Source organism: Actinoplanes couchii, assembly GCF_016862075.1.
Classification (GTDB): domain Bacteria; phylum Actinomycetota; class Actinomycetes; order Mycobacteriales; family Micromonosporaceae; genus Actinoplanes; species Actinoplanes couchii.
On the sequence record NZ_BOMG01000064.1, the window covers coordinates 1 to 115,343 of the forward strand.

The 115,343-nt window shown below is 73.5% G+C and carries 40 protein-coding genes and 1 pseudogene (2 of these 41 only partly in view); 20 read left to right on the forward strand and 21 right to left on the reverse strand.

Going from position 1 to position 115,343, the window contains the following annotated elements; translation table 11 throughout:
* The 5 genes and pseudogenes from Aco03nite_RS26090 to Aco03nite_RS26110 all read right to left on the reverse strand — a co-directional run.
* Positions 1 to 5,628 (reverse strand): type I polyketide synthase (locus Aco03nite_RS26090; protein ID WP_203798808.1); only part of this gene is annotated, 5,628 nt, incomplete at its 3' end.
* A 47-nt stretch (positions 5,629 to 5,675) separates the two neighbouring features.
* Entirely contained in the window at positions 5,676 to 20,621 is a 14,946-nt protein-coding gene (locus Aco03nite_RS26095; RefSeq protein WP_203798811.1) for a type I polyketide synthase, read from the reverse strand.
* Positions 20,622 to 20,734: 113 nt separating this feature from the next.
* Positions 20,735 to 27,022, reverse strand: a pseudogene (locus Aco03nite_RS26100) (type I polyketide synthase); the annotation flags it as partial.
* A gap of 47 nt (positions 27,023 to 27,069) precedes the next feature.
* A complete protein-coding gene (locus Aco03nite_RS26105) occupies positions 27,070 to 47,292 on the reverse strand; it encodes a type I polyketide synthase (protein ID WP_203798814.1) in 20,223 nt (6,740 codons plus the stop codon).
* Positions 47,289 to 74,234, reverse strand: coding sequence for a type I polyketide synthase (locus Aco03nite_RS26110; protein ID WP_203798818.1), 26,946 nt, complete (start codon positions 74,232 to 74,234; stop codon positions 47,289 to 47,291). The genes Aco03nite_RS26105 and Aco03nite_RS26110 overlap by 4 nt, the downstream gene beginning before the upstream one ends.
* A gap of 95 nt (positions 74,235 to 74,329) precedes the next feature.
* On the opposite strand from Aco03nite_RS26110, the gene Aco03nite_RS26115 reads away from it, so the two are divergent.
* Positions 74,330 to 74,620 (forward strand): chorismate mutase family protein, encoded by a 291-nt coding sequence (locus tag Aco03nite_RS26115; protein WP_203798819.1) that lies wholly within the window; start codon positions 74,330 to 74,332, stop codon positions 74,618 to 74,620.
* A gap of 71 nt (positions 74,621 to 74,691) precedes the next feature.
* Here the strand turns inward: Aco03nite_RS26115 and Aco03nite_RS26120 are convergent, their stop codons facing one another.
* Together Aco03nite_RS26120 and Aco03nite_RS26125 are read right to left on the reverse strand one after the other, a co-directional pair.
* The gene (locus Aco03nite_RS26120; RefSeq protein WP_203798820.1) at positions 74,692 to 75,720 is read right to left on the reverse strand and encodes a GDP-mannose 4,6-dehydratase; all 1,029 of its coding nucleotides are present in this window, start codon (positions 75,718 to 75,720) and stop codon (positions 74,692 to 74,694) included.
* Between the two features lie 87 nt (positions 75,721 to 75,807).
* The gene (locus Aco03nite_RS26125) at positions 75,808 to 76,479 is read right to left on the reverse strand and encodes a helix-turn-helix transcriptional regulator (RefSeq protein ID WP_239145435.1); all 672 of its coding nucleotides are present in this window, start codon (positions 76,477 to 76,479) and stop codon (positions 75,808 to 75,810) included.
* Positions 76,480 to 77,388: 909 nt separating this feature from the next.
* On the opposite strand from Aco03nite_RS26125, the gene Aco03nite_RS26130 reads away from it, so the two are divergent.
* From Aco03nite_RS26130 to Aco03nite_RS26140, 3 genes are read left to right on the forward strand one after another with little or no spacing between them, the layout of a single operon-like run.
* Positions 77,389 to 78,138 (forward strand): aminotransferase class IV, encoded by a 750-nt coding sequence (locus Aco03nite_RS26130; RefSeq protein WP_203798822.1) that lies wholly within the window; start codon positions 77,389 to 77,391, stop codon positions 78,136 to 78,138.
* Complete coding sequence (locus tag Aco03nite_RS26135; protein ID WP_203798824.1) at positions 78,138 to 78,983, forward strand: metallophosphoesterase family protein; 846 nt, start codon at positions 78,138 to 78,140, stop codon at positions 78,981 to 78,983. The genes Aco03nite_RS26130 and Aco03nite_RS26135 overlap by 1 nt, the downstream gene beginning before the upstream one ends.
* Positions 78,980 to 79,615: a 4'-phosphopantetheinyl transferase family protein gene (locus Aco03nite_RS26140; protein WP_203798826.1), complete on the forward strand. Its 636-nt coding sequence runs from the start codon at positions 78,980 to 78,982 to the stop codon at positions 79,613 to 79,615. Before Aco03nite_RS26135 ends, Aco03nite_RS26140 begins: the two co-directional genes overlap by 4 nt.
* Positions 79,616 to 79,654: 39 nt before the next feature.
* On the opposite strand, the gene Aco03nite_RS26145 is transcribed toward Aco03nite_RS26140, so the two are convergent.
* The 7 genes from Aco03nite_RS26145 to Aco03nite_RS26170 form a co-directional block, all read right to left on the reverse strand.
* Positions 79,655 to 79,990: a hypothetical protein gene (locus tag Aco03nite_RS26145; RefSeq protein WP_203798828.1), complete on the reverse strand. Its 336-nt coding sequence runs from the start codon at positions 79,988 to 79,990 to the stop codon at positions 79,655 to 79,657.
* Between the two features lie 8 nt (positions 79,991 to 79,998).
* The gene (locus Aco03nite_RS26150; protein ID WP_239145436.1) at positions 79,999 to 81,018 is read right to left on the reverse strand and encodes a WXG100 family type VII secretion target; all 1,020 of its coding nucleotides are present in this window, start codon (positions 81,016 to 81,018) and stop codon (positions 79,999 to 80,001) included.
* A complete protein-coding gene (locus Aco03nite_RS53150) occupies positions 81,018 to 81,230 on the reverse strand; it encodes a hypothetical protein (protein WP_239145437.1) in 213 nt (70 codons plus the stop codon). Before Aco03nite_RS53150 ends, Aco03nite_RS26150 begins: the two co-directional genes overlap by 1 nt.
* Entirely contained in the window at positions 81,227 to 81,553 is a 327-nt protein-coding gene (locus tag Aco03nite_RS26155) for a type VII secretion target (RefSeq protein WP_203798830.1), read from the reverse strand. Before Aco03nite_RS26155 ends, Aco03nite_RS53150 begins: the two co-directional genes overlap by 4 nt.
* The gene (locus tag Aco03nite_RS26160) at positions 81,550 to 81,933 is read right to left on the reverse strand and encodes a YbaB/EbfC family nucleoid-associated protein (protein WP_203798832.1); all 384 of its coding nucleotides are present in this window, start codon (positions 81,931 to 81,933) and stop codon (positions 81,550 to 81,552) included. Before Aco03nite_RS26160 ends, Aco03nite_RS26155 begins: the two co-directional genes overlap by 4 nt.
* A 190-nt stretch (positions 81,934 to 82,123) precedes the next feature.
* Positions 82,124 to 84,094 (reverse strand): ABC transporter ATP-binding protein, encoded by a 1,971-nt coding sequence (locus Aco03nite_RS26165; RefSeq protein ID WP_203798834.1) that lies wholly within the window; start codon positions 84,092 to 84,094, stop codon positions 82,124 to 82,126.
* Positions 84,091 to 85,827, reverse strand: a complete 1,737-nt coding sequence (locus tag Aco03nite_RS26170; protein ID WP_203798836.1) for an ABC transporter ATP-binding protein — start codon at positions 85,825 to 85,827, stop codon at positions 84,091 to 84,093. The genes Aco03nite_RS26165 and Aco03nite_RS26170 overlap by 4 nt, the downstream gene beginning before the upstream one ends.
* A gap of 124 nt (positions 85,828 to 85,951) precedes the next feature.
* On the opposite strand from Aco03nite_RS26170, the gene Aco03nite_RS26175 reads away from it, so the two are divergent.
* Positions 85,952 to 86,644, forward strand: a complete 693-nt coding sequence (locus Aco03nite_RS26175) for an endonuclease/exonuclease/phosphatase family protein (protein ID WP_203798838.1) — start codon at positions 85,952 to 85,954, stop codon at positions 86,642 to 86,644.
* A gap of 2 nt (positions 86,645 to 86,646) precedes the next feature.
* Here the strand turns inward: Aco03nite_RS26175 and Aco03nite_RS26180 are convergent, their stop codons facing one another.
* Positions 86,647 to 88,341 carry a helix-turn-helix transcriptional regulator gene (locus tag Aco03nite_RS26180; protein ID WP_239145438.1) on the reverse strand — a complete coding sequence of 565 codons (1,695 nt, stop codon included), beginning with the start codon at positions 88,339 to 88,341 and terminating at the stop codon, positions 86,647 to 86,649.
* A 389-nt stretch (positions 88,342 to 88,730) separates the two neighbouring features.
* Between Aco03nite_RS26180 and Aco03nite_RS26185 the strand changes: the two genes are divergently transcribed.
* From Aco03nite_RS26185 to Aco03nite_RS26215, 7 genes are all read left to right on the forward strand, one after another.
* Entirely contained in the window at positions 88,731 to 90,116 is a 1,386-nt protein-coding gene (locus Aco03nite_RS26185; protein WP_239145439.1) for a glycosyltransferase, read from the forward strand.
* A complete protein-coding gene (locus tag Aco03nite_RS26190; RefSeq protein WP_203798842.1) occupies positions 90,113 to 91,174 on the forward strand; it encodes a DegT/DnrJ/EryC1/StrS family aminotransferase in 1,062 nt (353 codons plus the stop codon). The genes Aco03nite_RS26185 and Aco03nite_RS26190 overlap by 4 nt, the downstream gene beginning before the upstream one ends.
* Positions 91,171 to 92,352, forward strand: a complete 1,182-nt coding sequence (locus Aco03nite_RS26195) for a cytochrome P450 (RefSeq protein ID WP_203798844.1) — start codon at positions 91,171 to 91,173, stop codon at positions 92,350 to 92,352. Before Aco03nite_RS26190 ends, Aco03nite_RS26195 begins: the two co-directional genes overlap by 4 nt.
* A gap of 13 nt (positions 92,353 to 92,365) precedes the next feature.
* Positions 92,366 to 92,572, forward strand: coding sequence for a ferredoxin (locus tag Aco03nite_RS26200; RefSeq protein WP_203798846.1), 207 nt, complete (start codon positions 92,366 to 92,368; stop codon positions 92,570 to 92,572).
* A gap of 62 nt (positions 92,573 to 92,634) precedes the next feature.
* On the forward strand, positions 92,635 to 93,408 hold the full coding sequence (locus tag Aco03nite_RS26205; protein WP_203798849.1) for a thioesterase II family protein: 774 nt from the start codon (positions 92,635 to 92,637) through the stop codon (positions 93,406 to 93,408).
* A 35-nt stretch (positions 93,409 to 93,443) separates the two neighbouring features.
* The gene (gene pabB / locus Aco03nite_RS26210) at positions 93,444 to 95,525 is read left to right on the forward strand and encodes an aminodeoxychorismate synthase component I (RefSeq protein WP_203798851.1); all 2,082 of its coding nucleotides are present in this window, start codon (positions 93,444 to 93,446) and stop codon (positions 95,523 to 95,525) included.
* A gap of 18 nt (positions 95,526 to 95,543) precedes the next feature.
* On the forward strand, positions 95,544 to 100,358 hold the full coding sequence (locus Aco03nite_RS26215; protein ID WP_203798853.1) for a type I polyketide synthase: 4,815 nt from the start codon (positions 95,544 to 95,546) through the stop codon (positions 100,356 to 100,358).
* 77 nt (positions 100,359 to 100,435) lie between these two features.
* On the opposite strand, the gene Aco03nite_RS26220 is transcribed toward Aco03nite_RS26215, so the two are convergent.
* Both Aco03nite_RS26220 and Aco03nite_RS26225 read right to left on the reverse strand, forming a co-directional pair.
* Positions 100,436 to 101,059, reverse strand: coding sequence for a helix-turn-helix transcriptional regulator (locus Aco03nite_RS26220; protein WP_203798855.1), 624 nt, complete (start codon positions 101,057 to 101,059; stop codon positions 100,436 to 100,438).
* A gap of 89 nt (positions 101,060 to 101,148) precedes the next feature.
* On the reverse strand, positions 101,149 to 101,511 hold the full coding sequence (locus Aco03nite_RS26225) for a hypothetical protein (protein WP_203798857.1): 363 nt from the start codon (positions 101,509 to 101,511) through the stop codon (positions 101,149 to 101,151).
* Positions 101,512 to 101,747: 236 nt separating this feature from the next.
* Here Aco03nite_RS26225 and Aco03nite_RS26230 point away from each other — a divergent pair, with 236 nt between their 5' ends.
* Together Aco03nite_RS26230 and Aco03nite_RS26235 are read left to right on the forward strand one after the other, a co-directional pair.
* Positions 101,748 to 103,847: an ATP-binding protein gene (locus Aco03nite_RS26230; protein ID WP_203798860.1), complete on the forward strand. Its 2,100-nt coding sequence runs from the start codon at positions 101,748 to 101,750 to the stop codon at positions 103,845 to 103,847.
* Positions 103,844 to 106,975, forward strand: coding sequence for an ATP-binding protein (locus Aco03nite_RS26235; RefSeq protein ID WP_203798870.1), 3,132 nt, complete (start codon positions 103,844 to 103,846; stop codon positions 106,973 to 106,975). Before Aco03nite_RS26230 ends, Aco03nite_RS26235 begins: the two co-directional genes overlap by 4 nt.
* A 7-nt stretch (positions 106,976 to 106,982) precedes the next feature.
* Here the strand turns inward: Aco03nite_RS26235 and Aco03nite_RS26240 are convergent, their stop codons facing one another.
* Together Aco03nite_RS26240 and Aco03nite_RS26245 are read right to left on the reverse strand one after the other, a co-directional pair.
* On the reverse strand, positions 106,983 to 108,563 hold the full coding sequence (locus tag Aco03nite_RS26240; protein ID WP_203798872.1) for a protein kinase domain-containing protein: 1,581 nt from the start codon (positions 108,561 to 108,563) through the stop codon (positions 106,983 to 106,985).
* Between the two features lie 102 nt (positions 108,564 to 108,665).
* Positions 108,666 to 109,829, reverse strand: coding sequence for an ROK family transcriptional regulator (locus Aco03nite_RS26245; protein WP_203798875.1), 1,164 nt, complete (start codon positions 109,827 to 109,829; stop codon positions 108,666 to 108,668).
* Positions 109,830 to 109,907: 78 nt separating this feature from the next.
* On the opposite strand from Aco03nite_RS26245, the gene Aco03nite_RS26250 reads away from it, so the two are divergent.
* Entirely contained in the window at positions 109,908 to 110,735 is an 828-nt protein-coding gene (locus tag Aco03nite_RS26250; RefSeq protein ID WP_203798877.1) for a LacI family DNA-binding transcriptional regulator, read from the forward strand.
* A 196-nt stretch (positions 110,736 to 110,931) separates the two neighbouring features.
* Entirely contained in the window at positions 110,932 to 111,924 is a 993-nt protein-coding gene (locus Aco03nite_RS26255; RefSeq protein ID WP_203798880.1) for a glycosyl hydrolase, read from the forward strand.
* Positions 111,925 to 111,933: 9 nt separating this feature from the next.
* On the opposite strand, the gene Aco03nite_RS26260 is transcribed toward Aco03nite_RS26255, so the two are convergent.
* The gene (locus Aco03nite_RS26260; protein WP_239145457.1) at positions 111,934 to 112,731 is read right to left on the reverse strand and encodes a tetratricopeptide repeat protein; all 798 of its coding nucleotides are present in this window, start codon (positions 112,729 to 112,731) and stop codon (positions 111,934 to 111,936) included.
* A gap of 85 nt (positions 112,732 to 112,816) precedes the next feature.
* Between Aco03nite_RS26260 and Aco03nite_RS26265 the strand changes: the two genes are divergently transcribed.
* The 4 genes from Aco03nite_RS26265 to Aco03nite_RS26280 all read left to right on the forward strand — a co-directional run.
* Entirely contained in the window at positions 112,817 to 113,416 is a 600-nt protein-coding gene (locus tag Aco03nite_RS26265) for an aminoglycoside phosphotransferase family protein (RefSeq protein ID WP_203798884.1), read from the forward strand.
* 95 nt (positions 113,417 to 113,511) lie between these two features.
* Positions 113,512 to 113,964: a nuclear transport factor 2 family protein gene (locus tag Aco03nite_RS26270; protein ID WP_203798886.1), complete on the forward strand. Its 453-nt coding sequence runs from the start codon at positions 113,512 to 113,514 to the stop codon at positions 113,962 to 113,964.
* A gap of 63 nt (positions 113,965 to 114,027) precedes the next feature.
* Positions 114,028 to 114,582 carry a TetR/AcrR family transcriptional regulator gene (locus Aco03nite_RS26275; protein WP_203798888.1) on the forward strand — a complete coding sequence of 185 codons (555 nt, stop codon included), beginning with the start codon at positions 114,028 to 114,030 and terminating at the stop codon, positions 114,580 to 114,582.
* 97 nt (positions 114,583 to 114,679) lie between these two features.
* Positions 114,680 to 115,343, forward strand: the 5' portion of a protein-coding gene (locus tag Aco03nite_RS26280) for a M15 family metallopeptidase (RefSeq protein ID WP_203798890.1). 2 nt of this gene lie beyond the right edge of the window; only the first 664 of its 666 coding nucleotides appear in the window; its start codon is at positions 114,680 to 114,682; the stop codon is cut by the window's right edge — 1 of its three bases falls inside, at position 115,343.
* A protein-coding gene (locus Aco03nite_RS26285; protein ID WP_203798892.1) for a glycoside hydrolase family 2 protein crosses the window boundary here: on the reverse strand, positions 115,321 to 115,343 show its 3' portion. It continues 2,353 nt past the right edge of the window; 23 of the gene's 2,376 nt are visible here — the last part of the coding sequence; the start codon falls outside the window, past its right edge — the gene reads right to left on this strand; its stop codon occupies positions 115,321 to 115,323. The genes Aco03nite_RS26280 and Aco03nite_RS26285 overlap by 25 nt on opposite strands.

Sequence of the window (115,343 nt, forward strand, 5' to 3'; positions counted from 1 at the left end):
TTCCAGAACCAGGATGCCGACACCCTCGGCCCAGCCCACACCGTCGGCGGCGTCGGCGAACGGCTTGCACCGGCCGTCGGCGGAGAGGCCGCCCTGGCGGGAGAACTCGATGAACGTGTTGGGCGTGGACATCACCGTGACACCACCGGCCAGGGCCAGATCGCACTCCCCGGACCGCAGCGCCTGCGCCCCGAGGTGCAGCGCCACCAGAGACGACGAGCAGGCGGTGTCGACGGTGACTGCCGGGCCCTCGAAACCGAAGGTGTAGGACACCCGGCCGGAGGCGATGCTGGCCGCGCTGCCGTTGCCGCGGAAGCCCTCGAAGGACTCCTCGGTGAGCAGGTTGCCGTAGTCGGTGTACATGACACCGGCGAACACACCGGTGCGGCTGCCGCGCAGCGACACCGGGTCGATGCCGGTGCGTTCCACGGCCTCCCAGGTGGTCTCCAGCAGCAGGCGCTGCTGCGCGTCGGTGGCGAGGGCCTCGCGCGGGCTCATCCCGAAGAACTCCGGGTCGAACAGGGCCGCCTCGTGCAGGAAACCACCGTGCCTGGTGTACGAGGTGCCGGGCACCGTGCGGTCGGTGCTGTGCAGCCGGTCCAGGTCCCAGCCACGATCGGTGGGGAAGTCGCCGACCGCGTCCACCCCGTCCCGGACCAGATCCCACAGGCCCTCGGGCGAGGTGATCCCGCCCGGGAAGCGGCAGGCCATGCCGACGATGACGATCGGGTCGTCGGAGACCGGCGCCAGGACGGCGGGTTCGGGGATCGTGGTGTCGGCCGGCACGCCGAGCAGCTCGTCGCGCAGGTGCTGGGCGAGGGCGGCGACCGACGGGTAGTCGAAGACGACGGTGGCGGACAGCCGCAGGCCGGTGACGGTGCCGAGACGGTTGCGCAGCTCGACGGCGGTGAGCGAGTCGAAACCGAGGTCGGAGAAGGCGCGCTGCGGGTCGACGGTGGTCGCGGCGGCGTGCCCGAGAACGGCTGCCACCTCGGCCCGGACGGTCTCCACCAGGTCACCGAGGCGGGCGGCGGGGGCGGCCACCGGTGCGGCGGCGGCCCGGCGGCGCCGGGGGCGGACCAGGTCGTGCAGGATCGACGGGACGTCACCGGAGTTGCGGACGGCGGCCAGGTCGATACGGACCGGGGCGACGACCGGGCGGCCGGCGGCGAGGGCGGTGTCGAACAGGGCGAGGCCCTCGGCGGTGGTCAGCTCGGGCAGGCCGTTGCGGGCGATCCGGGCCACGTCCACGTCGGCGAGGGTGCCGATCATGCCGGTGTCGCGGGCCCACGGGCCCCAGGCGAGCGAGGTGCCGGGCAGGCCCAGGTCGCGGCGGTGCTCGGCGAGGGCGTCCAGGAAGGTGTTGCCGGCCGCGTAGTTGCCCTGGCCGGGGCCGCCGAAAAGGCCGGACACCGAGGAGAACAGCACGAACGCGTCGAGGTCACGGCCCTCGGTGGCGCGGTGCAGGTTCCACGCGGCGTCCACCTTCGGCCGCAGCACACCGGACAGCCGCTCCGAGGTCAGCGAACCGATCACCCCGTCGTCCAGGACACCGGCGGAGTGCACGACCGCGCGCAGCTCGGGCAGGCTCGCGATCAGCGCCTCAACGGCGGCCGTGTCGGTCATGTCGCAGGCCACCGCCCGGCCGGGCAGTTCGTCCGCGCCCGGGGTGGCCGGGCCACGGCGGCTGACCAGCACCAGGTCGGTGACGCCCTGGGCGGCCAGGTGCCGGGCGATCGCCGCGCCGAGACCGCTGGTGCCGCCGGTGATCAGGACGGTGCCGCGCCACACCGGCGGCTCCTGGGTGACCGCGTCGACCCGGGCCAGGCGCGGGGCGTGCAGCCGGCCGTCGCGGACGGCGACCTCCGGCTCGTCGCAGGCCAGGGCCTCCGGGGTGGGCTCGCCCTCGATCAGGGTGATCCGGCCGGGGTTCTCCGACTGGGCGCTGCGCACCAGGCCGCGGACGGCGGCCGAGGCCAGATCGCCGGGACGGGTGACGACGGCCAGGCGACGGTCGCCGGCGAGGCGGTTCTGCAGCAGGTCCAGCGCCCAGGCGGTGGCGGCGTGGACCGAGGCGATCACGTCGTCACCGGTGGCCGGAACGTGCTCCACGTCGACGTCGGTGACGACGGCGGTGGGAGTGATCGGGGTCCAGCGGGGCTCGTACAGGTCGTCGGCGGCCACCGGAGCGGCGGCGGCGCGGCGCAGGGTCAGTGAGCCGACCGTGGCGATCGGGGCGCCGGCCGGGTCGGCGACCGCGACACGGACACTGTCGTCGCCGGTCCGGGCCACGTGCACCCGGACCGTCGAGGCGCCGGTGGCGTGCAGGGTGACGTCCTGCCAGGCGAACGGGACGACACCGCGGTCCAGGCCGTTGAACGCGGAGACGTGCAGGCAGGCGTCGAGCAGTGCGGGGTGCAGGCCGTACCCGTCGGCTTTCGCGCCGTCCGGGAGGGCCACCTCGGCGTAGACGTCGTCGCCGTGCTGCCAGGCCGCGCGCAGCCCCTGGAAGGTGGGGCCGTAGGCGAAGCCGCCGTCGGCCATCCGCTCGTACAGGCCGTCCAGCGTGACCGGTTCGGCGTCCTCCGGCGGCCAGACCGCGGGGAAGCCGGCCGGGGTGTCCGCGCCGGGTGTGACAAAACCGGTGGCGTGCTGGGACCAGCTGCCGCCGCCGTCCGGGCGGGACCGGACGGTGACCGGGCGGCGGCCGGTGCCGTCGGCGGGACCGACCCGGACCTGGAGCTGCCGTCCGCCGTGGGCGGGCAGTTCCAGCGGCGCGGCCAGCATCAGCTCGTCGATGCGCTCGCAGCCGGCCTCCTCGCCGGCCCGCAGGACGAGTTCGACGAAGGCGGTGCCCGGCAGCAGGACCGTGCCGAGGATGGTGTGGTCGGCGAGCCACGGCTGGGATCGTGTGGACAGCCGGCCGGTGAGCAGGGTGTCCCCGCCGTCGAGGTCGACCCGGGCGCCGAGCAGCGGGTGCCCGGCGATCTCCAGGCCGGCCGCGCCGACGTCGGCGGTCGTCGCGGTGGGGGTGGGCCAGTAGCGTTCGTGCTGGAAGGCGTAGGTGGGCAGGTCCACCGCACGTCCGCCGGGGAACGGCCACACGACGCTCGCGCCCTCGGCGAACAGCGTGCCGACGGCGGCCAGGAAGGTGGTCTCCTCGTCGCGTTCGCGGCGCATGGTGGGCACCCCGCCGGCCATCGGGGACAGCACGGCGTCCGGGCCGACCTCGATGAACCGGGCGGCGTTCGCGGCGGTGACGCTGTCGGCGAACCGGACGGTCTCCCGCACGTGCCGCACCCAGTACTCCGGGTCGGCGAACAGTGCCGTCTCCACCTTGCCGGTGACGCCGGAGACCAGCGGCAGTGTGGGCTGGTGGAAGGTGAGCCCCTGCACCACGGCACGGAAGTCGTCGAGCATCGGGTCCATCAGGACCGAGTGGAAGGCGTGGCTGACGTTGAGACGCTTGGTGCGCTCGAAACGGCTCGCGACCTCTTCCAGAGCGGAAGCGGAGCCGGAGATCACCACGGCGTCCGGGCCGTTCACCGCTGCGATGTCGACACCCTCGGGGATGTCCTGCTCACCGGCCTGGACGGCGATCATCGCCCCGCCCGGGGGCAGCGCCTGCATCAGGCGGCCACGGGCCGAGATCAGTGTGCAGGCGTCGGTCAGCGACAGCACGCCGGCGATGTGCGCGGCCGCGATCTCACCGACCGAATGACCCAGGAGCACATCCGGCCGTACGCCGAACGACTCCAGCAGGCGGTAGAGGGCGACCTCGACGGCGAAGATGGCCGGCTGGGCGTTTCCGGTCTCGTCCAGCGCGTCCGTGTCGATGTCCAGGTGCGCGGTCACCTCGTCGTGGGCCGCCCGGTAGACCGGATACCGCGCGTACAGCTCCCGGCCCATGCCGAGGCGCTGTGAGCCCTGCCCGGTGAACATGGCCGCGGTACGGCCGGGCCGGACCGTGCCGGTGACCACCGCGGCGGACGGCTCCCCCGCCGCCAGCGCCCGCAGCGCGGTGACCGCGTCGTCGCGGTCGGCGGCCAGGACCACGGCGCGCTCGCTGAACAGGGTGCGGGTGTCCAGCAGCGACCGGGCCACGTCGACCGGGCGCGGGGCCGTGGCCGCCACGTGACCGGCCAGCTCGGCGGCCTGATCGCGCAGCCCGGCCCCGGTGCGGGCGGACAGCACCCACGGCAGCACACCCGCGGGCTCCGCACCGGGCTCGGGGGTCTCGTTGGTGGCGCTCTCCAGGATCACGTGCGCGTTGGTGCCGGAGATACCGAAAGCGGACACCCCGGCCCGGCGCGGCCGCTGCTCCGACACCGGCCAGCCGGTGCGCTCGGTGAGCAGCGACACCGCGCCGGCGGTCCAGTCCACCTCGGAGGTGGCCTGGTCGGCGTGCAGGGTCTGCGGCAGCACCCCGTGGCGCATCGCCATGACCATCTTGATGATGCCCGCGACACCGGCGGCGGCCTGCGGGTGGCCGATGTTCGACTTGATGCCACCCAGGCGCAGCGGCTGGTCCGCGGGGCGGGCCGCGCCGTACGTGGCGAGCAGCGCCTGCGCCTCGATCGGGTCGCCGAGGCGGGTGCCGGTGCCGTGCGCCTCGACCACGTCCACATCGGCCGGGGACAGTCGCGCGCTGGCCAGGGCGGCCCGGATCACCCGCTGCTGGGCGGGGCCGTTCGGGGCGGTCAGGCCGGACGAGGCGCCGTCGGAGTTGATCGCGGTGCCGCGGACCACGGCGAGGACCTCGTGGCCCAGGCGGCGGGCATCGGCGAGCTTCTCGACGAGCAGGACACCGACACCCTCGGCCCAGCCGGTGCCGTCCGCGCCCTCGGCGAACGGCTTGCACCGGCCGTCCGGGGACAGGCCGCGCTGGCGGGAGAACTCGACGTACAGGTCGGTGGTGGGCATGACCGCGACCCCACCGGTCAGGGCCATCGTGCACTCGCCGGACCGCAGCGCGTTGACCGCCATGTGCAGGGCGACCAGCGACGAGGAGCAGGCGGTGTCGACGGTGACGGCCGGGCCCTCCAGGCCCAGGGTGTAGGCGATCCGGCCGGACAGCACGCTGACCGCGCCACCGGTGAGCAGGTGCCCGCCGGCTTCCTCGACCTGCCGGGCCAGCTCGCCGTAGTGGGTGTCGGTGCCGCCGACGAACACGCCGGTCTTGCTGCCGCGCAGCGCGGACGGGTCGATCCGGGCCCGCTCGACGGCCTCCCACGCGGATTCCAGGAGCAGGCGCTGTTGCGGGTCCATCGCCAGGGCCTCGCGGGGCGAGATGCCGAACAGGTCGGCGTCGAAGTCGCCGGCCCCGTCCAGGAAACCGCCGCGCTTGACGTAGCTCTTGCCGGGCTTGCCCGGCTCCGGGTCGTACAGGTTCTCGACGTCCCAGCCGCGGTCGTCCGGCAGTTCGCCGATCGCGTCGACCCCGTCGAAGACGAGTTGCCACAGCTGCTCGGGGGTACGCACGCCGCCGGGGAACCGGCAGGCCATGCCGACGATGGCGATCGGCTCGGCGTCCCGGGCCTCCGCGGCCTCCAGCCGCTGCTTGGTGCGCCGCAGGTCGGCGGTCACCAGCTTGAGATAGTCGCGGAGCTTGTCCTCGGAGCTGGACATGTCAGGGAACCTTTCGTTGAGCTGTTCGGTCGCGGCGCGGGGGTGGACTACGCGCGGCCGAGTTCCCGGTCGATGAGGTCGAACATCTCGTCGTCGGAGGAGAGGTCCAGGTCGTTGTCGTCGGCGTCCGCCGTCAGGTCGTCGTCCAGCCGGTGCTGCAGGGCGCGCAGCCGGGCGACGAGCAGGGCGCGGTCGGCCGGGTCCAGGTCGGCCGCGCCGACCGCGGACTCCAGCCCGGCCAGCTCGGTGAAGACCGGTGTGCCGGCGGTGTCGCCGGGCCGCAGCTCGGAGCGCAGTCGCCGGGCCAGGCCGAGGGGTGTCGGGTAGTCGAAGATGAGGGTGGTCGGCAGCCGCAGACCGGTCTCGGTGTTGAGCCGGTTGCGCAGCTCCACCGCGGTCACCGAGGACATGCCGAGGTCGAGGAAGCCACGTTCGGCTTCGACCTCGTCCGCGGAGGCGTGCCCGAGGACGGTGGCGACGTGCCCGGCGACCAGCCGGAGCAGGGTCTTCTCCTGCTCGGCCGGGCTGAGCGGGGCGAGCCGGCCGGCGAGGCTCTCCTCGTTCCCGGTCCCGGCGGTCGCGGCGGCGGTCCGGCGGGTGGCCCGCACCAGCCGGCTGAACAGTGGCGTCGACTCGGCGGTGGGCCGCAGCAGCACCGGCACCAGCAGGGCCTCGCCGGAGGCGACGGCGGCGTCCAGCATGGCCAGGCCGGTGCCGGTCGGGATCGGCAGCAGCCCGGCCCGGGTCATCCGGGACACGTCGGCGGCGTCCAGGTCACCGGTCAGGCCGCTGCGCTGCTCCCAGAAGCCCCAGGCCAGCGAGGTGCCGGGCAGTCCGGCGGCGCGCCGTCGTTCGGCCAGGTCGTCCAGGACGGCGTTGGCCGCGGCGTAGTTGGCCTGGGCCAGGCCACCGGCGACCCCGGCGAACGAGGAGAACAGCACGAACTGCTGCAGGTAGCGGTCCCGGGTCAGGTCGTCCAGGTGGATCGCCGCGTCCGCCTTGGGGCGCAGCACCGCGTCCAGGCGGTCCGGGGTGAGCGACTCGATCAGGCCGTCGTCGAGCACCCCGGCGGCGTGCACGACACCGGTCAGGTCGGGGATGCCGGCCAGCACCGCGGCGAGGCTGTCGCGGTCGGCGACGTCGCAGGTCACCATGCTCACCTCGGCGCCCAGGGCGGTGAGCCGGTCGCGCAGGGCCGCCGCTCCGGGCGCGGCCGGGCCGCGCCGTCCGAGCAGGACCAGCCGGGGCACCCGGTGGGTGCCGGCCAGGTGCTCGGCGACGAGCGCGCCGAGGCCGCCGGTGCCGCCGGTGATGAGCACCGTGCCGGTGCCCCACCGGACGTCGGCGGCCGGTGCGGGCGCGCGGTCCAGGCGGGGCACCGTCGCCCGGCCGGACCGGATCCGGATCTGTGGCTCGTCCGACGCGGTGGCGGCGGCGATCCGCTCGTCGCCGGGGACGGCGTCCAGGAGCTGGAACCGGCCCGGGTGCTCGGACTGCGCGGACCGGACCAGGCCGTGCACGCCCGGGTCGGTGGAGACCAGGACGAGCTTGCCGTCGCGGTCGGCGGCCAGCCATTCCTGGATCTCCGCCAGAGCGGTGTGCACGTCGGCGACCGCCCGGACGGTGCCGTCCGGTGCGCCGTCGAGGGTGATCGGCTCCCACTCCACGTGGTAGAGCGGCGCGCTGCCGCCCGCGGCGAGCACGACCTGGTCGGCCGGGGTAAGGGTGACGGCGTCGGCGGTGACCACCGGTGATCCGGCCGCGTCCAGCGCGACCATTGCCACCTCGTCACCGTCGCCGGTGGTGTGCACGGTCAGTTCGGTGGCCCCGGTGGCGTGCACGGTGACCCCGCGCCAGCCGGTCGGCAGGCCCCGATCGGCGAACGCGGCGGCCAGCAGGTCCGGGTGCAGCCGGAAGCCGGACGCGTCGTCGACCCGGACCCGGATCCCCTCCCCCTGCGCGGGCCGCGCGGTGGTGGCGGTGGCGGTGAGACGGCCGGTGGCGTGCCGGGTCCACGGCTCGGACGCGTCGCGGCGGGCGTGCACGGTGAGGTCACCGTCGCCGGTGACGATCACCTGTACGTCCCGGTCGCCGTCCAGGACCAGCGGGGTGACCTCGTCGAGGGTGCCGACGACGGGCAGGCCCGCCTCGTCGCCGGCCCTCGTCGCCCAATCCAGCAGGGCGCTGCCGGGCACGACCACCCGGTCGCCGAGGCGGTGCGCGTCCAGCCAGGGCTGGGTGCCGACACCGATCCGGCCGGTCAGCACGGTTCCGGCGTCACCGGCCAGGTGCACGACGGTGTCCAGGCCGGACGGGTCGCGGCGGGCGCCGGGCTCCAGCCAGTAGCGGTCGCGCTGGAAGGCGTACACCGGCAGCGGGACGATCCGGCCGGGCAGCGCCCAGTCCACGGCGACCCCGCGGACGTGCGCCTCGGCCAGGGAGGTCAGCAGCCGGGCCGGGGTGCCGTCGCCGCGGCGCAGCGAGCCGATCACCACCGCGTCGGCGCCGGCAGCGGCAGCGGTGTCCTCGATGCTGCCGCCGAGCACCGGGTGCGGGCTGCACTCGACGAACACGTCGTAGCCCTGGCCGAGCAGGGCGGTCAGCGACTCCTCCAGGCGTACGGTGCGGCGCAGGTTCTGGTACCAGTACTCGCCGTCCAGTTCGGTGGTGTCCGCCCAGTCCGCGGTGACGGTGGACAGGAACGGGACGTCGGCGGTCCGGGGGGTCAGGCCGTCGAGCCGGTCCAGCAGCAGGTCGTGGATGGTCTCCACGTGGGCGGAGTGCGACGCGTAGTCGACCGGGATCCGCTTGGCGCGCAGGCCGTCGGCGACACACTTGCCGACCAGCTCGTCCAGATCCTCGGGGTCACCGGCGACCACGACCGTGCCGGGACCGTTGATCGCGGCGATCGAGACGCCGTCGTAACCGGCCAGGCGGGCCTGGACGTCGGCGTGCGGCGCGGCGATCGAGGCCATCCCGCCGAGCCCGGACAGCGAGCCGGCGATGGCCTGGCTGCGCAGCGCCACCACCTTGGCGCCGTCGGCGAGCGACAGCGCGCCGGCGACCACGACCGCGGCGATCTCGCCCTGGGAGTGGCCGAGCACGGCCGCCGGGCGGACCCCGCGGGCCTGCCACACCGCGGCGAGCGAGACCATCACCGCCCAGAGGGCGGGCTGCACCACGTCGACGCGGTCCAGCAGGTCCGGGTCGGCGAGCGCCTCGGTGAGCGACCAGTCGGTGTACGGGGCCAGCGCGTCGGCGCACTCGGCCAGGCGGGCCGCGAAGACCGGGTCGCCGAGCAGGTCCCGGCCCATGCCGGCCCACTGGGCGCCCTGGCCGGGGAAGACGAACACCACCCGGCGGTCCCGGCCGGCGGCGGAGCCGGTCACGACGCGCGGGTCGGGGGTACCGGTGAGGTAGGCCCGCAGTGCTGCGGCCGGGTCGTCGCCGACCGCCACCAGGCGCTTCTCGTGCAGGGACCGGGTCTCGGTCAGGGAGCGGGCGATGTCCGCCGGGTCACCCGTCACGCCGAGCAGGGCTTCGGCCTGGCCGCGCAGGGCCTTCTCGGAACGGGCCGACAGCACCCACGGCACCGGGCCGTCGTGCGGTGCGGGCTCCTCGATCGACGCGGCGGGAGCGGGGGCCTCCTCCAGGATGACGTGCGCGTTGGTGCCGGAGACACCGAACGAGGAGACACCGGCCCGGCGGGTCCGCTCCCCCGCCGGCCACGCGACCGGCTCGCCGAGCAGGTTGATCGTGTCGGTCCACTCCACGTGCGGGGTGGGCGCGTCCAGGTGCAGGGTGCGCGGCAGGCTGCCGTGGCGCAGCGCGAGCACCATCTTCATGATGCCGGTGACACCGGCGGCGGCCTGGGTGTGGCCGATGTTCGACTTCACCGAGCCCAGGTGCAGCGGCTGCCCGGCGGCCCGGTCCCGGCCGTACGTGGCGATCAGGGCCTGTGCCTCGATCGGGTCGCCGAGACGGGTGCCGGTGCCGTGCGCCTCGACCGCGTCCACGTCGGAGGTGGACAGGCCGGCCGACGCCAGGGCGGCCATGATGACCCGCTGCTGGGAGGGCCCGTTGGGGGCGCTCAGGCCGTTGGACGCGCCGTCCTGGTTGACCGCGGAACCGCGTACGACAGCAAGGATCTGATGGCCGTTGGCCTGGGCGTCGGAGAGCCGCTCGACCAGCAGCAGCCCGGCGCCCTCGGAGAACCCGGCGCCGTCGGCCGAGGCGGCGAACGCCTTGCTGCGGCCGTCCATCGCCAGGCCACGCTGACGGGCGAAGTCGACGATGATCCGCGGTGAGGTCATCACCGTGACACCACCGGTCAGGGCCATCTCGCACTCACCGGCACGCAGCGCGTTGACCGCCATGTGCAGGGCGACCAGCGACGAGGAGCAGGCGGTGTCGACGGTGACCGCGGGGCCTTCGAGGCCAAACGTGTACGCCACCCGGCCGGAGACCACGCTCAGCGCGTTGCCGTTGTTGATGTACGGGGCGAGTTCCGCCGGCACGTCGGTGACCCGGGACAGGTAGTCGCTGGAGGAGACCCCGGCGAACACGCCGACCTGCCGTCCCCGCACCGACCGGGGATCGATGCCGCCGCGCTCGAACAGCTCCCACGCGGTCTCCAGCAGGATCCGCTGCTGCGGGTCCATGGCCAGGGCCTCCCGCGGCGAGATGCCGAAGAAACCGGCGTCGAAACCGGCGACCGCGTCCAGGAAACCGCCCTCGCGGGTCCGGGACGAGCCGGGGCTGTCCGGGACGTCGTCGTACAGGCCGTCCAGATCCCAGCCGCGGTCGGCCGGGAACGCGGCGACACCGTCGCGGCCGCTGTCCAGCATGGCCCAGAGGTCCTCGGGGGAACGGACCCCGCCGGGCAGCCGGCAGGCCATCGCGACGATGGCGATCGGCTCGTCCGCTCCGGCGGCGACGGGCGCGGGGGCGGCGGTGACGGTCGCGGAGTCGCCGGTCAGCTCGGCGAGCAGGTGGGCGGTCAGGGCATCCGGGCTGGGGTGGTCGAAGACCAGGGTGGCCGGCAGCTTCAGCCCGGTCGCGGTGGACAGCCGGTTGCGCAGCTCCACCGCGGTCAGCGAGTCGAAGCCGAGATCCCGGAACGCCTGACCGGAGTCGACGGCGGTGCCCGGCGCGTGGCCGAGCACGGCTGCCGCGTACGAGGCGACCAGGTCCAGCAGGGTCCGGCGCTGGTCGGCGGCGGGCAGCCCGGCGAGGCGCTGCCGCAGGTCGCCGCTGCCGCCGGTGGAGGCGGCCCGGCGCCGGGTGCCGGCACCGGCCAGACCGCGCAGGATCGGCGGCAACTCGGTGCGGGGGCGGTGGCGCAGCCCGGCCAGGTCGAGGCGGACCGGGACGAGCTGGGCCCGGCGGGCGGTCAGGGCGGCGTCGAACAGGGCGAGGCCGTCCTCGGTGGACATCGGCAGGCCGCCCTGCCGGGACCTGGCCTGCCCGGTGTCGCCGAGGTGCCGGGTCATGTCGCTGGCCTGCGCCCACAGACCCCAGGCCAGCGAGGTGCCGGGCAGGCCGGCGGTGCGGCGGCGCTGGGCCAGCCCGTCCAGGAACGCGTTGGCGGCGGCGTAGTTGCCCTGGCCCGGTGAGCCGAACACACCGGCCGCGGACGAGAAGAACACCATCTCGGCGAGGTCGTGGCCGCGGGTCAGTTCGTCCAGGTGCCGGGCCGCGCCGGCCTTCGGGAGCATGACGGCGTGCAGCCGCTGCGGGGTCAGCGAGTCCACGGTGCCGTCGTCGAGGATTCCGGCGGCGTGCACCACGGCGGTGAGCGGGTGCTCCGGGTCGACCCGGGCGAGCAGGGCGGCCACGTCGTCGCGGACCGCCACGTCGGCGGCGGCCACGGTGACCCGGGCGCCCGCCGCGGTCAGCTCGGCGGCCAGCTCCCGGGCGCCGGGGGTGTCCGGGCCGCGGCGGCCGGCCAGCAGCAGGTGCCGGACGCCGTGCCGGGCCACCAGGTGCCGGGCCAGCAGGCCACCGAGTTCGCCGGTGCCGCCGGTGATCAGGACAGTGCCGTCCGGGTTCCAGGCGCGCGGGACGGTGAGCACCACCTTGCCGGTGTGCCGGGCCTGGGACATGTGCCGGAACGCCTCCGGGGCGTGCTGGATGTCCCAGGCGGTGATCGGCAGGTGCCGCAGCACACCGGCCTCGAAGAGGGCGACCAGCTCGGTGAGCATCTGGCCGATCCGCTCCGGCCCGGCCTCGGCCAGGTCGAACGCGCGGTAGCCGATGTCCCGTCCGGTGCCGGCCGTCGCGGCGTCACGGATGTCGGTCTTGCCCATCTCGATGAACCGGCCGCCGTCGCCCAGCAGGCGCAGCGACGCGTCCACGAAGTCGCCGACGAGGGAGTTCAGCACCACGTCGACGCCGCCGGCGAAGGCCTGCTCGAAGTCCAGGGTGCGGGAGTCGGCCAGGTGATCCTCGGCGAAACCGTCGGCGCGCAGCAGGTACTGCTTGCCGAGGCTCGCGGTGCCGTACACGTCGGCGCCGAGGTGCCGGGCGACCTGGGTGGCCGCCATGCCGACGCCGCCGGTGGCCGCGTGGATCAGGATCTTCTCGCCGGCCCGCAGCCCGGCCAGGTCGTTGAGGGCGTAGAAGGCGGTCAGGAACACCACCGGGACGGCGGACGCCTCGGCGAACGTCCACGACACCGGGAAGGTGGACAGCACCCGGTGGTCGGCGACCGCGTGGGTGCCGAAACCGCCGGTGATCATGCCCATCACCCGGTCGCCGGGAGCGAGGGTGGTGACGTCCGGGGCGACCTCGACGACCACGCCGGCCGCCTCGGAGCCGAGGAACGGGGCGTCACCCGGGTACATGCCCAGGACGTTGAGGACGTCGCGGAAGTTCAGGCCGGCCGCGCGGACGGCGATCCGGACCTGGCCCGGCGCCAGCGGCTCCCCCGCGTCGGGGACCGGCACGATCGCCAGGTTGTCGACGGTGCCCCGGACCGGGATGTCCAGGCGCCAGGGCTGGGCCGGGTCGTCGACGGTCAGGCCCGCGGCGGCACGTTCCAGGCGAGGGATGAAACCTTCACCGCGGCGTACGACGAACTGGGGCTCCCCGGTCGCGACCAGGCGCGGCAGCACCTCCGCCGAGGCCGGGGAACCGTCCAGGTCGGCCAGGGTGATGCGGTCCGGATTCTCCGACTGGGCCGAGCGGACCAGGCCCCAGACGGCGGCGGCGTCCACGTCGGTGACGGTGTCGCCGGCCGCGTTCTCGGTCACCACGACCAGGTGGTCGTGACCGGCCCGCAGATGTTCCAGGACACCCGCCGGGTCGGCGGCGTGCACCACTGTGAAGCCGGTCGCGGGCTGGTCGGCGGGCGTGACCGGGATCCAGCCGAGCCGGTAGAGCGAGTCGGCGCGGCGCGGCGCCGGTACGGCGGCCGGGCGGACGGTGAGGGCTTCGACGGTGGCGACCGGCTGGCCCGCGCCGTCGGCCATGATCACCGTGATGGTGTCCGGGCCGGTGCCGGTGATCCGCACCCGCAGGGCGGTGGCGCCGGTGGCGTGCAGCGACACCCCGGTCCAGGAGAACGGCATGCCGGCGCCACCGTCGGTGGACAGCGGGCCCAGCGTGGCCGGGTGCAGCGCGGCGTCCAGCAGCGCCGGGTGCAGGCCGAAGACACCGGAGTCGGTGTCCGGCAGCACCACGTCGGCGAGGATGTCCGCGCCCTGGCGCCAGGCGGCCCGCACTCCGCGGAACGCCGGACCGTAGCCGTACCCGGCCTCGGCGAGCCCGTCGTAGAACGCGCCGACGTCGAGGGCCTCGGCGCCGGCCGGCGGCCAGGCCCCGGTGTCGGCGGCCGGAATGTCGGCGGTCGCGGAGAGGCTGCCGGAGGCGTGCAGGGTCCATTCGCCGCCGGTACGCCCGTGCAGGGTGACCGGGCGGGAACCGGTCTCGTCCGGGGCGTCCACGGCGATCTGGATCCGCACGTCGCCGCGCTCCGGGACGAGCACCGGCGCGTGCAGGGTGAGTTCGTCGACCCGGCCGCAGCCGACCTCGTCGCCGACCCGGATGACCGCCTCGACCAGCGCCGCGCCGGGCACCAGCACGACACCGCCGAGGGCGTGGTCGGCCAGCCACGGGTGGGTGCGCAGCGACCAGGTCGCGGTGACCACCAGGCCGTCGCCGCCGGCCAGGTGCACGGCCGGGCCGAGCATCGCGTGGTCCAGTCCGTCCGGCCCGGCCGCCTCGGTGGCCCGCGGCCAGAACCGCTGGTGGGCGAACGGGTAGGTGGGCAGCGCGACGGGCGCCGCACCGGGGAACAGCGTGCCGGCGTCGACCGGGACGCCGTGGCCGCGGGCCTCGGCGAGCGCGGTCAGGAAACGGGCCGGGCTGCCCTCGCCGCGGCGCAGGGTGCCGAGCGCGGACGCGGTGACCCCGCTGTCCTCGATGGTCTCCCGCAGTCCAGGAGTGACCACCGGGTGGGCGCTGATCTCCAGGAAGACGCGGTGGCCGTCGGTGAGCAGGGCGCGGGTGGTCCGCTCGAACTCGACGGTCTGCCGCAGGTTGCGGTACCAGTAGTCCGCGGTCAGCCCGGCGGTGTCGATCTCTTCTCCGGTGACGGTGGACCAGAACGGGACGTCGCCGGTCCGCGGCGTGATCGGGGCGAGCACGTCGAGCAGCTCCGCCTCGATCGCCTCCACGTGCGCGGAGTGCGAGGCGTAGTCCACGTCGACCCGCTTGGCCCGGACACCGTCGGTGGTGCAGGCGGCGACCAGCTCGTCCAGCGCGACCGGATCACCGGCGACCACAGCGGAGTACGGGCCGTTGACCGTCGCGACCGACAGCAGCTCACCCCAGGCGGCGATCCGCTCGCGGACCTCGGCGACCGGGCTGCCGATCGAGGCCATGCCGCCCCGGCCGGCCAGCGCGGTGATCGCCCGGCTGCGCAACGCGACCACCCGGGCGCCGTCCTCGAGGGACAGCCCACCGGCGACCACGGCCGCGGCGATCTCACCCTGGGAGTGGCCGACCACGGCGGCCGGCTCCACCCCGTGGGCCCGCCACAGCTCGGCCAGCGACACCATCATCGCCCAGAGCGCGGGCTGGACCACGTCGACCCGGTCCAGGTCACCGGCGCGGAGCACGTCGATCAGGTCCCAGTCGGTGTACGGGCGCAACGCCTCGGCGCAGGCACGCAGCCGGGCCGCGAAGACCGGCGACCCGTCGAGCAGGCCGAGCGCCATCTCCGGCCACTGCGAGCCCTGTCCGGGGAAGACGAAGACCGGCTTCTCCTGGCCCCGGGCGACGGTCGTGCCGGACAGCGTGTCCAGCGCGGCGATCAACTCGTCGCGGCCGCCGGCCACCACGGCACCGCGGTGCGGCAGCGCCGCCCGGGTGGCGAGCAGCGAGTACGCCACGTCGCGCGGGTCGGCGTCGGTGTCCCGCAGGTGCGCGGCGAGTGCACGGGCCTGCGCGCGGACCCCGTCGGCGCTGCGCGCGGACAGCATCAGCGGCACCGGGCCGTCCTCGGCCGGGCCGGCCGGGACCACAGTCGGCGGGGCCTCCTCGATGATCACGTGCGCGTTGGTGCCGGAGATGCCGAACGACGAGACACCGGCCCGGCGGGTCCGCTCCCCGGCCGGCCACGGGGTGTGCTCGGCGAGCAGGGCGACCGCGCCGTCGCTCCAGTCCACGTGCGAGGTCGGCGCGTCCAGGTGCAGGGTGCGCGGCAGGCTGCCGTGGCGCAGCGCGAGCACCATCTTCATGATCCCGGCGACGCCGGCGGCGGCCTGGGTGTGGCCGATGTTCGACTTCACCGCGCCCAGGTGCAGCGGGGCGGTGCGGTTCCGGCCGTACGCGGCGATCAGCGCCTGCGCCTCGATCGGGTCGCCGAGACGGGTGCCGGTGCCGTGCGCCTCGACCGCGTCCACGTCACCCGGTTCCAGGCCGGCGTTGGCCAGGGCCTGCCTGATGACGCGCTGCTGGGCGGGGCCGTTCGGGGCACTCAGGCCGTTGGAGGCGCCGTCCTGGTTGACCGCGGTCCCGCGTACCACCGCAAGGATCTCGTGGCCCTTTGCTTTCGCGTCGGAGAGACGCTCGACCAGGACGAGACCGACGCCCTCGGCCCACCCGGTGCCGTCCGCGCCCTCGGCGAACGGCTTGCAGCGGCCGTCCGGGGCCAGGCCGCGCTGGCGGGAGAACTCGACGAACGAGTACGGCGTGGACATCACCGTGACACCGCCGGCCAGCGCCAGGTCGCATTCCCCGGACCGCAGCGAGTTGACCGCCAGGTGCAGGGCGACCAGCGACGACGAGCAGGCGGTGTCCACCGACACGGCCGGGCCCTCGAAGCCGAAGGTGTACGCCACCCGGCCGGAGAGCACGCTCATCGCGTTGCCGGTGAGCAGGTGCCCGGCGACCTCGTCGGCGCTGCCCGCCATCAGGCCCTGGTAGTCGTTGGAGTTGACACCGGCGAACACCCCGGTCGAGCTGCCGCGCAACGTGTCCGGGTCGATCCCGGCACGTTCCAGCAGCTCCCACGAGGTCTCCAGGAGCAGCCGCTGCTGCGGGTCCATGGCCAGCGCCTCACGCGGCGAGATGCCGAAGAAGCCGTGATCAAAACCGGCCACGTCGGTGAGGAAACCACCTTCGCGGGCGTACGACGTGCCCTGGTGGTCCGGGTCCGGGTCGTAGAGGTTGTCCAGATCCCAGCCACGGTCCTCCGGGAATCCGGTGACCCCGTCCACCCCGTCGGCCAGCAGCCGCCAGAAGTCCTCCGGCGACGACACCCCACCGGGCAGGCGGCAGGCCAGCGACACGATCGCGATCGGTTCGTCCGAGCCCACGGTGGCCGCGGCGACCGGGCCCGTACCGTCGGCGCCGGTGATCTCCGCCGTCAGGAAGGCGGCGACCGCGGCGGCGGTCGGGTGGTCGAACAGCAGCGTGGCGGGCAGCTTCAGCCCGGTCGCGGCGGCCAGCCGGTTGCGCAGCTCCACCGCGGTCAGCGAGTCGAAACCGAGATCCCGGAAGGCCCGTCCGGCGTCCACACCGTCCGCCGACGCGTGCCCGAGCACCCCGGCCACCTGCTCGCGGACCAGGGTCAGCAGATCCCGGTCCGCAGTGGCCGAACCGGCCGGCCCGCGGCGGGCCGGAGCGGTGACCACGTCGGCGAACAGCGGAGCGGGCCGGGCCGCGGTCATCGCGGTGGCGTAGACCGGCCAGTCGATGTCCGCGACGGTGACCGTGGCCCGCTCGGCGACGATCGCCGACTCCAGCGCGGCGAGGGCCCGGCGCGGGTCGAGCGGGCGCAGCCCGAGCCGGCGGGCCGAAGCGTGTGCGGCCTCGTCGGCGCCCATGCCGGCCGCCCACGGTCCCCACGCCACCGAGATCGCCGGCTTTCCGGCGGACCGGCGGCTCTCGGCCAGGGCGTCCAGATAGGTGTTGGCGGCGGCGTAGTTCGCCTGGCCCTGGTTGCCGATCGCGCCCGCGATCGAGGAGAACAGCACGAACATGCCGACATCGCCGAGCAGCTCGTCCAGGTTGGCGGCGGCCTGCGCCTTGGCGCGCAGCACCGTGTCCAGGCGCTCCGGGGTGAGCGAGGTGAGCAGGCCGTCGTCGAGGACACCCGCAGCGTGCACGACGCCGTCGAAGGTCTCGGTGGCCAGCAGGGCGGCGAGCGCGTCCCGGTCGGCGACGTCGCAGGCCACCACGGTGACACGGTCGTCCGGTTCGGGGGCGCCCGGGGCCTCCGGTCCACGTCGGCTCGCCAGCACGATCCGCTCGGTGCCATGGTCGAGCAGCCAGCGGGTCAGGTGGGTGCCGAGCGCGCCGGTGCCGCCGGTGACCAGCACCCGGGCCGGCGCGGTCCAGTCCGCGGCGGACGGCAGGGTGGTGCGGCGCAGGCGGCGGGCCAGCGTGCCCCCGGCCCGGATCGCGACCTGGTCCTCGGCCCCGCCGAGAACGGCCGCCAGGGCGTCCGCGACGGTCGCGTCCACGTCGGCGGGCAGGTCGATCAGGCCGCCCCAGCACTGCGGGAGCTCCAGCGCGGCGACCCGGCCCAGACCCCACATCCGGGCCTGATCGGGATCGGTCACCGGGTCAGTGGGGCCGGTGGAGACGGCGCCGCGGGTGAGCACCCACACCGACGCGTCCAGGTCGAGGTAGTCGAGGGTCTGCAGCAGCTCGGTGACCTGCCAGAGGGCGTCGGCGCCGGGCGTGACCAGGACACCGTCGACCGGCCAGGCCTCGGCGAGGTCGCCGGTGACCGTGTCGATGGCGTCGAGCAGCCCGTCCTCGGCGTCACCGACCACCAGCCAGCGGCCACGCGTGCCGGGGGCGGCGGCGGTGGCCGTGACCGGGGTCCAGCCGAAGTCGTAGGTCAGGGTGTCACCGGCCGGGGTCACCGCGGGCGGCATCAGCCAGAACGAGTCCTCCTGGAACGCGTACGTGGGCAGGCCGACCGTGCGGTGCCGGCCGAGGATCGCGGTCCAGTCCATCCGGACACCCGCCACGTGCAGCGCGCCGATCCCGTCGAACAGGGCGGTGACCTGGTCGTCCCGGTCCCGGCGCTGCAGGGCGGCCACCACCGGGGCGGTGCCGGCCGAGTCGCTGATCATCGCGACCAGGGTGCCGGTCGGCCCGACCTCGGCGAACGCCGTGACACCGGCCTGCTCGGCGGCACGCACCGCGTCCAGGAACCGGACCGGCTGCCGGATCTGATCCACCCAGTAGCCGGGGGTGCTGAACTCCGGCCCGGCCAGCGCACCGGTCACCGTGGACACCACCGGCAGAGTGGCGGGCCGGAAGGTGAGACCGTCGACCACGGTACGGAACTCGGCGAGCATCGGCTCCATCAGCGCCGAGTGGAAGGCGTGACTGACCGGCAGCCGCTTGGTCTGCTCGAAACCCGCCGCGGCGGCCTCGACCACCGCCAGCTCACCGGAGAGCACGACCGAGTCCGGGCCGTTGATCGCGGCGATGGTGACACCGGCCGGGATCTGGTCCTCCCGCGCGCGGACCGCTATCATCGCGCCGCCCTCGGGCAGGGCCTGCATCAACCGGCCGCGGGCGGCGACCAGGGTGGCCGCGTCGGCCAGGCTGAGGACCCCGGCGATGTGCGCGGCCGCGATCTCACCGATCGAATGCCCGCCGACCAGCGCCGGGCGGATCCCCCACGACTCCAGCAGCCGGTACAGGGCGACCTCGAAGGCGAACAGGGCGGGCTGGGCGTTGCCGGTCCGGTCCAGGTCGTCCCAGTCGACGTCGCCGAGCAGTGCGGCCGCCTCGTCGAAGGCCGCCGCGAAGACCGGGAAACGGGCGTGCAGGGCACGGCCCATGCCGGCCCGCTGCGACCCCTGCCCGGCGAAGAACAGGGCCAGGGACTGCTTGGCCGCCACCCCGGTGACGCCGCGGCCCTCGGCCAGGGCGGTCAGCGCGGCCCGGCGGTCACCGGTGACCACCGCGCGGTGCTCCATCAGGGCGCGGCTGGTGGCCAGGGAGTAGGCGACGTCGTCGCTGTTGTCTTTGTCGGCGATTTTTTCGAGGTTGCCGGCCTGGGCCCGGAGAGCTGCGGCGGTACGCGCGGACAACAGCCACGGCAGACCGGAGTCGGCCGACGGCTCGACCGGTGCGGGCTGCTCCACGCTCTCGATGACGACGTGCGCGTTGGTGCCGCTGACCCCGAACGACGACACCGCGGCCCGGCGCGGACCGTCCGTGACCGGCCACGCCTCGGCCGCGGTGAGCAGGCGGGCGTCACCGGCGGTCCAGTCCACGTGCGGGGTGGGCGCGTCGGTGTGCAGCGTGGCCGGCAGCCGGCCGTGCTCCATCGCGAGAACCATCTTGATGACGCCGCCGACACCGGCGGCCGCCTGGGTGTGCCCGAGATTCGACTTGAGCGAACCGATCAGCACCGGATTCCCGGGCCGGTCCTGCCCGTACGTGGCGAGCAGCGCCGCCGCCTCGATCGGGTCACCGAGCCGGGTGCCGGTGCCGTGCGCCTCGATCACGTCGACGTCGGACGCCCGCAGACCGGCGTCGGCGAGCGCCGCCCGGATGACCCGCTGCTGCGAGGGGCCGTTCGGGGCGGTCAGGCCGTTGGAGGCGCCGTCGGAGTTGACCGCGGTGCCCCGGATCACCGCCAGCACCGGGTGTCCGTTCGCGCGGGCGTCGGAGAGACGCTCGACCAGCAGCATGCCGACACCCTCGGCCCAGCCGGTGCCGTCGGCGGCGGCCGCGAACGGCTTGCACCTGCCGTCCGGCGCCAGACCCTGCTGCCGGGAGAACTCCAGGAACATCTGCGGCGTGGACATGATCGTCGCACCGCCGGCCAGGGCCAGATCGGACTCGCCGGACCGCAGCGACCGGACCGCCAGGTGCAGCGCCACCAGCGACGACGAGCAGGCGGTGTCGACCGAGATGGACGGGCCCTCCAGGCCGAGCACGTACGAGATGCGCCCCGAGGAGACACTCACCGCGTTACCTGTCAGCAGGTGCCCGCCGGCCTCCTCGTGGCCACGGCCGGCGGTGGTGTCGTACCCGCCGTGCCCGGTCCCGACGAAGACACCGGTGGAGCTGCCCGCCAGCGACAGCGGGTCGAGGCCGCCGCGTTCCAGGGTCTCCCAGGCGACCTGCAGCAGCAGGCGCTGCTGCGGGTCCATCGCCAGGGCCTCACGCGGCGAGATGCCGAACAGGGCCGGGTCGAACCGGTCCGCGTCGTGCAGGAAACCACCCTCGGTGCTGTAGGTGGTCCCCTGGTGCGCCGGGTCCGGGTGGTACAGCGACCCGAGGTCCCAGCCCCGGTTCCGGGGGAAACCGGAGACCGCGTCCACGCCCGTGTCGACGAGCTCCCAGAGATCCTCCGGGGTGCGCACGCCACCGGGATACCGGCAGCCGACCGCGACGATCGCGATCGGCTCCCGGCTGCGCTCGGTCACCTCGCGCAGTTGTTCCCGGCTGTCCTGGAGGTCCGCGACGGCCCGTTTGAGGTAGTCGCGGAGCTTGTCCTCGTTCGACATCGGCAGCCTCTCGAGTGCGGAGATCCAGGCGGGTCGGACTCCCGCCCGACCCACTCTGCAAGATCTGCACTGCGAAAAACCCTAGGCATTCGGGGATCTCCGAGGGCTGCCGCCTACCCCGCGAGGGCTCCCAGCCACTGCCGCATCAGGACGGCGGTGTGTTCCGAGTCCTCGCGGACCAGGGACAGGTGGTCGGCGTCGATCGGGCTCACCACCGCGCCCTCGACGATCGGGGTGAGGTCGGCGACGCTGCCCGCGACGCTCTCCCGGGTGCAGCGGATCGACAGGACCGGTGCGGTGGTGTGCTGGACCTGCATGCGGTTCAGCAGCACCATCCAGCGGCCCATCGCGGACAGCCGGGAGTTGGTCAGCCGCACCGGGGAGGCGTCGTCGCCGCCGGCGAAGTTGAGCTGCATCATGCCGCCGTAGTCGACACCCTCGTCCTCGTTGTGCTGGAAGCTCAGGGTGTCCAGCAGGATCACCGCGGTGGGCCGGACACCCCAGGTGCTTTCCAGAACCCCTGCGGCGGCGTACGCCAGGGAGCCGCCGGACGAGTGGCCGACCAGCACGAACGGCTTGCCGTCGCTGGCCCGCAGCGCGCTCTCCGCGATGACCCGGACGGCCACCTCCGGGTTGTCCGGCAGCCGCTCGCCGGTGGCGAACCCGATCAGTGGCAGCGCGGACACCTCGTGCTCGCCGCGGAACTGGGCGGCCAGCCGGGAGTACTGGTGCGGGCCGGAGTTCGCGGTCGGCGCCGGGACGCAGATCAGCTGCGGTCCGGTGGCGCCCGCGGCGAGCTGCATCGACAGCGGCAGGTCCTCCAGCTCCGAGACGTACTCGAAGGTGGGGCGCAGCGCGGCGAGGGTGGCGAGCATCCGCTGGGCCTCGCGGACCTTGCCGGCGGCCAGGCCGTCGAGGAACAGCCGCTCCACCGAGTCGCGTTCCGGTTCACCGGCCGGTGCGGCCAGGCCGGTGGTGGTGCCCTGCTGGACCGCCAGTTCCGCGCGGATCCAGCCGGCCAGTTCGTCGGGTGTCTTGTTGTCGAAGATGACGGTGGCCGGCAGCCGCAGGCCGGTGGCGGCGCTGAGCCGGTTGCGCAGTTCCACCGCGGTCAGCGAGTCGAAGCCCAGTTCGTAGAAGTTGCGCTGGGCGTCGACGGCGGTCGCGTCGGGGTGGCCGAGGACCGCGGCGGCCTCGGTGCGGACGAGGTCCACCAGCAGCCGGGCGGGATCCCCGCCGGTCAGGGCGGCCAGCTGCCGGGCGAGGGTGACGCCGCCGGTCTCGGCGGTGGCGGCCGCGCGCCGGGACATCCGGACCAGGCCGCGGAACAGCGGCGGCACGAACGCGCCGGGGACGGCCGGGCCGGACTTCATGGCCAGCGGGGCGACGTACGGCGAGTACGAGCCGATCGCCGCGTCGTACAGGTCCAGGCCCTCCTCGACCTGCAGTGGTGGCATGCCGGAGGCCCGCATGCGCTGCATGTCGGTCTCGCCCATGTAGCCGGTCATGCCGTCGGCGTCGTCCCACGGTCCCCAGGCGAGGGTGAGGCCGGGCAGTCCGAGGCTCTGGCGGTGGTGCGCGAGCGCGTCCACGAAGGCGTTCGCGGCCGCGTAGTTGCCCTGGCCGGGGTTGCCCATGATGCCCGCGCCGGAGGAGAACGACACGAAGGCGGCCAGGCCCATGTCCCGGGTGAGTTCGTGCAGGTTCCAGGTGGCGTCGACCTTGGGCCGCAGCACCCGTTCCATCCGGTCCGGGGTGAGCGAGGTGAGGATGGCGTCGTCGAGCACACCGGCGATGTTGAACACCGCGGTCAGCGGGCGGGTCGGCGGGATGGACGCGATCAGGGCGGCGGCCTGGTTGCGGTCGGCCGGGTCGCAGGCGACGACGGTGACCGACGCGCCCAGTTCGGCGACGAGTTCGGCGGCGCCCGGGGCGTCCGGGCCGCGCCGGCTGGTCAGCAGCAGGTTGCGGGCGCCGTTGGCGATCAGGCGGCGGGCGAAGTGCCGGCCGAGGGCGCCGGTGCCGCCGGTGATCAGCACGGTGCCGTCGTGCAGCCAGCGGACCGGCATCTCCAGGACCAGCGGGTCGGTGCCGTTCTCGGTCGCGCGGAGGGCGGCGCGGGCCCGGCGTACGTCCCAGGCGTCGACGACCGCCGGGCGGCCCAGGTCCGGGTCGGTGGCGGCGGACGCGGCCTCGGTCCAGGACCAGTGCGGCGGGACGGCGGCCAGGGACCGGCCGTCGGCGACGGCGATCGGGCCGACGCCGCCGGAGACCAGGCCCATCACCCGGTCGCCGGGGTTGTAGCCGCGCAGGTCGGCGCCGGCCTCGGTGACGATGCCGGCGACCGTGCAGCCGAGCGGGCCGTCGGTGCGGGTGGTGCTCAGGGCGGCGGCGTGGACGTCGATGCGTACCTGGGACGGGCCGAGCGGCTCCCACACCTCGGGGCACGGGACGAGGGCGACGTCGTCGCCGGCGCGGACCAGCCGCCAGGCGCCGCCGGCCGGGGGCAGCAGGGTGTCGGCGGAGGCGAGGCGGGCCATCCGGCCGACCCGGACGATGCCGTCGCGGACCACGAACTGCTGGTCACCGTCGGCGGTGACACCGGGCACGAGCGGCAGGAACGCGGCCGGGTCGGGGGTGTCGACGATGAGGAAGCGGTCCGGGTTCTCCGCGTACGCGGACCGGATCAGGCCCCAGACGGCGGCGGCCGGCAGGTCGCGGATCGGTTCGCCCTCGTCGGCGGCGACGGCGCCGTCGGTGACGACGAGCATCCGGGCGTTCGACAGCCGGCTGTCGGCCAGGAAGGCCTGTGCCGCGTCGAGGACCCGGCCGGCGATCCGGTGGGTGGAGCCGGCGACGTCGGCGGGGTCGCCGGTGACCGGCAGGACCACGATCTCCACGTCGGAGGGGAGTTCGGCCACCGAGTCGCCGAACACGGCGTGCCGGACGGCTGCCGGTTCCGGGGTGTCCAGGGCGGGCCACTCCATCCGGAACAGCGGGAGCTGCTCGGCGGCGGACATCGCGGAGGGCGGGCGTTCCAGGCCGAGTTCCCGCACGGTGAGGACCGGGGCGCCGGCCGGGTCGACGGCGGCGATCCGGACCGTGTCCGGGCCCTGCCGGACGATGCGGCAGCGCAGTGTGGTGGCCCCGGCGGCGTGCAGGGTGACGCCCCGGAAGGACCGGGGGCGCAGTTCGTCGTCCAGGCCGAGCAGGCCGGTGACGTGGGTGACCGAGGCGAGCAGGGCCGGGTGGATGCCGAAGTACTGGGCGTCGCCGGCGACCGGTTCGGGCAGGGTCACCTCGGCGTACGCCTCGTCGCCCTGCAGCCAGACCGCGTGCAGGCCGGTGAAGGCCGGTCCGTGGCCGTGCACCTCGTGGAAGCCGTCGAGGTCGGCGCCGGTGGCGTGCAGCGGCGGCCAGGTGGTGGTGTCGAATCCGGGGTCCGGTTCGGTGGCGGCCGGGGCGAGGCTGCCGCGGGCGTGCAGCACCCAGGCGCCGTCGGCGTTCTCCGGCCGGGAGTGCATCGACACCGGGCGGATCCCGTCCTCGCCGGCGACTCCGACCCGGACCTGGAGGGCGGCCGAGGACCGGTCGCCGATCGCCAGCGGGGCGTGCAGTTCCAGGTCGCGGACGTGCTCGGCGCCGACCTGGTCACCGGCCCGGACGGCGAGTTCCAGCCAGCCGGACGGGGGCACGATGATCTGCCCGGATTCCCGGTGGTCGGCCAGCCACGGGTGCACCCGCAGCGACAGCAGGCCGGTCAGGACGACCTCGCCGGTGTCGGCGAGGGTGGTCACCGCGCCGAGCATCGGGTGCAGGGCGGCGGTGAGGCCGATCGAGCCGACGTCACCGGAGTGGGCCAGCGGGCGCGGCCAGTACCGTTCGTGGTCGAAGGCGTAGGTGGGCAGGCCGGTCCGGTGGGCGCCCGGGTACCAGGCGCTCAGGTCCAGGTCGGTTCCGGTGCTCCAGAGGGCGGCCACCGTCTCGAGCAGGGCGGTGTCCTCGTCCCGGTCGCGGCGCAGGGTGGGCACCACCAAATCGGCGTCGATCGCGCCGGTGAGCACGGCGTCCGGGCCGACCTCGACGACGGTGCCGGCGGCCATCGCGGTGACCCCGTCGGCGAACCGGACCGTCTCGCGCACGTGCCGGACCCAGTAGCCGGGGTCGGTGAACAGCTCCGACTCGATCCGGCCGGTCACGTTCGACACCAGCGGCACTGTGGGCTCGTGGAACGTCAGTCCCTCGACCACCGCACGGAATTCGTCGAGCATCGGATCCATCAGGACCGAGTGGAACGCGTGGCTGACGTTCAGCCGCCTGGTGCGCTCGAAACGGCTCGTGATCTTTTCCAGAGCGGAAGCGGGGCCGGACAGCACGACGGCGTCCGGGCCGTTGATCGCCGCGATGTCGACGCCCTCCGGGATGTCGCCCTCGCCGGCCTGGACCGCGATCATCACGCCGCCGGGCGGCAGTGCCTGCATGAGGCGGCCGCGCGCGGAGATCAGCGTGCAGGCGTCCGTCAGGGAGAGCACTCCGGCGACGTGCGCGGCCGCGATCTCCCCCACCGAATGGCCGGACAGCACCTCGGGGCGGACGCCCCACGATTCCAGGAGCCGGTACAGCGCCACCTCGACGGCGAAGATCGCCGGCTGGGCGTTGCCGGTGGCGTCCAGGTCGTCCCAGTCGATGGTCAGGTTGGCCACGACCTCGTCGAACGCCGACGCGAACACCGGGAAACGCCGGTACAGGCCGCGGCCCATGCCGGCGCGCTGCGAGCCCTGTCCGGTGAAGACCATGCCGAGACGCCCGGCGACGGCGGCGGTGCCGCGGGCGAGTTCGGTGCCGTCGGCGGCCAGGACGGCACGCTGCGCGAACGGCGAGCGCCCGGTCAGGGAGAGCGCGACGTCGGCGGGCGCGGTGGCCGGGTTGGCGGCCAGCCAGGTGCGCAACCGGCCGATCTGGGCGTCGAGGGCCCGCTCGGACTTGGCCGAGACGACAAGCGGCACCGGTCCCGGCGACGCGGTGGCGGCGGTGGTGTCCGCCGGGGCCTGCTCGATGATGACGTGGGTGTTGGTGCCGGAGATGCCGAACGAGGACACCCCGGCACGCCAGGGCCGGTCGTTGCGCGGCCACGCGGCCGGTTCCTGCAACAGCCGGATGCTGCCGGCCTCCCAGTCCACGTGCGAGGACGGCTCGTCCAGGTGCAGCGAGCGCGGGACCAGCCCGTGCCGCATCGCCATCACCATCTTGATCACACCGGCCACGCCGGACGCCGCCTGGGTGTGCCCGATGTTCGACTTGACCGAGCCCAACAGCAAAGGCACTTCACGATCGCGGCCGTACGTCGCCAGCAGGGCCTGTGCCTCGATCGGGTCACCCAGCGGGGTGCCCGTGCCGTGACCCTCGACCACGTCCACGTCGGCGTACGCGAGCCCGGCACTGGACAGCGCCTGCTTGATGACGCGCTGCTGGGACGGGCCGTTGGGGGCGGTGATGCCGTTGGACGCGCCGTCGGAGTTGACCGCGGATCCGCGTACCAGAGCAAGGATCCGGTGGCCGTTGGCGATGGCGTCGGACTGCCGCTCGACGACGAGCACGCCGACGCCCTCGGACCAGCTGGTGCCGTCGGCCGCGTCGGAGTAGGACCGGCAGCGGCCCGCGGTGGACAGGCCGCCGTCGACGCTGAAGCCGGTGAAGCTGACCGGGGTGGCCATCACGGTGACGCCGCCGGCCAGAGCCAGCGAACACTCGCCGTTGCGCAGGGCGGCGACCGCGGAGTGCAGCGCGACCAGCGACGACGAGCAGGCGGTGTCGACGGTGAACGACGGCCCCTCCAGCCCGAACGTGTACGACAGGCGGCCGGAGATGACGCTGGAGGCCAGGCCGGTGCCGGCGTGGCTGCCGACGTCCTCGCGGGACTGGGCGATCAGCGTGGAGTAGTCCAGGCCGTTGGTGCCCATGAACACGCCGGTGGGGCTGCCGCGCAGCGCGCCCGGCTCGATGCCCGCCGACTCGAACGCCTCCCACGACGTCTCCAGCAGCAGCCGCTGTTGGGGGTCCATCGCCATCGCCTCCCGCGGTGACACCCCGAAGAAGGCCGCGTCGAAGTCGGCTATCCCGTCCAGGAAGCCGCCCTCCAGCGAGGCGCTGCGGCCCTGCCCGCCGGCGCCACCGGCGGCGAGGGTGTCCAGGTCCCAGCCGCGGTCGGTGGGGAACGGGCTGATGCCGTCACGTTCCCCGGCGACCAGCGCCCACAGGTCGTCCGGCGATTCCACCCCGCCGGGCAGGCGGCACGCCATCCCGACGATGGCGATCGGCTCGTTCGCGCCCGCCTCGACCTGTTCCAGCCGCTGTCTCGTCTCGTGCAGGTTCGCCGTGACCCACTTGAGGTACTCGACCAGCTTCTCTTCTTCCGGCACGTCAGAGGCCTTTCTCGTCCGGAGATCGCTCAGTCCTTGTTGCCACGGCCGAGCTCGTTGTCGATGAATGCGAAGATGTCGGCGGCACTAGCCGCCTTGATCTGGTCGGACACGGCGTTCTCGCCGGTGTCCGGGGAACCGCCGGTGAGGCGGGCGAGCAGCTCACGCAGCCGCGCCGCCACCCGTGCGGAGTCCAGGTCCGCCTGGGAGCTGCCGGCCAGGGCGGCCTCCAGCCGGTCCAGTTCGCCGCGCAGCGCCGCCCCCTCCTCGGGAGCGCCGAACAGCTCGGTGCCCAGGAACCCGGCCAGGACGGCCGGGGTCGGGTAGTCGAACACCAGCGTGGCCGGCAGTCGCAGCCCGGTGGCCGCGGACAGGCTGTTGCGCAGTTCGACCGCGCTCAGTGAGTCGAAACCGAGGGCCCGGAACTCCCGGACCGGCTCGATCGCGGCGCCGGACGGGTGCCCCAGGACACCCGCCGCGTGCTCGCGGACCAGGTCGAGCAGCAGGGCCGCCCGCTCGTCCGCGGTCAGCGGTTCCAGCTTCTGGTGCAGCCCGGTGGCCGTGGTCCGGCCACCGGCCGTGCGCCGGGCCGGCCGGACCAGGCCGCGCAGCACCGACGGCACGGCGAGGCCGGGCATGTCGGCGGCGAACCGGGCCGGCACCAGCAGGGGCTCGTCGCCCCGCCCGGCCTCGTCGAACATGGCCAGAGCGGTGGCCACCGGCAGCAGCGGCAGGTCGGACCGGCCGCTCAGCCCGGCCGACATGCCGGTGTGGTCCCACGGTCCCCAGGCCAGCGAGACCGCGGGCAGTCCCTGCTCGTGCCGGAAGACCGCGAGGGCGTCCAGGAAGGCGTTGGCCGCCGCGTAGTTGGCCTGACCGGCCGCGCCGAGCACCGAGGCGACCGACGAGTAGAGCACGAATCCGGCCAGGTCCAGGTGCCGGGTCGCCTCGTGCAGCAGCCAGGCGCTGTCCACCTTGGGCCGCAGGACCGCGGCCAGCCGGTCCGGGGTGAGCGACCCGACGGTGGCGTCGTCGAGCACACCTGCCGTGTGCACCACCGCGGTCAGCGGATGCTCGGCCGGGATGCTCTTGACCAGGGCGGTGACCGCGTCCCGGTCGGTGATGTCGCAGGCGGTCACGGTCACCTCGGCGCCGTGCGCGGCCAGCTCGTCGCGCAGGGCCGGGGCCCCGTCGGCCTGGAGGCCGGTCCGCGACACCAGCAGCAGGCGCTGGACGCCGCGGGCGGCGACCAGGTGCCGGGCCAGTTCGGCGCCGAGACCACCGGTGCCGCCGGTGATCAGCACGGTGCCGTCCGGATCCCAGTCCCGTCCGCCGGTCATCGCACCGGCCCGGGCCAGCCGGGGCACCGTCACCGTGCCGCCGGTCAGGCGCACGTGCGGTTCGTCGGCCAGTGCCGCCACCCGGTCCAGGGCCCGCAGCGAGGCGTCGCTGCCGTCGGTCTCGACGAGCTGGAAGCTGCCCGGGTTCTCCGAGGCGGCCGCGCGGACCAGGCCGGCGACCGTCGAGGTGGCCAGTTCGCCGCGGGTGAGCGCCACCAGGCGGGAGCCGGTGTACCGCTGGTCGACGAGCCAGTCCTGCAGCAGGTCGAGTGTCCGGGCGGCGGTGTCGTGTGCGGCGGACGCCGGGTCGGCGCCGCCGTCCACCCGTACCGGGGCCAGCACCAGGTCGGGCACCATCGGCAGGTCGGCGAGCGTGGGCACCGCCGGGGCGGCGAACCCGGGAATCGGGTCGCCGACCACGGCCCACATCACCGGGGATCCGTCCGGTTCGGTCACCGTCCAGTCCAGGCGCAGCAGCGGGTCGGTCCGCACCGACCGAGGGGCGGCCGGTTCGGTCAGGGTGACGGCGGCGGCGGACAGCACCGGGGCGCCGTCCAGGTCGACGGCGGTCAGCGCGACCGTGTCCGGGCCGGCCGGGGCCAGCCGTACCCGCAGCACGGTGGCTCCGGTGGCGTGCAGGGTCAGGTCGCGCCAGCCGGTGGGCACCCCGTCCGGGCCGGCCAGCAGGGCGGCGGTCAGCAGGGCGGGGTGGATGCCGTACCGGGCGGCGTCGGTGACGTCCTCGGGCAGGGCCACCTCGGCGAACACCTCGTCGCCGTGGCGGCGGATCTCGCGGACCCCGCGGAACAGCGGGGCGAGTTCCATGCCGGGAGCGCCGAGCAGGTCGCCGGCCGGTTCGGCGGGTACGTCGGACGGCCAGCCGAACGATTCGGCGGTCCCGGCGTCGACGGCGAGTTCGCCGGTGGCGCAGGCGGTCCAGCCGGCGTCGGTGCCGGCCGGGCGGGTGTGCACGGTGAACGCGGTGCCGGTCACCCGGATCTGCACCTCGGCGTCGGTGCCGAGGGCCACCGGCGCGGTGACGGTCAGCGCGGCCACCCGGCCGTGGCCGGTCAGGTCCGCCGCACGGACGGCGAGTTCGGCCAGGCCGCTCTCCGGGAACCGGATCTCGCCGTGTGCCAGGTGCCCGCTCAGCCAGGGCTGGCCGTGGGCCGAGAGCAGTCCGGTGAGGACGAGCCCGTCACCGCCGGCCATCGACAGGGCCGCGCCGAGCATCGGGTGCCCGGCCGGGCGCAGGCCCAGGCCGGTGGCGTCACCGCCCCGCGAGCCGCCGCCGGCCGGCCAGAAGCGTTCGTGCTGGAACGGGTAGGTGGGCAGGTCGATGCGCTGCGCGCCGGTGCCGGCGAAGACCGGGGTCCAGTCGACGTCGATCCCGGACACGTGCAGGCGGGCCAGCGCGGTCAGCGCGGCGGCCTCCTCCGGGCGGTCCTTGCGCAGCAGCGGCACGGCGACCGTGTCGTCGGCGGTCTGCCCGGCGGCCAGGGCGGCGAGCACCCCGTCCGGGCCGACCTCGAGGTACGCGGTGATCCCGGCGTCGGCCAGGGTACCGACCGTGTCGGTGAACCGGACGGTGTCGCGCACGTGCCGGACCCAGTACTCCGGGTCGGTCACGTCACCGGCGGCCACCACCGGCAGCGCGGCCGGGTGGAAGGTCAGACCGGCCACGACGGTACGGAACTCGTCGAGCATCGGCTCCATCAGCACCGAGTGGAACGCGTGCGACACGGTGAGCCGCCGGGACTTCCCGAACCGGGCGGCGACCGCCAGGACCTCGTCCTCGACACCGGACAGCACCACCGAGCGCGGCCCGTTCACCGCGCCGAGCGACACACCGCCGGTGAGCAGTGGGGTGACCTCGTCCTCGGACGCCTGCACCGCCACCATCACACCGCCGGCCGGCAGCGCCTGCATCAGCCGCGCCCGCGCCGACACCAGCGTGCAGGCGTCCGCCAGCGACAGCACCCCGGCCACGTGTGCGGCCGCGATCTCGCCGATCGAGTGCCCGGCCAGCCGTTCCGGGACGATGCCGAACGACTCGATCAGCCGGTACAGGGCCACTTCCAGGGCGAAGATCGCCGGCTGGGCGTTGCCGGTGGCGTCCAGGTCGTCCCGGTCGACGTCGCCGAGCAGCGCGTACGCCTCGTCGAGGGCCGCCGCGAAGACCGGGAACCGGGCGTACAGCTCCCGGCCCATCCCGGTGTGCTGCGAGCCCTGGCCGGTGAACAGGACCGCCAGCCGCCGGTCGGTCGCGGTGCCGCGGGCGGCCTCGATCACGCCGTCGGTGCCCGCCAGCAGGACCGCCCGGTGTTCCAGGACGGCCCGGGAGGCGACCAGCGAGTGCCCGAGGTGCAGCGGCTCGGCCTCGACAGCGCGGATCAGATCGAGCTGGGCGTCCAGCGCGACCGCGGTCCGGGCCGAGACCGGCAGCGGCACGACGGCCGGGACCGCGGTGACCGGCGCCGGCGGCGTGGCCGGCACGTCCGGCGCCTGTTCCAGGATCAGGTGGGCGTTGGTGCCGCTGATGCCGAACGACGAGACACCGCCGCGCCGCGGGCGGCCGGTCTCCGGCCAGGCCCGGCTCTCGGTCAGCAGCTCGACCTTGCCGGCCGTCCAGTCCACCCGGGTGGTGGGCTCGGTGGCGAACAGGGTCTGCGGCAGGATGCCGTGCCGCAGCGCCTGCACCATCTTGATCACGCTGACCACACCGGCGGCGGCCTGGGTGTGGCCGAGGTTGGACTTGCCCGAGCCGAGCAGCAGCGGGTGTTCACGGTCCTGGCCGTACGTCGCCAGCAGCGCCTGCGCCTCGATCGGGTCGCCGAGCTTGGTGCCGGTGCCGTGCGCCTCGACCGCGTCCACATCGGCCGGGCTCAGGCCCGCCGACGCCAGGGTCTGCCGGATCAGGCGCCGCTGGGACGGGCCGTTCGGTGCGGTGAGCCCGTTCGACGCGCCGTCCTGGTTGACCGCCGAGCCCTTGATCACGGCGAGGACCTGGTGGCCGTTGCGCCGGGCGTCGGCGAGCCGTTCCAGCACGATCACGCCGACGCCCTCGGACCAGGCGGTGCCGTCGGCGTCGTCGGAGAACGGCTTGCACTGCCCGTCGGCGGCCAGGCCGCCCTGCTGGGTGAACTCCATGAAGGCGCCCGGGCCGGACATCAGCTGCGCGCCGCCGGCCAGCGCCAGCGAGCATTCGCCGCCGCGCAGCGCCTGCGCCGCCAGGTGCATCGCGACCAGCGCCGACGAGCAGGCGGTGTCGATCGTCATGGCCGGGCCCTCGAGACCGAGGGTGTACGAGATCCGGCCGGAGGTGACGCTCGGCAGCGTGCCGATGCCGTTGTAGCCGTCCAGGCTCTCCAGCGAGCCGAGCAGCAGGTGGGCGTAGTCGGCGCCACCGGCCCCGACGAAGACGCCGGTCCGGCTGCCGCGCAGCGAGCCGGGGTCGATGCCGCTCTTCTCGATCGCCTCCCAGGAGGTCTCCAGCAGCAGCCGCTGGGTCGGGTCCATCTGCAGCGCCTCCCGCGGGGCGATGCCGAAGAACCCGGGGTCGAAGTCGGCCATCTTGTCGATGAACCCGCCGCGCTGGGTGATGCTGCTGCCCGCGTCGCCGCCGGCCAGCATGGCCAGGTCCCAGCCCCGGTCGGTGGGGAACTCCCCGATCGCGTTGCGGCCGGTGACGAAGAGCTGCCACAGCTCGTCGGCCGAGTGCACCCCGCCGGGGAAGTGACAGGCCATGCCGACGATCGCCACGGCGTCGTCGAGCACCTGCACCGCGTCGTCGTGCTCGTCCTGGTCGTCGCCGAACAGCTCGGCGAGCAGGTGCTCGGCCAGCAGCCGGGGTGTCGGGTAGTCGAAGACCAGCGTGGCGGGCAGGCTGAGCCCGAACGCGGCGCCGAGCCGGTTGCGCAGCTCGACGGCGGTCAGCGAGTCGAAACCGAGCTGCCGGAACTCCTGGGTGCTGTCCAGAGCGGCGCCGGAGGTGTGCCCGAGGACCACCGCCGCCTCGTCGCGGACCTGCTGGAGCACCTTGCGGGCCCGCTCGGCCGGGTTGAGCCGGTCCAGTCCGCTGGTGGCGGCTCCGCCGGACACCGCGACCCGGCGGGTACGGACCAGGCCGCGCAGCATCGGCGGCACCGCGCCCGGGAACGGGGCCGGGTCGGAAGCGGCCACCATCCGGGTCGGCACCAGCAGCGGCAGGTCGGCCGCGGTGGCCGCGTCGAACAGCGACAGCCCGAGGTCCAGCGGCAGCGGCGGCATGCCGGAGCGCTCCAGCCGTTGCAGCGAGGCGGCGTCCAGGCTCGCGGTCATGCCCGCCTCCGGCGACCAGGCGCCCCAGGCCAGCGAGATCGCGGGCAACCCCAGACCCTGCCGGTACGCGGCGAGCGCGTCCAGGAAGCTGTTGCCGGCCGCGTAGTTGCCCTGGCCCGCGGCGCCCATCACGCCGGAGACCGAGGAGTAGAGGACAAACGCCGTCGCCTGGTCGCGGGTCAGTTCGTGCAGGTGCCAGGCGGCGTCCACCTTGGCCCGCAGCACCGGTGTGAGCCGCTGCGGGGTCAGGGCGGTCACCACGCTGTCGTCGAGCACACCGGCGGTGTGCACCACGGCGCCGATCCGGTGCCCGGCGATCGCCGCGGCGAGCTGGTCGCGGTCGGCGACGTCGCAGGCCACCACGTCCACGCGGGCGCCGGCCTCGATCAGGCCGGCGGTCAGCTCGGCCGCGCCGGGCGCCTCCGGGCCGCGGCGGCTCAGCAGCAGCAGCCGCCGGGTGCCGCGGGTGGCGACCAGGTGTTTCGCGAGTTCGGCGCCGAGGCCGCCGGTGCCGCCGGTGATCAGGACCGTACGGTCCGGATCCCACGGCTCGGGCACGGTCAGCACGATCTTGCCGACGTGCTTGGCCATGCTCATGAACCGGAACGCCTCCGCGCCGCGGCGCACGTCCCAGGACCGGACCGGCAGGGGCTCGATCGCGCCGGCGGCGAACAGCTCGACCAGCGCGACGAGCATCTGCTGCACCCGGTTCGGGTCGACCTGCCCGAGGTCGAACGGCCGGTAGTCCACGCCCGGCATGCTCGCCGGGTCACGCAGGTCGGCCTTGCCCATCTCCAGGAACCGGCCGCCGGTCTCCGGCAGCAGGCTCAGCGAGGCGTCGACGAACTCGCCGGTGAGCGCGTTGAGCACCACGTCGACACCGCCGGCGAACTTCTCGGCGAACGCGACGGTCCGTGAGGAGGCGAGGTGGTCGCCGTCGATACCGAGGCCGCGCAGCACGTCGTGCTTGGCCTCGCTCGCGGTGGCGTACACCTCGGCGCCCAGGTGGCGGGCGATCTGGATCGCCGCCATGCCGACACCGCCGGCACCGGCGTGCACCAGCACCCGCTCCCCCGGCCGCACGTCCGCCAGGTCGACCAGGGCGTGGTACGCGGTGAGGAAGACCAGCGGCACCGAGGCGGCCCGCTCGAACGTCCAGCCCGCCGGGATCCGGGTCAGGTAGTGCTCCTCGGCCACCACGACCGGGCCGAAACCACCGAACATCATGCCCATCACGGCGTCGCCCACGGCCAGGCCGGTGACGTCGGCGCCGACCTCGGTGACCACACCGGCCGCCTCGGCGCCGAACGGGCCCGCCTCACCGCGGTACATGCCGAGCGCGTTGAGCACGTCCCGGAAGTTCAGGCCGCCGGCCCGGACCGCGACCCGGACCTGGGTGGGGGCCAGTGGCGCGAGTTCCTCGGGCGCCGGCACCAGGGCCAGCGCGTCCAGGCTGCCCTTGGCCGTGGTGGCCAGCCGCCAGGCCCGGTCCGGGGGCGGGACCAGAGCGGGGGCGGAGGACAGCCGGGCCAGGCGCGGGGCGAGCACGGTGGTTCCGCGTACCGCCAATTGGGTCTCGTCGGTGGCGAAGACCGCGCGCCGCACCGCCTCGCTGTCGCCCGCATCGGTCGCGGGGTCCAGGTCGACGAGCACGAACCGGTCCGGGTTCTCCGCCTGGGCGGAGCGCACCAGGCCCCACGCCGCGGCGGCGGCCAGGTCGGTGACTCCGTGGTCGCCGGCGGTCGCCGCGCCACGGCTGACGAACACGGTCCGGAGCGTCGCGGTCTGCAGTTCGGCGAGCACGGAGCTAGTGAGTGCGTGGACCGTCTCCGGGCTCGCGCCGCCGGTGATCGCGACGATCGCCACCTCGGGTTCGCCGTCGGCCGGCGGCAGCAGCGCGGCCAGGCCGAACGGGTCGTCGCCGCGGATCGTCCACGGCTGCGGCGCCCCGGCCGGTTCGGTGACGGTCCAGTCGATGTGGAACAGCGAGTCGAGCACCGGTGAGGTGACGGTGGCGTGCGGGGACGCCGACGGGGTACGGATGGTGAGCCGTTCGGCGGTCAGCACCGGGCCACCGGCGGCGTCGGCCACGGTGACCGCCACCGAGTCGGATCCGGTGCGGCGCAGCCGGACCCGCAGCAGCGCGGCGCCGGTGGCGTGCAGCGACACCCCGGACCATTCGAACGGCAGGCCCTGCCCGGCGTCCTCGACCAGGCCGATGCCGTGCAGCGCGGCGTCCAGCAGGGCCGGGTGCACGCCGTACATCGCGGCCTCGTCACCCGCCTGCGGCAGCGTCACCTCGGCGAGCACGTCGCCCTGGTGCCGCCAGGCCGCCCGCAGCCCGCGGAAGGCCGGGCCGTAGACCAGGCCGCCGTCGGCGAGCTGGTCGTAGAGGCCGTCGACCGGGATCGGCTCGGCGCCGGCCGGCGGCCACTGCGTCGCGTCGAAGTCGGGCTGTCCGGTGGCCGCGACGGTCAGGAAGCCGGTCGCGTGTTCGGTCCACGAGCCGGACGGGTCGTCGGCCGGCTGGGAGAAGACACCGAGGGCCCGGCGGCCGTCCGCGTTCGCCGCACCGACCCAGACCTGCACGGCGACCGCCTGCTGCGGCGCCAGGCCGAGCGGCGTGGCCAGCGAGAGCGACTCGACACGTTCGCAGCCGGCCAGGTCGGCGGCGCGCAGGGCCAGCTCCAGGAAGGCGGTGCCGGGGAACAGGACGGTGCCGCCGATGACGTGGTCGGCGAGCCAGGGCTGGTCGGCCGCGGAGATCCGGCCGGTGAGCACCAGCTCGTCCGATCCGGCCACGGTCATCGACGCGCCGAGCAGCGGGTGGCCGGGCGAGCCGAGGCCGAGGCCGGACAGGTCGCCGCCGGGGCGCATGCCGACCCGGACACCCGGCCAGAACCGCTGCCGGTGGAACGGGTACGTCGGCAGCGCGGCCGGCCGGGCGCCGGTGCCCTCGAACCAGGCCGTCCAGACGATCGGCAGGCCTGCCGTCCAGAGCCTGGCCAGCGCGCTGACCGCGGCCAGGTCCTCGGGCTGGTTCTTCCGGAGCACCGGCACCAGCTCGGTGCCGGCCGGTACCGACTCGGCGGCCATGCCGCTGAGCACGCCGTCCGGGCCCAGCTCGACGAGGGTGGTGACACCCAGGCCGGTCAGGGCGCCGACGGCGTCGTGGAAGCGGACCGCCTGGCGGACGTGCTCGACCCAGTAGCCGGGGCGGGCGAGTTCCGCGGCGGTGGCGAGCCGTCCGGTCAGGGTGGACACGATCGGGATGCGCGGCTCGTGGGCGGTGAGCCCGGCGACCACCTCGCCGAACCCGTCGAGCATCGGGTCCATCAGCGGGGAGTGGAAGGCGTGGCTGACCGCGAGCCGGGTGACCTTGGCGAACCGGGCGGCGACGGCGTCAACCGCCTCCTCGGTGCCGGACACCACGACCGAGGCCGGGCCGTTCACCGCGGCGATGGTGACGCCGTCGGTCAGGTACGGGCGGACCTCGTCCTCGCCGGCCCGCAGCGCGGCCATCGCCCCGCCGGTGGGCAGCGCCTGCATCAGGTTGGCGCGGGCGGCGACCAGGCGGGCCGCGTCGGCGAGGGAGAAGACACCCGCCACGTGCGCGGCGGCCACCTCACCGATCGAGTGGCCGGCCAGGTAGCGCGGGCGCAGCCCGAACGACTCGGCGAGCCGGAACAGGGCCACCTCGATCGCGAACAGGGCCGGCTGGGCGTACCCGGTGCGGTTCAGCTCGTCGGCGTCGTCGCCCCACATCACGTCACGCAGCGGGCGCGGCAGGTACGGGTCGATCTCGGCGATCACCAGGTCCAGGGCGTCGGCGAACACCTCGAAGCGGGCGTACAGGTCCCGGCCCATGCCGAGGCGCTGGCTGCCCTGCCCGGTGAACAGCACCGCCGGGACCGGTTCGCCGGCCGTGCCACGGGCCACCTCGGCGCCGTCCACCAGCACCGCGCGGTGCGACAGGGCCGCCCGGGTGGTGGCCAGCGCGAGACCGACGTCGTGCGGGTCGGCGGGGACGGCGGTGATCCGTTCGGCCTGGGCGTCCAGGGCGGCGGCTCCCCGGGCGGCGAGCGGCCAGGGGACGTACCGCGGGGCGGGCCGTCCGGTGTCCGGGGTGGCCGGTTCCGCGGGCGGCTCCTCGATGATCACGTGGGCGTTGGTGCCGCTGATGCCGAACGACGAGACACCGGCCCGGCGCGGGCGTTCGCCCCGGGGCCACGCGGTGCCCTCGGTGAGCAGGCGGACCGCGCCGGTGGTCCAGTCGACGTGCGGCGAGGGCTCGGTGACGTTCAGGGTGCGCGGTAGTTCCTCGTACCGGAACGCCATGATCATCTTGATCAGTCCGGCCGCGCCGGCGGCGGCCTGGGTGTGCCCGAGGTTCGACTTGACCGAGCCGAGCAGCAGCGGCGACGGCCGGTCCTGGCCGTAGGTGGCGAGCAGCGCCTCGGCCTCGATCGGGTCACCCAGCCGGGTGCCGGTGCCGTGCGCCTCGACCGCGTCCACGTCGGACGCCCGCAGACCGGCGGCAGCGAGGGCCTGCCGGATCACCCGCTGCTGGGCCGGGCCGTTCGGCGCGGTCAGGCCGTTGGACGCGCCGTCCTGGTTGACCGCCGAGCCCTGCACCACGGCGAGGACCGGGTGGCCGTTGCGGCGGGCGTCGGACAGCCGCTCGACCAGCAGGATGCCGGCGCCCTCCGACCAGGTGGTGCCGTCGGCGTCTCCGGAGAACGCCTTGACCAGACCGTCCGGCGCGAGGCCGCCCTGCCTGTCGAAGCTGCCGAAACTGGTCGGGGTGGCCATCACCGTCACGCCGCCGACCAGGGCCATCGAGCACTCGCCGCCGCGCAGCGCCTGCCCGGCCAGGTGCATCGCGACCAGGGCGGACGAGCAGGCGGTGTCGACGGTGACCGCCGGGCCCTCCAGCCCGAACGTGTAGGACAGCCGGCCGGAGATGACGCTGGCGGCCAGGCCGGTGCCGGCGTGCCCCTCCATGTCCTCCCGGGCGGCGAGCACGAGCCGCTGGTAGTCCTGGCCGTTGGTGCCGACGAACACGCCGGTCCGGCTGCCGCGCAGCGAACTCGGGTCGATGCCGGCCCGCTCCACCGCCTCCCAGGAGGTCTCCAGCAGCAGCCGCTGCTGCGGGTCCATGGCCAGGGCCTCACGCGGGCTGATGCCGAAGAACTCCGGGTCGAAGTCGGCCACGCCGTGCAGGAATCCGCCGCGGAAGTCGGCGGGGGTCTGCTCCCAGCCGCGGTCGTCCGGGAGCGGCCCGATCACGTCGCGGCCGGCGGCCAGGGTGTCCCAGAGCTGCTCGGGGGTGGTGATGCCGCCGGGGAACCGGCAGGCCATGCCGACCACCGCGATCGCGTCGTCGGTGACGACCACGGTCTCCGTCGTGGCGCTACCGGCGTCCTGCCCGAGCAGCCCGGCCAGCAGATGCTCGGCCAGGACGGCCGGGGTCGGGAAGTCGAAGACCAGCCCGGCCGGCAGGGTCAGGCCGGTGACCCCGGCCAGAGCGTTGCGCAGCTCGACGGCGGTCAGCGAGTCGAAGCCGATGTCCCGGAACGCCTTGCCGGGGCTGATCGCCGCCGGGCCACTGTGGCCGAGGACCGTCGCGGCGACCGTGCGGACCAGGTCGAGCACCGGCTCCACGCGGTCCGCCTCGGGCAGTGTGTGCACCGTGCGGCGCAGGTCCGAGCCGGCGTCCGCGCTCTGCCGTCGGGTCGCCTCGACGGTCGCGGCGACGGCACGCGCGGCGGGCAGCCCGGCGAGCAGCGGGCTGGGTCGCAGGCTGAGCAGCGCGGTCAGAAGCTGCGGCTGCTGGAGTTCGGCGACCAGCGGCGCGGCGGCCGGGCCCTCGGCCACCCGCCACATCGCGGTCAGCGCCAGCTCCGGGTCGAGGCCGCCGACACCGACCCGGGACAGGGCGCTGCCGGCCTCGGCGCGGGCGGCCATGCCGTCGCCGGCCCACGCGCCCCAGCCGATCGAGGTGCCGGCCAGGCCGCGGGACCGGCGGTGGGCGGCGAGCGCGTCCAGGACCGCGTTGGCCGCGGCGTAGTTGGCCTGGCCGGGGTTGCCCACCGCGCCCGCCGACGATCCGAACAGCACGAACATGTGCGCGTCGGTGATGAGTTCGTCGAGCAGCAGGGCCGAGGTGACCTTGGCCCGGAAGACGGCGTCGAAACGCTCGGGGGTGAGCGCCTCGATCGTCGAGTCGTCGAGGACACCGGCGGTGTGCACGACACCGGTCACCGGGTGCTCGGCGAGCAGCGCGGTCAGCTGGTCGCGGTCGGCGACGTCGCAGGCGGCCACGGTCACCTCGGTGCCGCGTGCGGTCAGGTCCCGGTGCAGGTCGGCAGCTCCGGGCGCGTCCTCGCCGCGGCGGCTGACCAGCACCAGGCGGGGTACGCCACGGTCGGCGAGGTCCCGGGCGACCCGGGCGCCGAGCGCACCGGTGCCGCCGGTGATCAGGACCGTGCCGGTGGGCTCGTAGGGCTCGGCAGTGGTCTTCGGCGCCGGGACGAGGCGGCGGCCGAAGACACCGGCGGCCCGGATCGCGACCTGGTCCTCGCCGGAGCCGCCGGTGACCACCGCGACGAGCCGTCGCAGGGACCGATCGTCCAGACCGGAGGAAAGGCCGGCGGACGGACCGTCGGGCAGGTCGGAGGAGAGAGCGGCGGGCAGGTCGATCACGCCGCCCCAGCGGGCCGGCTGTTCCAGCGCGGCGACCCGGCCGAGGCCCCACACCGCGGCGGCACGCGGGTCGATGACCGCGTCGGCCCGCCCGGTGGCGACCGCGCCCCGGGTCAGCGCCCAGACCGGGGCGGTGGCGCGCTGGACGACCGTCAGCAGCCGGGTCACACCGGCCGGCACGTCGCCGTCGCCGTCCGGGCCGGGCAGCACCACCAGGCCGTCGACACCGGCGGCCGGCACGTCGTCGAAGTCGACGACGGAGGCGCCGAACGCGGCGGCGATCGCCGGGGCGTCCGGGTCGCCGTCGGTGGCCACCACGACCCAGCTGCCGAGCGGGGCGGCCGGGCGCAGGTCGGTCAGCGGCACCCAGGACTCGTGGAAGAGCCAGGAGTCCACGGTGGCCGCGCCGCGACGGCGTCCGCGCCAGGCGGACAGGGCGGGCAGCACCGCCGACACCGCGTCGCCGTCCAGGCCGAGTTCGGTGGCGACGGCGTCGAAGTCGGCGCGTTCGATCGCGGCCCAGAACTCGGCGTCCGCCGGGTCCGCGACGGGACCGGCGGGCAGCGCGGCGGGTTCGAGCCAGTAGCGGTCGTGCTGGAAGGCGTAGGTGGGCAGATCGGTCGCGCGGGCGCCGGTGCCGGCGAAGAACGCCGCCCAGTCCACCCGCACACCCGTCGCGTGCAGCCGGGACAGGGCGGTGACGACACCGGTCTCCTCGTCGCGGTCCCGGCGCACCGCCGGGATCACCGTCACGTCGGTGGCCATCGCGGATAGCACACCGTCCGGGCCGATCTCCAGGAACGCGGTAACGCCACGGGTGGTCAGCCCGGTCAGGGTGTCGTGGAAGCGGACCGTGTCCCGGACGTGGCGCACCCAGAACTCGGGCGTCGTGACGTCACCGGTCATGGCGACGGGGATGCGCGGCTCGGCGAAGGTCAGGCCGGCGATGGCGTCGCGGAACTCGTCGAGCATCGGCTCCATCAGCGCCGAGTGGAACGCGTGGCTCACCGCCAGGCGCTTGGTCCGCTCGAACCCGGCAGCGACCGCCTCCACCTGCTCGGCCGGACCGGAGATCACCACCGAGTCCGGGCCGTTGATCGCGGCGATGTCCACACCGGCCGGAATCTGGTCGGGGGTGGCCTGCACCGCGATCATCGCGCCACCGGCGGGCAGCGCCTGCATCAGCCGGGCCCGGGCGGAGACCAGGGTGCACGCGTCGTCCAGGGAGAAGACGCCCGCCACGTGTGCTGCGGCGATCTCACCGATCGAATGCCCGGCGACCACCTCCGGCCGCACGCCGAACGATTCGAGCAGCCGGTACAGCGCCACCTCGAAAGCGAAGATCGCGGGCTGCGCATTGCCTGTCGCGTCCAGATCGTCCCAGTCGATCTGCAGCCGGGACCGGCACGCGTCGAACGCCTCCCGGAAGACCGGGGACCGGGCGGCGAGCTCCTGCCCCATGCCCGCACGCTGCGAGCCCTGCCCGGTGAACAGCACGGCGAGCATGTGCTCGGCGGCGGTGTCCCGGGCGACCTCGCGCCCGTCGATCAGCACGGCCCGGTGTTCCAGCGCGGCCCGGCCGGTGGCCAGGGAGAACGCGACGTCCAGCGGGTCGGCGTCCAGGCCGGACAACCGCTCGATCTGCGCGGTCAGCGCGGCCTCGGTGGCACCGGACACCAGCCGCGGCAGTACGGCCGGGACATGCCGTTCGGCGGGAGTGTCCGCGACGGGCGGCGGCTCCTCCAGGATGACGTGCGCGTTGGTGCCGGACAGCCCGAACGAGGAGACACCGGCCCGGCGGGCGTACCCGGCATCGGGCCAGGTCTTCTCCTCGGTGAGCAGCTCGATCGCGCCCGCGGTCCAGTCCACGTGGCTGGTCGGGACGCTCACGTGCAGGGTGCGCGGGAGGGTGGCGTGCCCGATGGCGAGCACCGCCTTGATCAGCCCGGCGACACCGGCGGCGGCCTGGGTGTGGCCGATGTTGCTCTTGACGGTGCCCAGGTACAGCGGGGTCTCGCGGTCCTGGCCATAGGTGGCGAGCAGCGCCTGCGCCTCGATCGGGTCGCCGAGCCGGGTGCCGGTGCCGTGCGCTTCGAGCAGGTCGACGTCGCGGCCCCGCAGGCCCGCCTCGGCCAGCGCGGCGCGGATGACCCGCTGCTGCGCGGGACCGTTCGGTGCGGTGAGGCCGTTGCTGGCGCCGTCCTGGTTGAGCGCGGAGCCCCGGACCACCGACAGGATCCGGTGGCCGTGCCGGCGGGCGTCGGAGAGGCGTTCCACGACGAGCACGCCGACACCCTCGGACCAGCCGGTGCCGGCGGCGTCGTCGGAGAACGCCCGGCAGCGGCCGTCGGAGGCCAGGCCGCCCTGTGCGGTGAAGCCGACGAAGTTCATCGGGGTGGACATCACGGTGACGCCGCCGACCAGGGCCAGCGACGACTCCCCGGAGCGCAGCGACTGGGCGGCCAGGTGCAGCGCGACAAGCGACGACGAGCAGGCGGTGTCGACGGTCAGGGCCGGGCCCTCGAAGCCGAACGAGTAGGACAGCCGGCCGGAGATGACGGCGGCGGCCAGCCCGGTGCTGGCGTGCCCCTCCACCGAGTCCCGGCTGCTCTGCATGACGAGCTGGGTGTAGTCCTGGCCGTTGGTGCCCATGAAGACGCCGGTGCGGCTGCCGCGCAGCGACCGGGCGTCGATCCCGGCCCGTTCGACGGCCTCCCAGGACACTTCGAGCAGCTGCCGCTGCTGCGGGTCCATCGCGGACGCCTCCCGCGGGGAGATGCCGAAGAAGCCGGGGTCGAAGCGGGTGGCGCCGGTCAGGAAGCCGCCCTGGCCGGTGACGTCGGCGAGCGGCCCGTCGGCCCAGCCACGGTCGGTGGGGAACTCGGACATCGCGTCGGCGCCGTCGGTGAGCAGCCGCCACAGGTCCTCGGGGCTCTGCACCCCGCCGGGGAAACGGCAGGCCATGCCGACGATGACGATCGGGTCGTCCGAGGCGGCACCGGTCGTGGTGGGCACCGGGACGTCGGCGACGGCGCCGGACAGTTCGGCGAGCAGGTGCGCGGCGAGCACCCGCGGTGTCGGGTAGTCGAAGATCAGGGTGGCCGGCAGGGTGAGGCCGGTGGCGGCGCCGACCTGGTTGCGCAGTTCCAGCGCGGTCAGGGAGTCGAAGCCGAGCTGGCGGAACTCCCGGTCGCTGCCGATCGCGGTGGCCGACGCGTGGCCGAGCACGGTGGCGGCCTCGGCCCGGATCAGGTCGGTGAGGAAGCGTTCCCGGTCCTCGGCGCGGAGCTCCGCCAGGCGGGCGGCCGCGCCGGTGCGCGGGGTGTCACGACCGTCCGCGGCACGGCGGCGGCCGGGGCGGACCAGGGCGCGCAGCAGTGCCGGCACCGGTCCGCGGGCGGCGGCCCGGCCGGTGCCGGGGGCGAGCGGGACGATCAGGGCGCTGTCGTGGTGCAGCGCAGCGTCGAACGCGGCGAGACCCTGCGCGAGGCTCAGCAGCGGGGCGCCGGCGTCGGTCATCCGGCGGGTCTGCCGCTCCCCCAGGGTCGCGGTCATGCCCCGGTCCTGGGACCAGGCGCCCCACGCGAGGGAGAGGGCGGGCAGCCCGGCGGTACGGCGGTGCCCGGCGAGCGCGTCCAGGAAGCTGTTGCCGGCCGCGTAGTTGCCCTGGCCGGCGGCGCCCATCAGGCCGGACACCGACGAGTACAGCACGAACGCGGCCAGGTCCTGGTCCGCGGTCAGCTCGTGCAGGTGCCAGGCGGCGTCCACCTTGGGCCGCAGGACCGCGTCGAGCCGTTCCGGGGTGAGCGAGGAGACGACACCGTCGTCGAGCACGCCGGCGGTGTGCACCACGGCGGTGAGCCGGTGCCCGGCGATCGCGGCGGCCAGCTGCTCACGGTCGGTGACGTCGCACGCGACGATCGTGACCTCGGCGTCCAGGGCGGCGAGGTCGTCCGCGCCGGGCGCCTCGGGGCCGCGCCGGCTGAGCAGCAGCAGGCGACGGGTGCGGCCGGTGGCGACCAGGTGCCGGGCCAGTTCGGCCCCGAGACCGCCGGTGCCGCCGGTGATCAGGACGGTGCCGTCCGGGTCGAAGATGACCGGGGCCGGCACGTCCGGGCCGGTCCGCGGGGTGAGGCGGGCCGCGAGGACCCGGCCGTCACGGATCCGGACCTGGGTCTCACCGGCCGCGAGCAGCGCGGGCAGGCCGTCCGGGGCGGCGCTGTCGTCGGTGTCGACGATCAGGAAGCGGCCCGGGTTCTCGGCCTGCGCCGAGCGGATCAGGCCGTGCACGGCGGCGACGGCGGGGTCGTCGCCGGCCCGGCTGACGAACATCAGGCGCGCGCCGGTGCCCAGGTGCTGCTGGAGCAGGACGAGGGCGTCGGCGACCGCGGCGCGTACGCCCTCCGGGGTGATCCCGGTGATCCCGGGCACCGGCACGGTCACCACGTCCGGGGCCGGGCCGGTCACCTCGACCGGTACCCAGGTGACCGTGAAGAGGCCGTCGTCGGCGGCCGGCCGGGTGATGGTGTGCGCGGCCGGGGCGGTCAGGGTGACCGCGGCGGCGGTGAGCACCGGGGCGCCCTCGACGTCGGCGGCGGCCAGGGTCACGGTGTCGCCGTCGCGGACCAGGCGCACCCGCAGCATCGAGGCGCCGGCGGCGTGCAGGGTGACCCCGCGCCAGCCGGTGGCCAGGGCCGGGTCGCCGTCCAGGGCGGCCAGGTGCAGGGCGGCGTCGAGCAGGGCCGGGTGCACGCCGTACGCGGCGCCGTCGGTCACGCCGGAGGGCAGCGCCACCTCGGCGAAGATCTCGGTCCCGCGCCGCCACGCGGCACGGACGCCGTGGAACGCCGGCCCGTAGCCGAGCCCGGCGTCGGCCAGGTCGTCGTAGAGGCCGTCCAGGTCGGTGACGGTGGCCCGGGCCGGTGGCCAGGCGGTGGCGTCGAACGGCTCGGCGCCGGTGGCCGCGGCCGGGTCCATCCGGCCGGTGGCGTGCCGGATCCATTCACCGTCGCCGTGCCGGGTGTGGAACCGCACCTCGCGGCCGGCGTCCTCGCCGGGGCCGCCGACCCAGAGCTGGATCGCGACGCTGCCGCTCTCCGGAAGTTCCACCGGCGCGTCGACGCGCAGGTCGACGGTGGTGTGGCCGAGCTGGTCGGCGGCGCGCAGGACCATGTCGAGGACGGCGCCGGCCGGCAGGGTCACCACGCCGTCGACGACGTGGTCGACGAGCCACGGCTGCAGGCGGGCGTCGAGGCGGCCGGTCAGGATCAGCTCACCGGAGCCGGCGACCGTGGTGGCCGCGCCGAGCAGCGGGTGCCCGGCCCGGTCGAGACCGAAAGCGGCCGCGTCACCGGTCCCGGGAACGAGTTTCGGCCAGTACGTCTCGTGCTGGAACGGGTAGGTGGGCAGCGGGATCCGGTGCCCACCGGTGAACCAGGGGTCCAGGTCGATCGGCACACCGGCGGTCCAGAGGCGACCGGCGGCGACGGCCAGGGCGGTCTGCTCGTCACGGTCGCGGCGCAGCGTGGGGATGCCGTCGATCAGGCCGGCCAGCACCGAGTCCGGGCCGGCTTCCAGGATCGTGTCGACGCCCATCGCGGTGACGGCGTCGGCGAACCGGACGGTCTCGCGGACGTGCCGCACCCAGTACCGCGGGTCGGTGAACAGGTCGGTCTCGATCCGCCCGGTGACGGCGGAGACCAGCGGGACAACCGGGGCGTGGAAGGTGATCCCGGCGATGGCCTGGGCGAACGAGGAGAGCATCGGGTCCATCAGCGCCGAGTGGAACGCGTGGCTCACGGTGAGACGCTTGGTCCGCTCGAACCCGGCGGCGACCGCTTCGACCTGCTCGGCGGGGCCGGAGATGACCACCGAGTCCGGGCCGTTGATCGCGGCGATGTCAACACCGGCCGGGATCTGGTCGGGGGTGGCCTGCACCGCGATCATCGCGCCGCCGGTGGGCAGCGCCTGCATCAGCCGGGCGCGGGCGGAGATCAGGGTGCACGCGTCGTCCAGGGAGAACACCCCGGCCACGTGCGCGGCCGCGATCTCACCGATCGAGTGCCCGGCGAGCACGGCCGGACGTACGCCCCACGACTCCAGCAGCCGGTAGAGGGCGACCTCGACGGCGAAGATGGCCGGCTGGGCGTTGCCGGTGGCGTCCAGGTCGTCCCAGTCGATCGCCAGCCGGGAACGGCACTCGTCGAACGCGTCCCGGAACACCGGGAACCGGGCGGCCAACTGCCGTCCCATACCGGCGCGCTGCGAACCCTGCCCGGAGAAGACCAGGCCGAGGGTACGGGCAGCCGCCTCCCCGTGGACCACGGTGTCGCCGATCAGCGCGGCCCGGTACGGCATCGCACTGCGCCGGGACAGGGCGAAACCCACGTCGACCTGGTAACCGTCGACGGCACGTACCGCCGCGATCTGCTGGTCCAGGGCTGCCTGGCTGCGCGCCGAGACCGGTAGCGGGACGATCGCCGCGACGGTCTGCTCGGCGGTCCCGTCCGGGACCTGCTCCACGATGACGTGCGCGTTGGTGCCGGAGATGCCGAACGAGGAGACACCGGCCCGCCACGGGCGCTCGGACACCGGCAGCGGGGTCGCCTCCGAGGCCAGCCGTACCGCGCCGGACTCCCAGTTCACCTGCGACGACGGCCGCTGCGCGTGCAGGGTCGCCGGGAGGACGCCGTGGCGCATCGCCAGGACCATCTTGATCACGCCGGCGACACCCGCGGCCGCCTGGGTGTGACCGATGTTGGACTTGATCGAGCCGAGCAGCAACGGCACTTCACGATCTTTGCCGTACGTGGCGAGCAGCGCGCCGGCCTCGATCGGGTCACCGAGCGGGGTGCCGGTACCGTGCCCCTCCACCACGTCCACCTCGGACGGCTGGAGGCCGGCGCTGCGCAGCGCCCGCTGGATGACCCGCTGCTGCGAGGGCCCGTTGGGGGCGGTGAAGCCGTTCGAGGCGCCGTCCTGGTTGACCGCGCTCCCGCGTACGACAGCAAGGATCTCCCGGTTGTTGCGTTGTGCGTCGGAGAGCTTCTCCAGGACCAGCAGGCCCACACCCTCGGCCCACCCGGTGCCGTCCGCGCCGTCGGCGTAGGCCTTGCAGCGCCCGTCCGAGGCCAGCCCGCCCTGCCGGCTGAACTCCATCAGCGAGCCCGGGGTGGACATCACGTTCACGCCGCCGACCAGGGCCAGGGTGCACTCGCCGTTGCGCAGCGCGTGCGCCGCCAGGTGCAGCGCGACCAGCGACGACGAGCAGGCGGTGTCGACGGTGACCGCCGGCCCCTCCAGGCCCATCGTGTACGAGATCCGGCCGGAGACCGCGCTCGCCGCGATACCGGTGCCGATGTCCCCGGTCGCGTCACCGAGGTCCCGGACCAGCAGGTACGCGTAGTCCTGCCCGTTGGTGCCCAGGTAGACGCCGGTCGGGGTGCGGCGCAGCGACGCCGGGTCGATGCCCGCCGACTCGAACGCCTCCCAGCTGGTCTCCAGCAGCAGGCGCTGCTGCGGGTCCATGGTGACGGCCTCGCGCGGCGAGATCCCGAAGAAGTCGGCGTCGAACCCGCCGACGTCGTCCAGGAAGCCGCCCTCCTGGCTGACCTTCATGCCGCGCGCGTCCACACCCGCCTCGGCGAGCGCCGCCAGGTCCCAGCCGCGATCGGTGGGGAAACCACCGATCGCGTCGCCGCCGTCGATGAGCAGCCGCCACAGGTCGTCCGGGTTACGCACCCCACCGGGGTAGCGGCAGCTCATGCCCACGATCGCGATCGGCTCCGACCGCTGGGCGACGAGTTCGGAATTGTGCCGGCGCAGCCGCTCGGTCTCCTTGACCGATGCGCGCAGCGCTTCGACCACCCGATCGCTGGACGAGGTCATGAGTCCCCCTGCTCCTTGAGTGCGGCCTGGACCAGACTGTCGAGGTCCATCGCGTCGATCGAGTCGTCGTCGAGGGACGCGGAACCGTCGGTGCTCCGGCCGGCCAGTTTCAGCAGCGGTTCGAGTACGCCGATCTCGCGGAGCTGGTCCAGCGAGACACTGGCGAGTACCGACCGCAGTGCGGTTTCGTCGTCGGTGGTCTCCGCCGGGTCGAAGAACGACCCGAGGATGTGGTCGGCCAGGGCGGCCGGGGTCGGGTGGTCGAAGACGAGCGTGGACGGCAGGTCCAGCCCGGTCGCCCCGTTGAGCTGGTTGCGCAGCTCGACGGCGCTGAGCGAGTCGAAACCGAGGTCCCGGAACGCCTTCTCGTCACCGACCGTGCTGAGGTCGGACAGCCCGAGGGTCTCCGCGGCGAGACGGCGGACCATCCCGACCACCTCCGCGGCCCGCTGCTCGGCGGGCAGCGCGGCCAGCTCGGCCCGCAGGTCCCGGGCTACCGCCGCCGGTGCGGCGGCGGCCACGACACTGTCGTAGTCCGGCAGTTCGATCAGCAGCCGGGTCGGCCGGGCCGAGGTGAAGGCCCTGATGAACGGCTGCGCGTCGACGTCGGCGACCAGGGCGACCGGCTCCGGGGCCAGCACGACCTGGCGCAGAGCGGTGACCGCCAGCTCCGGGTCGAGCGGCTTGATGCCGGTGCGGCGGGCCGCCACGGCGGCCCTCCCGTCGTCGGCCATCCCGCCGCCGCCCCAGGCGCCCCAGGCGACCGAGGTGGCGGCCAGGCCCCGGGCGCGGCGCCGTTCGGCGATCGCGTCCAGCACCGCGTTGGCGGCCGCGTAGTTCGCCTGGCCGGGGTTGCCGACCGCGGCGGACGCCGACGAGAACAGCACGAACGCCGTCAGGTCACGATCCGCGGTGAGTTCGTCGAGCAGCAGCGCCGAGGTGACCTTGGACCGGAACACGGTCGCGAACTGCGCCGCGGTGAGCCCGTCCAGGACACCGTCGTCCAGGACACCCGCCGCATGCACCACCGCGGTCAGGTCGTCGATGCCGTCCAGCACCGCGGCCAGGGCGTCCCGGTCGGCGATGTCGCAGGCGACCACCCGTCCGGGCAGGTCATCCGCACCCGGCGCGTCCGGGCCCCGGCGGCTGACCAGGACCACGTTCGCGCCCCGGCCGGCCAGGTCCCGGGCGACCCGGGCGCCGAGCGCGCCGGTGCCGCCGGTGATCAGGACGGTGCCGGCCGGCGTCCACTCCCGGACCGGTCGTTCCGGCACCGCCGCCAGACGGCGGCCGAAGATCGTGGCGGACCGGACCGCCAGCTGGTCCTCGCCCTGCGGGTCGGCCAGCACCGCGGCCAGCCGGGCGGCGGCGCCGCCGTCGAGCGTGCCGGGCAGGTCGATCAGGCCGCCCCAGCGCTGCGGGTACTCCAGCGCGGCGACCCGGCCCAGGCCGTGCACGGCGGCCTGCAGCGCGCCGGGAACCGGCTCGCCGGGGCTGACCGCGACCGCGGACCGGGTGGCACACCACAGCGGGGCGTGCACCCCGGCGTCACCGAGCGCCTGGATCAGCGCGGTGGTGAGCAGGACACCGGCCGGGACGTCCCCGATCAGGTCCTCGGACAGGGCCAGCAGCGACAGCACCCCGGTCACCTCGCGGCCGGCGATGTGCTCGCGCAGCCGGCCGGTCACCGCGGACCGCTCCGTGTCGGCGATCTCCAGGTAGGTGGCGCCGGCGCCGAGAGCGGCGACCACGCGGGTCACCCACTCGTCGGAGCCGGTGCCGGCCGGGACGACGACGATCCAGGTGCCGGCCGGGGTTCCGGTGGCCGAGCGGTTCAGCGGGCGCCAGGCGATCTGCTGACGCCAGCCGTCCACCGTGGCCTGGACGCCGCGGCGGCGCCGCCAGTCGGACAGGGCGGGCAGCACCTTGGCGAGCGCGTCGCCGTCCACACCCAGGGTGCCGGTGAGGGTGTCGAAGTCCTCGTTCTGCACCACCGACCAGAACTCGCTGTCGGCCGCGTCGATGGTCTTGACCTTCGGGCGCGGCTCGGGCCAGAACCGCTGGCGCTGGAACGCGTACGTCGGGGCGTCGACCCGGCGGGCGCCGGTGCCGGCGTAGAAGGCCGCCCAGTCCGGGGTGGTCCCGGTGACGTGCAGTTGCGCCAGGGCGTGCACCAGGGCGGCCTCGTCGGCGCGGTCCTTGCGCAGCACCGGCACGGTGACCGCCGCCGGGGCGATCTCCCGGGTCAGCGCGCTGAGCACACCGTCCGGGCCGATCTCCAGGAACGTGGTGACACCTTCTCGGACCAGTGACTCGACACTGTCGGCGAACCGGACCGTGGCCCGCACGTGCCGGACCCAGTAACCGGGGTCGGTGACGAGCGCGGCCTCGGCCACGTCGCCTGTCACGTCGGAGACGAGCGGAACCGCGGGTGCGGCGTACGACAGGGTGGCGGCGACCCGGCCGAACTCGTCGAGCATGGCGTCCATATGAGCCGAGTGAAATGCATGGCTGACCCGCAAACGCCTAGTCTTGCGCCCGTCGGCCGAGAATCCGGCTGTCAGAGCCTCCACCGCGCCGCTGTCACCGGCCAGCACGACAGCGCGCGGGCCGTTGATCGCGGCAATCGAGACACCGTCGGTGAGCCGGGCGGTGACCTCGTCCTCGGTGGCCTCCACGGCCGCCATCGCACCGCCGGACGGCAGCGCCCCCATCAGCCGAGCCCGGGCCGCGACCAGCGTGACCGCGTCGTCCAGGGTCAGGACACCGGCTACGTGCGCGGCGGCGATCTCACCGATGGAGTGCCCGGCCACGTAGTCCGGGCGTACCCCGAGCGACTCGACCAGGCGGTACAGCGCCACCTCGATCGCGAACAGGGCCGGCTGGGTGTACTCGGTCCGGTCCAGCAGAGCCGCGTCGTCGCTGCCCGGTTCGGCGAACAGCAGATCCCGCAGCGGCCGGTCCAGCACCGCGTCGAACCGGGCCAGGACCTCGTCCAGGGCCGCGGCGAACACCGGGAACCGCTGGTACAGGTCCCGTCCGGCGCCGGCCCGCTGCGCGCCCTGCCCGGTGAACAGCAACGCGGTGCGCCCGGTCCGGGCCGTGCCGCGCAGCACCCGCGCCGACGGGGCGCCGGTGATCAGCGCGTCGAGCCCGTCCCGCAGCTCACCGGGGTTGGCGGCGAGGATCGCGGCACGATGCTCGAACTGGGTCCGGGCGGTGAGGGCCCGGGCCAGATCCGCCACCGGCAGCCCGGTGCCGAGCAACCGGCGGGCCTGGTCGGCGACGGCGTCCAGACCGGGCGCGGAGATCGGCACCGCGACCACCGACGGGGTGAGGTCCCCGATCCGGGCCGGCTCGGCGGCCGGCTGCTCCAGGATGACGTGCGCGTTGGTGCCGCTGGCCCCGAAGGCCGAGACACCCGCGCGCCGGGGCCGGTCCACGGCCGGCCACGGGGTCTGCCCGGTGAGCAGCGTGACCGCTCCGGCGGACCAGTCCACGTGCGAGGACGGGCGGTCCAGGTGCAGCGTGCCGGGCAGGCTGCCGTTGCGCATCGCCAGGATCATCTTGATCACCCCGGCGACGCCCGACGCCGCCTGGGTGTGGCCGATGTTGGACTTGAGGGCGCCCAGCAGCAGCGGGGTCTCCCGGTCCCGGCCGTACGTGGCGAGCAGCGCCTGCGCCTCGATCGGGTCACCGAGCGACGTGCCGGTGCCGTGCGCCTCGACCGCGTCCACCTCGGCGACCGTCAGGCCGGCGTTGGCCAGGGCGCGCCGGATGACGCGCTGCTGCGACGGCCCGTTCGGGGCGGTGATGCCGTTGGACGCGCCGTCCTGGTTGACCGCCGACCCGCGCAGCACCGCCAGGACCTCGTGACCGCGGGCCCGGGCGTCGGACAGCCGCTCGACGACGAGCATGCCGACACCCTCGGACCAGCCGGTGCCGCCCGCCGAGTCGGAGAACGCCCGGCAGCGGCCGTCCGCCGCGAGAGCGCCCATCTCACCGAACTCGACAAAACCGACCGGGCTGGACATCACCGTGACGCCGCCGGCCAGGGCGATCGAGCACTCCCCCGCCCGCAGTGCCTGGGCGGCCAGGTGCAGCGCGACCAGCGACGACGAGCAGGCGGTGTCGACGGTGACGGACGGACCCTCCAGGCCCAGGGTGTACGAGACCCGCCCGGACAGCAGGCTCGCCGACTGGGCCGTCTCGATGTGGCCGAGCTGGCCCAGGTCGGGCCGGTAGTCGCCGCTGCCACCACCGACGAAGACACCGGTGTCCCCGCCGCGCAGCCCGGCCGGGTCGATCCCGGCCCGCTCCAGGGCCTCCCACGAGGCTTCCAGGAGGATCCGCTGCTGCGGGTCGAGCACGATCGCTTCACGCGGGCTGATCCCGAAGAACGCCGGGTCGAAGTCGGCCACGTCGTACAGGAAACCGCCGTTGTTCGTGACACTGCGGCCGCGGCCGTCGGCGTCACCGTGCGCCAGCCGGTCCAGGTCCCAGCCACGGTCGGCCGGGAACTCGCCGATCGCGTCGACCTCGTCGGCCATCAGCCGCCACAGGTCCTCCGGGCTGCGCACCCCGCCGGGGTAGCGGCAGGCCATGCCGACGATGACGATCGGGTCACCGGCCACACTCGCCGGCGCCACGGTGGCCACCACCTCGCTGCCGCCGGAGAGTTCGTCACCCAGGAAACGGGCCAGCGACTCCGCGGTCGGGTAGTCGAAGACGAGCGTCGCGGGCAGGGTCAGCCCGGTCGCGTCGGCCAGCCGGTTACGCAGGTCGACAGCGGTCAGCGAGTCGAACCCGAGATCACGGAACGCCTGGTTGACCGGCACCGCGTCGCCGTCCGGGTAACCGAGCACGACCGCCGCCTCGGCCCGGACCAGCGCGAGCAACTGCCCGGCCTCCGGCCGTGCGACAACCTTCGGGCCGGTTTTCGGTACGGCGGGGACGGCGGCCCTGGCCTCGGGCAACTCGGCGAACAGTGGTGCCCGCCGGGTCCGGGTGAAGGCGGGCGCGAACCGGTCCCAGGCCACGTCGGCCACCGTCACCGACTCGCCCGCCGAACGGGCCAGGGTGCCGAGCGCGGTGCCCGGGTCCATCGCCGGGAGGCCGTTGGCGCGCAGGTGCGCGGCCAGGGCGTCCGGGGTGGCGCCGGACCACGCGCCCCAGGAGACGGCGATCGTGTTGTCGTGGCGTGCGGCGACGGCGTCCACGTAGGCGCTGGCGGCGGCCGGGCCGTACTGACCGGCGATGCCCCAGACACCCGCGATCGACGCGAACAGCACAACGGTCGGGGCCGCGTCCACCACCGCGTCGAGCTGCGCCGCCAGGGCGGGCAGGACGACAGCGGGGTCGTCACCGGTCGCGTCACCGTCGGCGATCACCACGATGGCGTCCGGCACGTCGGCGCTGGCGCCGTGCGGCACGACCTTCTCCGCGCCGTGAGCCGTCAGCCATTCGGTGAGCGGCCCCGCGAAGGCGCTGTCACCGCCGGTGATCGCGATCGTTCCGGACGGCTGCCAGGCCGGCCCGTCAACGGTGTCGCGGACCAGGCGGCGGGCGTAGACGCCGGAGGCTCGGACCGCGATCTGGTCCTCGTCGCCGCCGATGACCAGCCGGCCGAGCGTGCGCTCGTCCAGGGTCCCGGGCAGGTCGATCATGCCGCCGAAGGTGTCCGGGCGGTCCAGGGCGGTGACCCGGCCGACACCCCAGACCGCGGCCTGTGCCGGGTCCGGCGGGGTGTCGGAGCGGCCGACGGTGACACCACCACGGGTGACACACCACAGCGGCGCGGTGACACCGGCCGCCTCCAGCCCCGCGGCCAGCTCCTGCGGCCATCCGGCCAGCACCGAGACGACCTGGTCGTAGTCACCGGCCGGAAGCGAGCCGCCGGCCAGGAACGACTCGGCGGTGGTGACGTCGCCGCCGAGCGCGGCGGCCACGGCGGTCACCCACGGGTCGTCGCCGGTCGGGACCAGGACCAGGCGGCGGCCGGTCGCCGGGACGGCCGGGGTGATCGGGCGCCACAGGATCCGGTAACGCCAGGCGCGCTGGTCGTTGCGGTCGCGCCAGGCGGTCAGCGCGTTCAGGTCACCGGCCTCCACCGCCGACCAGAACGCGGCGTCCGGAGCGGGACCGGGCTGCGGCGCCGGGTCCGGCCAGTAGGACTGACGCTGGAAGGCGTAGGTGGGCAGGTCGGTGCGGCGCGCGCCGGTGCCGGCGAACAGCACCGGCCAGTCGACGTGCGTGCCGGCCACGTGCAGCCGGGCCAGGGTGGTGACGAACGCGGTCTCGTCGTCCCGGTCCCGGCGCAGCGTCGGGATGCCGTCGAACAGACCGGCCAGCACCGAGTCCGGTCCGGCCTCGACGAGGGTGTCCGCGCCGAGGCTCCGGACGGTGTCCACGGTGTCGGCGAACCGCACCGTCTCACGGACGTGCCGCACCCAGTAGTCCGGGTCGGTGAACAGCTCGGTCTCGACCCGCCCGGTGACGCCGGAGACCAGCGGCAGGGTGGGCGGGTTCAGCGTGAGCGTGCGGACCACCGCGGCGAACTCGTCCAGCATCGGGTCCATCAGCGCCGAGTGGAACGCGTGCGACACGCGCAGCGTGGTGGTCCGGCCGGTGATCTTGCGGCGGACACTCTCCACCTTCTTCTTCGGCCCGGACAGGACCACCGCCGTCGGGCCGTTGACCGCGGCGATCGACACGCCGTCGACGAGCAGGGCGCGCACCTCGTCCTCGGAGGCCTCGACGGCCACCATCACGCCGCCGTCCGGCAGCTGCTGCATGAGCCGGCCCCGGGCGGTGACCAGGGTCAGCGCATCTGCCAGGGAGAACACACCGGCCACGTGCGCGGCGGCGATCTCACCGATCGAATGCCCGGCGACCACCTCCGGCCGTACGCCGAACGACTCCAGCAGCCGGTACAGCGCCACCTCGACCGCGAAGATCGCCGGCTGCGCGTTGCCGGTGGCGTCCAGGTCTTCCCAGTCGATCTCCAGCCGGGACCGGCACGCGTCGAACACCTCCCGGAACACCGGGAATCGCTCGGCCAGCTCCAGGCCCATGCCCGCACGCTGCGAGCCCTGACCGGAGAAGACCACACCGACGCTGGTGTCGGCGGCCGTACCGCGGATCACCGTGTCGCCGATGAGCACGGCCCGCCGCGCGAACGTGGCGCGGTCCAGCAGCGTACGGCCGACGTCGACCGGGGACAGGTCCCGGTCCCGGGCGGCGTCGCGGATCCGGTCGATCTGGGCGTCCAGGGCCGCGTCGGCGCGGGCCGAAACCAACCAAGGCACCGTCGCCGGCACAGTCACGGTGGTGGGCGCGGGCGCAGGCACGGCTGAGCCGCCCTGCTCCAGGATCACGTGGGCGTTGGTGCCGCTGACACCGAACGCGGAGACGCCGGCCCGGCGCGGGTGCCCGTTCGCCGGCCATTCCCGGGCCTGCTCGACCAGGTCCAGTGCACCGGACGACCAGTCGACCCGGGTGGACGCGGTGTCCACGTGCAGCGTTCCGGGCATGTGGCCGTGCCGCATCGCCAGGACCATCTTGATGATGCCCGCCACGCCTGCCGCGGCCTGGGTGTGCCCGAGGTTCGACTTGACCGCGCCGAGCATCAGCGGGGCCTGCCGGTCCCGGCCGTACGCCGCGACGAGCGCCCCGGCCTCGATCGGGTCGCCGAGGGTGGTGCCGGTGCCGTGCGCCTCGACCGCGTCGACCTCGCCGGGGGTGAGCCGGGCGGCGGCCAGGGCGGCCCGGATGACACGCTGCTGGGCGCGGCCGTTCGGGGCGGTCAGGCCGTTGGAGGCGCCGTCCTGGTTGACGGCGGTGCCGCGGACCACGCCGAGGATCTCGTGGCCGGCCCGGACGGCGTCCGAGCGGCGTTCCAGGACGAGGACGCCGGCGCCCTCGGACCAGGCGGTGCCGTCCGCGCCGTCGGCGAACGCCTTGCAGCGGCCGTCGGGGGCGAGGCCGCCCTGGGCGCTGAACTCGACGAAGGCGTCCGGGCTGGACATCACCGACGCGCCGCCCGCCAGGGCCAGGGTGCATTCGCCGCCGCGCAGCGCGCCGACCGCGAGGTGCAGCGCGACAAGCGACGAGGAGCAGGCGGTGTCGACGGTGACCGCCGGGCCCTCCAGGCCGAGCGTGTAGGAGAGCCGGCCGGACAGCACGCTCGCGGTGTTGCCGGTGGCGGCGTGGCCGCGGACGTCGGCGGTGCCGCGGCGCAGCACGTTCAGGTAGTCCTGGCCGTTGGTGCCGACGAAGACGCCGGTGGCCGAGCCGCGCAGCCCGGACGGGTCGATGCCGGCCCGTTCCAGGGCCTCCCAGGTGGTCTCCAGCAGCAGCCGCTGCTGCGGGTCCATGGCCATCGCCTCACGCGGTGAGACGCCGAAGAACGGGGCGTCGAACTCGCCGACGCCGTCCAGGAAGCCGCCCATCAGGGTGGCCGACCCACCGCGCGCCAGTTCTTCGAGGTCCCAGCCACGGTCGGCGGGGAAGCCGGAGATGACGTCGGCACCGTCGGTGAGCATCCGCCACATGTCGTCCGGGGTGCGGATGCCGCCGGGGAACCTGAGGCCCATGCCGACGATGACGATCGGGTCGTCGGTGACGTCGGTGGCGGCCACCGCGGGTCCGCCGGTGTCGGCGACGGCGCCGGTCAACTCGGCGAGCAGGTGCTCGGCCAGGTCCACCGGGGTCGGGTAGTCGAAGACCAGGGTCGCGGGCAGGGTGAGCCCGGTCGCCGAGGCCAGGCTGTTGCGCAGCTCGACGATGGTGAGCGAGTCGAAGCCGAGGTCGCTGAACGCCTGGTCGGCGCCGACCCCGCTGCGGTCCGCGTGGCCGAGCACGGCTGCCGCGTTGGCCCGTACCAGGTCCAGCATGAACCGGGAGGGTGCCGTGCCGGTCAGCCCGGCGAGCTGGTCACGCAGGCCGGCGCTGCCCGCCGGTGCGGCGGTGGCCGCGCGGCGTACCTCGGGCAGGTCGGCGAGCAGCGGGCCGGCGAAGATCTGCGCGTACCGCTGCCAGTTCACGTCGGCGACGGTGACCGCGACGTCGCCGCGCTCGACCGCCTGTTCCAGGGCCCCGATCGCCAGTTCCGGCGTCATCGGCGTGAAGCCGCCCCGCCGGACCCGTTCCTCGATCCCGGCCCGGTCGGCGGCCATCCCGGCCTCGGCCCACGGGCCCCACGCGACCGAGGTCGCCGGACGTCCGTCGGCGTGCCTTTGGGCGGCGAAGGCGTCGAGCCAGGCGTTGGCGGCCGCGTAGTTGCCCTGCCCGGCCGCGCCGAGCACACCGGCGGTGGACGCGAACAGCACGAACGCGGAGGCGTCCGGGACCAGTTCGTGCAGGTTGCGGGCGGCGTCCACCTTGGTCCGGCGGACCGCCGCGAACCGTTGCGGGGTGAGCGCGTCCACGACACCGTCGTCGACGATCCCGGCGGTGTGGAAGACGTTCACCACCCGCAGCCCGGCAAGGGCGGCGGCGAGGGCGTCCCGGTCGGCGACGTCGCAGGCCAGAATGGTGGCGCGGTCGCCCAACTCGGCGGCCAGCTCCGGCGCGCCGGGCGCGGCGAGGCCCCGGCGGCTGAGCAGCAGCAGGTGTTCGGCGCCGCGGGCGGCGAGGCGGCGGGCCACGTGGGCGCCGATGCCGCCGGTGCCGCCGGTGATCACCGTGGTGCCGGTCAGGTCGAGCGGGCGGGCCGGTGCCGCGCCGCCGGCCGGTGCGTGCACCAGGCGACGGGCGAACACCCCGGAGGTACGGACGGCGAGTTCACCACCGGCGAAGCTGAGCCGGGACACGGCAGCCGGGTCCAGGTCGATCAGGCCACCCCAGCGGTCCGGGTGCTCCAGGGCGACGACCCGGGCCAGGCCCTGGATCGCGGCCTGCTCGGGGTCCGGCACCGGGTCGGCCGAGCCGACCGCGACCGCCCCACGGGTGATCACCCAGAGCGGTGCGGTGATCCCGGCGTCACCGAGGGCCTGCACCGCGGCGGCCGTGGTGACCGCGTCGCCGAGCAGCGACACGACCCCTTCGACGCCGTCGATCCCGGCGAGCAGTGCGGTGATGGCGGCCCGGTCCGGGCCCGGCACCGTGACGGCGGTGGCGCCGAGCGCCTCGACCACCTCACCGGTGTCCCCGGGGGCGACCAGGGCCAGCCACGGGCCGGTCCGGGTCTCGGTGCCGGTGACCGGCTGCCAGACGATCCGGTAGCGCAGCCCGTCCAGGGTGGACGCCTCGGCCCGGCGCCGCCGCCACGAGGTCAGGGTCTGGCGGGCGGTCTCGTCCAGGGGCAGTTCGCCGTTCTCCACGGCGGCCCAGAACTCGGCGTCCACGGTGCCGGCCAGGTCGGCCGGCTCGGGCCAGAACCGCTGCCGCTGGAACGGGTAGGTGGGCAGCTCGACCCGGGCGGTGGCGGCCGGGAAGACGCCGGCCCAGTTCACGTCGGTGCCGCGGGCGTGCACCCGGGCCAGGGCGGTGAACAGGGCGGCCACCTCGTCGCGGTCGCGGCGCAGGGTGGGCACCGCGGTCAGGACGTCGCCGGCGGCGCTGCTGAGGGTGGCGTCCGGGCCGATCTCCAGCGCGGTGCCGATGCCGTTGGCGGCCAGCCAGGCCACCGCGTCGGCGTACCGGACGGTGGCGCGGACCTGGTCCACCCAGTACTCGGGCGAGGCCAGGCGCTCGGCCGCGACCGGTTCGCCGGTGACCGTGGAGACCAGCGGGATGATCGGCGCCCGGTAGGTGACCGTCCGGGCCACCTCGGCGAACGCCGTCAGCATCGGGTCCATGTGCGCGGAGTGGAACGCGTGGCTGACGGTGAGGCGCCTGGTCCGGGTGAACGCGGCGGCGACCACGGTGACCGCGGCGTCGTCGCCGGCCAGCACCAGCGAGCGCGGCCCGTTGACGGCGGCGATCTCGACGCCGTCGGTGAGCAGCGGCAGCACCTCGTCCTCGGTCGCCTCGACGGCGATCATCACGCCGCCGCCGGGCAGCTCGGACATCAGCCGGCCACGGGCCGCGACCAGGGTGCAGGCGTCCTCGACGGACAGCACCCCGGCGGCCACGGCGGCGGCGTACTCGCCGATCGAGTGGCCGACCACCCGGTCCGGGGACGGGCCCCAGGACTCGACGAGGCGGAACAGGGCCAGCTCGACGGCGAACAGGGCCGGCTGGGTCCACCGGGTGTCGTCGAGCAGGGCCGCGTCGGCGCTGCCCGGTTCGGCGGTCAGCAGCTCGCCGAGCGGGCGGTCCAGGATCTGGTCGAAGTGGGCGAGCACCTCGTCGAGGGCCTGGGCGTACACCGGGAACCGCCGGTAGAGGGCGTGCCCCATCCGGGGGCGCTGGCTGCCCTGGCCGGTGAACAGGAACGCCAGGCCGCCACGGGCCGGGGCGTCGGTGACCGCTGCCGGGTCCTGGGTGCCGGCGCGCAGCGCGTCCAGGGCGCGGAGCACCTCGTCGCGGTCGTCGCTGACCACCGCGGCCCGGTGCCGCAGGCCGGCCCGGGAGACGGCGAGCGCGGCGGCCAGGTCGGGCAGCGGCATCTCGGGACGGTCCTGCAGGAAGGTCCGGATCCGGCCGGCCTGGGCCCGCAACGCCGCCTCGGTACGCCCGGACAGCACGATCGGGCCGTTCTGGCCCGCACCGGGCTCGACCGGCTCGACGGCCGGCGCCTGTTCCAGGACGGTGTGCACGTTGGTGCCGGACAGCCCGAACGAGGAGACCGCGGCCCGGCGCGGACGGTCCGCCTCCGGCCACTCGGTGGTGTCGGTGACCAGCTCGATCGCGCCCGGCACCCAGTCCACGTGGGTGGACGGTGCGTCCACGTACAGGGTGGCCGGAACGACGCCGTTCTGCAGCGCGAGCACCATCTTGATCACGCTGGCCACGCCGGAGGCCATCTGGGTGTGGCCGATGTTCGACTTCACCGAGCCGAGCAGCAGCGGGCGGGTGCGCTTACGGCCGTAGGTGGCCAGCAGCGCCTGCGCCTCGATCGGGTCGCCGAGCTTGGTGCCGGTGCCGTGGCCGTCGACCACGTCCACCTCGTCGGCGGCCACCCCGGCGTTGGCCAGGGCCTGCCGGATGACGCGCTGCTGGGAGGGGCCGTTCGGGGCGGTCAGGCCGTTGGACGCACCGTCGGAGTTGACCGCGGAACCGCGTACGACGGCAAGGATGTGGTGGCCGTTGGCCTGTGCGTCGGAGAGGCGCTCGACGAGCACCAGGCCGACACCCTCGGCCAGGCTCATGCCGTCGGCGGCCTCGGCGTACGCCTTGCAGCGCCCGTCGACGGCCATCGCGCGCTGCCGGCTGAACCCGACGAACGCGTTCGGGGTGGCCATCACGCTGACGCCACCGGCCAACGCCAGGTCGCTCTCGCCGTTGCGCAGCGACTGGCAGGCCAGGTGCAGCGCCACCAGCGAGGACGAGCAGGCGGTGTCCAGGGTGACGGCCGGGCCCTCGAAGCCGTAGTTGTAGGCCACCCGCCCGGACAGGACGCTGGAGATGGTGCCGGTGACCAGGTGGCCCTCGGCGCCGTCCTGGACCGCGGTGCCCGCGCTGTAGTCCTGGTAGCTGGCGCCGATGAAGGTGCCGGTCCGGCTGCCGCGCAGGGTGGCCGGGTCGATCCCGGCGCGTTCCAGGGTCTCCCAGCTGGTCTCCAGCAGCAGGCGCTGCTGCGGGTCCATGGACAGGGCCTCACGCGGCGAGATGCCGAAGAAGCCGGCGTCGAAGTCGGCCGCGTCGGTCAGGAAGCCGCCGCGCACCGAGTAGGTCTTGCCGGAGCGGTCCGGGTCCGGGTCGTACAGGCCGTCGGCGTCCCAGCCCCGGTCGGTGGGGAATTCGGTGATCGCGTCGCCGCCGGACAGCACCAGATCCCAGAGCTGGTCCGGGGACTCGATGCCGCCCGGGTAGCGGCAGCCCATGGCGATGATCGCGATCGGCTCGTCGGTGCCGGCCGCGCCGGTCGCGACGGCCACCTCGACCGGGCCGCCGGCCAGTTCGCCGCGCAGGAAGTCGACGAGGGCGCGCGGGTCCGGGTAGTCGAAGACCAGCGTGCTCGGCAGCGACAGACCGGTCCGGGCGGCGAGCCGGTTGCGCAGCTCGACGGCGGTCAGCGAGTCGAAACCGACGTCACGGAACGCCCGGTGCTCGGACAGCGTCTCCGACGACGCGTGGCCCAGCACCGCGGCGGCCTCGCCCCGGACCAGGTCGAGCACGACCCGGTCCTGCTCGGCGGCGGGCAGCGCCCGGATCCGGGCGGCGTACCCGGTGTCCGCGGCGGGTGCCTGGACCTCCAGCTCGGCGACGTCCGGCAGGTCCTCGAACAGGGTGGTGGGCCGGGACGAGGTGAAGACCGGGTGGTAGGTCGCCCAGTCCACGTCGGCCACGGTGACCACGGTGTCGTCGGAGTCCAGTGCCTGCTTCAGGCCGGCCAGGGCGAGCGCCGGCTCCATGAAGTTCAGGCCGCTGCGCCGGATGGCCGACGGGTCGACCCGGCCGAGTTTCATGTCGTCGGACCAGATGCCCCACGAGATCGAGGTGGCCCGGCCGCCGCGGGCGCGGCGCTGTTCGGCGAGGGCGTTGAGGTAGGCGTTACCGGCGACGTACGCGGCGTGCCTGCCGCTGCCCCACATGCCGGCGGTGGACGAGTACAGCACGAAGTCGTCCAGGTCGTCGCCGAGCAGCTCGTCGAGCAGCCGGGCGCCGGTGACCTTGGCGTGCATCACCGTCGCGAAGGCCGCCGGGGAGGTCTCCTCGATGGTGGCCAGCTCGATCACGGCGGCGGCGTGCACGACGGTGCGGACCGGGGTGCCGTCGGCGGCGAGCCGGTCGATCAGGTCGCTGAGCGCGGCCCGGTCGGTGATGTCGCAGGCGACCGCCTCGGCGGTGTCCCCCAGGCCGGCCAGCAGTTCGGCGGCGCCGGGCGCGTCCGGGCCGCGCCGGGAGACCAGCACGATCCTCGGGGCGCCCTGGTCCACCAGCCAGCGGGCCAGGTGCGGGGCGAGGGTGCCGGTGCCGCCGGTGACCAGGACGGTCCCGGTGGGCGCCCACTGCCGCTTCTCGGCGGCGGGGGCGCGCAGGATGCGCCGGGCCAGCACACCGGAGTCCCGGATGGCGACCTGGTCCTCGCCGGTGCCGCCGGTGAGGACCGCGGCGAGCCGTTCGGCGCCGCGCCGGTCCAGCCGGGCGGGCAGGTCGACGACGCCGCCGAAACGCTGCGGGTGTTCCAGGGCGGCGGTCCAGCCGAGGCCGGCGATCTGCGCCTGGACCGGGTTGGTGACCCGGTCGGCGCGGCCGGCCGCGACCGCGCCGCGGGTGAGGAACCAGAGCGGCGCCTCGTGACCGGTCTTGATCAGGTCGAGGCTGGCGATCAGGCCCGCGGTGAGGCCCGGGTGGTCGCCGTCCGGCTCCTCCCGCGACGCGAGGACCGACACGACGCCGGTCAGCTCGTGGCCGGCCGGGTCGGTGACCACGGTGGCGCCGTGCGCGGTGAGCGCGGTCTCGACCTCGGTGTCCGCGCCGACCAGCAGCCAGGTGCCGGTGATCCGGGCGGGCGGCAGCGACGGGACCGGCTTCCAGGAGGACCGGTAGCGCCATCCGTCGATGGTGGATCTGTCCAGGCGGCGGCGCCGCCAGCGGGCCAGCGCCGGCAGGATCGGGGTGAGCGCCGCCGTGTCCAGCTCCAGATCGGCCGCGAGGCCGTCGACGTCGGAGCCCTCGACGGCGCTCCAGAACGCCTCGTCGGCCGGGCCGGCGCCGTCGCCGTCCTGCCGCGGGGGCCGGATCGCCCAGAGGAACTCTTCGGTGAAGGCGTACGTGGGCAGCGGGATCCGCCGGGCTCCCGCGCCCTCGAACAGCGGGCGGAAGTCGGCGCGGGCGCCCCGGACGAAGGCCTCGGCCAGGGAGAGCTGGAACCGGTCCAGCCCGCCGGTGTCGCGGCGCAGGGTGCCGACTGCCGTGACCGGGCTGCCGGCCTGCTCGGCGACCGCCTGTACGCCCATCGTCAGCACCGGGTGCGAGCTGCACTCGACGAACACGCGGTGGCCCTGCTCGACCAGCGCGGCGACGGACGGCCCGAACCGGACGGTGTGCCGCAGGTTGCGGTACCAGTAGCCGGCGTCCAGCCCGGCGGTGTCCTGCCAGTCGCCGGTGAGGGTGGAGAAGAACGGGATGTCGGAGGTACGCGGCCGGATCGGCGCCAGGATGTCGAGGATCTCGTCGTGCAGCAGCTCCACCGAGGCGGAGTGCGAGGCGTAGTCCACCGGGATCCGGCGGACCCGGACCCCGTCCCCGGTCAGCCGCTCGACCAGTGCGTCGAGGGGTTCGGCCGGGCCGCAGACGACGACCGAGCCGGGGCCGTTGACCGCGGCGACGGACAGACCCGTCCCCTCGATGCGGCTCTCGGCGTCCTCGACGGTGAGCGCTACCGAGATCATCCCGCCGGTGCCCTTCAGGGTGGCGGCGATGGCCTGGCTGCGCAGCGCGACCACGCGGGCGCCGTCGGCGAGCGACAGCGCGCCGGCCACGGTGGCCGCGGCGATCTCGCCCTGGGAGTGGCCGATCACGGCGTCCGGCCGGACGCCGTGCGCCTGCCACATCGCGGCCAGCGACACCATCACGGCGAACGAGGCGGGCTGCACCACGTCGACCCGGTCCAGGGTGGGTGCGCCGTCCCTCTGGCGGAGCACGTCGATCAGGTTCCAGTCGCAGAACTCGCTTAGGGCCGCCGCGCACTCGTGCAGCCGCTCGGCGAACACCGGCGACTCGTCGAGCAGGCGGGCGCCCATGCCGGCCCACTGGGAGCCCTGGCCGGGGAAGACGAAGACGGTCCGGCCGTCCACGTCGGCGGTGCCGGTGACCACGTTCGCGGCGGGCAGCCCGGCGGCGAGGGCGGTCGCCCCGGCCCGCAGTTCGTCCGCGTCCGCGCCGACGATCACGGCGCGCTGCTCGAACACCGCGCGGGTGGTGAGCAGGGAGAAACCGATGTCACGCGGGTCGGCGTCGAGACCGGCCAGGTTGGCGGCCTGACCGGCGAGCGCGGCCGGGGTACGCCCGGACAGGATCCACGGCAGCGCCCCGTCGTGCTCCGGCCGGGCCGGGGCGGGCTCGGCGGCGGGGGCCTGCTCGATGACGACGTGCGCGTTGGTGCCGGAGATACCGAACGAGGAGACCGCGCCACGGCGGATCCGGGCCGGGTCGTCGGCCCAGTCCGCGCCGCCGGTCAGCAGGCTGATCGTGCCGGGCGTCCAGTCGATGTGGCTCGACGGCTGCTCCGCGTGCAGGGTGGCGGGCAGGGCGCCGTGCTGCAGCGCGAGGACCATCTTGATGATGCCGGCGACACCGGCGGCGGACTGGGTGTGGCCGATGTTCGACTTGACCGAGCCGAGCAGCAGCGGGCGCTGCGGGTCGCGGTCCCGGCCGTAGGTGGCCTGCAGCGCCTGGACCTCGATCGGGTCGCCGAGGGCGGTGCCGGTGCCGTGCGCCTCGACCACGTCGATGTCCGCGGTGCTCAGCCCGGCGTTGCTCAGCGCCTGCCGGATGACCCGCTGCTGGGACGGGCCGTTGGGGGCGGTGAGGCCGTTGGAGGCGCCGTCCTGGTTGATCGCCGAGCCGCGTACCACGGCGAGCACGGGGTGGCCGTTGCGCCGGGCGTCGGAGAGCCGCTCGACCACCAGCACGCCGATGCCCTCGGCCAGGGTCATGCCGTCCGCGCCGTCGGAGAACGCCTTGCAGCGCCCGTCCACGGCCAGTGCCCGCTGCCGGCTGAACGCGATGAACGGGTTCGGGTTGGTCATCACGGTGGCGCCGCCGGCCAGGGCGAGGCTGGTCTCGCCGTTGCGCAGCGACTGGCAGGCCAGGTGCAGCGCGACCATCGACGAGGAGCAGGCGGTGTCCACGGTGACCGCGGGGCCCTCCAGGCCGAACAGGTAGGCGAGCCGGCCGGAGAGCACGCTCGGGCTGGTGCCGGTGACCGCGTACCCGGCGCCGTCGGTGTCCAGGCCCAGGCCGTACTCCTGGTACGACGATCCGATGAATGTTCCGGTACGGCTGCCGTGCACGTCGGCCGGGTCGATGCCGGCGTGCTCGAACGCCTCCCAGGTGGTCTCCAGCAGCAGCCGCTGCTGGGGTTCCATGGACAGCGCCTCGCGCGGCGAGATGCCGAAGAAGGCCGGGTCGAACTGTCCCGCCTCGTGCAGGAAGCCGCCCCGGGTGGAGTAGGTGGTGCCGGCGTGGTCCGGGTCCGGGTCGTAGAGGCCGTCGGTGTCCCAGCCCCGGTTGACCGGGAAGTCGCTGATCGCGTCGGTGCCGTCGGCGATCATCTGCCAGAACTGCTCGGGGGTGCGCACCCCGCCGGGGAACCGGCAGGCCATGCCGATGATGGCGATCGGCTCGTCCAGCGCCGCCGTGGACTCGGCGCCGCCGGCCGGGCCGCCGGCAGCGCCGAGAATCTCCTCCCGCAGGAACGCGGCGAGCGCCACCGGGGTCGGGTAGTCGAACGCCAGGGTGCTGGGCAGGTCGAGACCGGTGGCCGCGACGAGGCGCTTGCGCAGCTCCACAGCGGTCAGCGAGTCGAACCCGGCGTCCCGGAAGGCGCGCCGCTCGGCGACGCCCTCGGCGGACTCGTGGCCGAGCACGGTGGCCGCTTCGGCCCGGACCAGGTCGATCAGGATCCGCAGCTGATCCGGCTCGTCCAGACCGGCGAGCCGGCCGCTGAGCAGGGACTCCGCAACCGGCGTCCGCGGCGTGGAGGCCATCGCGCGGACCTCGGGCAGCTCGTCGAACAGGGCGCCGGCCCGGGCGACGGTGAAGATCGGGTGGAAGGTGGTCCAGTCCACGTCCGCGACGGTGAGGGTGACCTCGCCACTCTGGACGGCGCGGCCCAGCTCGGCGACGGCGCTGTCCGGGGACAGGAAGCTCAGGCCGCGCCGGGTCAGGTTGTCGGCCATCGCCTCGTGGGTGGCCATGCCGGCCGATCCCCAGGGGCCCCAGGCGATCGAGGTGGCGGCGAGACCACGGGCGCGGCGGTTCTGGGCGAGGGCGTCCAGGTAGGCGTTGGCGGCGCCGTAGGCGCTCTGCCCGGCGCTGCCCCAGACCCCGGCGACCGACGACACCAGCACGAAGAAGTCGAGGTCGTGGCCGTCGAGCAGGCTGTCCAGGTGGGCCGCGCCGACCATCTTGCCGGCGATCAGACCGGCCACCGCGTCCAGCGGGGTCTCGGTGAGCGGGCCGGCCTGGCCGACTCCGGCCGCGTGCACCACACCGTTCGGCGGGTACGCGGCGATCACCGCGGCGAGCGCGTCCCGGTCGGCGGTGTCGCAGGCGACGACGGTGACGCGGGCGCCCAGCTCCTCCAGTTCGGCGGTCAGCTCGGCCGCGCCGGGGGTGTCCGCCCCGCGGCGGCCGGTGAGCACCAGGTGTTCGGCTCCGGCGCCGGCCAGCCAGCGGGCCACGGTGGCGCCGAGCGCGCCGGTGCCACCGGTGATCAGCACGGTGCCGGAGGTGGTGAACGCGTCGTCGGTCACCGGGGTGCCCGGGTGACGTTCCAGGCGGGCCGCGTGCAGACCGGTGTCCCGGATCGCGAGCTGGTCCTCCCCACCGTGCGCGGCGAGCACGCTGACCAGCCGCTGCACGGCCGGGGCGTCCAGGACCGGCGGCAGGTCGATCAGGCCGCTCCACGGGATCGGCCGTTCCAGGGCGGCGGCCCGGCCGAAGCCCCAGACCGCGGCCTGCGCCGGGTTGTGCAGGGTGTCGGCGGGCGCGGTGGAGACGGCGCCGCGGGTGAGCGTCCAGACCGGGACGCCCCAGGTGACGTCGGTGAGCGCCTGGGCCAGGGTGACCACGGCGGCGAGCCCGTCCGGCAGGCCGGAGGCGGCGTCGGCCGGGGTGTCGGCGAGCGCGAGCAGGGACAGCACGCCCGCCGCGTCGCGGTGCTCCTCCAGAGCGGCGGCGACACCGGCCCGGTCGAGTCCGGTGACGTCGAGGATGTGGAAACGGGCGCCGTGCCCGCGCAGCGGCCCGACGACGGATTCGGCGTCGACGGCGCCGGTGGTGACGATCAGCCAGGTGCCGTCCAGGACCGGTGCGGCGGCGGCCCGGACGGACTTCCACCGCAACCGGTACCGCAGGGCGTCCGCGGCGGAGCGCTGGCGCCGCCACGAGGACAGCGCGGGCAGCAGCGCGTACAGCGAGGCGTGTTCCTCGTCGCGCAGCCCGAGCAGGCCGGCCAGGCCGTCGGCGTCGCCGCGTTCGACGGCCTCCCAGAGGGCGGCGTCGGCCGGGGCGGCGGTGGGGGCCACGGTGTCCGGCCAGTAGCGTTCGTTCTGGAAGGCGTAGGTGGGCAGGTCCACCCGCCGCGCCGCGGAGCCGAACGAGGCCCGCCAGTCGACGGGCAGCCCGCGCACGTGCAGCCGGCCCAGGGCGGCAGTGAAGGCGCGTGCCTCGTCCCGGTCGCCGCGCAGTGCCGGCACCGCCTCGGCGCCGGTCAGCACACCCTCGCTCATCGCGGCCAGGACACCGTCCGGGCCGGCCTCGATCAGGGTGCCGGCGCCGGTGGCCGCGACGCCGTCGGCGAACCGGACCGCCTCCCGGACGTGCCGCACCCAGTACGCCGCGTCGGTGAACAGGTCGGTCTCGATCCGCCCGGTGACGTTGGAGACCAGCGGGATCGACGGCACGGCCAGGGTGAGGCCGCCGACGACCGCGGCGAACTCGGCGGTCATCGGGTCCATCAGGTGCGAGTGGAACGCGTGGCTGACCGCGAGCCGCTTGGTCCGGCGGCCGGCCAGCCCGGCGACGACCGCCTCGACGGCCTGCTCGTCACCGGACAGCACGACCGCGCGCGGCCCGTTGACGGCGGCGATCGACACACCGTCGGCCAGGGTGATCTCGTCCTCGGCCGCCTCGACGGCGATCATCACACCGCCGGCCGGGAGCGCCTGCATCAGGCGGCCCCGGGCGGCGACCAGGGTGGCGGCGTCGGCGAGGGAGAAGACCCCGGCCACGTGTGCCGCCGCGATCTCGCCGATCGAGTGGCCGATCAGGACGTCCGGGCGTACGCCCAGGGAGTGCAGCAGGCGGTAGACGGCGACCTCGACGGTGAACAGCGCCGGCTGGGCCCAGCCGGTCTCGTCCAGGGCGGCCGGGTCGTCGCCCCAGACCACGTCGCGCAGCCCGTCGAAGTGGGCGCTGATCTCGTCGAACGCCGTGGCGAACACCGGGAACCGGTCGTACAGGCCGCGGCCCATGCCGATCCGCTGGGCGCCCTGCCCGGTGAACAGCATCGCGAGCCTGCCGGCGCCGCCGCTCTCCCCGACGGTCACCGCCGGGTCGGTCCGGTCCGCCGCCAGGGCGGCCAGGCCGCGCAGCAGTTCGTCCCGGTCGCCGACCACGACGGCCCGCTGCTCGAACGCGGTACGGGCGGTGGCCAGCGACAGGCCGACGTCGGCGGTGTCCTGGTCGGTCAGGAAGCCGCGCAGGCGGGCGGCCTGGTCGCGCAGCGCGCCGCGGGTCTTCCCGGACAGCGTCCAGGCGACCGGCCCGGTCTCCTGACTCTCGCGGGCCGGAACGGACGGGCCCTGCTCGATGATGACGTGCGCGTTGGTGCCGGAGATGCCGAACGAGGACACCGCGGCCCGGCGCGGACGGTCCGCCGCCGGCCAGTCGGTACGGGTGTCGAGCAGCCGGACCGCGCCCGCCGACCAGTCCACGTGCGACGACGGCCGGTCGCTGTGCAGGCTGCGCGGGACGCTGCCGTGGCGCATCGCCATGACCATCTTGATGATCCCGGCGACACCGGCGGCGGCCTGGGTGTGGCCGATGTTCGACTTCACCGAGCCGAGCAGCAGCGGACGGTCCTCGGCGCGGTCCTGGCCGTAGGTGGCGAGCAGGGCCTGCGCCTCGATCGGGTCGCCGAGGGTGGTGCCGGTGCCGTGCGCCTCGACCACGTCCACGTCGTCGGTGCCGAGCCCGGCGCCGGCCAGCGCGGCCCGGATGACCCGCTGCTGGGAGGGCCCGTTCGGGGCGGTCAGGCCGTTGGACGCACCGTCCTGGTTGATCGCGGAACCGCGTACGACAGCAAGGATCTGGTGGTTGTTGCGGCGAGCGTCGGAGAGCCGCTCCAGAACCAGCATGCCGACACCCTCGGACCAGCCGACGCCGTCGGCGGTGTCGGAGAACGCCTTGCAGCGGCCGTCCGGTGACAGGCCGCGCTGCCGGGAGAACTCGATCAGCGAGGTGGGGGTGGACATCACCGTGACGCCACCGGCCAGGGCCAGCGTGCACTCACCGGCCCGCAGCGCGTGCAGGGCCCAGTGCAGGGCGACCAGTGACGAGGAACAGGCGGTGTCCACCGAGACGGCCGGGCCCTCCAGCCCGAGCGCGTAGGCGACCCGGCCGGAGGCGATGCTCGCCGAGGTGCCGACACCCTGGAAGCCCTCGAACGTCGGCCCGGTCAGGAAGGCGGAGTAGTCGTTGTACATGATGCCGGCGAAGACACCGGTGCGGCTGCCGCGCAGCGACGACGGGTCGATGCCGGCCCGCTCGATCGCCTCCCACGACGCCTGCAGCAGCAGCCGCTGCTGGGAGTCGGTGGCCAGCGCCTCGCGCGGGCTCATGCCGAAGAAGGCGGGGTCGAAGTCGCCGGCGTCGTGCAGGAAACCGCCGTGCCGGGTGTAGGTGGTGCCCAGGTGGTCCGGGTCCGGGTGGTAGAGGTGCTCCAGGTCCCAGCCGCGGTCCACCGGGAAGCCGGAGACCGCGTCGGTCTCCTCCGCCACCAGCCGCCACAGGTCCTCCGGCGAGGAGACGCCACCGGGGTACCGGCAGCTCATGCCGACGATGACGATCGGGTCGTCGGCGGTGTCGGCCAGCGGCATGGTCGCGCCGGCGTCACCGGCGGCGCCGAACAGCTCCGCCAGCAGGTGCCCGGCCAGAGCGGTCACCGTCGGGTAGTCGAAGATCACCGTCGCCGAGGTCCGCAGACCGGTGACGGCGGCTAGGCGGTTGCGCAGCTCCACCGCGGTGAGCGAGTCGAAGCCCAGGTCGGTGAAGGGCCGGGCCGGGTCGACGTCGTGCGGGCCGTCGTGGCCCAGCACCGCGGCGACCTGTGCGCGGACCAGCCCGATGACGGTGTCGCGGCGCTCGTCCGCGCCGAGGCGGGACAGCTGCTGGACCAGCCCGGCGGCGGCCTGGGTGCCGGACACCGCGGACCGGCGCGGGGCCCGGATCAAGCCGCGCAGCCACGCCGGGACGTCACCGCGGGACCGCAGCACCGGCAGGTCGAGACGGACCGGCAGCAGCACCGCGTCGGCACCGGACAGGGCCGCGTCGAACAGCGCGATGCCCTGCTCGGCGGTGAGCGCCGGGGTGCCCGCCCGGGCCAGGCGCTCCAGGTCGGCCTCGGACAGCGTGCCGGTCATCCCGGACGTCGCCGCCCACGGTCCCCACCCGAGGGACAGAGCATTCCTTCCCTGCGTACGGCGTAGCTCGGCGACCGCGTCGGCGAAGGCGTTCGCGGCCGCGTAGTTCGCCTGGCCGGCCGCTCCGGCGGTGCCGGAGAACGAGGAGAACACCACAAAACCGGCGACGTCCCCGGCCGCGCGGTGCAGGTTCCACACCGCGTCCGCCTTGGGGCGCAGCACCGCGTCCAGGCGCTGCGGGGTGAGCGACTCGACCACCCCGTCGTCGAGCACACCCGCCGAGTGCACCACCGCGGTCAGGCCGGTGATCCCGGCGACCAGCGCGTCCACCGCGGCCGGGTCGGCCACGTCGCAGGCGGCCACGTCGACGTGCGCGCCGGCCGCGGTCAGTTCGGCGACCAGTTCCGCGGCGCCGGCCGCGTCCGGGCCGCTGCGGCTGACCAGCAGCAGCCGCCGCATGCCCCGGGTGACCAGGTGCCGGGCGAAGACCGCGCCCAGCCCGCCGGTGCCACCGGTGACCAGCACCGTCCCGTCCGGATCCCAGCCGAGGTCACCGGCCTGCGCGGCGACCCGGACCAGCCGGCCGCAGCGGATCTCGCCGCCGCGCAGCGCCAGCTGCGGTTCGTCGGAGCCGAGCGCGGCGAGCAGCCCGTCGGCGCCACCGGCCGGGTCCAGGTCGATCAGGCCGAACCGGCCGGGGTGCTCGGCCTGCGCCGAGCGGACCAGACCGCGCACGGCGGCGGCGGCCGGGTCGGTGTCCGCGCCCCGGGTGACGACGACCAGACGGCGGGTGTTGCCGCCGTCGGCGGCCCACTCCTGCACCCGGGCCAGGACCGCGGCGGTCTCGGAGTGCGCGCCGGCGACCGGGTCACCGGACGGGGCGACCTGGACGAGCACGGTCGCGGCGGCCGCGTCGACGGGCAGCCCGGCGGCCAGGCCGAACACGTCGTCACCGTCGAGCGCGACGGCGGACGGCAGGGCCGAGGTACCGCGGACCGGCACCCAGTCCAGCCGGTACAGCGCCTCCCGGCCCGGGACGGTGTTGCCCTCGGGGGCGCGCAGCACCAGCGAACCGGCGGACAGGACCGGCTGACCGGCCGGGTCGGTGACGGTGAGGCTCACCGCGTCGGCGCCGGCCGGCGACAGCTTGACCCGGACCGCGGTGGCGGCCGAGGCGTGCAGGGTGACGTCCTGCCAGGCGAACGGCAGCCCGGACAGGCCCATCAGGGAGGTGGCGTGCAGAACCGCGTCGAGCAGTGCCGGGTGCATGCCGAACTGCTCGGCGTCCAGGCCCTCGGGCAGAACGGCCTCGGCGTGGACGTCGTCGCCGTCACGCCAGGCGGCCACCAGGCCCCGGAACGACGGCCCGTAGACGAATCCGGCGTCGGCCATCCGCTCGTACAGGCCGGTCAGGTCGATCGGGGTGGCGCCGGCGGGCGGGACGTCGACGGCCTCGGCGGTGTACGCGCCGGTGCTCAGCGTGCCGGTGGCGTGCGAGGTCCACGGCTCGTCACCGGCGTCCTCGGCCCGGGAGTAGACGGTGAGGGTGCGCCGGCCGGACTCGTCCTCGCGGCCCACCCACACCTGCACGTCGACGCTGCCGGTGGCGGGCAGCGGCAGCGGGGCGGTCAGGGTCAGGTCCTCGACCAGGTCGCAGCCGACCTCGTCGCCGGCCCGGATCGCCAGCTCCAGGAACGCGGTGCCGGGCAGCAGCAGGGTGCCGCCGGCGGCGTGGTCGGCGAGCCACGGGTGGGACCGCACCGACAGCCGGCCGGTGAGCAGCAGCCCGTCGGAGTTGGCCAGCGACACCGCGGAGGCGAGCAGCGGGTGGTTCGCGGCGCCGAGCCCGGCGGAGGCCCCGAAGGTGCCCTTGGGCCAGTAGCGGCGGCGCTGAAACGGGTAGGTGGGCAGGTCGACGTGGGTGCTGCCGGTGCCGGCGAACCAGGCGTCCCAGCGCACCGGAACCCCGGTGACGTGCAGTTGGGTCAGGGCGGAGGTGAGGGTGGTGGTCTCCGGGCGCCCGGAGCGCAGCGCGGCCACCACGGTGGCGTCCTCGTCGCTCTGCCGGGTCATCGCGGCGAGCGTGCCGTCCGGGCCGAGTTCCAGGTACGTGGTCACGCCGTGCTCACGCAGCCAGGCGACACCGTCGGCGTACCGGACCGCGGCCCGCACCTGACCGGCCCAGTAGTCGGCGGAGGTGAGCTGCTCGACGGTGGCCGGGACACCGGTGACGGTGGACACCACGGGCATCGACGGGGCCTGCGCGTCGAGCCCGGCGACGATCTCGCGGAACTCCGCGAGCATGCCGTCCATCCGGTGCGAGTGGAACGCGTGGCTGACCGCGAGCCGTTTGACGTGGCGGCCGGGCAGGGTCGCCAGGACGGCGTCCACGGCGTCCTCGTCGCCGGACAGCACCACGGCGCGGGGCCCGTTGACGGCGGCGATCGACACACCCTCGGACAGGGTGATCTCGTCCTCGGCGGCCTCCACGGCGACCATCACGCCGCCGGCCGGCAGCGCCTGCATGAGCCGGCCGCGGGCGGCGACCAGGGTGGCCGCGTCGGCGAGCGAGAAGACACCGGCCAGGTACGCGGCGGTGACCTCGCCGATCGAGTGGCCGATCAGGTAGTCCGGGGTGACGCCGTGCCCGGTGGCGAGCCGGTAGAGCGCCACCTCGACGGCGAACAGCGCGGGCTGCGCGTTGCCGGTCCGTTCCAGCAGGTCCGCGTCGTCGCCCCAGACGATGTCGCGCAGTCCGGGGAAGTGGCCGCAGACCTCGTCGAAGGCCTCGGCGAAGACCGGGAACCGCTCGTACAGCTCCCGGCCCATGCCCAGGCGCTGGGAACCCTGGCCGGTGAACAGCACCGCCAGTTTGCCGCGGCCGAGGACACCGCCGGTGACCAGGCCGGTGGCGGGCCGGTCGGCGATCAGCTCGGCGAGCGCGGCGGCCGGGTCGGCGGCGGTGATCGCGGCCCGGTGCTCCAGCGCGGACCGGGTGGTGGCCAGGGCGCGGGCGACCGCGACCGGGTCGGCCGTGCCGCCGGTCAGCAGGTCAAGGACGCGGGCGGCCTGGGCACGCAGTGCGGCCGGGTTGCGGCCGGAGAGCAGCCACGGCATCTCGTCCGGTACGACGGTGGCCGGCGCGGCCTCGGCGGGCGCCGGCGCCTCCTCGATGATGGCGTGCGCGTTCGTGCCGCTCAGGCCGAACGCGGAGACACCGAACCGGCGCGGCTCGTCGCGCCGGGGCCACGGCTGCTCCTCGGTGAGCAGCCGCACCGCGCCCGCGGTCCAGTCGACGTGCGTGGTCGGGGTGTCCACGTGCAGGGTCCGGGGCAGCACCTCGTGGCGCAGCGCCATGACCATCTTGATGATCCCGGCGACGCCGGCGGCGGCCTGGGTGTGGCTCAGGTTGGACTTGACCGAGCCGAGCAGCAGCGGGCGTTCCGGGTCACGGCCACGGCCGTAGGTGGCCAGCAGCGCCTGCGCCTCGACCGGGTCGCCGAGCGTGGTGCCGGTGCCGTGCGCCTCGACCGCGTCCACCTGGTCGGCGGAGAGCCGCGCGTTCACCAGGGCGGACTCGATGACGCGCCGCTGTGACGGGCCGTTCGGGGCGGTCAGGCCGTTGGAGGCGCCGTCGGAGTTGACGGCGGAGCCGCGCAGCACGGCCAGGATGGTGCGGCCCTTGCGCTGTGCCTCGGACAGGCGCTCCAGCACCAGGACGCCGACACCCTCGGACCAGCCGGTGCCGTCGGCCGAGTCGGCGAACGACCGGCAGTACCCGTCCGCGGCCAGGCCGCCCTGGCGGGCCATCTCGACGAAGGTGGTCGGGCTGGACATCACGGTGACGCCGGCGGCGATCGCGGTGCCGCACTCCCCCTGGCGCAACGACTGGGCGGCCAGGTGCAGCGCGACAAGCGACGACGAGCAGGCGGTGTCGATGGTGACGGTGGCGCCGACCGAGCCGAAGAAGTAGGCGAGCCGTCCGGACAGGACGCTCGTGGAGTTTCCGGTCAGGACGAAGCCGCGGACGTCGTCCTCGGGGCCGACCCGGTAGTCCTGCGGCATGCCGCCGACGAAGATGCCGGTCCGGGTGCCGCGGATCGACGCGGGCGGGATTCCGGCCCGCTCGAACGCCTCCCAGGAGGTCTCCAGCAGAACCCGCTGCTGCGGGTCCATGGAGAGCGCCTCCCGCGGGGAGATGCCGAAGAAGTCGGCGTCGAAGTCCGGGGCGTCGTGCAGGAAGCCGCCGGCCGCGGAGGCCTCGGCCAGTTCACCGCCGAGGTCCCAGCCCCGGTCGGTGGGGAAGCCGGACAGGCCGTCCTCGCCGGCCAGCACCATCCGCCACAACGCCTCGGGACTGTCCACACCACCCGGATACCGGCAGGCCATGCCGACGATCGCGATCGGCTCGCCGACCGTGGCTTCCAGCTCGTTCACCCGCTGCCGGGACCGCTGCAGATCCGCGGTCGCGCGCTTGAGGTAGTCCCGGAGCTTCTGTTCCTTGTCCACGGCGCCCGTCATGATTCGGAGTCTCGGCCGTGGCGACCGGGAAAATCCCTAGAACCCCGCCTGCGACTTTAGGGAATACCGGGTGCGGATCCGATCAGGATGCTGGCATGACGGTTGGTACCCCCGTTACCCCGGAGGACCTGTTCGCCCCGGAGCCGGAAGCGGATCCCTGCGACTCCCTCGACGACCTGCTCATCAGCATGCTGATCGATCGCACGCTCCGCGCCCGCGGCCAGCACGAGGCCCGCGCCGAGGCGGGGCTGCCGGTGCGCAAGATGGCCTGGGAGTACGCGATGGTCAAGCGCTACACGTCCCGGCTCGGCCCGGAGGGCGCGGAGATCGCGCGCGCGATGCTGGCGCTGGCCCATTCCCGCAGCGACCTGCCCCCGGACGCCTGACCCTTCCACCGCCCGACAAAAAGGCGGGGCACCCGTTCCCGGGGCCCCGCCTTCACTCTGTGGTGAGTCGCCTACCAGGCGCCCGCCGGCATCAGGTCGGCGTACTCGTGTTCCCGCGAGGTCTGCAGGAGGTCACAGTCGACCATCATGCGCATCAGCTCGGGGAAGTCCACCCTGGGCTCCCAGCCGAGTTGCCGCTTGGCGATGGCCGGGTCGGCGCAGAGCACCTCGACCTCGGCCGGGCGGACCAGGGCCGGGTCGATCACCACGTAGTCCTCCCAGTTCAGGCCGACGTGCTCGAAGGCGATCCGGACCGCGTCCCGGACCGAGTGCATCTGCCCCGTGCCGATCACGTAGTCGCCGCACTCCGGCTGTTGCAGCATCAGGTGCATGGCCCGCACGTAGTCGCCGGCGAAGCCCCAGTCCCGGACCGCGTCCAGGTTGCCCAGGTGCAGCTTGTCCTGGAAGCCCTGCTTGATCCGGGCCACCGCGAGCGAGATCTTGCGGGTGACGAACTCCGAGCCCCGTCGCGGGGACTCGTGGTTGAACAGCATTCCGGAGACCGCGTACATACCGAAGGACTCACGGTAGTTCTTGGTGATGAAGTGCCCGTACGCCTTGGCGACGCCGTACGGGCTGCGCGGGTGGAACGGCGTCGACTCCCGTTGCGGGGTCTCGAACGCCTTGCCGAACATCTCCGAGGAGGAGGCCTGGTAGAAGCGGATCTGGGTACCGCCGTTGCGGGAGTGGTTGAGCCCGCTGACCATCCGGATCGCTTCGAGCACGCGCAGCACGCCCATACCGTTGATCTCGGTGACCAGTTCCGGCTGCTGCCAGGACATCGGCACGAAGGAGATCGCGCCGAGGTTGTAGACCTCGTCCGGCTGGACCTTCTCGACCGCGGACACGAGACTCGACTGGTCCATCAGGTCGCCGTCCACGAACGACAGCTCGGAGGCCAGCCTGCTGACCCGCAACTTGCGGGGGTTGGCCTGGCCACGGATCAGGCCCCAGACCTGATAGCCCTCGTTGAGGAGATGTTCGGCCAGGTAGGACCCGTCCTGCCCGGTGACTCCGGTGATTAGCGCTCGCCTGGCCATTTCCGTCCCTTCACCGCCGACCGTCGACGCCAGTGACGCTACGATCCGGGCGACCGGCAGTTTCCCTAGATCCAGCGCGGTTATCGGCTACTTGATGAAGTCCTCGACCACCTTCGGTGGCCACACCCCCACGGTCAGTGCACCCATCGAGTACGCGCGGGACACCAGCGCGGCCCGGTTCGGCACCTTGAGCTTCCGCAGCAGACCGGCCACGTGGTATTCGACGCCCTGACGGCTCAGGAACAGGCGTGCGGCGAGCGGGATGGTGGACATCCCGGACGCGATGCCCTCGAGGATCTTCGCGTCGGTCTTGCTGAGGATCTTCTTCCGGCTGACCACGGCCGGCTCGGCGAGGCTCTCCGAGTCGTCCGGGCGCATCAGCACCAGCACGCCGGTGGCGTCCGGAGCGCCGCCCTGCACCACGACCCCGGATATCGTGCCGGTCAGCGGCTCGGCGTCCGGGCGGACCGCGATCACCGAACTGGTGAAGCGGTGCTGCTTGCCCTCCAGCAGCCGGGTGAAGTTCCGCATCATCGGCGCCCGCACGCTCGGGTGGATCAGGTCGGCGAACTTCCGGCCGCACAGTTCCGCGGAGGTCTCGCCGAATCGGCGGAAGAACTCCGGGTTCGCGTGCCGGACGGCCAGGTTCCGGTCCAGGTGGGCCATGCACGTTCCGGGGTCGTCGGCAGAGAGAAGTACGTCCGCCGCGGCCTCGTCACCGATTTCGTCCAGGTGGGGAGCGATGGATGTGGAAAACATGACGAGCCTCCATTGCCTCTGTGCCGGTGCATCGAATCCCCGAGCGACGAGCGGCACCGGTCCCGACAGTTATCTGTGGCGGTGTCCCGGCTCGTCGGCCTTAATCTGGCGATCACACTAGGAGCGCCGGTTTCCGAGTGTCAACCGAGCTTGGGCCCAATTGATTGGGCCCAAGCCGGGCGACTAAAGGTTCTGTTTAAGGTGCGCTTCCAGCCCGGTCGGATTTATCGAAATCGCTACCTCGAAACACCCTGGACCTGCGAAAAACACGCTCCCATCAAGGGCCGGGCACACCTCACGGCACCCCGGTGCCACCGAACCGACGATCACCCACGGGTGATGAGGCGATCACTGTGAGCACGGTTTTACGGTGGATTTAAGGTAGCTGAAATATGGAAGTCGGCCAGTCTGTACACAAAGGAAATCCACTCTTTGTCACCCGCCGCTTCCGCTCTGGTGACACAGATGAGCGTCATTGCCCTTTCGGGAACATCCGGAGTGACCTTCGGGCAGATCGACAGACCCGGCAATAGAGCGATAGACATTCCTGGAAATAGAGATAGGCGCACGCGCGGATCAATTCCGGGCGGCTCATCGCCGATTCGGCGGCATTACGAATTGCCATGGAACACCGAACGCACCGGCGCCGGCGAGCGGCGGCACAGCACGAGCGGCGGCCGGTTCCCCGCCGCCACCAGATCATCATGATCAGGATCGGCCGCCGGTGAAACCCGTATTCACGACCGAAGGATCGGGGTAAGGAAGACCTTTTAGGGGTTGACTCGGCCAACCACAGGCGATATGCAAGTGCGGGTACGGGGGTCATCGGCATAGGGGAATCACTAGATTCGCCGCGGGTGCCGCCGGCGGCAGGCGTTTTCGTCGGACCCCGATGCCAGACTGGCGTCCATGACGGTGATGGAGAGCCTGGCTCTGACCAACTACGGTCACTTCACGACGATGCTGGTGGAGGACGGCCGGGTCCGTGGTCTGCGCCTGCACCTGGACCGCCTGGTCGCCGACTGCGCCACGATGTTCGCCGCCGAGCTGCCCACCGGTCTGGTCCGGCAGCGGATCCGCGAGGCGATCGCCGATCGCACCGGCCCGGTCGTCGCCCGCGTGACGATCACCGACCCCGGCCTGTCCCTGGCCCGCCCGTCCGGTCCGGCCCAGCCCCAGGTGCTGGTCACCATCCGCCCGCACGCGCCCACCGGGCCGCCGCTGCGGGTGCGCTCGACCGTCTACACCCGGGACGTGCCGGGTGTGAAGCACACCGGTCTGCTGGGCCCGCTCTACGAGCGCCGGCGCGCCCAGCTGGACGGCTGGGACGACGCCCTGTTCACCGACGCCGACGCGTCGATCAGCGAGGGCGTGACCTGGAACATCGGCTTCCTGGACGGCGACACCCTGATCTGGCCGGAAGCCGACGCGCTGCCCGGCGTCACCGCCCGGCTGCTGGCCGGGGCCTACGACGGTCCGCAGCGGACCGAGCCGGTCGGGCTCTCCCGGCTGCCCGGTCTCACCGCCGCGTTCGCCACCAACGCGGCCACCGGCGTGCGGCCGATCGCCGCCGCCGACGCCACCCGTTTCGACATCGCGCACCCCGCCCTGGAGGCGCTGCGCCGGCGGTACGAGTCGATCGTGCCGGAGGAGATCTGATGACAGAAACCGTGCCCTCGTTGTACGCGGTCAGTGACCTGCACGTGTCGTACCCGCAGAACCGGGCGATCACCGACGCGCTGCGCCCCGCGAACGACGGGGACTGGCTGATCGTGGCCGGCGACGTGGGCGAGAAGGTCGCCGACATCGAGGCGGTCCTGGCCGGTCTGCGTGCCAGATGGGCCAAGGTGATCTGGGCCCCCGGCAACCACGAGCTGTGGTCGCACCCGGACGACCCGGTGCGGCTGCGCGGTGAGCAACGGTACCGGCGGCTGGTCGAGATCTGCCGCGGCATCGACGTGCTCACCCCGGAGGACGAGTTCGCCGTCTGGCCCGGCCCGGACCACCCGGTCACCGTGGCCCCGCTGTTCCTGCTGTACGACTACTCGTGGACCGCACCCGGCACCACCACGAAGGAGGCCTCGCTCAAGGTGGCCTACGAGTCCGGTGTGGTCTGCACCGACGAGATGATGCTGCACCCGGATCCGTACCCGGACCGGGAGTCCTGGTGCTGGGCCCGGGTGACGGAGACCCGGCGCCGCCTCGACGCGCTCGCCCCGGAGACCCGGACCGCCCTGGTCACCCACTGGCCGCTGGTCCGGCAGCCGACCGAGGTCATGTACTACCCGGAGTTCGCCCAGTGGTGCGGCACCGACCGCACCGCCGACTGGCACGTGCGCTACCGGGCCGACGTCGCGGTCTACGGCCACCTGCACATCCCGCGCACCACGCACTACGACGGCGTCCGCTTCGAAGAGGTGTCGCTGGGCTACCCGCGGGAGTGGGGCCGGCGGTCCGGTCCGCCGGTGCTGCCCAAGCTGATCCTGGCGGGAGCGGCGGCATGATCGAGCGACTGCTGCCCGACGCGGTGATCGCGGTCGAGGCGTTCCATGACGTACCCGGCGAGAAGGTCTTCCCGGGTGAGGAGGACCTGATCGCGTCCGCCGTGGAGGTCCGCCGGCGCGAGTTCGTCACCGCCCGCCGGTGTGCCCGCGAGGCCCTGGTCCGGCTGGGTCACCCGCCGGTGGCGATCCGGCCCGGCCCGAAACGCGAGCCGCTCTGGCCGGCCGGGGTCGTCGGCAGCCTCACCCACTGCCAGGGTTACCGCGCGGCGGTGGTCGCCCGGTCGTCCGAGGTGGTCTCGGCCGGCGTCGACGCAGAACCGCACGGCCCGCTCCCGGACGGGGTGGAGGAGAGCATCGCCCTGCCCGAGGAACGCGCCATGCTCGCCCGCCTGGCCGCCGCCCACCCCGGCACCCACTGGGACCGGCTGCTGTTCAGCGCCAAGGAGTCGGTCTACAAGGCGTGGTACCCGATGGCGAAGTGCTGGCTCGGTTTCGAGGACGCCCGCCTCGACGTGTCCCCCGACGGCACCTTCACCGCCCACATCCTGATCAGCGGCGGCCCGTCCACTTTCGCGGGCCGCCACCTGGTGGACCGGAACCTCGTCGTGACCGCGGTGACCGTCCTGCCCTGAGATCAGCAAACCAGGTCACCCTCGGCGGTACGCGAGATCTCACTCTTCTTCGTCCGGGGTGTACGGATCTGCCGGGATCAGGTTGATATCCGGAAGGACGGCAGCTCGTTCTTCCGGAGTCGCGTCGAACGGCAGCATCTCGGCACCGTCAGGAATACCGACTCGGGGAAGGAAGATGCCATTGCGGCCCACTTCGCACCACATCGTCGCGAAGCCGACCCTGGACTCCGGATTCCCCGTGTACGTGATGTGCAGTCGCCCTTGATCACCGTCCGGGCACGGGACATCGACTCGGGCAGGCCAAGCGTCCCGCATCGTTGTGAAGGCGGTGAACCACGCCTCCCACCTGCGGTTGGAATCCGTCATCTCACGCATCGGGCGATCTACTCCTGGTCGAGTAAGTGCTTCTTCGACTGCCACCACTGCTCCTCATGCGCGTAGGCGCGAACCTCGTAGGCCGCGCGGTCCGCTTCCTTCCAGGGGAAATCCATTCCGCCGCGCAGTTCGTCGAGGTGGAATCTCTCATGCGCCAACGTCCGAGCCGGCTGTTCCTCATCCATGAACGCGTCACGGGCCAGCTTGATATCGCCGTTGGGCATCGTCACCCCGTAGAACTCCTTGCCGGGCCCTGACCCTCGCCGGACCTTGTCCAAGGAGAAGCGGACACCGCTCATGTCGATTCCGAACTTCTCTGCGACCGCCAGAACGTTCTCCCTGCTCATCAGTAGCCTCTGTCCGTTACGGACGATACCGTCGCCCTCCCGGAACAGGCCGTCCCCCGCCCCCTCCGCAGAGACATTCCCGCTGGAAGACTCGCTGTGGCTGGCCGACGCCGCAACCGGGTCGGTCCGGTGGAGTCGTCCGAGCAGCTGCTTGAGCCGGGCAAGGATGCCGGCGAGTTCGTCGAGTTTGCCGTTCAGACGGCGCAGACTGTTGAGCAGTGCCCGGATGAAGTGCTGGATCCGGTTGACCCACCTGGCGACCAGGGTGGCGACCTGAGCGGCCACCACCGGAGTAGCCAATCCGAGCGTGACGCCCTCCTCGGCCAACCACTGCGGCAACCGCACAGCGAGCGTCGCGACGAACTGGGCGATCAAGTCACGCACGATCTCGCGAACCAACCCGACGAGGAGGCCAGCACCTTCGACCGCGTACGAGATAGCGTTCGTGACCGTCGCGATCCCGTCGACAGCGGCGAGTTGCTCACCGGCATGGGCGCGGTAAGCGTCGCCGGACGCGCCGAGCCATTCGGCAGTCTGCATCTGGATCGCGGCCGCGTACTGCTGATGCGCTTCGCTGGCCGAGGCTGAGACGTTGCGCCAGGTCGCCGCATGCGCGGCTATCTCGTCCGGCTTACCCGCAAGCCAATCCAGGGCATCCCTGAGCGGCTTGACATGCTCCATCAGCCAGCCGACACCCAGGCGAACAGCGAGCCGAGCGGATCGACCGCCACCGCCAGGGCATCCAGGCTCCCGCCGGCCCCGGCGAGGGTGGTGTCGACCCAGCTGTTGTTCTGGATGCCGTCGCTGATCTGCCGGGCGTCCTCGACCAACCCCAGCCCGGTAGACCAGGTTGTCGAACTCTGCGACCGCGCGACCAGCGGATTGTCACTCACAACAGCGACTCGGTCCCTCGGCCCGTCTCAGTCAACCGGTCGGCATTGTCGACATCAGTGGCTTCGATCGTCGCCGCAATGACACGGAGCTTGAGCGCCGTCTCCGACAAAGCGTCCACCGCACCGTTCATGACATCCACGGCACCGCCGAACAACGGCTCCAGCAAACCGGGCAGGAACTGGCAGAGTTCCCCGTACGCCTGCCGGTCCATGCTCACCTCGCGCACCGCCGACCGCGCCGCCGCCATTCGCTCAGCGACTTCGCCGACCGCGGCCGCGTGTTGCCGCACCACTTCCGGCGGGAACCGCATCCCGGCGTTCACCGCTCGTCCTGCCTGTCCGGCTCCGGAAACCGGGCCTCGAACGAGCCGATCACCGCACGACCGGCCTCGCTGTCCGCGCCCACCGTCGCCTGAACCTGCTCAGCCACCCGGGCTGCCAACACAGCCTGCGCCCGCCGCATCACGGCCAAGATCTCACGGCCCAACAGCGGGCCGGACAAATCATGCACTCGATCGTCCAGATCAAGGGCCTCCACCTGGCCCGCCGGCCCGACCGTCACCCGGATCGCCCCGGCGAGCCCTTCCGCCGAACCGGTCAGTGCCGCCACCCGCCGCGACAACTCGATACTGCGCTCGGCCTGCGCATCAACCTGCGACACCCACGAATCCAGCCACTCCTCCGCAGCATCGAGATCGTTCACTGGAGCCTCACCTTCACCGGCGACCAGCCCACGCTATCGACACCGCGCCAGGCAGAAAAGACGCCGAGCCCGGGATCCTGAAGAGCCCGGGCCACCCGCCGCGAATTCGATGGTCATAAATATGAATGTCGATCTGGTTGCGGGACGGGCGGGGCTCGAATCCACGACCGAGGGATCACGTGTCCCGCGGTCACCCGTCCTGGGACAGGACGAGGTCCGCGTACACCCCGCCGGCCCGGAGCAGCTGGTCGTGGCGGCCCTTCTCGACGATGTCGCCGTCCTTCATCACCAGGATCAGGTCCGCGTGCCGGATCGTGGAGAGCCGGTGCGCGATGATGAAGGTCGTGCGGCCCGCCTGCAGGGCCGCCATGCCCCGCTGGACCAGCATCTCGGTGCGCGTGTCGACCGAGCTGGTCGCCTCGTCCAGCAGCAGCAGGACCGGCTCGGCCAGGAAGGCGCGGGCCAGCGTGATCAGCTGCCGCTCGCCGGCGCTGAGCCCGGTGGCGTCCTCGTCCAGCTTCGTGTCGTAACCGTCCGGCAGGGTCCGGACGAACGAGTCCAGGCCGGTCGCCCAGCCCGCCTTGGCCACGTCGGCGCGGGTGGCACCCTCCCGGCCGTAGGCGATGTTGTCGGCGATCGACCCGGCGAACAGCCAGGTCTCCTGGAGCACCATGCTGGTCCGGGACCGCAGGTCGGCCCGGGTCAGCCGGGTGATGTCGTGGCCGTCCAGCAGGATCCGCCCGCTGTTGACCTCGTAGAAGCGCATCAGCAGGTTGCCGAGTGTGCTCTTGCCCGCGCCGGTGGGCCCGACCACGGCCACCGTGCTGCCCGGCTCGACCATCAGGGTCAGGTGGTCGATCAGCGGCTTCTCCGGGTCGTACCGGAAGGACACGTCGCGGAATTCGATCCGGCCCCACAGGTGGCCGGGCTGCACCGGGATCCCGGTGTCCGGCACCTGTTCCCCGGCGTCCAGGAAGTCGAAGATGCGGGCCGCCGACGCGACACCGGACTGGAGGCGGCCGGAGGCGTCGGCGAGCTGACCGACGGGCTGGCTGAACTGGCCGGAGTACTGCACGAACGCCTGCACGTCACCGAGCGACAGGTTGCCGGTGACCACCCGCAGGGCGCCGACGGCGGTGACCGCGACGTAGGTGAGGTTGCTGACGAACATGATCGCCGGTTCGATCGCGGCGGAGATGAACCCGGCCCGGGCGGCGGCGTCGCGCAGGTTCTCGTTGTTCGCGTCGAAGTCCCGTTCGGCGCCCTCCCGCTGGTCGAAGACCTTGACCAGCGAGTGGCCGCTGTACGTCTCCTCGGCGTGCGCGTTGAGGGTGCCGGTGGCCGCCCACTGCCGCTCGAACATCGGCTGCGACTTCATCACCAGCCGGGACACGATGATCCCGGAGAGCGGCACGCCGGCCAGCACCACCACGGCGAGCAACGGCGAGACGTAGAACATCACGCCGAGTACGACGATGACCGCGATCGGCGCGGTGACGAGCTGGCCGAGCGCCTGCTGCAGGGTCTGCTGCACGTTGTCCACGTCGTTGGTGACCCGGCTGATCAGGTCGCCGCGCGGGTTGCGGTCGAAGTAGGCGAGCGGCAGCCGGGCCAGTTTCTCCTGCACCCGTTCGCGCAGGTCGGCGATGGCGAGCTGGACGGCGCGGGCCGCCATCCGCTCCTGGGCCAGTTTCACCGCGGACGCCACCAGGTAGAGCACGGTGGCGATGGCGAGGAGCCGGCCGAGGGCGGTGAAGTCCACCCCGCTGCCGGGCACCAGGTCGACGGTGGACAGCACGTCGGCCAGGGTGTCGTCGCCGTCGGCCCGGTATCCGGCGATCACCTCGTCGCGGGACACGCCGGCGGGCAGGTTCCGGCTGACCGACCCGGCGAAGATCAGGTCCAGGGCCCGGCCCAGCAGCAGCGGCCCGGCCGCGTTGAGGACCACCCCGAGCAGCCCCATCAGCGCCATCACGATGATGCGCCCCCGGTACGGGCGCAGCAGCCCGAAGACCTGCGCCACCCCGGTCCCGCCCGGCTGCGGCGGGGATTCCGGCGCCGGTTCCGGCGCGGGTTCCGGCTCGACCCCCAGGTCGTAGGGCCGGGCCCCGAACATGGAGGCGCGGTGCCGTCCGCCGGTCCATCGCCTGGCCCCGCTCATCGGAGGACCCCCTCGGGCTGGAGCTGGGTGGCGGCGATCTCCTGGTACGTACGGTTGGTCGCGATCAGCTGGTCGTGGGTGCCCGCGCCGATCAGCTCGCCCCGGTCCAGCACCAGGATCCGGTCGGCGTTGCGGATCGAGCTGATCCGCTGCGCCACCATCACGACCAGGGACTGTTCGGTCTCCCGGGCCAGGGCCGCGCGGACGGCCGCATCGGTGGACGCGTCCAGCGCCGAGAAGCAGTCGTCGAGCAGGTAGATCTTCGGCTTCCGGACGAGGGCGCGGGCGATGGTGAGGCGCTGCCGCTGGCCGCCGGAGATGTTGGTGCCGCCCTGGGACAGCTCCGCCGCCAGGCCGCCCTCCATCTTGCGGACGAAGTCGCTGGCCTGGGCCACGTCCAGGGCGTGCCACAGCTCCTGGTCGGTGGCGTCCGGGTTGCCCAGGCGCAGGTTGCTCGCGACGGTGCCGGAGAACAGGTACGCCCGCTGCGGCACGATGCCGACCAACCGGCGCAGTTCGGGCGGATCCAGTTCCCGCACGTCCACCCCGTTCACCCGGACCGACCCGGACGTGACGTCGATCAGCCGCATGATCATTTCCAGCAGGGTGGTCTTGCCGGAGCCGGTGCTGCCGACCACGGCGACGATCTCGCCCGGAGCGGCCACCAGGTCGATGTCGGTCAGGATGGGCCGCTGCGCGCCCGGGTACCCGAACCCGGCGGACCGGATCTCCAGCAGGCAGGCCGGGCTCGCGGCCCGTGGCGTGGCCGGTGCCAGCACGTCCGGCTCGGAGCGCAGCACCTCGGTGATCCGCCGGGCCGAGGCCTCGGCGCGCGGCATGTTCAGGAAGACGAGCATCGCCGAGATGGTCGCGATCAGGATCAGCGCCTGGTAGCCCATGAACGCGTTCAGGGTGCCGACCTGCACCTGACCGCCGTCCACGCGGATCGCCCCGGCCCACAGCAGGGCCACCGTGAACAGGTTCATCACCAGCAGCACGACCGGGAACATCGCGGCGGTGAGCCGGCCGACCTTCAGCGAGACGGCCAGCAGACCGGCGTTCGCCTCGGCGAACCGGCGGCGCTCGTGGTCGTCCCGGACGAACGCCCGGACCACCCGGACACCGGTGATCTGCTCGCGCAGCACCTGGCCGATGCCGTCCAGACCGTCCTGCATCCGCGCGTAGAGCGGGGACATCCGCACCAGGATGACCGAGGCGGTGATCGAGACGGCCGGCACGATCAGGGTGATCAGCCAGGCGAGGGGGACGTCGGAGCGCAGCGCGAGCACGACGCCGCCGATCCCGAGGAACGGGGCGGCCAGCGCGACGTTCAGGGCGGTCAGGACCAGTTCCTGCACGTGCTGGACGTCGTTGACGGTACGGGTGACCAGCGAGGAGGTGCCGTATCGGGCGGCCTGGTGCGCGGACAGGTCGTGGGTGTGCCGGAACACGGCGCCGCGCAGGTCCCGGCCCACCGAGGTGGCCGTCCGCGTGCCGATCCAGACGGCGACGACGCTGACCGCGACCTGCACGGCGGCGATCAGCACCATGGTCACGCCGGTGGTGACGATCCGGTTCCGGTCACCGGCCACCACACCGTTGTCGATCACGTCAGCGGTCAGCGCGGGCAGCGCCAGCGTGGCTCCGGTCTGGACCAGTTGCAGCAACAGCAGCAGGAAGACCGCACCCCGGTACGCCGGCAGATGGGCGCGCAGCAGTCGGAGCAGATTCAACAACAGACCTCTCGCCGAACGATCCTCGCCCGAGAGGCTGCCACCGGTGGATCTAGAGAATTCCTAGGAGTTCCGGCGGGCATGCTTCGGCGTACGATCACCGTCCCGACCCCGAAAGGCACTGATGGCCCTCCGTCTCGCCAGCCTCAACATGCACTGTGGACTGGATCACCGTGGTGTGCCGTTCTCCGTCAAACAGGCGGTCACGACGCTGAACACCGATGTCGTCGTCGTCCAGGAGAACTGGCGGGTGCACGGCTCGGACAGCCTGGCCGCCACCGCCGCGGCCGACTGCGGCTACCCCTCGTACACCGAACTGGATCTGGTCCCGGACACTCCCCTGGCCGACCTGGAGGTGGTCGACGGCACCGCCCCGGACGAGACCGGGGCGTGGGGCCTGGCCGTGCTGAGCCGGGTGCCGTGGGACCGGCAGTGGACCGTCGCGATCGGCGCCGCGCCCGGCGACGTGGTCGGCGAACGTACCGCGCAGGTGATCGAATTTCCCGAGGTCCGTGTCGTCAACGTGCACCTGACCCACCGGTTGCTGCACGGGCCGGCGCAGTTGCGGCGGCTGCTGGCCGCGCTGCGCGCCGACCCGAGGCCGACCGTGCTGGCCGGCGACCTGAACATGTGCCGTCCCACGGTCCACCTGGCCCGCGGGTTCCGCCCGGCGGTGCGCGGCCGGACGTTCCCGGCCCGGTTCCCGGTGGCCCAACTGGACCACCTGCTGGCCGGGCCGGGCGTCACGGTCACCGCCGCGGCGGTGGGCCCGGCGGTGGGTTCGGACCATCTGCCGGTACGGGCGACGATCGGCTGAGCTCAGACCATGCCGGGGCGCGCGCACAGTGGACGCGGGCGGCCCGGGCGCGGGACGTCCGCCGCCGGGACCAGTCCGGGGATGGCCGCCAGGGCGCTGCGGCGGCGTACGCCGAGTTTGCGGTAGATCCGGGTGAGGTGTTGTTCCACGGTGCTCGCGGTGAGGAACAGCCGCCGGGCGATCTCCCGGTTCTTGTAACCCTGTGCGGCCAGTTCGGCGACCCGGCGCTCGGCGTCGCTGAGCTGGGCCAGTCCCCGCGCCTCGGCCGGGTCGACGGGTGGCCCGCCGAGCCCGCCGGCGGCCAGTTCGGCCAGCAGCAGCCCGGCGCCGCTGTCGGTGGCGATGCGCCAGGCCCGTTGCAGTGGCGCGTACGCGTACTCCGGCTGTCCCGCCTCGGTGAAGGCCCGCCCCAGCTCGGCCAGGCATCTGGCGAGTTCGAGGCGGTCGCCGCTGCGCTCGGCCAGTGTGATCGCCTCGCGCAGCGATTCGGGGCGGCGGCCCGGCCCGACCGTGCCGGCCAGGATGCGCAGCGCCCCGGCCCGGATCCGGGGGCGGTCCCCGCCCGGCCCGCGCAGCTGCCGCCCGGCCAGTTCCCGGGCCGCGGCCGGCTCGCCGAGGGCCAGGTGCGCGCGGGCCGCGTCGAGCATCCACGGGGACAGTCCCGGATGGTCGGCGCCCCACGAGCGCTGGATCTCCCCGGCGGCCAGGAACTCGCCGAGGGCGGCCCGGGACCGCCCGGTGGCCAGGAAGTGTTGCCCGCGGGCGCGTAGATAGATCAGCCCGTACGGGGTGCGGCTGATCGCCTGCGGCAGGGTGGCCCGCAGACGGTCCGGCACCTCGGCGTGCCGGCCCTGCTCGGTCAGCGACTCCAGCACGGTGGCCAGCGGCATCCCGATCAGCACGCCCCAGCTCGCCGGGGTGAGCAGGCACAGCGCGGTCTCCGCGGACTCCTCGGCGGTCCGCAGTTCGCCGCGGCGCAACTCGACCCGGGCGCGGGCGGCGATCAGCAGGGCCTCGGCCACCCGGCTGGACGAGCGGCGGGCGGCGGCCAGCAGGTCGGCGAACCAGCCGGCCTCGGTGTCCAGGGTGCCGGCGCCGTCCAGGGCGAGCAGCGACATCTGCAGGGGTTCCAGGGCACCCCGGTGCAGCGCGAGGCCCTGCAGCACCGCGCCCGGGTCGGCGTCGGCACGCAGCCACGGGTGGGTCGCGGCGACCTCGTCGAGAGCGGGCGCCCCGGTCCGGGCGCCGAACGCGCCCGGGTAGAGGCGGCTCAGCCAGGCGTCGGTGACCGCGCCGTCGATGCCCGGGTCGGGGCGGGCGGCGAGCAGCTCACTCGCCTCTTCGATCCGGCCGTGCCAGGCGAGCCGGCGGACCAGCACGGCGGTCGCCGGGGACGGCAGGCCGTCGGTGCGGGCCAGTTCGGTCAGGGCGCCCACCGCGGCGGCCGGGCGGATCCACCAGTCCAGGTCGGTCAGTTCGGCCGCGACGGCCGGGCTGTCCGTGCCCTGCCGGGCGGTGTGGAGGAACTCCCGGGCCTCGGGCTCGGCGCTGAGGGCGACGGCCTCGGCGGCGGCCTCGCGCAGGGCGGCGACCGCCCACGGTTCGAGGGTGCCGCCGGCGGCGACCAGGTGCCGGGCGACGGCCCGGATCGGCTCGCCCTCGGTCAGCAGTTTGCGCGCGGCCTGCAGGTGCAGCAAACGTCGCTCGCCGTATTCCAAAGGGCCGGATCCGTGGTTTCCGTCGCTGGCCACAGCCTCTGTCACCGGGTCCTTTCCGTACGATTGAACCGCACGGCCAACCGTCGGCAATGACGTGGAAAACTCTCGCTGAATGGCGATGTGCGCACGATTCGATCGACGGTTGACCGGCCCAAACCCTAGCAACGGCCCCGCTCGTCGACAGGCTGGCGTTCGGTCATTGCCCGCGCGGACACAATCCATTGCCCACCCGTACTCACCGGTGCTCTTTCTTTCCGGCAGCTCCGGCGAGCCATGTTTACGTAAACATATTCAATTCTCCCGGGTCAACCGGGGAGCCGGCCGAAGTCTAAGGAATTCACCGGTGCCCGGCATGGGATCAACATGGGGTGAACCCTTCGACCGCACCCGACGCCCGTCCTGTGCTGTTCGTCAGCCTGCCGGAGAGCGGCCTGCTGAACCCGATGCTGGTGCTGGCCTCCGAGCTGGCCGGCCGGGGAGTGCCGGACCTCTGGTTCGCCACCGACGAGCCGCGCCGCGAGGAGGTGGAGAGCATCGCCGGCGACACCTCGGTCCAGTTCGCATCGCTGGGTGAGGTGGTTCCCGAGCTGTCCGCCGTCACCTGGGACGACGACATCTACCGTCAGGTCACCCAGAAGAGCCGGTTCAAGGCGCACCGGGCGGTCATCCGGCACACCTACCGGCCGGACCTGCAGGCGGCCAAGTTCCGGGCGCTGGCCGAGGTGGTGGACAAGATCCAGCCCTCGCTGATGGTGATCGAGTCGCTCTGCGGCTTCGCCATCGACCTGGCACTGACCCGCAAGATCCCGTTCGTGCTGAGCGTCCCGTTCCTGCCCAGCAACATCCTGACCTCGCACAACCCGTTCGCCGCCTCCTACACGCCGAAGGGCTTCCCGGTGCCGCACTCCGGGCTGCCGGCCCGGATGACAGTCGGCCAACGGGTCCAGAACACCCTCTTCAAGCTGCGTACGCTGGGCATCTTCTTCGAGCCGGCGATGGGCAAGGTGCTCTCCGAGGACGCGAAGATCCGCAAGGAGCTGGGCCTGACCGCGCCCAGCCCGATGACCCGTGTCGACGAGGCCCGGCTGATCCTGTGCGCCTCCATCCCGGAGCTGGACTACCCGTTCACCGTCCCGGAGAAGCTGAAGCTGGTCGGCGCGGTGCTCCCGCCGCTGCCCGAGGCGTCCTCGGACAACGACGTGACGCAGTGGCTCGACGCCCAGGACTCGGTGGTCTACATGGGCTTCGGCACCATCACCCGGCTCACCGCGGCCCAGGTCGGCGCACTGGTCGAGGTGGCCCGCCGGCTCGACGGCAGACACTCGGTGCTGTGGAAACTGCCCACCGAGCAGCAGCATCTGCTGCCGCCCGCCGCCGAACTGCCGGCCAACCTGCGCATCGAGAACTGGCTGCCCTCACAGCTCGACGTGCTCGCCCACCCGTCGGTGAAGGTGTTCTTCACCCACGGCGGCGGCAACGGCTTCCACGAGGGTGTCTATTTCGGCAAGCCCCTGCTGGTACGGCCGCTCTGGGTCGACTGCTTCGACCAGGCGGTCCGTGGCCGCGACGCGGGTGTCAGCCTCACCCTGGACGATCCCCAGGTCGTCGACCCGGACGACATCGTCGGCAAGCTGACCCGGATCCTCACCGAACCGTCCTTCACCCAGCGTGCCGAGGAACTCGGCGCGCGCCAGCGCGAGGCCGGCGGCGCCCGGACCGCGGCCGATCTGATCATCCAGGTGGTACCCCGATGACCTACCATTACCCGGTTTCCATGCCGTCCCTGGACGGCCGTGAGCTGGAGTACGTGACCAGCACGATCAGCGACGGCTGGATCTCGTCGCAGGGCCCGTACGTGGCCCGCTTCGAGAAGGCCTTCGCCGACTACAACGGCGTCGCGCACGGGGTCGCCTGCTCGTCCGGCACCGCGGCGCTCACCCTGGCGCTGCGCGCGCTGAACGTGGGCCCGGGCGACGAGGTGATCGTGCCCGAGTTCACCATGATCGCGTCGGCGTGGGCGGTCACCTACACCGGCGCCACCCCGGTCTTCGTGGACTGCGGTGACGATCTGAACATCGACGTCACCCGGATCGAGGAGGCGATCACCCCCCGGACCAAGGTGATCATGCCGGTGCACGTCTACGGACGGCGCTGCGACATGGACGCGATCATGGACCTGGCGTTCCAGTACAACCTGCGCGTGGTCGAGGACTCGGCCGAGGCGCACGGCGTCCGGCCGGTCGGCGACATCGCCTGCTTCTCCCTGTTCGCCAACAAGATCATCACATCCGGCGAGGGCGGCATCTGCCTCACCGACGACCCGGTGCTGGCCGGCCAGATCGGGCACCTGCGGGCGATGGCGTTCACCGCCGACCACAGCTTCCTGCACAAGAAGCTGGCCTACAACTTCCGGATGACCGCGATGCAGGCCGCGGTGGCCCTGGCCCAGACCGAGCGCCTGGACGACATCCTGGCCCGGCGCGCCGGGATCGAGAAACGCTACGACGACGGCCTGCGTGACATCCCCGGCATCACCCTGATGCCGCCGCGCGACGTCCTCTGGATGTACGACGTCCGGGCCGAGCGCCGCGACGAGTTGCTCGCGTACCTGACCGGACAGGGCATCGAGACCCGGCTGTTCTTCAAGGCGATGAGCCGCCAGCCCGGCTACCTGGACGAACGCTGGCCGACCCTGAACGCGACGAGGTTCAGCGAGGACGGCTTCTACCTGCCCACGTACACGTCCCTGGCCGACACCGACATCGACCACATCGTGGCCAAGGTCCGCGAGTTCTACGAGAGGCCGGCATGACAGACACCGATGACCAGCTCGTCGTCGACTTCCCGCTGCGCAAGGAGGGCGAGGAGTTCCCGCCGCCGCGCTACGCGGAGTACCGGCAGCGGGAGGGCCTGGTCCTGTCCTACCTGCCGGACGGCAAGCCGGTCTGGCTGGTCACCCGGCACGCCGCCGTCCGGGAGATCCTGACCAGCAAGAAGATCAGCTCCAACCCGGACCGGGAGGGCTTCCCCAACATCGGCGAGACCATGGGCGTGCCGCGCCAGGACCAGATCCCCGGCTGGTTCGTCGGCCTGGACTCCCCGGACCACGACCGGTTCCGCAAGGCGCTGATCCCCGAGTTCACGGTCCGCAAGGTGCGCGAGATGCGCCCGGCCATCCAGGCCGTCGTGGACCGGGTGATCGACGACATGCTCGCCGCCGGGAACGAGGCCGACCTGGTCAACGACTTCGCCCTGCCGATCCCCTCGCTGGTGATCTCCGCGCTGCTCGGCGTCCCGGAGGCGGACCGCGAGTTCTTCGAGTCCCGGACCCGCACCCTGGTGTCGATCCGCACCTCCACCGACGCGCAGCGTGACACCGCCAGCCGGGAGCTGCTGCGCTACATCAACCGGCTCATCGAGATCAAGTCGAAGTGGCCCGGCGACGACCTGCCCAGCCGGCTGCTCGCCGGTGGTGTCCTCGAGCCGCGGGAACTGCCCGGTGTGCTGCTCCTGCTGCTGATCGCCGGGCACGAGACCACCGCCAACAACATCGGCCTGGGCATCGTCTCGCTGCTGGAGAACCCGCAGTGGATCGGCGACGACCGGGTGGTCGACGAACTGCTGCGCCTGCACTCGGTGGCCGACCTGGTGTCGCTGCGGGTGGCGGTCGAGGACGTGGAGATCTGCGGTCAGACGATCAAGGCCGGCGAGGGCATCGTGCCGCTGGTCGCCGCGGCCAACCACGACGAGACGGTGTTCGCCTGCCCGCACGCGTTCAACCCGGAGCGCAGCGCCAAACAGCACGTCGCCTTCGGGTACGGCGTGCACCAGTGCCTCGGGCAGAACCTGGTCCGGGTCGAGATGGAACTGGCGTACCGAACCCTGTTCGAGCGCGTCCCCGGCCTGGAACTCGCGATGGGCCCGGAGGGTCTGCCCTACAAGTACGACGGCGTCCTGCACGGCCTGCACACGCTGCCGGTCCGTTGGTGACGGAGGAGACGAGATGCGCATCACGGTGAAGACCGAGACCTGCGTCGGCGCGGGACAGTGTGTGCTGTCCGCGCCCGACGTGTTCGACCAGGACGACGACGGGCTGGTCACGGTGCTGGACGCCGAGCCCGGCCCGGAGCATTCCGACGACGTGAACCTGGCGTGGCAGCTGTGCCCCTCGGGTTCCATCACGGTCACCGAGCCGGCCGTCCAGGACTAGCAATTTCCGGCACCCCCTCCTGATGGGATGGGGCGCCATGCGAGGAGACGAGGAGCTGTGACGTGACGATCGCCGACGACGCGACGACCCCGTGGATCCGGCGCTACCACCCGGGACCGGGCCGGGAGGTACGGCTCGTCTGCTTCCCGCACGCGGGCGGCTCGGCCAGCTTCTACCACCCGGTCTCCGCCGCGCACGCGACCACGGCCGACGTGGTGTGCCTGCAGTACCCGGGCCGGCAGGACCGCCGACGGGAAACCCCCTACACCGCCATCGGCCCGCTGGCCGACGCGGTCGCCGCCGAACTGCGCACGCTCAGCGACAGGCCGACGGTGTTCTTCGGGCACAGCATGGGCGCCGTTCTGGCGTTCGAGACGGCGCTCCGGCTGGAACGCGACGGAAACGGGCCCCACACCGTGATCGCCTCCGGCCGGCGCGCGCCGTCCACGGTCCGCAGCGAGACCGTGCACGAGCGCGACGACGACGGCGTGGTCGCCGAGTTGAAGCGGCTCAACGGCACCGTGCCGGGCCTGCTCGGCGACGACGAGATCCTGCGGATGGCGCTGCCCGCGATCCGCGCCGACTACCAGGCGATCGAGACGTACCGCAGCGCGCCGGACGTGCGGCTGCGGGCCGGGATCACCGTACTGACCGGGCACGCCGACCCGCTCACCACCGCCGCCGAGGCCGCGGCGTGGGAGGGGCACACCGGCGGGCCGTACCGGCTGGCCGGTTTCCCCGGTGGACACTTCTTCATCGCCGCCCACCAGTCCTCGGTGAACGCCGAGATCGCCCGGGACCTGGCGGACGCCCGCCGGGCCGCCGCGGTGCGATGACCCCCACCTCGACGGACCAGGACTAGGACTCGCACATGCGCACACTGCTGGTCGACAACTACGACTCGTTCACGTACAACCTGTTCCATTATCTCGCCGAGGTGAACGGGCAGCAGCCCGAGGTGATCCGCAACGACGACCCGGACTGGCGCCCCGAGCGTCTCGCCGAGTTCGACAACGTGGTCCTCTCCCCCGGCCCCGGCACCCCGCACCGGCCCGCCGATTTCGGGCTGTGCGCGGCGATCGCCGCCGAGGGATCCCTGCCGGTGCTCGGGGTCTGCCTCGGGCACCAGGGCATCGGCCTGGCCCACGGCGCGCGGGTGGGCCGGGCCCCGGAACCCCGGCACGGCCGCACCTCGCTGATCCGGCACGACGGCACCGAACTGTTCGAGGGCCTGCCGTCCCCCCTCGAAGTGGTCCGGTACCACTCGCTGGCGGTCTCCGAGCTCACCGGTGACCTGGCGGCCACGGCGTGGACCGAGGACGGCCTGGTGATGGCGCTCAGGCACCGCAGCCTGCCGTTGTGGGGTGTGCAGTTCCACCCGGAGTCGATCGGCACCGTCGGCGGGCACCAGCTGCTGGCCAACTTCGGCAAGCTCAGCGCACAGCACCGCCCGGCCCGGCCGGTCGTGGCGATCACCACGCCCGCCGCCGTCCGCGACGAGGCGCCGCAACCGGCGCGCAAGCTCCGGGTGCTCGTCGAGGCGATGGACACCCGCTGGGACGCCGAGGTCGCCTTCGACACCCTGTTCCGTGGCGGCCGGCACCCGTACTGGCTGGACAGCAGCCGGACCGGCGGGCCCGGCGAGGTCTCGGTGATGGGCAACGCGTCCGGCCCGCTGGCCCGGATCGCCACCGCCGACGTCACGGCCGGCACCGTCACCGTCGCCGCCCGCAACACCACCGAGGTGTGGTCCGGCGAGTTCCTGGACTGGCTCGACGCCGACCTGCGCTCGCTGGACACCACGGTCCCGTTCCTGCCGTTCGAGTTCGCCCTCGGCTGGGTCGGCGCGCTCGGCTACGAACTGAAGGCCGAGAGCGACGGCGACGGTACGCACTCCTCACCCGAGCCGGACGCGGTGATGGTCTTCGCCGACCGGGCGATCGTGCTGGACCACCGCACCCGCTGCACCTACCTGCTCGCCCTCGCCGAGGACGGCGACGACGCCGGGGCGCGGGACTGGCTGGCCGCCACCACCGCCACCCTGAAGACGCTGACCGGCCGGGAGCCGTCCCCCTGTGACACCCCGCCCGCCGCGCGGACCAGCGAGCTGCGGCTGCGGCACGACCGACAGCAGTACCTGGGCCTGATCGACGACTGTCTGGAGGAGATCCGCAGCGGCGAGACGTACGAGGTCTGCCTGACCAACATGATCGAGGCGGACACCGACGTCGACCCGTGGCAGGCGTACCGGTTCCTGCGCCGCTTCTCCCCCGCCCCGTTCGCCGCGTTCCTCGGCTTCGGTGACGTCTGCGTGCTGAGCACCTCGCCCGAGCGGTTCCTGCAGATCGACAGGCACGGCGGCATGGAGTCCAAGCCGATCAAGGGCACCCGCCCGCGCGGCCGGACCCCGCAGGAGGACCTGCAGCTCGTCGACGACCTGGCCAACAACGAGAAGGACCGCGCCGAGAACCTGATGATCGTCGACCTGGTCCGGCACGACCTGGGCCGCTGCGCCGAGGTCGGCTCGGTGCACGCGGACAAGGTCTTCGACGTCGAGACGTACGCCACCGTGCACCAGCTGGTGAGCACCGTCCGGGCGCAGCTGGCCGCGGACCACAGCCCGGTCACCGGCGTGCGCTGTGCCTTCCCCGGCGGCTCGATGACCGGGGCGCCGAAGATCCGCACGATGGGGATCATCGACCGGCTGGAGGCCGGGCCGCGGGGCCTCTACTCCGGCGCGATCGGCTACTTCTCCCTGACCGGAGGCGCCGACCTCAGCATCGTGATCCGCACGGTGGTGCTCAACAACGGCCGACTGCGGTACGGCGTCGGTGGCGCGATCATCGCGCTGTCCGACCCGGCGGCCGAGTACGAGGAGACCGCCGTCAAGGCGCGCCCCCTGCTCACCCTGCTCGGCGCGGAGTTCCCGGAACGCCAGAACGCGCAAGCCTGACCCCCTCGGGAGACCCCCATGGCGATCACCGCCGCGGACTACCAGCTCATACCGGCCGACGATCTGACCTCGTTCCAGCGTGGTCTCACGCTGCCCGCAGTGTTCGCCCGCGCGGTGGCCGCCGGCGGGCCGGCCGTGGCGATCGTGGACGGGGACCGCTCCTTCACCTGGGAGCAGTGGCGCACCGAGGTGGACGCGGTGGCCCGGGGCCTGCAGGAGGCAGGCGTCGGGCCCGGTGACGTGGTCGCCGTGCAGCTGCCGAACAGTGTCGAGTACCAGACCACGCACCTGGCCGTCGGCGAGATCGGTGCGGTGATGCTGCCGTTGCACAACGGCATCGGCCGGCGGGACGTGCTCGCCCTGCTGCACCGCGCCGATCCGGTCGTGCTGGTGACCGCGGACGCCGGCGCGGCGGCGGAGTTGCTCGCCGAGACCCCGTCGCTGCGCACCGTGCTGACCCCGGACGTGTGGCACGCCACCGCGGACCGCTGGCGTGGGCACCGGCCCCGCCCGGTGCAGGTGCGGCCCGATTTGCCGATGCTGCTGCTGCCGTCGTCCGGCACCACCTCGCAGCGCCCGAAGATCTGCGTGCACCACCACGACGGGCTGCTGTCCAACATCTCGTACATCACCGAGGAGGCCCTCGACTCGCTGCGGGCCGGCATCGTCACCGCCTGCCCGCTGACCCACCTGTTCGGTCTCCAGTCGATCCACATGGCGCTGATGGCCGCCTGCCGGCAGACCATCCTCAGCGCCTGGGACACCGAACGGTTCCTGGTCGTCGGCCGCGAGGCGCAGCCGGGCATGGTGTTCCTGGTGCCGCCGCAGATCTACGACGTCATCGGCTGGTCGGCCCGGACCGGCGAGCCGGCCGGTTTCGCGCCGCGCGAGGTGCGGACCGCGGGCGGTGTGCTCCCGGCGGCGGCCGCCGACCAGCTCCGGTCGGCGCTGGACACCTCGGTGGTGGTCGTCTGGGGCATGTCCGAGCTGGGCACCGGCACCCGCACCCTGGTCGACGACGACGGTGTCGTCGCGGCCACCACCATCGGCCGTCCCGGTCCCGGTTCCCAGGTCCGTATCCGGGACGAGGACGGGAACCCGGTCGCCGCCGGTGTGCCGGGTGAGCTGCAGTACCGGGCGGCGAGCATGTTCCGCGGCTACCACGGTGATCGCGAGGTGACCGCCGAGGCGATCACCGGCGACGGCTGGCTGCGCACCGGTGACACCGCCGCGCTGGAGGCCGACGGCCGGCTCGTCTTCCACGGCCGCGCGGCCGAGATCATCAACGTCGGCGGGCGGAAGGTGAACGCCGTCGAGGTGCAGGGCCTGCTGGCCGACATGCCCGGCATCGGCCCGCTGGCGGTCGTCGGGCAGGCCGACCCGCGGCTCGGCGAGTTCCCCTGCCTGGTCGTCACCGAGGCGGTCCGGGACCGGATCGACCTCACCGCGGTCACCGGCTTCCTGCGCGGGCTGGGCCTGGCCGAGTACGGGATCCCGCTGGACCTCGTCCACCTGCCCGAGCTGCCCAAGACCCCGGCCGGCAAGATGCACCGGCGGGCGCTGGAGGACATGCTGCGCCGGCGCACGACCGGCCCGGCCCGGTACGCCGGCAGCCTTCAGGACGCGCTGGACCTGGTCCGGGTCTGCGTGGGCCGGATCGGCGGGGACGCCGGCATCGGTCCCGGCGGCGCCTTCCGCGATCACGGCCTGGACTCGGTCGGCACGATCCGGCTGCGCAACGCCATCGCCGAGGCGACCGGCCTGACCCTGCCGGCCACTCTGGCCTTCGACCACCCGACCCCGCTCGCGGTCGCCCGGCACCTGACCGGGCACACCACCGACGAGCCGGACGAGACGCCGGCGGCCGGCCAGGACGAGCCGATCGCGATCATCGGCATGGCCTGCCGGCTGCCCGGTGGCGCCGATTCCCCGGAACGGCTGTGGGAACTGGTCACCGACGGTGTGGACGCGATCACCGATTTCCCGGCCGACCGTGGCTGGGACCTGGAGACGCTGTTCCACGACGACCCGGACAACCCCGGGACGACGTACGCCCGGCAGGGTGGTTTCCTGTCCGGCGCGTCCGGTTTCGACGCCGGGTTCTTCGGCCTGTCCGACCGGGAGGCCCTGGCCACCGACCCGCAGCACCGGCTGATGCTGGAGGCCGCGTGGGAGGCCTTCGAACGGGCCGGGATCAACCCCTCGGCGGTGCGCGGTTCCCGTACCGGCGTGTTCACCGGGTCCATGTACGCCGACTACGCCACCGGCCCGGCCGGCGAGCTGGAGGGTCTGCTCGCCGTCGGGCGGGCCGCCAGCGCCCTGTCCGGCCGGATCGCCTACCACTTCGGCCTGCACGGCCCGGCCCTGACGGTGGACACCGCCTGCTCGTCGTCGCTGGTGGCGCTGCACCTGGCCTGCCAGTCGCTGCGGTCCGGCGAGTCGTCGCTGGCCCTGGCCGGTGGCGCCGCGGTGATGGCCACCCCGGACTCGTTCGTGGAGTTCTCCCGGCTGCGCGGGCTGGCCCCGGACGGGCGGTGCAAGTCGTTCGGCGACGGCGCCGACGGCGCGGCCTGGTCCGAGGGCGCCGGGGTGCTGCTGCTGGAACGCCTGGACGACGCCCGGCGCCACGGGCACCCGGTGCTCGCCGTGGTCCGCGGCTCCGCGGTCAACTCCGACGGCGCGTCCAACGGCATGACCGCCCCGAACGGCCCGGCCCAGCGGCGGGTGATCCGGCAGGCGCTGGCCAACGCCGGTCTGTCGGCCGCCGACGTGGACCTGATCGAGGCGCACGGCACCGGCACCGCGCTGGGCGACCCGATCGAGGCGCAGGCGATCCTGGCCACCTACGGCGAGGCGCGTACCGCGGACCGTCCGGTGTGGCTCGGCTCGGTGAAGTCCAACCTGGGCCACACCCAGGCGGCGGCCGGCGTGGCCGGGGTGATCAAGGCGGTGCAGGCCATGCGGCACGGTGTGCTGCCCCGCACCCTGCACGTGGACCGCCCGACCACCCAGGTCGACTGGTCCCGCGGCACGGCGCGGCTGCTCGGCGAGCCCCGGCCGTGGCCGGCCACCGAACGGCGCCGGGCCGCGGTCTCGTCGTTCGGGATCAGCGGCACCAACGCCCACGTGATCCTGGAGGACGTCGCCGTTCCCATGCCCGCGCCGCGGACCGCCGGGACGGGATCCGGGCCCTGGTTCCTCTCCGCCCGCAGCGAGGCGGCCCTGCACGAACAGGGCCGGCGGCTGGCGGCACATCTGGCGGCGGTTCCCGCGGAACCCGCCGACGTGGCGTTCTCGCTGGCCACTTCCCGGGCCGTGCACGACTACCAGGCCGTGGTCAGCGGCGCCGACCAGCTCGGCGCGCTCCCGGTGACCCGGCGGACCGGCGACGGCGGGCTGGCCGTGCTCTTCTCCGGGCAGGGTTCGCAGCGCGCCGGGATGGGACGTGCGCTCGCCGCCCGGTACCCGGTGTTCGCGGCGGCCTTCGAGCAGGCGTGCGCCCTTCTCGGCGACATCGGCTGGGACGATCTGGACCGGACCGGGAACGCGCAGCGGGCGATCTTCGCGTTCGAGGTGGCCCAGTACCGGCTCCTGGAGTCGTGGGGCGTCCGCCCGGACGCGGTCGCCGGCCATTCGATCGGTGGGGTCGCCGCCGCGCACGTCGCCGGGGTGCTGTCCCTGCCGGACGCGTGCACGCTGGTGGCCGCCCGGGCCCGGCTGATGGAGGCGCTGCCGGCCGGTGGCGCGATGATCGCGGTCCAGGCCGCGGCCGCCGACGTCCCGCTCACCGAGGGGGTGTCGCTGGCCGCGGTGAACGCCGCCGACGCCGTCGTGCTGTCCGGTCCCCAGGACGCGGTGACCGCCGTGGCCGCCGGCTTCGCGCGGACCAAGCGGCTCGATGTCAGCCACGCCTTCCACTCCGCGCTGATGGACCCGATGCTGGACGAGTTCCGCGCCGCGATCGCCGGGCTGACCCACCACGCGCCGACGGTGCCCTGGATCTCCGACACCACCGGCACGGCGGTCACCGAGACCGGCCCGGACTACTGGGTGCGCCACGTCCGGGACACGGTCCGGTTCGCCGACGTGGTCACCACCCTCGCCGCGGACCGGATCGGCACGTTCCTGGAGGTGGGCCCGGATGCCGTGCTCACCCCGATGGTCGGCGCCGGGACCGCCGTTCCGGCCGGCCGCCGGGACCGGGACGAGGACACCGCCCTGCTGGAGGCGGTCGGCCACCTGCACGGCGCCGGGGTGCCGATCGACTGGGCCGCGGTGCTGCCCGGCGCGCAGCCGGTGCCGCTGCCCACGTACGCGTTCCAGCACCAGCCGTACTGGGTGTCGGCCACCCCGTCCGCGCCGTTGCTGATGCCCCCGCCGGCCGAACTGCTCACCGGGCTGGACGGGCTCGACGACCTGGAGCAGGACGACAAGCTGCTCTCGATCGTGTCCGGCGAGCTCGCCGCGGTGCTCGGCGGCGGTCCGGTCGGCGCCGTCGACCCGGCCCGCCCGCTCATCGAGCTGGGTGTCACCTCGGTCAACGCGATCGAGTTGCGCAACCGCCTGATGACCCGGACCGGGGTGACCATGCCGGCCACCCTGGTCTACGACCACCCGACCCCGAACGCGGTCGTCCGGTTCCTCCGCAAATCCCTGGTGCCCGCGGCGGAGACGTCGGTGGACAGTCTGATCACCCGTCTGGAGCGGATGCTCGCCGACGGCGTGTCCCTGGACACCACCGCGTCCCGGCGGCTTCGCGCTCTGGCGGGCGGCCGCCCGAGCCTGGACGAGGCCAGCGACGACGAGCTGTTCCGCCTGCTGGACGAATCCTGACGGGGCACCGACGACGACACCCGCTCGCGATGCCGCGAGCGGGTGTCGGGCCGGAGGCCGATCATGGGTGGAGGGGTTCAGATCATGCCCGCGCGCAGCGCGTAGGCGACCGCGTGCGAACGGTTACGCAAGTGGAGACGGCCGGTGATCCCGTGAATGACGTTCTTGACCGTGCGCTCCGAGTAACAGAGCTCGGCGGCGATCTCCTGGGTGTCCATCCCGTCGGCCATCAGCCGGAGCACGTCGACCTCGCGGGGCGTCAGGCCCGACGGGTTGAGGCCCTGCGGCGTCAGCACCTCGCGCTGCACCCGCTCGATGTGTTTGAGCAGCTCACCGACCATGGCGGGTGGCATCACGCCGCCACCGGCCGCGGTCGCCAGCACCCCGTGACCGAGTCGTTCCGCGGTGACCGCGCCGCGCGGCAGGATCGTCGCCACCCGGTACTCCACAGCGGTCAGCAACTCACCCTCGGTGATGCCGTCGACGACCAGTACCACCGGCGGACCATCGGCCGCCGCCGACCGGCGCAGCAGGGTCCACACCTCCGGCGTGACCTGCTCACCGCAGACCAGCATCACGTTCGCGCCACCGGCCGTCCCGGCCGGGAGCACCTCGATCTCCGGTGTGGCCTCCAGCAGCGTCACCAATCCGGCGCGACTGACCGGGTCCGGTGCTTCCACGACCACCCGAACCTGCTCCACGTCTTCGTACCTCCGACATCCACGGATCGGGACGATCCGCCCGGTTCCGACACCACCCCCGTGTCGTTGCCAGTGTCTGGAGGCGATCTTCAGGAAATCTCTCGACGTTCTTCAGAAACGGAAGGCGTTCGTGAAGGTTCGGCCGCACGGCGGATCGACTCGATGTATTTGGGGAGTTCGGCCAGCGCCTTCTCGGTCAGCCCGGGCGCCACCTGCTCGACGAAGACCGCGTCGGTCACCGCGCCGGCCGGCTCCTCGGGCAGCTCGTCGGCCCGCGGCCCGGACGGTTGCCGCCGGCACAGGATCTCGTGCCGGGCCCGGACCACCGACAGGGTCTTCTCCAGCCCGGCCAGGATCTCCTGCGCACGGGCGGGTTCGACGGTCAGGCAGCCCCGCCGGGCGAGCGTGAGGAACAGGTCTCCGGCGAAGGGACTCCACGACTCGTCAGGCATCCGCCCAGTTCACCTGACATCCGGCGGACCGGGAACGTGCTCGCCGATTTCCTGCCTCTGGTGACCACCGGGTCTGCCCTATGACGTCAAGCGACCACGCCCGTGAACGATAAAGATCATGTTTGGTGGCAATCCAGGGCCACACGGTCTAGAAATGGTAATCCTTCCTGGCAAGTCTCCGGACCACCGGAGAACCCGCGGCGTCAGGAGGGCGACACACGAGAACGAGGCGAGGGATGCCGGCAACGAGCGGAAGCATCGAACTACGGCTGCTGGGCCGACCGCGGGCGTGGCGGGACGACAGCGAGTTCGTCCTCGGTTCGGCTCACCGCAACGCCGTGCTCTGCATGCTCGCCCTGCACCCGGGCGTGGCCGTCACCCGCGACCAGTTGATCGCCGCGATCTGGGGCGATCAGGCGCCGGCCAGCGCGATCGGCAACGTGCACACCTACATCTCGGCCCTGCGCCGGCTGCTGGAACCGGACCGGGACCGCTGGTCGGCCGGCCGGCTGCTCACCTCGGGCGGTGGCACCTACCGGCTGAACATCACCGCGGACGACGTCGACGTCACCCGGTTCGAGACGTTGCGGGAGACCGCCCGCCACCACCGGCTGACCAACAACGTCCCGGCCGAGCTGGCCACCGTCGAGACGGCACTGGCGATGTGGCACGGCGACGCGCTCGACGGGGTGCCCGGCCCGTTCGCGGCGGCCCAGCGGACCCGGCTCACCGAACTGCGCCTGGCCACCGCCGAACGGCACGCCGTCCTGCTGGCCGAGACCGGGCGGCCGGACAACGCGGTGCGGGCACTGCGCACCCTGTCCGAGGAGAACCCGGAGCGCGACTCGGTCCAGGCCCTGCTCACCGGGCTGCTCGGCGGCGGTCGCCGGGCCACCGCCTCCACCGGGCCGGCCGTCTTCGGGCGGGACACCGAGATTCAACACCTTCGCCTGGCGGTACGCGGGACGGGCCGGAGCATCCGGATCGAAGGACCACCCGGCATCGGCCGGTCCACCGTGCTGTCCACGGCGCTGCGCGGCCACGTCCCGCCCGGGCACCGGCTCGGCTGGGCCGACGGTGACCGGTTGTCGCACCGGCTGCCGATGGGCCTGCTCACCGAGTGCCTCGAAGCGAGCGGAGCCGTCGAGCCGCACGCCGTCCCGCAGTCCGTCGACGGGGTCGTCGAACTCATCGGCGGCCTGCTCGCCACCGGTCCGCTGACCCTGGTGATCGACGACATCCACCTGGCCGATCCGCTCACCCTGTGGGCCTGGGGGCGGCTGGCGCACCTGCCGCTGACACTGATCGCCACCGCCCGTACCGGCGCGCCGGTTCTTCCCGAACTGCCCGCCGGCGAGGTGATCCTCCTGCCGCCGCTGGATGACACCGCCGCGGCCGCCCTGGTCCGGGCCCGGTCACCGCTGTCACCCGGCACCGGCGAGCTGCGCCGGATCCTCGCCGAGGCGAACGGCCACCCCGGGCTGCTGGCGGGTCTCGCCGCCGAGACCGCCGGGGACCGGCAGAGCCTGCCCGACGCGGGCGCGGCGTGCACCGAGGCGTTCCCGGAGAACACCAGACGGCTCCTGCGGGCGGCCGGCGCGCTCGGCGTGTCACCGCAACCGGCCGAGGTACTGGCCGTCGCCCTCGGCAACACCCCGTACGAGGTGCGCGAAGGTCTGGAACCGGCGGTGACGGCGGGGCTGCTCCGGGCCGGGGACGAGCGGATCGCCTTCGTCCATCCGGCGCTGGGCCGGGCGCTGCACGAGAGCTCACCACCGGCCCTGCGGATCGCCCTGCACCGCCGGTTCGCCCAGCGCATCGCCGAAGCGGGCGGACCACCCGAGGTGGTGGCCGGTCAGCTGCTGGCCGGTGAGTTCTCGAACAGCACCGAGGCCGCCGGCTGGCTGGTCCGGCACATCGCCGGGCTGGCCGAGAGCAACCCGGACCTCGCGGTGGCGGTGCTGCGGCGGGCCCGGCTGGTCCGCACCCTCGCTCCGGAGCACCGCCTGCAGTTCACCGCCTGGCTGGCCCGCCTGCTCCTGTGGCGGGGCGCGGACGCCGCCGCCGAGGCCGGCTGGGTCGCGGCCCGGGCCACCGACCCCGACCTGGCCGGCGAGATGCGGTGGACGGCGGCGATGTCCCACGAGCGCAACGGCGACGTGGAGGCGGCGACCGCCGCCGCCCGGGCGGCACTGGCCGAGCCCCTGATCACCGATCCGTGGCAGCACCGGGTCCGCGAGATGCTCGACCGGCTGCGGCCGCTGACCACGGGCGTGCCCACCCATCCGCACCTGCCCCGCTCGGACGTGCTCGACCCCGGGACGGGGTGCGGATGACGATGCGGATGTCGGTACTCGGGCTGGTCCGGGCCTGGCGCGGGGAGACCGAACTGGTGCTCGGCCAGCCCCGGCAGCGGATGCTGTTCGCCGTGCTCGCCACCGCCGGGCGGCCGGTCGGGCGGGACGAGATCATCGCGGCCGTCTGGGGCGCCAACCCGCCCACCACCGCGGCCGGCAGTGTCCACACGTACGTCTCCGGGCTGCGCCGTACCCTCGGCCGCGACCGGATCGTGTCCGGGCCGGCCGGCTACACGCTCGTCGTGCACCCCGGTGAACTGGACCGGGACGAGTTCGACAGGCTCTGCGAGCAGGCCGCCCACAACGACGCGCCCGCGGCCGTGAGCCTCCTGGACCGGGCGCTCGGCCTGTGGCAGGGCGAGGCGTTCGCCGGGTTGAACGGGCACTGGGTGGAGGAGGAACGGGCCCTGCTCACCGAACGGCGGCTGACCGCCGTCGTCCAGCGGTCCCGGGCCCTGACCGAGCTGAACGACGACAGCGCGGTGGCCGAACTCGGCGACCTGACCGGCACCCACCCGCTGCACGAGCCGCTGCACGAGGTCCTCATGCTGGCGCTGATCCGGGCCGGCCGGGCCGGCGAGGCCGAGCAGGTCTTCCAGCGGATCCGGCGGGCGTTGCGCGCCGAACTCGGCGTGGATCCGGGGCCCGCGCTGCGCGGACTGCACGAACATCTGCAGGCCGGGCCGCGGCCGGCGCCGGTCCCGGTCGCTGCTCCGGCCGGGCGCGGCGCGGAGATCGACCGGCTACGGACCCTGGCCGGGGCCCTGACCGTTGGCCGGGGCGGCTCGGTGTGGATCGAGGGCGAACCGGGCAGCGGCAAGAGTCTGCTGCTGGACGCCGCGTTCGCCGATCCGGGCGTCCGGGTGGTCCGGGTCGCCGGATCCGAGAACGACGAGGACGCGCTGGTCCCGGTGTTGACGAGGATCCTCGGGCAGCTGCGGGAGTCCGGGGCGGCGAGCTCGCTGATCCTGATCGTCGACGACCTCCAGTGGACCGGGGCGTGCGAGATCCTGCTGCTCGATCAGCTGGTCGCTCTCACCGCGCGGCTGCCGCTGCTGGTGGTGACCGCGTCCCGTACCGCGCCCGCCAACCAGGATCTGGCCCGGCTGCGGCGCGGACCGGTGATCCGGCTCGGTCCGCTGCCGGCGGACGTGCTCGAGACCCTGCTGGCCGAGATCGTCGGCGCCCCGCTCGGGCCCCGGCTGGCGACGATCGTGCCGCTGTCCGGAGGCAACCCCCGCTACGCCCGTGGCCTGGCGATCGCCCAGTTGCTGCGGGAAGTGATCGAGATGCGCGACGGGCGGGCCGACCTGCCCCCGGCCGCCTCGATCGAGCCGCCGCGTGCGCTGCTGGCCGAGATCCGCGGCACCGTCGAGGTGCTCGCCGAGCCGGTGCAGGAGGCGTTGCGGACGGCGGCCCTGCTGGGCCCGGCGTTCGGCGTCGACGACCTGATGGCAGTGGCCGGCGACACGTCGCTCGACCTGCTCGACCACCTGGCCGAGGCGCTGACCGCCGGGGTGGTCGTGGAGTACGGCCGGAAACTGGCCTTTCATCCGCCCCTGTTGCGCCAGGCCCTCTACGACGGTGTCCCGGTCGCGGTCCGCCCCGTGCTGCACCGGCATCTCGCCGAGGTGCTCACCCGGGCCGGCAGCCAGGCCACCCTGGTCGCCGGCCAGCTGATCGCGGCCGCGCCGATCGTGGACGACTGGGTGCTGACCTGGCTGTCCGGCAACCACGAGGAGGTCGCCCGGCACGATCCGGCGGTGGCCGCGGACCTGATCCGGCAGGTGCTCGGCTCCGGGCTGCCGGACCCGGCGACCCGGCAGTCGCTGACCGTCGCGCTCGTGAAGGCGGAGTTCCGGCGGGGCCGCTTCCCGCTGGCCGAGTCCGAGGAGGCGATCCGGCAGGCCACCCGGGTCAAGGAGCGGGCCGGGCTGCGCCAGCTGGTGGCCTCGATGGCCGATCAGCACGGTGACCGGGCCACCGCGATCCGGGTTCTGGAGGAGGGACTGGCCGACCCGGACACCCCCGACGTCTGGCGCTGGCGGCACCGGTCGTACCTCGCCCGGGTCCGCCGTGGACCGCTGCCGGATCCGGACCGGGCCGGCACCGCCACCGTCTCGGCCACGGCCGCCGAGCAGGAGCACGAGGCGATGATCGCCTGGAAGACCCGCTGGCTCACCGCCACCGTCCGCCGCGACCACGAGCAGGCCCTGGCGTACGTCGACAGTGCTCTGGAACTGGTCCGTGGTTCGGCCCGCAATCCCACGTTCGTCCTCGACCTGTACGGCCGGCGGATGTTCACCCTGCACAACCTGGACCGGCTGGACGAGGCGGAACTGTCGGTCCGCGAGGCCACCCGCTTCGCCGCACGGCACCGGCTGCAGTCGTCGACCGTGCTGACCGCACCGGTGGCGATCCAGCAGTACTGGCACGGCCGGTGGGTGGACTCCCTGCACGACGAGGGCGGCGGCCCGCTGCGGCACGCGGTGGCCACCCTCGTCGCCGGGCACCGCGGCGCCACCGACCTGGCCCGCGCCCATCTGGAGGCGGCCGAGGCGGCACTGGCCACCGAGGCCGAGTGCGAGTGCCCCGACTACCTGCTCGCCGCCCGTTCCCTGGTGGCCGAGCAGCGGGGCCGCCCGGAGGAGGCGCTGCTGCTGTTCGGTTCCCTGCTGGAACCCGGCAACGCCCCCCTGGTGGTACGCCACCAGTGGCTGCCGTGGGTGACCCGGCTCGCGCTGCGGGTGGGCCGGCCGGACGTGGCCCGGCGGGCGGCCGCGATCTGCGCCGAGGAGGCGGAGCGCGACCCCCGGCCGGGCCGGGCGGCCTGGGCGTCGGGCCGCTGCCGGGCGCTGCTCACCGGTGACCCGGCGCCCGCGCTGGCAGCCGCGGCCCACTACCAGCGGGTCGGCCGCCGCCCGGAGCGGGCCGGGGCGCTGGAGGACGCCGCCGTCCTGCTGGCCGCGAGCCGCCGTCCGCACGACGCGGCCCGGACCGGCGCCGACTCGTTCGCGCTGTACGGCACGTTCGGGGCGTCGTGGGATCAGGGCCGGCTGCTGCGGCGGCTCGCCGAGTACGGTGTCGAACCGCCGCCCGCCCCGTGACGTGCGGTCAGCGGACCTCCATCTCGAACAGTGAATAGCCGTACTCCACGGCCCGTTTCGTGCCGAACATCCGCACGAAACGGCCGGGGACACCGCCCATCAGCACCGTCACGTTGCCGCCGGTCCCGCCGGTGATGCTGCGCACGGTCGTCCAGTCGACACCGTCGAGGGAGACCTCGATCCGGTAGTCGGTGGCGTACGCCACCTCCCACCACAGCTCGACCTCACTGATCCGGTACGTTCCGCCGAGATCGACGCTCAGCCATTGCGGGTCGCTGAAGGTGCTGCTCCATCGGGTCTCCGGGTTGCCGTCGACCGCGGAGTCGGCGACGAACGGCGGACTCTCCGAGCTGGACGCGGTGGCCGGGCGGCCCAGCGCCAGGTTGCGCCCGGTGGGGTTCGCGGTGCCCCGGACCTTGGACCGGGACGGTGACGCCGACGACCGGGACACGGCCGGGCCGGCGCTCGGCACCTCGACCGGGGCCGGCGGCTGGGACCTCCGGCTCGACCGGCCCGGGCTGGGCATCACACTCGGGCTCGGCCCGGCGTCCACGCCGGACACCGGGGCCGGTGATCCGACCGAGGCGGGCGGAGCGGCCCGCGGGACGTCGATGACGGTGTCGCCGTAGTTCGCCACCATGACGACGGCGATCAGCCCGGCCGCCGACAGGAACCCGGCGGGGACGAAGATCGGCCACCGCGCGCGGGCCGGCGCCGGTTTCTCCCCGGCCGGTTCCGCGCCTTGCGGCACCGGCATCTCGCCGACGAGCATGGCCAGCAGGTCCGCCGCGGTGGGCCGGTCGGCCGGCTGTTTGGACAGCGCCAGCCGCAGGATGGCGCGCAACGGGTCGGGCAGACCGTCCAGGTCGGGCTGCCGGCTCATGATCCGGGCGACGGTGACCGGGAGCGAGTCGCCTCCGAACGGGGTGCGCCCGGTGCCCGCGTAGGCGATCACGCAGGCCCAGGCGAAGACGTCGGCCGCGGGCGTGACCGGGGCGTCGCGCCGGTCGTCGGCGAACCGCTCCGGCGCCATGTACGCCACCGTGCCGACCAGCACGTCGGCCCGGGTGAACTGGCTGGTCGCCACGAGCGGCTGGGAGATCCCGAAATCGATCACCTTGGGGCTGCCGGGAGGCAACAGCACGTTGTCCGGCTTCAGATCCCGGTGGATCACCCCCGCGCCGTGGATGCCGGTCAGCGCGGTGGCGACCCCGACCGCCAGCGAGTGCAGGGCGCCACCGCGCAACGGCCCGCGTTCCTCGACCACCTCGGTCAGGGTCGGGCCGTCGACGTACTCCACCACCAGGTAGGGCGGATCGTGGTCGAGGTCCGCGTCGAGGAATTCCGCGGTGCAGAACGACGGCACCTGCCGGGCCCGCTCCACCTCGCCCCGGAACCGCCCGCTGAACTCGGCGTCGGCGGCGAGTGCCGGATGGATCAGTTTGACGGCGACCGGGGTGCCGTCCGGGTCCTCGGCGAGGTAGACCACTGCCATGCCGCCGGTGCCCAGCCGCCCGAGGAGCTGATACGCGCCTATCTTCTCGGGATCGGCATCCGACAACGGATTCACCCGGAACGCGGTGTCCACAACTCTCCCTGCCACAAGGTCACGGCGACCGCCCGGCCCCACCGGCACGGGGCCGCTGGAGTCTCTCCCGAATGACCTATTGACTGCAAATGTGAAGTGTTCTCAGGTGGCCGGAACGGTGTGACCAGGGGCGATCGATGCCTGGACGACCAGGGCCGCCGCGCCGATCCCGGCCGCGTCCCGGGGCTGGGCGGACAGTTCGACGGAGATCTCGTGGCGGTGCCGGGCGTGGGCGGTGCGGGCCAGGTGCGCGCGCAGCCGGCGGGCGTAGATGGAACCGGCGACGGCCACACCGGGACCGGTCAGCACCACCCGGCCCAGGTCGAGCAGGTTGACCATCGAGGTCACCGCCAGGCTCAGGTAGCCGGCGGCCTGGTCCACCACGGCGTACGCCCGCGGGTCACCGCCGACCGCGGCGTGCGCCACCGCGTCGTACGCGCTGGAAATGGTCTTCTGATCGACGGTCAGACCGGCTTCACGGGCTGCGTCCACGGTGGCCTCCATCGACGCGTACCGTTCCACGCAGCCCTTGTTGCCACACGGACAGGGCCTTCCGTCGTACGCGATGGACAGGTGCCCCAACTCCCCCGCGTCGAAGCTGGCGCCGCGGAACAACGCGCCGCCGAAGACCAGTCCCGCGCCGATCCCGGTGGACAGGTAGACGCTGCCGAACGCCTGCTCCCGGGGCACCCGGCGACTCCAGAACTCGCCCAGCCCGGCGGCGGCCGCGTCGTTCTCCACGATCACCGGAATGCGCAGCCGATCGGCGAGCGCGGCGCGGACGGCAGCCCAATGCGGGGCGTCGGCCTCGGCGCCGGGACGCGCGGTGGCGGCCACGATCGCCAGGCCCTCGATCCGGTCGCGGGGCAGGTCGAGGTCGTCGACGAAGTCACCGAACCGTTCGGCGAGCCGGGCGGCCAGGTCGACGCCGTCGAACGGGACGACCTCACGGCCGACGACACCGCCGGTCAGGTCGATCGCGACGCAGTTGAGGGTGTCCGGGCCGAGGTGGAAGCCGATGCCGAAACGGTTGGCCGGGGTGATGGCGAGCAGTTTGCGGGGCTTGCCGCGGGCCGAGTCGGCGGAACCGGTCTCGTAGATCACCCGGTCGGCGATCAGGTCCCGCACGATGTTGGAGATCGACGGCTGGGTGAGGCCGGTGCGTTCGGCGAGCTCCACCCGGCTGATCGAGATGGTGGAGCGGATGACGTCCACGATCAGGGCCCGGCTGCCCGGCCCGGCGACGGAGGTTTCCCGGCGTGCCATTACCTGTGGTCTCCGTTCGCATGCCGCCTGCTGACAGGCGATACCGTACCTTTCGGTGCCAGGGATGCGGAGGAACCGGTGACACAGGCGCAACGACGGGTGGGCGTGGTACTCGAGCGGGCTTCCCGGGTGCTCGGCGAGGAGCCGTTCTACCACGAGTTCGTCGAGGGGCTGGAGCGCGTGCTGAACCCGGCCGGTGTCTCGGTGCTGGTCAAGATCGTGACCGACCGGGAGGCGGAGAACCAGGCGTACGAGCGGTGGGCCGAGCGCCGGCGCATCGACGGTGTGATCCTGGTCGACCTGACACCGGACGACGACCGGGTTCCGCTGGTGGGACGGCTGGGCCTGCCGGCGGTGGTGCTGGGCGCCCCGTCGACGGCGTCCGGGCTGCCGACGGTGTGGACCGACGACGCGGGGTACGCCCGGGAGGCGGTCCGTCTGCTCGCCGGGCGCGGGCACCGGACGATCGGGCACCTCAGCGGGCCGTTGTCGTTCCTGCACACCCAGTTGCGCCGCGCGGGCGCGCTCGAGGAGGCCGCGGCGCTGGGTGTCACCGTGGTGCAGGCCGACGGCGACTACTCCTACCAGTCCGCCCAGGTCGCCGCCGCCGAGCTGGCCGCCCGGGAGTGCACCGCGATCATCTGCGACAACGACCTGATGGCCCTGGCCGCCCTGGACACCCTGAAGGAGCGGGACATCGCCGTGCCGGGTGACGTGTCGGTGGTGGCGTGGGACGACTCCGCACTGTGCCAGCTCGCGGTGCCGGCCCTGTCCGCGATGAGCCACGACGTGGTCCGGATCGGCGAGATCGCCGCGGGCGCGATGCTCGACGCGATGGCCGGCGAGCCCCCGGCGGTGTACCAGGCGCCGCCCGCGGTGTTCGTGGCCCGCGACAGCACCGGCTGAGGCGTCGTCGCGTCACCGCCGGATCAGGTCGGCGACCTCTGCGGGCCGGTCCGGAGTCGTAGCGGTCCGGAGGCCACGAACCGTTCGTGTGTGTCGACCATGGAGAGCGTTGTCCCCGCGTACCCAAGCCGCGGTTTTTTCGTTAAATTATTAATCTAAAGTTGACAGGGTGCGGATGGCCGTCGATGCTCTCCTCATGCGAATCCCCCGTCCCGCCTGGGCCGTCGGCGCCGCTCTGGTGCTGCTCGGCGCGGGTGTCAACGCTCCGGCCGCGGCCGCGTTCCCGGCCACCCCGAAGTCCACCGTCCTCAACTATCTGCGGGCGATCACCGGCACCTCGATCGTCTCCGGCCAGCACAACAAGGAACCCGCCGCACAACCCGGTCAATACACCCGGCAGGTGTACGACGTCACCGGCCAGTACCCGGGTCTCTGGGGCGGCGACATGATGTTCACCGGCACCGACATCGCCGACCGGCAGCGCGTCGTCGACCAGGCGAAGACCGAATGGGCCAACGGCTCACTGGTCGCCCTCACCTGGCACGCCTGCTCCCCCACCGGCGGCGCCACCTGCCAGTTCGACGGCGGCGTGAAGACCGGCATCAGCAACGCGCAGTTCCAGGAGATCGTCACCGGCGGCACGTACCTCAACGGGGTCTGGCGCAGCCGGATGGCCGCCGTCGTGCCCTACCTGCGGCAACTCAGGGACGCCGGGGTGCCGGTGCTGTGGCGGCCGTTCCACGAGATGAACGAGACCTGGAACTGGTGGGGCGCCCGGCCCGGGGCCAACGGCGGCGCCAAGATCTACCAGCAGATGCGCGACTACTTCGACAGCCAGGGCCTGGACAACCTGATCTGGGTGTGGAACGTGCAGGACCACCCGACGGCGAACTGGGCGCAGTACTACCCCGGCGGCAACTATGTCGACGTGGTCTCCCTGGACGTCTGGTGGAAGGGCCACCCGTCGGCGGCGGACTACCAGCAGATCCAGTCGATCGCGGCGGGCAAGCCGATCGCGATCGCCGAGATGGGCAAGGTCCCGACCGCCGCCCTGCTGACCGGCCAGCCCCGGTGGGCGTACTTCATGATCTGGTCCGAACAGCTGCGCGGCAGCAACACCAACGCCGAGATCCAGGCGGCGTACTTCCATCCCCGAGTCCTGAACCAGGGTGAGGTCCGCCTCGGGTGAGTTCGGTGCTCAGCGCGGCAGCACCCGCATCACCCTGGCACGACAGGTGCCGCCGGGCTCGCATCCGTCATGGCCCTCGGCCGACCGTTGCGAGCCACGGATCAGGTTCCACAGCGCGTAGGCGTTGTCCTCCGCCTCGAGCCGCGCCGCCTCCCGGTCCAGCTCGCCGTGCCGTCCCTGTTCGGTGAGCAGCCAGCCCAGCTGCAGAAACCGCCGGTCGCCGGGCCAGCCGCGGACCTCATCGGTGGCCTCCACCGCACGGCCGGCCATGGCCAGGGCCCGCGCCAGGCGGAAACGCGCATGATCCTCACCGGCTTCGACGGCGGCCCGGTAGGCGCCGATCGCGTCGTCCAGCCGGCCGCCCTTCTCGTAGATCTCGCCGAGCATCCACGGCGAGGCCCCGTCCTGGTCGATCGCCTGCCGGTAGACGGCGATCGCCTCGTCGTACCGTCCGGTCCGGGTGCACAGCTCGGCCAGCGAGATCCGGACGCGGCAGCCGACGCCGTCCGCGATCATCGACCGGTACTCCCCGATCGCCTCGTCGAGACGGCCCATCCGGGTCAACTGGGTGGCGAGCCCGTCCCGGGAATGCTTCTCGCCGTCCCGGACCGCGGCCCGGTACTCCGCCAGTGCCTCATCCGGCCGATCGTCACCGGACAGCAGTGCGGCGAGCGCCACACGCGCCCCCGGCATCCCGCCGGCGACGGCGGCCCGCCAGAGGGCCTCGGCCTCGCCGGTACGCCCCTGTTCGTCGAGGAGCCCGGCCAGCTCATCCAGTTCGCCGAACTCCGCCTGCCCGTCCCGCATGATCACCAGCACACGGTAGAGGAGGTATCGATGGCAGGATCGTTCCGGTATTCCAGCGCCCCGGAGCACCGGCCCATCTGATGTCATGGCTTCCCGGCGGCGCCTCCGCCTGGACTCTGCCGCACCGGACGTCCCGGAGGTGCTGGCGCAGACCCTCGCCGACATCCATCACTTCGATCCCGGATCGAACAGACCCCGGACCTACCAGTCATGGGCGTCGCCGGGTAGGCGAGTCGTCGTGCCATGGATGCGGCGGTCGGCACTCTGGGAGAAGGCATTCGAGCTGCTGGATCAGCCCGCACCAGCGTATGCGGGCACGTTCCTGCACCGCGACTTCCACCTGGGCAATCTGCTGTGGTCGCGGGGGCACATCAGTGGCGTGGTCGATGGGGTCGAGACATCGTGGGGACCGGCCAGACTGGATGTCGCGCATGCAGCCACCCATCTGGCCATGGTGCACGGCATCGAGGCATCAGCCGGATTCACCGACGCGTACCGCCGCCGCACTGACGATCGAAGCGACGAGGAACAGTTCCGGTACTGGAGCGTCATGGACATCGTCGGCTACCTCCCGGACCCGGTGAAGGTGGTCCAACCATGGCGTGATTCCGGCGTGGACATCACCGTCGATCTCGCCCGCAGCCGACTCGAACAGCGACTCGACCAGGTCATTCGGTCCAGCTGACGGCGTGACCCGGCTGCGTGATCGCACTCACGGTGGTCGCGGAACAGCTTCCCGGGTAGGTTAGTTATTGGCCAACCACTAACCTAGGAGTCGCCATGAACCCCACCCCCGCACAGCACGCCCTCTCCGAGCACCTCCGCCTGGTGTCATCCGGTCAGATCGACGAATGGATCAGCCTGTACGCCACGGATGGCCGCATCGAGTTCCCCTTCGCGCCGGCGGGTGTGCCGACCGAGGTTCAGGGGCGTGAGGCACTGATCGCACACATGCGCGGCTTCCCACAGACCTTCGATCTGAAGTTCGTCGACGTGAAGTTCATCGAGACCACCGACCAGCGGACCGCGGTTGCCGAATACCGTTCGGAAGGCAATGCCGTCAGCACCGGCAAGCCCTACCACCAGACGGTCATCTCGGTGATCCACCTCGACGAGGCAGGCCTGGTCGAGCGGTTCGTCGATTACTGGAACCCTCTCGTGGCCATCGAGGCCATGACCCCCGACGAGGCAGCGAGTGGCGCCAATGATGTGGCGTGGCCGACGTCGCACTGATCCCCGGCCGGACCGGGGTGGGCGCCCCGCCCACCCCGGTCCGGCCGTGAAAGACTGGTCGGCATGCCCGCCCCCGGCTCCAGCGTGAAGAGTGATCAACGCCGCCGAGTGGTGCTGGGCGCCGCGGTGGCCTGCTTCGCGCGCAAGGGTCTGTACGGCACGACGACGGGTGAGATCGCCGAACGGGCCGGGATTTCCCAGCCCTACGTCTACCGCCTGTTCGCCAACAAGGAGGCGCTGTTCGCCGGCGCCGTCCACCATGTTTCCGAACTCATCTCCCAAGCGCTGACCACGGCCGGCGCCGACCGGAGCGGGCCGCCCCGCCAACCGGAGCTGGCGATGCGTTCGGTCCGAACGGCCTACAGCACCCTCATCGAGGACCGGGACGTGATGCGGTTCCTCATGCAGGCCAACTGCGCCACTGACGAACCGCTGATCGCCGACGCGGTGCGGGAATGCTACGCCCGGCAGGTCGCACTCGTCAGTGAGCTCTTGGACCACGACGCCGCCGCCGTCCGGCACTGGTTCGGCGCCGGCATGCTCGATAACGTCACGCTGGCCCTCGGCCTGGCCGACGTCGACGAGCCCTGGGCGCGAACCCTCGACGGACGCGGCTGATCGCCACCGCAGCCCGGACGGGAATGGACTCATACGGCCGGGTGATGCCGGACCTTCATGACGAGGACACGGCGGTCCGGGCTGACATCATCGGGACGTGTTCTCTTCCTTTCTTGTCTCGATCATGTCGACGGTGACCGGTGCGGTCGTCGGTGCGACAGGCGTGGTGGCGCCCGCTGCGACCGACGACGGCTACCGGGCCTCGATCAAGACCATCGGTCGCGCCGAAGCGGGCGCGATGACCGGCGTCTCATGGCGCGAGGGCTGTCCGGTGCGGATCGCGGACCTGCGCCGGGTGGAGTTGACCTACTGGGGCTTCGACAACACCCGGCACCGAGGCGACCTGATCGTCCACGAAGATGTGGCGGCCGGCGTGGTGAACATCTTCCGGGAGCTGTACGCGATTCGTTTCCCGATCCGGACGATTCTTCCGGTGGATCGCTTCAACGCCGACGACAACGCGTCGATGGCCGCCGACAACACCTCGGCGTTCAACTGCCGCCCGAAAACCGGCGCGACGAAGGGCTTCTCCGTGCATTCGTACGGCAAGGCCATCGACATCAACCCGCTGGAGAACCCGTACATCAAGGGCACGGTCGTGCAACCGCCGGCCGGAAAGACGTTCACGAACCGTGCGAACACGCGACCCGGCATGATCAAACGCGGTGACCGGGTCTGGCGGGCGTTCACGACGAACGGTTTCACCTGGGGCGGGGAATGGACGTCGCTCAAGGACTATCAACATTTCGAGGTCCCGGTCT

Bases quoted from the DNA above. Each gene is read 5' to 3' on its own strand.
- Aco03nite_RS26095 (WP_203798811.1), bottom strand. From the start codon at position 20,621: ATGTCGAACGAGGACAAGCTCCGCGACTACCTCAAACGGGCCGTCGCG.
- Aco03nite_RS26105 (WP_203798814.1), bottom strand. From the start codon at position 47,292: ATGACCTCGTCCAGCGATCGGGTGGTCGAAGCGCTGCGCGCATCGGTC.
- Aco03nite_RS26110 (WP_203798818.1), bottom strand. From the start codon at position 74,234: ATGACGGGCGCCGTGGACAAGGAACAGAAGCTCCGGGACTACCTCAAG.
- Aco03nite_RS26115 (WP_203798819.1), top strand. From the start codon at position 74,330: ATGACGGTTGGTACCCCCGTTACCCCGGAGGACCTGTTCGCCCCGGAG.
- Aco03nite_RS26120 (WP_203798820.1), bottom strand. From the start codon at position 75,720: ATGGCCAGGCGAGCGCTAATCACCGGAGTCACCGGGCAGGACGGGTCC.
- Aco03nite_RS26125 (WP_239145435.1), bottom strand. From the start codon at position 76,479: ATGTTTTCCACATCCATCGCTCCCCACCTGGACGAAATCGGTGACGAG.
- Aco03nite_RS26130 (WP_203798822.1), top strand. From the start codon at position 77,389: ATGACGGTGATGGAGAGCCTGGCTCTGACCAACTACGGTCACTTCACG.
- Aco03nite_RS26135 (WP_203798824.1), top strand. From the start codon at position 78,138: ATGACAGAAACCGTGCCCTCGTTGTACGCGGTCAGTGACCTGCACGTG.
- Aco03nite_RS26140 (WP_203798826.1), top strand. From the start codon at position 78,980: ATGATCGAGCGACTGCTGCCCGACGCGGTGATCGCGGTCGAGGCGTTC.
- Aco03nite_RS26145 (WP_203798828.1), bottom strand. From the start codon at position 79,990: ATGCGTGAGATGACGGATTCCAACCGCAGGTGGGAGGCGTGGTTCACC.
- Aco03nite_RS26150 (WP_239145436.1), bottom strand. From the start codon at position 81,018: ATGGAGCATGTCAAGCCGCTCAGGGATGCCCTGGATTGGCTTGCGGGT.
- Aco03nite_RS26165 (WP_203798834.1), bottom strand. From the start codon at position 84,094: ATGAGCGGGGCCAGGCGATGGACCGGCGGACGGCACCGCGCCTCCATG.
- Aco03nite_RS26175 (WP_203798838.1), top strand. From the start codon at position 85,952: ATGGCCCTCCGTCTCGCCAGCCTCAACATGCACTGTGGACTGGATCAC.
- Aco03nite_RS26190 (WP_203798842.1), top strand. From the start codon at position 90,113: ATGACCTACCATTACCCGGTTTCCATGCCGTCCCTGGACGGCCGTGAG.
- Aco03nite_RS26195 (WP_203798844.1), top strand. From the start codon at position 91,171: ATGACAGACACCGATGACCAGCTCGTCGTCGACTTCCCGCTGCGCAAG.
- Aco03nite_RS26200 (WP_203798846.1), top strand. From the start codon at position 92,366: ATGCGCATCACGGTGAAGACCGAGACCTGCGTCGGCGCGGGACAGTGT.
- pabB (WP_203798851.1), top strand. From the start codon at position 93,444: ATGCGCACACTGCTGGTCGACAACTACGACTCGTTCACGTACAACCTG.
- Aco03nite_RS26215 (WP_203798853.1), top strand. From the start codon at position 95,544: ATGGCGATCACCGCCGCGGACTACCAGCTCATACCGGCCGACGATCTG.
- Aco03nite_RS26225 (WP_203798857.1), bottom strand. From the start codon at position 101,511: ATGCCTGACGAGTCGTGGAGTCCCTTCGCCGGAGACCTGTTCCTCACG.
- Aco03nite_RS26230 (WP_203798860.1), top strand. From the start codon at position 101,748: ATGCCGGCAACGAGCGGAAGCATCGAACTACGGCTGCTGGGCCGACCG.
- Aco03nite_RS26235 (WP_203798870.1), top strand. From the start codon at position 103,844: ATGACGATGCGGATGTCGGTACTCGGGCTGGTCCGGGCCTGGCGCGGG.
- Aco03nite_RS26245 (WP_203798875.1), bottom strand. From the start codon at position 109,829: ATGGCACGCCGGGAAACCTCCGTCGCCGGGCCGGGCAGCCGGGCCCTG.
- Aco03nite_RS26255 (WP_203798880.1), top strand. From the start codon at position 110,932: ATGCGAATCCCCCGTCCCGCCTGGGCCGTCGGCGCCGCTCTGGTGCTG.
- Aco03nite_RS26260 (WP_239145457.1), bottom strand. From the start codon at position 112,731: ATGCGGGACGGGCAGGCGGAGTTCGGCGAACTGGATGAGCTGGCCGGG.
- Aco03nite_RS26265 (WP_203798884.1), top strand. From the start codon at position 112,817: ATGGCTTCCCGGCGGCGCCTCCGCCTGGACTCTGCCGCACCGGACGTC.
- Aco03nite_RS26270 (WP_203798886.1), top strand. From the start codon at position 113,512: ATGAACCCCACCCCCGCACAGCACGCCCTCTCCGAGCACCTCCGCCTG.
- Aco03nite_RS26275 (WP_203798888.1), top strand. From the start codon at position 114,028: ATGCCCGCCCCCGGCTCCAGCGTGAAGAGTGATCAACGCCGCCGAGTG.